General features: G+C 72.4%; 104 protein-coding genes, 2 tRNA genes and 3 pseudogenes (1 of these 109 only partly in view). 50 read left to right on the top strand and 59 right to left on the bottom strand.

Translation table 11 applies throughout. From position 1 onward, the window contains the following. Nucleotides 1-125: 125 nt before the first annotated feature. The 4 genes from cobM to AC3ET4_RS02265 form a co-directional block, all read right to left on the bottom strand. The gene (cobM, locus tag AC3ET4_RS02250; protein ID WP_431945259.1) at nt 126-881 is read right to left on the bottom strand and encodes a precorrin-4 C(11)-methyltransferase; all 756 of its coding nucleotides are present in this window, start codon (nt 879-881) and stop codon (nt 126-128) included. Beyond that, nucleotides 878-2116: a precorrin-6y C5,15-methyltransferase (decarboxylating) subunit CbiE gene (gene cbiE / locus AC3ET4_RS02255; RefSeq protein ID WP_431945261.1), complete on the bottom strand. Its 1239-nt coding sequence runs from the start codon at nt 2114-2116 to the stop codon at nt 878-880. The genes cobM and cbiE overlap by 4 nt, the downstream gene beginning before the upstream one ends. A gap of 183 nt (nt 2117-2299) precedes the next feature. Beyond that, nucleotides 2300-4114 carry an APC family permease gene (locus AC3ET4_RS02260; RefSeq protein ID WP_431945263.1) on the bottom strand — a complete coding sequence of 605 codons (1815 nt, stop codon included), beginning with the start codon at nt 4112-4114 and terminating at the stop codon, nt 2300-2302. A gap of 126 nt (nt 4115-4240) precedes the next feature. Next, nucleotides 4241-5536, bottom strand: coding sequence for a hypothetical protein (locus AC3ET4_RS02265; RefSeq protein WP_431945265.1), 1296 nt, complete (start codon nt 5534-5536; stop codon nt 4241-4243). A 94-nt stretch (nt 5537-5630) separates the two neighbouring features. On the opposite strand from AC3ET4_RS02265, the gene AC3ET4_RS02270 reads away from it, so the two are divergent. Beyond that, nucleotides 5631-6116 carry a hypothetical protein gene (locus AC3ET4_RS02270; RefSeq protein ID WP_431945267.1) on the top strand — a complete coding sequence of 162 codons (486 nt, stop codon included), beginning with the start codon at nt 5631-5633 and terminating at the stop codon, nt 6114-6116. A gap of 25 nt (nt 6117-6141) precedes the next feature. Beyond that, nucleotides 6142-6564, top strand: a complete 423-nt coding sequence (locus tag AC3ET4_RS02275) for a DUF7144 family membrane protein (protein ID WP_431945268.1) — start codon at nt 6142-6144, stop codon at nt 6562-6564. Here AC3ET4_RS02275 and AC3ET4_RS02280 read toward each other — a convergent pair. The 3 genes from AC3ET4_RS02280 to AC3ET4_RS02290 form a co-directional block, all read right to left on the bottom strand. Continuing rightward, nucleotides 6537-7484, bottom strand: a complete 948-nt coding sequence (locus AC3ET4_RS02280; protein WP_431945270.1) for a YhjD/YihY/BrkB family envelope integrity protein — start codon at nt 7482-7484, stop codon at nt 6537-6539. The two genes, AC3ET4_RS02275 and AC3ET4_RS02280, sit on opposite strands and share 28 nt — an antisense overlap. Nucleotides 7485-7590: 106 nt before the next feature. After that, on the bottom strand, nt 7591-7989 hold the full coding sequence (locus tag AC3ET4_RS02285) for a DnaJ family domain-containing protein (RefSeq protein WP_431945272.1): 399 nt from the start codon (nt 7987-7989) through the stop codon (nt 7591-7593). An 85-nt stretch (nt 7990-8074) separates the two neighbouring features. Beyond that, nucleotides 8075-8488 carry a pyrophosphohydrolase domain-containing protein gene (locus tag AC3ET4_RS02290; RefSeq protein WP_431945274.1) on the bottom strand — a complete coding sequence of 138 codons (414 nt, stop codon included), beginning with the start codon at nt 8486-8488 and terminating at the stop codon, nt 8075-8077. A 452-nt stretch (nt 8489-8940) separates the two neighbouring features. Between AC3ET4_RS02290 and AC3ET4_RS02295 the strand changes: the two genes are divergently transcribed. The 5 genes from AC3ET4_RS02295 (at nt 8941) to AC3ET4_RS02315 (ending at nt 12757) form a co-directional block, all read left to right on the top strand. Then, nucleotides 8941-9330: a TOBE domain-containing protein gene (locus AC3ET4_RS02295; protein WP_431945276.1), complete on the top strand. Its 390-nt coding sequence runs from the start codon at nt 8941-8943 to the stop codon at nt 9328-9330. A gap of 11 nt (nt 9331-9341) precedes the next feature. Then, nucleotides 9342-10157, top strand: coding sequence for a molybdate ABC transporter substrate-binding protein (gene modA, locus AC3ET4_RS02300; RefSeq protein ID WP_431945278.1), 816 nt, complete (start codon nt 9342-9344; stop codon nt 10155-10157). Further along, nucleotides 10154-11008 (top strand): molybdate ABC transporter permease subunit, encoded by an 855-nt coding sequence (modB, locus tag AC3ET4_RS02305; RefSeq protein ID WP_431945280.1) that lies wholly within the window; start codon nt 10154-10156, stop codon nt 11006-11008. The genes modA and modB overlap by 4 nt, the downstream gene beginning before the upstream one ends. Beyond that, nucleotides 11005-12090, top strand: a complete 1086-nt coding sequence (locus tag AC3ET4_RS02310; RefSeq protein ID WP_431945282.1) for an ABC transporter ATP-binding protein — start codon at nt 11005-11007, stop codon at nt 12088-12090. Before modB ends, AC3ET4_RS02310 begins: the two co-directional genes overlap by 4 nt. Before the next feature lie 130 nt (nt 12091-12220). Beyond that, nucleotides 12221-12757 carry a universal stress protein gene (locus AC3ET4_RS02315; RefSeq protein ID WP_431945284.1) on the top strand — a complete coding sequence of 179 codons (537 nt, stop codon included), beginning with the start codon at nt 12221-12223 and terminating at the stop codon, nt 12755-12757. Nucleotides 12758-13181: 424 nt separating this feature from the next. Here the strand turns inward: AC3ET4_RS02315 and AC3ET4_RS02320 are convergent, their stop codons facing one another. Both AC3ET4_RS02320 and AC3ET4_RS02325 read right to left on the bottom strand, forming a co-directional pair. Next, nucleotides 13182-13997, bottom strand: a complete 816-nt coding sequence (locus AC3ET4_RS02320) for a CbtA family protein (RefSeq protein ID WP_431945286.1) — start codon at nt 13995-13997, stop codon at nt 13182-13184. A 16-nt stretch (nt 13998-14013) separates the two neighbouring features. Next, nucleotides 14014-14235 (bottom strand): CbtB domain-containing protein, encoded by a 222-nt coding sequence (locus AC3ET4_RS02325; RefSeq protein WP_431945288.1) that lies wholly within the window; start codon nt 14233-14235, stop codon nt 14014-14016. 298 nt (nt 14236-14533) lie between these two features. On the opposite strand from AC3ET4_RS02325, the gene AC3ET4_RS02330 reads away from it, so the two are divergent. The 4 genes and pseudogenes from AC3ET4_RS02330 to AC3ET4_RS02345 all read left to right on the top strand — a co-directional run bounded on the left by AC3ET4_RS02330 (nt 14534) and on the right by AC3ET4_RS02345 (nt 17762). Beyond that, nucleotides 14534-15097 carry a histidine phosphatase family protein gene (locus tag AC3ET4_RS02330; protein WP_431945290.1) on the top strand — a complete coding sequence of 188 codons (564 nt, stop codon included), beginning with the start codon at nt 14534-14536 and terminating at the stop codon, nt 15095-15097. A 136-nt stretch (nt 15098-15233) separates the two neighbouring features. After that, nucleotides 15234-16249 (top strand): annotated as a pseudogene (locus tag AC3ET4_RS02335) (energy-coupling factor ABC transporter permease). Nucleotides 16250-16251: 2 nt separating this feature from the next. After that, complete coding sequence (gene cbiQ, locus AC3ET4_RS02340; protein WP_431945292.1) at nt 16252-17013, top strand: cobalt ECF transporter T component CbiQ; 762 nt, start codon at nt 16252-16254, stop codon at nt 17011-17013. Beyond that, the gene (locus tag AC3ET4_RS02345; RefSeq protein ID WP_431945294.1) at nt 17001-17762 is read left to right on the top strand and encodes an energy-coupling factor ABC transporter ATP-binding protein; all 762 of its coding nucleotides are present in this window, start codon (nt 17001-17003) and stop codon (nt 17760-17762) included. The genes cbiQ and AC3ET4_RS02345 overlap by 13 nt, the downstream gene beginning before the upstream one ends. Nucleotides 17763-18356: 594 nt before the next feature. Here AC3ET4_RS02345 and AC3ET4_RS02350 read toward each other — a convergent pair. After that, nucleotides 18357-19312: pseudogene (locus AC3ET4_RS02350) on the bottom strand (alpha/beta hydrolase). Between AC3ET4_RS02350 and AC3ET4_RS02355 the strand changes: the two are divergent. After that, on the top strand, nt 19311-19787 hold the full coding sequence (locus AC3ET4_RS02355; protein ID WP_431945296.1) for a MarR family winged helix-turn-helix transcriptional regulator: 477 nt from the start codon (nt 19311-19313) through the stop codon (nt 19785-19787). The pseudogene AC3ET4_RS02350 and the gene AC3ET4_RS02355 sit on opposite strands and share 2 nt — an antisense overlap. 501 nt (nt 19788-20288) lie before the next feature. On the opposite strand, the gene AC3ET4_RS02360 is transcribed toward AC3ET4_RS02355, so the two are convergent. Together AC3ET4_RS02360 and AC3ET4_RS02365 are read right to left on the bottom strand one after the other, a co-directional pair. After that, entirely contained in the window at nt 20289-21932 is a 1644-nt protein-coding gene (locus AC3ET4_RS02360; RefSeq protein ID WP_431945298.1) for a glycosyl hydrolase family 18 protein, read from the bottom strand. 220 nt (nt 21933-22152) lie between these two features. Then, nucleotides 22153-24693 carry a SpoIIE family protein phosphatase gene (locus AC3ET4_RS02365; RefSeq protein ID WP_431945300.1) on the bottom strand — a complete coding sequence of 847 codons (2541 nt, stop codon included), beginning with the start codon at nt 24691-24693 and terminating at the stop codon, nt 22153-22155. A 46-nt stretch (nt 24694-24739) separates the two neighbouring features. On the opposite strand from AC3ET4_RS02365, the gene AC3ET4_RS02370 reads away from it, so the two are divergent. Both AC3ET4_RS02370 and AC3ET4_RS02375 read left to right on the top strand, forming a co-directional pair. Beyond that, a complete protein-coding gene (locus AC3ET4_RS02370) occupies nt 24740-25570 on the top strand; it encodes a zinc ribbon domain-containing protein (protein WP_431945499.1) in 831 nt (276 codons plus the stop codon). Then, entirely contained in the window at nt 25552-26736 is a 1185-nt protein-coding gene (locus AC3ET4_RS02375) for a magnesium and cobalt transport protein CorA (RefSeq protein ID WP_431945302.1), read from the top strand. The genes AC3ET4_RS02370 and AC3ET4_RS02375 overlap by 19 nt, the downstream gene beginning before the upstream one ends. A 30-nt stretch (nt 26737-26766) precedes the next feature. Here AC3ET4_RS02375 and AC3ET4_RS02380 read toward each other — a convergent pair whose 3' ends face one another. Then, entirely contained in the window at nt 26767-27036 is a 270-nt protein-coding gene (locus tag AC3ET4_RS02380; protein WP_431945304.1) for a DUF1876 domain-containing protein, read from the bottom strand. A 119-nt stretch (nt 27037-27155) separates the two neighbouring features. Here AC3ET4_RS02380 and AC3ET4_RS02385 point away from each other — a divergent pair, with 119 nt between their 5' ends. Continuing rightward, nucleotides 27156-27578 (top strand): CBS domain-containing protein, encoded by a 423-nt coding sequence (locus tag AC3ET4_RS02385; protein WP_431945306.1) that lies wholly within the window; start codon nt 27156-27158, stop codon nt 27576-27578. Between the two features lie 24 nt (nt 27579-27602). Here the strand turns inward: AC3ET4_RS02385 and AC3ET4_RS02390 are convergent, their stop codons facing one another. Then, on the bottom strand, nt 27603-27950 hold the full coding sequence (locus AC3ET4_RS02390) for an STAS domain-containing protein (protein WP_431945308.1): 348 nt from the start codon (nt 27948-27950) through the stop codon (nt 27603-27605). 284 nt (nt 27951-28234) lie between these two features. Then, nucleotides 28235-29104: a helix-turn-helix domain-containing protein gene (locus tag AC3ET4_RS02395; RefSeq protein ID WP_431945310.1), complete on the bottom strand. Its 870-nt coding sequence runs from the start codon at nt 29102-29104 to the stop codon at nt 28235-28237. Between the two features lie 191 nt (nt 29105-29295). Here AC3ET4_RS02395 and AC3ET4_RS02400 point away from each other — a divergent pair, with 191 nt between their 5' ends. Continuing rightward, nucleotides 29296-29781 (top strand): ATP-binding protein, encoded by a 486-nt coding sequence (locus AC3ET4_RS02400; RefSeq protein WP_431945312.1) that lies wholly within the window; start codon nt 29296-29298, stop codon nt 29779-29781. 21 nt (nt 29782-29802) lie between these two features. Here the strand turns inward: AC3ET4_RS02400 and AC3ET4_RS02405 are convergent, their stop codons facing one another. The 3 genes from AC3ET4_RS02405 to AC3ET4_RS02415 all read right to left on the bottom strand — a co-directional run bounded on the left by AC3ET4_RS02405 (nt 29803) and on the right by AC3ET4_RS02415 (nt 31845). Then, a complete protein-coding gene (locus AC3ET4_RS02405) occupies nt 29803-30042 on the bottom strand; it encodes a DUF397 domain-containing protein (protein WP_431945314.1) in 240 nt (79 codons plus the stop codon). Nucleotides 30043-30315: 273 nt separating this feature from the next. Then, nucleotides 30316-31269 (bottom strand): pirin family protein, encoded by a 954-nt coding sequence (locus tag AC3ET4_RS02410; protein WP_431945316.1) that lies wholly within the window; start codon nt 31267-31269, stop codon nt 30316-30318. Nucleotides 31270-31371: 102 nt separating this feature from the next. Continuing rightward, entirely contained in the window at nt 31372-31845 is a 474-nt protein-coding gene (locus AC3ET4_RS02415; protein ID WP_431945318.1) for an SseB family protein, read from the bottom strand. Between the two features lie 226 nt (nt 31846-32071). Here AC3ET4_RS02415 and aspS point away from each other — a divergent pair, with 226 nt between their 5' ends. Beyond that, nucleotides 32072-33841, top strand: a complete 1770-nt coding sequence (gene aspS, locus AC3ET4_RS02420) for an aspartate--tRNA ligase (RefSeq protein ID WP_431945320.1) — start codon at nt 32072-32074, stop codon at nt 33839-33841. 93 nt (nt 33842-33934) lie between these two features. On the opposite strand, the gene AC3ET4_RS02425 is transcribed toward aspS, so the two are convergent. The 4 genes from AC3ET4_RS02425 to metG form a co-directional block, all read right to left on the bottom strand. Continuing rightward, nucleotides 33935-34330, bottom strand: a complete 396-nt coding sequence (locus AC3ET4_RS02425; RefSeq protein WP_431945322.1) for a type II toxin-antitoxin system VapC family toxin — start codon at nt 34328-34330, stop codon at nt 33935-33937. After that, complete coding sequence (locus AC3ET4_RS02430) at nt 34327-34593, bottom strand: hypothetical protein (protein WP_431945324.1); 267 nt, start codon at nt 34591-34593, stop codon at nt 34327-34329. The genes AC3ET4_RS02425 and AC3ET4_RS02430 overlap by 4 nt, the downstream gene beginning before the upstream one ends. 69 nt (nt 34594-34662) lie before the next feature. Then, complete coding sequence (locus tag AC3ET4_RS02435; RefSeq protein ID WP_431945326.1) at nt 34663-35214, bottom strand: hypothetical protein; 552 nt, start codon at nt 35212-35214, stop codon at nt 34663-34665. Continuing rightward, a complete protein-coding gene (gene metG / locus AC3ET4_RS02440; RefSeq protein WP_431945327.1) occupies nt 35214-36941 on the bottom strand; it encodes a methionine--tRNA ligase in 1728 nt (575 codons plus the stop codon). Before metG ends, AC3ET4_RS02435 begins: the two co-directional genes overlap by 1 nt. A gap of 100 nt (nt 36942-37041) precedes the next feature. On the opposite strand from metG, the gene AC3ET4_RS02445 reads away from it, so the two are divergent. The 4 genes from AC3ET4_RS02445 to AC3ET4_RS02460 all read left to right on the top strand — a co-directional run bounded on the left by AC3ET4_RS02445 (nt 37042) and on the right by AC3ET4_RS02460 (nt 41857). Next, entirely contained in the window at nt 37042-38154 is a 1113-nt protein-coding gene (locus AC3ET4_RS02445) for an AI-2E family transporter (protein WP_431945329.1), read from the top strand. Between the two features lie 109 nt (nt 38155-38263). After that, nucleotides 38264-40093 carry an acyl-CoA dehydrogenase gene (locus AC3ET4_RS02450; RefSeq protein WP_431945331.1) on the top strand — a complete coding sequence of 610 codons (1830 nt, stop codon included), beginning with the start codon at nt 38264-38266 and terminating at the stop codon, nt 40091-40093. 118 nt (nt 40094-40211) lie between these two features. Continuing rightward, on the top strand, nt 40212-41501 hold the full coding sequence (locus tag AC3ET4_RS02455) for a M18 family aminopeptidase (protein ID WP_431945333.1): 1290 nt from the start codon (nt 40212-40214) through the stop codon (nt 41499-41501). A gap of 134 nt (nt 41502-41635) precedes the next feature. Next, nucleotides 41636-41857 (top strand): hypothetical protein, encoded by a 222-nt coding sequence (locus AC3ET4_RS02460; protein ID WP_127354204.1) that lies wholly within the window; start codon nt 41636-41638, stop codon nt 41855-41857. 37 nt (nt 41858-41894) lie between these two features. Here AC3ET4_RS02460 and AC3ET4_RS02465 read toward each other — a convergent pair whose 3' ends face one another. Further along, nucleotides 41895-43721, bottom strand: coding sequence for an NHL domain-containing thioredoxin family protein (locus AC3ET4_RS02465; protein ID WP_431945335.1), 1827 nt, complete (start codon nt 43719-43721; stop codon nt 41895-41897). Between the two features lie 63 nt (nt 43722-43784). Here AC3ET4_RS02465 and AC3ET4_RS02470 point away from each other — a divergent pair, with 63 nt between their 5' ends. Further along, nucleotides 43785-44474 carry a hypothetical protein gene (locus AC3ET4_RS02470; protein WP_431945337.1) on the top strand — a complete coding sequence of 230 codons (690 nt, stop codon included), beginning with the start codon at nt 43785-43787 and terminating at the stop codon, nt 44472-44474. Between the two features lie 176 nt (nt 44475-44650). Here the strand turns inward: AC3ET4_RS02470 and AC3ET4_RS02475 are convergent, their stop codons facing one another. Together AC3ET4_RS02475 and AC3ET4_RS02480 are read right to left on the bottom strand one after the other, a co-directional pair. Further along, nucleotides 44651-45544, bottom strand: coding sequence for an amidohydrolase family protein (locus tag AC3ET4_RS02475; RefSeq protein WP_431945339.1), 894 nt, complete (start codon nt 45542-45544; stop codon nt 44651-44653). Nucleotides 45545-45638: 94 nt separating this feature from the next. Continuing rightward, entirely contained in the window at nt 45639-46427 is a 789-nt protein-coding gene (locus AC3ET4_RS02480; RefSeq protein WP_431945341.1) for an SDR family NAD(P)-dependent oxidoreductase, read from the bottom strand. Between the two features lie 173 nt (nt 46428-46600). On the opposite strand from AC3ET4_RS02480, the gene AC3ET4_RS02485 reads away from it, so the two are divergent. Beyond that, complete coding sequence (locus AC3ET4_RS02485; RefSeq protein ID WP_488175903.1) at nt 46601-47194, top strand: TetR/AcrR family transcriptional regulator; 594 nt, start codon at nt 46601-46603, stop codon at nt 47192-47194. A 374-nt stretch (nt 47195-47568) separates the two neighbouring features. Next, complete coding sequence (locus tag AC3ET4_RS02490) at nt 47569-48177, top strand: YdeI/OmpD-associated family protein (RefSeq protein WP_431945345.1); 609 nt, start codon at nt 47569-47571, stop codon at nt 48175-48177. Between the two features lie 157 nt (nt 48178-48334). Here the strand turns inward: AC3ET4_RS02490 and AC3ET4_RS02495 are convergent, their stop codons facing one another. The 4 genes from AC3ET4_RS02495 to pdhA (AC3ET4_RS02510) form a co-directional block, all read right to left on the bottom strand. Then, a complete protein-coding gene (locus AC3ET4_RS02495) occupies nt 48335-48529 on the bottom strand; it encodes a hypothetical protein (RefSeq protein WP_431945347.1) in 195 nt (64 codons plus the stop codon). 102 nt (nt 48530-48631) lie between these two features. Next, on the bottom strand, nt 48632-50035 hold the full coding sequence (locus AC3ET4_RS02500) for a dihydrolipoamide acetyltransferase family protein (RefSeq protein WP_431945501.1): 1404 nt from the start codon (nt 50033-50035) through the stop codon (nt 48632-48634). Between the two features lie 52 nt (nt 50036-50087). After that, complete coding sequence (locus tag AC3ET4_RS02505; protein WP_431945349.1) at nt 50088-51062, bottom strand: alpha-ketoacid dehydrogenase subunit beta; 975 nt, start codon at nt 51060-51062, stop codon at nt 50088-50090. A gap of 2 nt (nt 51063-51064) precedes the next feature. Next, nucleotides 51065-52216 carry a pyruvate dehydrogenase (acetyl-transferring) E1 component subunit alpha gene (pdhA, locus tag AC3ET4_RS02510; protein ID WP_431945351.1) on the bottom strand — a complete coding sequence of 384 codons (1152 nt, stop codon included), beginning with the start codon at nt 52214-52216 and terminating at the stop codon, nt 51065-51067. A 310-nt stretch (nt 52217-52526) separates the two neighbouring features. Here pdhA (AC3ET4_RS02510) and AC3ET4_RS02515 point away from each other — a divergent pair, with 310 nt between their 5' ends. The 3 genes from AC3ET4_RS02515 (at nt 52527) to AC3ET4_RS02525 (ending at nt 55438) form a co-directional block, all read left to right on the top strand. Then, a complete protein-coding gene (locus AC3ET4_RS02515) occupies nt 52527-53216 on the top strand; it encodes a response regulator (protein ID WP_431945353.1) in 690 nt (229 codons plus the stop codon). Between the two features lie 234 nt (nt 53217-53450). Next, the gene (locus AC3ET4_RS02520; protein WP_431945355.1) at nt 53451-54134 is read left to right on the top strand and encodes a GntR family transcriptional regulator; all 684 of its coding nucleotides are present in this window, start codon (nt 53451-53453) and stop codon (nt 54132-54134) included. Continuing rightward, a complete protein-coding gene (locus AC3ET4_RS02525) occupies nt 54134-55438 on the top strand; it encodes an MFS transporter (RefSeq protein WP_431945357.1) in 1305 nt (434 codons plus the stop codon). Before AC3ET4_RS02520 ends, AC3ET4_RS02525 begins: the two co-directional genes overlap by 1 nt. A gap of 15 nt (nt 55439-55453) precedes the next feature. Here the strand turns inward: AC3ET4_RS02525 and AC3ET4_RS02530 are convergent, their stop codons facing one another. Next, nucleotides 55454-56284 (bottom strand): maleylpyruvate isomerase family mycothiol-dependent enzyme, encoded by an 831-nt coding sequence (locus AC3ET4_RS02530; RefSeq protein WP_431945359.1) that lies wholly within the window; start codon nt 56282-56284, stop codon nt 55454-55456. A gap of 132 nt (nt 56285-56416) precedes the next feature. On the opposite strand from AC3ET4_RS02530, the gene AC3ET4_RS02535 reads away from it, so the two are divergent. From AC3ET4_RS02535 to AC3ET4_RS02545, 3 genes are all read left to right on the top strand, one after another. Beyond that, complete coding sequence (locus tag AC3ET4_RS02535) at nt 56417-57217, top strand: carbon-nitrogen family hydrolase (protein ID WP_431945361.1); 801 nt, start codon at nt 56417-56419, stop codon at nt 57215-57217. A 90-nt stretch (nt 57218-57307) separates the two neighbouring features. Further along, nucleotides 57308-57676 (top strand): pyridoxamine 5'-phosphate oxidase family protein, encoded by a 369-nt coding sequence (locus tag AC3ET4_RS02540; RefSeq protein ID WP_431945363.1) that lies wholly within the window; start codon nt 57308-57310, stop codon nt 57674-57676. After that, the gene (locus AC3ET4_RS02545) at nt 57673-58701 is read left to right on the top strand and encodes a phosphotransferase (RefSeq protein WP_431945365.1); all 1029 of its coding nucleotides are present in this window, start codon (nt 57673-57675) and stop codon (nt 58699-58701) included. The genes AC3ET4_RS02540 and AC3ET4_RS02545 overlap by 4 nt, the downstream gene beginning before the upstream one ends. A gap of 70 nt (nt 58702-58771) precedes the next feature. Here the strand turns inward: AC3ET4_RS02545 and AC3ET4_RS02550 are convergent, their stop codons facing one another. Then, nucleotides 58772-60400: a protein kinase domain-containing protein gene (locus AC3ET4_RS02550; protein WP_431945367.1), complete on the bottom strand. Its 1629-nt coding sequence runs from the start codon at nt 60398-60400 to the stop codon at nt 58772-58774. A gap of 235 nt (nt 60401-60635) precedes the next feature. On the opposite strand from AC3ET4_RS02550, the gene AC3ET4_RS02555 reads away from it, so the two are divergent. Continuing rightward, nucleotides 60636-62396, top strand: a complete 1761-nt coding sequence (locus AC3ET4_RS02555; RefSeq protein WP_431945369.1) for a Stk1 family PASTA domain-containing Ser/Thr kinase — start codon at nt 60636-60638, stop codon at nt 62394-62396. A 207-nt stretch (nt 62397-62603) separates the two neighbouring features. Here AC3ET4_RS02555 and AC3ET4_RS02560 read toward each other — a convergent pair whose 3' ends face one another. The 9 genes from AC3ET4_RS02560 to pdhA (AC3ET4_RS02600) all read right to left on the bottom strand — a co-directional run bounded on the left by AC3ET4_RS02560 (nt 62604) and on the right by pdhA (AC3ET4_RS02600) (nt 71678). After that, a complete protein-coding gene (locus AC3ET4_RS02560; protein WP_431945371.1) occupies nt 62604-63164 on the bottom strand; it encodes a bacterial proteasome activator family protein in 561 nt (186 codons plus the stop codon). A gap of 117 nt (nt 63165-63281) precedes the next feature. Next, complete coding sequence (locus tag AC3ET4_RS02565; RefSeq protein WP_431945373.1) at nt 63282-63641, bottom strand: hypothetical protein; 360 nt, start codon at nt 63639-63641, stop codon at nt 63282-63284. Between the two features lie 72 nt (nt 63642-63713). Next, the gene (locus tag AC3ET4_RS02570) at nt 63714-64685 is read right to left on the bottom strand and encodes an NAD(P)H-quinone oxidoreductase (RefSeq protein WP_431945375.1); all 972 of its coding nucleotides are present in this window, start codon (nt 64683-64685) and stop codon (nt 63714-63716) included. 9 nt (nt 64686-64694) lie between these two features. Next, on the bottom strand, nt 64695-65765 hold the full coding sequence (locus AC3ET4_RS02575; protein ID WP_431945377.1) for a potassium channel family protein: 1071 nt from the start codon (nt 65763-65765) through the stop codon (nt 64695-64697). Beyond that, nucleotides 65762-67219, bottom strand: coding sequence for a molybdopterin molybdotransferase MoeA (locus AC3ET4_RS02580; RefSeq protein ID WP_431945379.1), 1458 nt, complete (start codon nt 67217-67219; stop codon nt 65762-65764). The genes AC3ET4_RS02575 and AC3ET4_RS02580 overlap by 4 nt, the downstream gene beginning before the upstream one ends. Beyond that, entirely contained in the window at nt 67216-68130 is a 915-nt protein-coding gene (locus AC3ET4_RS02585; RefSeq protein ID WP_431945381.1) for an NTP transferase domain-containing protein, read from the bottom strand. Before AC3ET4_RS02585 ends, AC3ET4_RS02580 begins: the two co-directional genes overlap by 4 nt. 28 nt (nt 68131-68158) lie before the next feature. Beyond that, entirely contained in the window at nt 68159-69556 is a 1398-nt protein-coding gene (locus tag AC3ET4_RS02590; protein ID WP_431945383.1) for a dihydrolipoamide acetyltransferase family protein, read from the bottom strand. After that, nucleotides 69556-70581: an alpha-ketoacid dehydrogenase subunit beta gene (locus tag AC3ET4_RS02595; RefSeq protein WP_431945385.1), complete on the bottom strand. Its 1026-nt coding sequence runs from the start codon at nt 70579-70581 to the stop codon at nt 69556-69558. Before AC3ET4_RS02595 ends, AC3ET4_RS02590 begins: the two co-directional genes overlap by 1 nt. Next, nucleotides 70578-71678: a pyruvate dehydrogenase (acetyl-transferring) E1 component subunit alpha gene (gene pdhA, locus AC3ET4_RS02600; protein ID WP_431945387.1), complete on the bottom strand. Its 1101-nt coding sequence runs from the start codon at nt 71676-71678 to the stop codon at nt 70578-70580. Before pdhA (AC3ET4_RS02600) ends, AC3ET4_RS02595 begins: the two co-directional genes overlap by 4 nt. A 150-nt stretch (nt 71679-71828) precedes the next feature. On the opposite strand from pdhA (AC3ET4_RS02600), the gene AC3ET4_RS02605 reads away from it, so the two are divergent. Then, nucleotides 71829-72368 (top strand): Lrp/AsnC family transcriptional regulator, encoded by a 540-nt coding sequence (locus tag AC3ET4_RS02605; RefSeq protein WP_431945389.1) that lies wholly within the window; start codon nt 71829-71831, stop codon nt 72366-72368. A 67-nt stretch (nt 72369-72435) separates the two neighbouring features. On the opposite strand, the gene AC3ET4_RS02610 is transcribed toward AC3ET4_RS02605, so the two are convergent. Both AC3ET4_RS02610 and AC3ET4_RS02615 read right to left on the bottom strand, forming a co-directional pair. Then, entirely contained in the window at nt 72436-73047 is a 612-nt protein-coding gene (locus AC3ET4_RS02610) for a TetR/AcrR family transcriptional regulator (protein ID WP_431945503.1), read from the bottom strand. Between the two features lie 2 nt (nt 73048-73049). Further along, nucleotides 73050-74576 carry a 3-hydroxyacyl-CoA dehydrogenase gene (locus AC3ET4_RS02615; RefSeq protein WP_431945391.1) on the bottom strand — a complete coding sequence of 509 codons (1527 nt, stop codon included), beginning with the start codon at nt 74574-74576 and terminating at the stop codon, nt 73050-73052. 130 nt (nt 74577-74706) lie between these two features. Between AC3ET4_RS02615 and paaN the strand changes: the two genes are divergently transcribed. Continuing rightward, nucleotides 74707-76383: a phenylacetic acid degradation protein PaaN gene (gene paaN, locus AC3ET4_RS02620; protein ID WP_431945392.1), complete on the top strand. Its 1677-nt coding sequence runs from the start codon at nt 74707-74709 to the stop codon at nt 76381-76383. A gap of 399 nt (nt 76384-76782) precedes the next feature. Here paaN and AC3ET4_RS02625 read toward each other — a convergent pair whose 3' ends face one another. The 6 genes from AC3ET4_RS02625 to AC3ET4_RS02650 all read right to left on the bottom strand — a co-directional run bounded on the left by AC3ET4_RS02625 (nt 76783) and on the right by AC3ET4_RS02650 (nt 82643). Then, on the bottom strand, nt 76783-77445 hold the full coding sequence (locus tag AC3ET4_RS02625) for a TrmH family RNA methyltransferase (protein ID WP_431945394.1): 663 nt from the start codon (nt 77443-77445) through the stop codon (nt 76783-76785). Next, the gene (locus AC3ET4_RS02630) at nt 77442-78725 is read right to left on the bottom strand and encodes an HTTM domain-containing protein (protein WP_431945505.1); all 1284 of its coding nucleotides are present in this window, start codon (nt 78723-78725) and stop codon (nt 77442-77444) included. The genes AC3ET4_RS02625 and AC3ET4_RS02630 overlap by 4 nt, the downstream gene beginning before the upstream one ends. A gap of 236 nt (nt 78726-78961) precedes the next feature. Next, entirely contained in the window at nt 78962-79645 is a 684-nt protein-coding gene (locus AC3ET4_RS02635) for a DUF5819 family protein (protein ID WP_431945396.1), read from the bottom strand. Nucleotides 79646-79956: 311 nt separating this feature from the next. After that, nucleotides 79957-80289, bottom strand: a complete 333-nt coding sequence (locus AC3ET4_RS02640; protein ID WP_431945398.1) for a rhodanese-like domain-containing protein — start codon at nt 80287-80289, stop codon at nt 79957-79959. A 49-nt stretch (nt 80290-80338) separates the two neighbouring features. Then, entirely contained in the window at nt 80339-81166 is an 828-nt protein-coding gene (locus AC3ET4_RS02645) for a hypothetical protein (RefSeq protein WP_431945400.1), read from the bottom strand. Between the two features lie 82 nt (nt 81167-81248). After that, nucleotides 81249-82643, bottom strand: a complete 1395-nt coding sequence (locus AC3ET4_RS02650) for a DUF2252 domain-containing protein (RefSeq protein ID WP_431945402.1) — start codon at nt 82641-82643, stop codon at nt 81249-81251. Between the two features lie 176 nt (nt 82644-82819). On the opposite strand from AC3ET4_RS02650, the gene AC3ET4_RS02655 reads away from it, so the two are divergent. Together AC3ET4_RS02655 and AC3ET4_RS02660 are read left to right on the top strand one after the other, a co-directional pair. Next, entirely contained in the window at nt 82820-85297 is a 2478-nt protein-coding gene (locus AC3ET4_RS02655; RefSeq protein ID WP_431945404.1) for an ATP-binding SpoIIE family protein phosphatase, read from the top strand. A gap of 366 nt (nt 85298-85663) precedes the next feature. After that, nucleotides 85664-86446 carry a GNAT family N-acetyltransferase gene (locus AC3ET4_RS02660; RefSeq protein WP_431945406.1) on the top strand — a complete coding sequence of 261 codons (783 nt, stop codon included), beginning with the start codon at nt 85664-85666 and terminating at the stop codon, nt 86444-86446. 130 nt (nt 86447-86576) lie between these two features. On the opposite strand, the gene AC3ET4_RS02665 is transcribed toward AC3ET4_RS02660, so the two are convergent. Continuing rightward, nucleotides 86577-87152: a TerD family protein gene (locus tag AC3ET4_RS02665; protein ID WP_431945408.1), complete on the bottom strand. Its 576-nt coding sequence runs from the start codon at nt 87150-87152 to the stop codon at nt 86577-86579. A 159-nt stretch (nt 87153-87311) separates the two neighbouring features. Here AC3ET4_RS02665 and AC3ET4_RS02670 point away from each other — a divergent pair, with 159 nt between their 5' ends. The 4 genes from AC3ET4_RS02670 to AC3ET4_RS02685 all read left to right on the top strand — a co-directional run bounded on the left by AC3ET4_RS02670 (nt 87312) and on the right by AC3ET4_RS02685 (nt 90680). Then, complete coding sequence (locus AC3ET4_RS02670; RefSeq protein ID WP_431945410.1) at nt 87312-87833, top strand: MarR family winged helix-turn-helix transcriptional regulator; 522 nt, start codon at nt 87312-87314, stop codon at nt 87831-87833. Between the two features lie 408 nt (nt 87834-88241). Beyond that, a complete protein-coding gene (locus AC3ET4_RS02675) occupies nt 88242-89306 on the top strand; it encodes a peptidoglycan-binding protein (RefSeq protein WP_431945412.1) in 1065 nt (354 codons plus the stop codon). A 269-nt stretch (nt 89307-89575) separates the two neighbouring features. Next, complete coding sequence (locus tag AC3ET4_RS02680; RefSeq protein WP_431945414.1) at nt 89576-89926, top strand: hypothetical protein; 351 nt, start codon at nt 89576-89578, stop codon at nt 89924-89926. 160 nt (nt 89927-90086) lie between these two features. Next, entirely contained in the window at nt 90087-90680 is a 594-nt protein-coding gene (locus tag AC3ET4_RS02685) for a L,D-transpeptidase family protein (RefSeq protein ID WP_431945416.1), read from the top strand. A gap of 266 nt (nt 90681-90946) precedes the next feature. Here AC3ET4_RS02685 and AC3ET4_RS02690 read toward each other — a convergent pair. Then, nucleotides 90947-91030 (bottom strand) — tRNA-Leu (locus AC3ET4_RS02690). A gap of 363 nt (nt 91031-91393) precedes the next feature. Between AC3ET4_RS02690 and AC3ET4_RS02695 the strand changes: the two genes are divergently transcribed. From AC3ET4_RS02695 to AC3ET4_RS02725, 7 genes are all read left to right on the top strand, one after another. After that, a complete protein-coding gene (locus AC3ET4_RS02695) occupies nt 91394-92251 on the top strand; it encodes an FHA domain-containing protein (protein WP_431945418.1) in 858 nt (285 codons plus the stop codon). A gap of 10 nt (nt 92252-92261) precedes the next feature. Continuing rightward, nucleotides 92262-92780: an FHA domain-containing protein FhaB/FipA gene (locus AC3ET4_RS02700; RefSeq protein ID WP_431945420.1), complete on the top strand. Its 519-nt coding sequence runs from the start codon at nt 92262-92264 to the stop codon at nt 92778-92780. Nucleotides 92781-92837: 57 nt separating this feature from the next. Then, nucleotides 92838-94388: a PP2C family protein-serine/threonine phosphatase gene (locus AC3ET4_RS02705; protein WP_431945507.1), complete on the top strand. Its 1551-nt coding sequence runs from the start codon at nt 92838-92840 to the stop codon at nt 94386-94388. A gap of 29 nt (nt 94389-94417) precedes the next feature. Beyond that, a complete protein-coding gene (locus AC3ET4_RS02710; RefSeq protein WP_431945422.1) occupies nt 94418-95806 on the top strand; it encodes an FtsW/RodA/SpoVE family cell cycle protein in 1389 nt (462 codons plus the stop codon). Beyond that, nucleotides 95803-97263: a peptidoglycan D,D-transpeptidase FtsI family protein gene (locus AC3ET4_RS02715; protein WP_431945424.1), complete on the top strand. Its 1461-nt coding sequence runs from the start codon at nt 95803-95805 to the stop codon at nt 97261-97263. The genes AC3ET4_RS02710 and AC3ET4_RS02715 overlap by 4 nt, the downstream gene beginning before the upstream one ends. A gap of 152 nt (nt 97264-97415) precedes the next feature. Beyond that, a complete protein-coding gene (pknB, locus tag AC3ET4_RS02720) occupies nt 97416-99416 on the top strand; it encodes a Stk1 family PASTA domain-containing Ser/Thr kinase (protein ID WP_431945426.1) in 2001 nt (666 codons plus the stop codon). Between the two features lie 365 nt (nt 99417-99781). Then, nucleotides 99782-100207 carry a hypothetical protein gene (locus AC3ET4_RS02725; protein ID WP_431945428.1) on the top strand — a complete coding sequence of 142 codons (426 nt, stop codon included), beginning with the start codon at nt 99782-99784 and terminating at the stop codon, nt 100205-100207. Here AC3ET4_RS02725 and AC3ET4_RS02730 read toward each other — a convergent pair. From AC3ET4_RS02730 to AC3ET4_RS02750, 5 genes are all read right to left on the bottom strand, one after another. Continuing rightward, complete coding sequence (locus AC3ET4_RS02730) at nt 100095-100823, bottom strand: class E sortase (protein WP_431945430.1); 729 nt, start codon at nt 100821-100823, stop codon at nt 100095-100097. The genes AC3ET4_RS02725 and AC3ET4_RS02730 overlap by 113 nt on opposite strands. Before the next feature lie 31 nt (nt 100824-100854). Then, entirely contained in the window at nt 100855-102333 is a 1479-nt protein-coding gene (locus AC3ET4_RS02735) for a class E sortase (RefSeq protein ID WP_431945432.1), read from the bottom strand. Nucleotides 102334-102337: 4 nt separating this feature from the next. Next, a complete protein-coding gene (locus AC3ET4_RS02740) occupies nt 102338-102973 on the bottom strand; it encodes an aminodeoxychorismate/anthranilate synthase component II (RefSeq protein WP_431945434.1) in 636 nt (211 codons plus the stop codon). Then, nucleotides 102970-103146: a hypothetical protein gene (locus tag AC3ET4_RS02745; RefSeq protein WP_319132047.1), complete on the bottom strand. Its 177-nt coding sequence runs from the start codon at nt 103144-103146 to the stop codon at nt 102970-102972. The genes AC3ET4_RS02740 and AC3ET4_RS02745 overlap by 4 nt, the downstream gene beginning before the upstream one ends. Nucleotides 103147-103523: 377 nt before the next feature. Next, on the bottom strand, nt 103524-104231 hold the full coding sequence (locus AC3ET4_RS02750; protein ID WP_431945436.1) for a DUF881 domain-containing protein: 708 nt from the start codon (nt 104229-104231) through the stop codon (nt 103524-103526). A 196-nt stretch (nt 104232-104427) separates the two neighbouring features. Here AC3ET4_RS02750 and crgA point away from each other — a divergent pair, with 196 nt between their 5' ends. Continuing rightward, nucleotides 104428-104682: a cell division protein CrgA gene (gene crgA, locus AC3ET4_RS02755; RefSeq protein WP_431945438.1), complete on the top strand. Its 255-nt coding sequence runs from the start codon at nt 104428-104430 to the stop codon at nt 104680-104682. 241 nt (nt 104683-104923) lie between these two features. On the opposite strand, the gene AC3ET4_RS02760 is transcribed toward crgA, so the two are convergent. Together AC3ET4_RS02760 and AC3ET4_RS02765 are read right to left on the bottom strand one after the other, a co-directional pair. Continuing rightward, complete coding sequence (locus AC3ET4_RS02760) at nt 104924-105778, bottom strand: rhomboid family intramembrane serine protease (protein WP_431945440.1); 855 nt, start codon at nt 105776-105778, stop codon at nt 104924-104926. A 70-nt stretch (nt 105779-105848) separates the two neighbouring features. Beyond that, nucleotides 105849-106394 (bottom strand): peptidylprolyl isomerase, encoded by a 546-nt coding sequence (locus tag AC3ET4_RS02765; RefSeq protein WP_431945509.1) that lies wholly within the window; start codon nt 106392-106394, stop codon nt 105849-105851. 151 nt (nt 106395-106545) lie between these two features. On the opposite strand from AC3ET4_RS02765, the gene AC3ET4_RS02770 reads away from it, so the two are divergent. Then, nucleotides 106546-107367: a DUF5324 family protein gene (locus AC3ET4_RS02770; RefSeq protein ID WP_431945511.1), complete on the top strand. Its 822-nt coding sequence runs from the start codon at nt 106546-106548 to the stop codon at nt 107365-107367. Nucleotides 107368-107613: 246 nt separating this feature from the next. On the opposite strand, the pseudogene AC3ET4_RS02775 reads toward AC3ET4_RS02770, so the two are convergent. Both AC3ET4_RS02775 and AC3ET4_RS02780 read right to left on the bottom strand, forming a co-directional pair. Beyond that, nucleotides 107614-108939, bottom strand: a pseudogene (locus AC3ET4_RS02775) (AfsR/SARP family transcriptional regulator); the annotation flags it as partial. 157 nt (nt 108940-109096) lie between these two features. Next, a tRNA-Ala gene (locus tag AC3ET4_RS02780) sits at nt 109097-109169 on the bottom strand. 111 nt (nt 109170-109280) lie between these two features. Between AC3ET4_RS02780 and AC3ET4_RS02785 the strand changes: the two genes are divergently transcribed. Further along, nucleotides 109281-109844 (top strand): DNA-binding protein, encoded by a 564-nt coding sequence (locus AC3ET4_RS02785; RefSeq protein WP_431945442.1) that lies wholly within the window; start codon nt 109281-109283, stop codon nt 109842-109844. Beyond that, nucleotides 109837-110415, top strand: the start of a protein-coding gene (locus tag AC3ET4_RS02790) for a serine/threonine-protein kinase (protein WP_431945444.1). The gene runs 702 nt beyond the window's last position; 579 of the gene's 1281 nt are visible here — the first part of the coding sequence; its start codon is at nt 109837-109839; its stop codon lies off the right edge, out of view. Before AC3ET4_RS02785 ends, AC3ET4_RS02790 begins: the two co-directional genes overlap by 8 nt.

Raw genomic sequence — 110415 nt, forward strand, 5'->3', positions numbered from 1 at the left:
CTCGAAGAGGGGATATCCGACACGGCCCGGGGAAGTCCGGGAACGTTGTGCTCGAAGCAAGGGATGTCTGCAGCGGTGACGAATGATGGAGCACGACACCCGCGCGGACGACTCGCGATGCGGCGTCAATGCGCCGCGTGCCGGTGGACGCGCTCCGCCGAGTACAGGTGGCTGTCGCGGAACTGCTCCGCCCCCAGCGTGCGACCGACGATGATGACCGCCGTCCGCACCACCCCGGCCGCCTTCACCTGCTCCGCGATGTCCGCGAGCGTGCCGCGCAGCACCAGTTCGTCCGGGCGCGAGGCCATCGCGACCACGGCCGCCGGGCAGTCGGCCCCGTAGTGCGGTGTGAGTTCGGCCACCACGCGGTCGACGTAACGGGCCGCCAGGTGCAGCACCATCAGCGCGCCGCTGCGGCCGAGCGTCGCCAGGTCCTCGCCCTCCGGCATGGGCGTGGCCTGCTGCGCGATCCGGGTCAGGATGACGGTCTGGCCGACGGTCGGCACCGTCAGCTCGCGCTTGAGGGCCGCGGCGGCCGCAGCGAACGCGGGGACGCCGGGGACGACCTCGTACGGGACGCCGGCCGCGTCGAGGCGGCGCATCTGCTCGGCGACGGCGCTGAACACGGACGGGTCGCCCGAGTGCAGCCGGGCCACGTCGTGGCCCTGCTCGTGGGCGCGGACCAGTTCCCCGGTGATCTCGTCGAGCGTCATCTGCGCCGTGTCCACCAGCCGGGCGTCCGGCGGGCACTCGGCGAGCAGTTCGCGGGGCACGAGACTCCCCGCGTAGAGGCAGACCTTGCTGCGGGCCAGAACCCGCTGCCCGCGCAGGGTGATCAGGTCGGCGGCGCCGGGGCCGGCCCCGATGAAGTGGACGGTCATGGCTGTGCTCCCGCGGGTTTGACGGCGGACCACTGGGTGACGGGCATGGCCTGGCGCCAGCCCGTGAAGCCGCCGACCGGGGCGGCGTGCGCGACGGCGAGCCGGACGAGTTCGCCCCCGTGCCGGGCGTACCACTGCGCGAGCAGCGCCTCGGACTCCAGGGTGACGGTGTTGGCGACCATCCGCCCGCCCGGCCGCAGGGCCGCCCAGCATGCCTCCAGCAGGCCGGACGCGGTGAGCCCGCCGCCGACGAAGACGGCGTCGGGGGCGGGCAGCCCGGCCAGCGCCGCCGGGGCGGCGCCGGTCACCACCCGCAGCGCCGGGACGCCGAGCGCGGCCGCGTTGCGGGTGATGCGCTCCGCGCGGACGGGGTCGCGCTCCACGGTGACCGCGCGGCAGGTGCGGTGCGCCCGCATCCACTCCACGGCGATCGAGCCGGAGCCGCCGCCCACGTCCCACAGCAGCTCGCCGGGCGCGGGCGCGAGCGCGGCAAGGGTCGCCGCCCGTACGTGGCGCTTGGTGAGCTGCCCGTCGTGCTCGTACGCGGCGTCCGGCAGCCCGGGCACCAGCCCCAGCCGGGGCGCGCCGGGATCGGCGGCGCACTCGACCGCGACGACGTTCAGGGGATCGCCGGGCGGGTGCGGCCAGTCGCCGGCCGTGCCGTCCAGGATCCGTTCGCGGGGCGAGCCCAACTGCTCCAGCACCCGCAACCGGCTGGCGCCGTAGCCCCGTTCGCGCAGCAGCCCGGCCACGGCGGCCGGGGTGTGCGCGTCCCGGCTCAGCACCAGCACCCGGCGCCCGTCGTGCAGCGCCCCCGCCAGCGCGGGCAGCGGCCGCCCCACCAAGCTCACCACGTCGGTGTCCTCGACCGCCCAGCCCAGCCGCGCGCAGGCGTACGACACCGACGAGGGGTGCGGGAGCACCCGCAGACGTTCCACGCCCAGCACCTCGCCGAGGGTCCGCCCGATGCCGTGGAACATGGGGTCACCGCTGGCCAGCACGGCGATCCGGCGTCCCGCGTGCGCGGCGATCAGCCGCGGCACGGCCGGCCGCAGCGGCGAGGGCCAGGCCACGCGCTCGGCAGCCACCTCACCGGGCAGCAGGTCGAGTTGACGCGGGCCGCCGATGACGACGGCGGCCTCCATCAGGGCCTCCCGGGACGCGGCGGGCAACCCTGCCCAGCCGTCGGCGCCGATCCCGACGACGGCCACGGGGGCGGACGCGTCGTCGTCCATCACGGTCACCTCGGCAGTCGGCGGGAACGGTCGGGCACAGCACCCGAACTCTACGTGGAGTGCCGGGTGAGCCCCGGGCCCGGGGCCCCTGCGCCCGAACCCTTGGCAACGGACTCCCTCGCCACCACCCGGCGTTCGCTCGGCGACCCCGCGATCGCCTGTCCCCTTGGCGCCCCGTACCCGTCAGATGTCCAGCCGGTACGGCAGCAGGCAGACGACGGCGTCCGTGCGCGAGCGCAGGACCGTGGCGAGGAGGATGCCGCGCTGGTTCTGCAGGATGCGGTAACGGGCGTGCCGCGGCTGGACCTCGGGGATGAGGACGGCGATCTGGCGGCCGTCCTGCGACATGCGGCGGACGTAGGAGAGGATCGGCAGCACCAGGGAGCGGTGCGGGCTCTCGATCACGTCGAGGCGGACGCCGGGCTGCCAGCGGTTCCATGTGTCGAGCAGCTCGCGCGCCTTGGCCCGGTCCGGCTCGACGGTGACCGCGACGACCTCGCCGCCGAGGGCCATGGCCGCGGTCAGCGCGCGCCCGGCGAGCCGGCTGACCCCGCCGAGGGGGACGATGACCAGGCTGTCGACGCGCCGCGGCCGCTCGGGGACGGCGCCGAGGGCGAGTTCCCGGCCGACCTCCGTGTAGTAGTGCTCGATGCGGGCGAAGAGCAGCATCAGCAGCGGCACCACGACGACGACCACCCAGGCGCCCTCGGTGAACTTGGTGGTCACCAAAATCACCCCGGCCAGCGCGGTCAGCAGCGCGCCCAGGCCGTTGAGCGCCGCGCGCGGCGCCCAGCGGCGCGGCCGGGCCCCCGCCCAGTGGCGGACGAGCCCGGTCTGGCTGATGGTGAAGCCGGTGAACACTCCGATGGCGTAGAGCGGGATGAGCCGCTGGGTCTCCGCGTCGACGGCGATGAGCAGAAGTGCCGCGAGCGCGGCGAGGGCGACGACGCCGTAGCGGTAGACGGGCCGCTCGGCGCGGAGCGCGAACACGTGGGGCAGCCGGTTGTCGCGGGCGAGCAGGCTCAACAGGACGGGCAGGCCGCCGAAGCTGGTGTTGGCCGCCAGGCCGAGGACGAGGGTGACCACCAGGTTGGTGACGTAGTACGGCCACCCCGTGCCGAAGGAGCCCGCGGTCAGCTGGGCCAGCACGGTCACGCCCTCGCGCGGGGCGACCTCGTCCCGGCGGATGAGGAAGGCGAGCCCGATGAGCATCAGTCCGAGCAGCGCGCCGAGCATCAGCTCGGTGCGCTGGGCGCGCCGCACCTTGGGCGGCCGGAAGGAGGGGACGGCGTTGGCGATGGCCTCCACCCCGGTCAGCGCGGAGCAGCCGGCGGAGAAGGCCTTGAGGACGAGCAGCACGCTCAGCGCCTCCGTCACGTGGACCGGCCGCGGGGCGCCGACGACCGCCGCGGGGTGGGCGAGCAGCAGGCCGGCGACGACGATCCCGCCCACGCACAGCACGAACAGTGCCGCCGGCAGCATCAGCACCCGCGCGCTCTCGGCGACGCCGCGCAGGTTCACCACGGTGAGCAGGGCCAGTCCGCCGAGGCAGATCTCCAGCAGGTAGGGGGTGAGCGCGGGGAACGCCGAGGCGAGGCTGGCGGCGCCGGCGGCCAGGCTGACGGCGACGGTGAGCACGTAGTCGACGACGAGGCTGGCCGCCGCCAGCAGGCTCACCCGCGTACCGAGGTCCTGCTTGGCCACGGCGTAGGAGCCGCCGCCGTCCGGGTGCACCGCGATGACCTGCCCGTAGGAGATGACGAGGACGACCAGCAGCCCCGCGATGACCAGCATGACGGGCAGCGTCACGGTCAGCGCCGCGGTCCCGGCGGCGATCAGCACCAGGACGATGGCCTCGGGCCCGTACGCCACCGAGCTGAGGGCGTCCAGCGACAGCGCGGCGAGCCCCTGCAGGCTGGTGAGCAGGGAGCGGTCCCCCTCGCCGTGCCGCAGCGGTACCCGGGGCCGCTCCTCACGGTGTGCCAGCCCGAAGGTCATCGCCCGACCGCCGTCTGCGTCTGCCTCATGGCTGGTCTCCTCCGCCCGCACGGACCGGCGGGCCTGCCGTCAGCCTCCGGCGGCGGCCTGCCCGGCGCAGCGCGGAGCGGCCGATCGGGTGAGCGGTCAGTCGGGCCGGGCCAGGAACTCCACGACGGCCAGGACGAGGAGGACGGCGAGGGCGAGCCCCAGGACGACCCAGCCGGTCGGGTACGACCAGAAGGCGAGCGCCAGGGCCGCGGCCGCCACCACGATCCAGCCGACCAGCAGTTTGTGCCGGACGAGCCACGGCCCGACGGGACCGGTCCGCATCCCCACCCGGTGCGCCGCGTCGCCCGCGCCGCCCAGCACGGACTCCCACACCCCGCGGGTGCGGCGGGCGTACTGCCCGGGCCCGCTCAGCCAGGCGCCCAGCGCCACGACGACGCCCAGCACGAACACCGCGCGGACGGTCTGGCGCAGGAAGCGGACGAGGGTGTCGTAGACGGTCCCGGCGGCCTGCTGGTCGACGCTCGCGGGCAGCGCGTCGAGGTAGACCACCCGGAAGACCGTCAGCGCCGCGCCGAGCACGAGGGCGGCGGCGGCGAAACCCAGCGCGGCGGCGACCAGGGCGCGCCGCCGGCGGACGGCGAGCAGCACGCCGGCCGCCGCGAGGACGATGGTGAGGATCGGCAGCCAGAAGCCGGCGAGCTGCAGGAGCCGGAAGGCGGTCCTGATCTTGCCCACCTTCTCGGAGCGGACGACGGTGAAGTCGGTGTGGACCTCGGGGATCTTCGCGGCGATGGTCAGGCCCGCGTCGACCAGCCGCTGTTTGACCCGGTCGACGAGGGGGGCGAGGTCGACGGCCACGGTGTCGTTCGTGAGCTTCACCGCGCCGCCTCCCTGGCCGGTCAGCGCCTTGTCCAGCGAGTCGTGGATCCGGCGGTTGGCGTCGGTCCACACCTCCTCGAAGGCGTCGCTGCGCACCACCTTCTCCGCCGCCCCGCGCACGAGGCCCTCGATGCCGCTGGTCAGCGGGGCGGAGAGGCGGCCCAGCAGGTCGTCCAGGAGGGGGCGGTCCTGCGGTGCGACCTCGTCGAGCAGGCTTTTGAGATCGATGCGCTGCATCAGCACGGACGTGATCCGGTCGGCCGCGGCGTCCTGGACGGCGGGGTCGCTCGCCAGGGGCGCGACGGTGGCGACGTAGCGGTCGGTGTCGCCGACCTCGGAGTCCACCCAGACGGCCAGCGCGCTCAGCGGTACGAGGACGCAGGCCACGACGATGAACAGGGCGGAGAAGAAGGCCCGCGCGGGGCGCCGCCGTTGGGGCGTCGGGGCCTGCGGTCCGGCGCCCGAGGCGGCGGTCTCCCGCGCCTCCAGAGCCGACAGCCGGGCACGCAGGTCGGCGAGCTCGTCCCGCCCCGCGGGCGTCGGGTCCGCCATGCCACAGCCGCCTCTCTTCACCACGCGACACGGACATTCAACACGTATGGTGAAAGATGTGCCATTTGGGGCGCATGAGTCAGTGGAGGTAGGAATGACGAGGCCGCACCGGGTCCGCGCGGGGTGCGCGGCGGTCGTACTGTCCGCCACCGCGCTCGCCGCGAGCGCCTGCTCGGACGGCGACACCACCCCCGCCGAGAAGGCGTCGAAGGCCGCGTCCGCCGCGTCCTCGCTGGTGTCCGAGGGCGCCGAGGCCGTCGCCTCGGCGACCGCCGCCGCCCAGTCCCAGCTGGCGAAGATCAAGAACGGCGTCAACGCCAAGGGCGACGTCGCACTCGGCCCCGTGACCAAGGACGGCGGCAAGGCCGCCACCAAGGTCACGGCCACCAACAGCAGCGACAAGCAGGCCACGTACACGGTCGAGGTGACCTTCCGGGACGGGAGCGGCAACCTCCTCGACGCCGTCGTCGTCAACGTCGCGGACGTGGCCCCGCAGAAGTCCGGCGAGGTCACCGCCCGCAGCCACCGCGACCTGACGGGCACGGTCAAGGCCCAGGTCGACGCGGCGCTGCGGCACTGAAGCACCGTCACACGAGGAGGCAGCCATGGCAGCCACCAGCACCACACCCCGGACCGGGAAGCGCGACGCGTGGGCGTACGGCGGGGTCACCTTCGCCGGCGTCCTGCTGCTCGTCGACGGCGTCCTGGCCGTCTTCCAGGGCATCTCGGGAATCGCCACGGACGACGTGTACGCGCGCATCGGCGACTACGTCTTCAAGTTCAGCCTGACCGCGTGGGGATGGATCCACCTCGTCCTCGGCGTGCTCCTGATCATCACGGGCATCGGGCTCCTCGGCGGCGCCGCGCTCTGGTCCCGCATCGCGGGTGTCGTCCTCGCGGGCCTGGGCATCATCGTGAACTTCCTCTACCTGCCCTACCTGCCCTTCTGGTCGCTCGTCCTCATCGCGCTCGACCTGTTCATCATCTGGGCGCTCGCGCACTACAGGCCGGAGCGCTCGGCCGTCTGACCACCGCCCGCCCGGTCCTCCCCCGGCGTGCTGGGGGGAGGGCCGGGGGCGGCGGGCCCGGCGCACGCCCCCGGCCGGCCGCCGTGGAGCACCGCGCCGACGGTCAGGCACACCGTGGCCACGACGCACAGCGCGATCAGCCCGGACAGCAGGGTGAACACCGAGCCCAATGAGCCGTACACCTCCAGGCTGCGGTTCAGCGCCCTCGGCAGATACAGCGGCGCGGAGAAGACGGCCGCCTCCATCAGCAGCGCCGTGAGCAGCGCCCCCGGCAGCAGCGGCCGCCACCCGATCCGGCCGCCCAGCAGCAGGTGCTGCGTCCACCACCAGACGCCCACCGCGCTCACCACGGACAGCGGGACGCCGAGCCAGCGGCCCACGCCGAAGCCCAGGCGCAGCGGCCCCTGGACCGCCAGGTAGACGAGTGCCGCGCACACCCAGGCGACCCAGCGCCAGGCCGCGATCCGCGCCGCCGACTTGGGCAGGCCCCAGGCGCGTTCGCAGACCCGCTGCATCGCCCGGCTGCAGGCCGTGGCCGACAGCAGGGCCATCAGGATGCCCACCGCGCCCACCGTCTGCCGCAGGTCCCCCGGGTGGGACTCGTAGACCGAGCGCAGCTGTTCACCGGAGGGGCCGGAGAGCCCCAGCACCCGCACCAGCGAGTCCAGCAGCTCCCTGCGCACGCCCTCCGGCGCGAGAGAGGCGATGACGAAGAGCAGGGGCACGGCGGTCAGGAAGGCCTGGGCGGCCAACCGGGTGGCCGCGTCCAGGACGTTGACGCTCAGCAGTCGGGCGGCGAGCCGGGTGATGACGGGGAAGCGCCGCTCGGCGTCGCTCCGCAGGGCGCGCGCCCGCCCCGGCAGGTCCGCGAACCGCGCACGGACCCCCTCCGGTACGCCGACCCGTGGCCGCCTTCTCACAGTGCGACTATTTTTCAGCCCGCCCGGCCCCGCAACCGGGGATCTGCCGCGGGGCCCTCGGCGCGGTGCGCGAGCGAGTGCGCGAGGGGGAATGAGCGAGGGACGCTCAGCCCCGTTCCGCGCGCCACCGCGCGACGACGTCCTCCACGTCGTACGGGACGAGACCCAGCGGCGGGCCGTCCATCGGGGTGCGCAGGCCCGCGCGGATCCTGTCGTTGACCTCCTCGACGATGCGGCGCACCTCGCGTTCGGAGGGGGCGCGGGAGGCGGCGTGCATCGCGTCCTCCACCTCCTTGCGCAGCCTCAGGCTCGTCGGCAGCTGGGACAGCCCCTCGCGGGCCATCTTCTCCCTGATCCACCACAGCTCGTCGTAGGGCCGGTCCAAGGCGGCCAGCGGCTTCCCGGCCCCGGGCAGGTCGTCGAAGGCGCCGCGCTCCGCCGCTTCCCGGATCTGCTTGTCGACCCAGGACTCGAAGGGGACGCCCGGTGGCTTACGCTCCGTCATACCGTCGATTCTCCCGCCCGCCGCGCCGACGCGGGAGGGCGCGCTCGAGGAGAACGCGACGGCGCGGTGCCGGCGGGGCGGGGCGTCATTCCCCGGCCGGCGTCCAGCCCTGGGCCCGCAGCACCGCCGCGACGTCCGGGGCGCGGTAGTGCTCCCCCTTGAGGACCTTGCCGTCGGCCCGCAGGGCCGGCCGGCCGTCCGGGCCGAGTTTGCTCATGTTGGCGCGGTGGATCTCCGCGATGACCTCGTCCAGGTCGATGCCGTGCACCAGCGCGGTGCCGTACGCGACATAGACCACGTCGGCCAGCTCGTGCGCGAGGTGGTCGAGCGGCCCCTTCTCGGAGGCCTCGGCGACCTCGGCCACCTCCTCGGCGAGCAGGTCCTGGCGGTGCGCCGCCAGAACGGGCGGGATCTCGGTCGGGCGGGGGCGGACGTCGAGACCGAAGGCGGTGTGGAACTCGCGGACCAGGCCGGCGGGGGAGGGTGAGGAAGGTCGCATTCCGCCGATCGTAGTAGCCGCTCAGCGGCCCCCGGTCGCGCGGACGGCGGAAGGCCGTGACGCCGGGCCCCCGCCGTCGCCGTTCCCGCCGCGGCGGCGTCGGCCGCCCCGCGCGCGGACCCGGACGCCGCCGTCCTCGACGGCCGCCGGCAGGGCGGAACGCGGCACCGCGCCCGCGGCCGTGGTGCGGCTGCGGCCGTGCCGGCTGCCCTGCCTGCGCTGTACCGCCGTGGGGCGGTCGCCACCGGCACGTCCCCGGACCGGCCCATCCTGTGCCGTTGCCGTCCCCACCCGGGTCCGGCGGCAGCCCTGGTGACGAGGAGCCCGCGTGCGCCCGCGCCCTCGCAGCGGAACCCTCATAGCGCGTATGCAAGCGTTCACACCGCCAAAATCATGCTGCCGCAATAGGGAAAGGGGCTTCCCCCTCGCATATGCGTCACTATGATCGGGTCATGCACACCTACCGGATCGGTGAGGCGGCCGCCTTGATGGGCGTGAGCGCCGACACCCTCAGGCGCTGGGTCGACGGCGGGCGGCTGCGGGCGGAACGCGACGGGCAGGGCCGGCGCGTCATCGAGGGCCCCGCACTGGCCGCTTTCGTCCGGGAGTTCAACCGTGCGGAACGCCAGCGCACGGGCTCCTCGGCCCGCAACCGCTTCTCCGGCATCGTCACCGAGGTGATCCTCGGCGACGTCTCCGCACAGGTGGAGATCCAGGCCGGCCCGTTCCGCGTGGTGTCCATGATCAGCCGGGAGTCCGCCGAGGAACTGAAGCTCGAGCCCGGCGTGCCGGCGGTCGCCGTCATCAAGTCGACCAACGTCGTCGTCGAGACGCCTCATTGACCCGGAGGGTCATGCCTGTGACGAACCGTCCCACGCACCGCCGGACCCTTCAGTCGGCCGTCGGAGGCGCCGCGGTGCTGCTGGCCCTGAGCGCGTGCTCGTCCTCGGACGGCTCCGCCCGCGCCTCCTCGCCCTCCTCGCCCGGCGGCGTGGAGGGCACGGTCACCGTCTTCGCCGCCGCCTCCCTCAAGGAGAGCTTCACCGAACTGGGCGAGCAGTTCGAGGCGGCCCACCCCGGCACCGAGGTCACCTTCAACTTCGGCGGCAGCGACGCCCTCGCCGCCAGCATCACCTCCGGAGCCCCCGCCGACGTCTTCGCCGCCGCCTCCCCCACGACCATGCGGATCGTCACCGACGCCGAGGACGCGGCCGGCGAGCCCGCGACCTTCGTGCGCAACCGGCTGGAGATCGCCGTCGTCCCGGGCAACCCCAGGGACGTCGACACGCTCAAGGACCTCACCAAGGCCGGGACGAAGGTCGCCCTGTGCGCCAAGGAGGTGCCCTGCGGCGCCGCCGCGCAGAAGGCGCTGGACGCCGCCGGCCTGAAGCTCACCCCGGTCTCCTACGAGCAGGACGTCAAGAGCGCGCTGACGAAGGTGGAACTGAAGGAGGTCGACGCCGCCCTGGTCTACAGGACCGACGTCAAGGCCGCAGCAGGCAAGGTGGAGGGCGTGGAGTTCCCCGAGTCCGCCGGCGCCGTCAACGACTACCCCGTCGTCCTGCTCAAGGACGCGCCCAACACCGTGGCCGCCAGGGCCTTCATCGCCCTCGTCCGGTCCGAGGAGGGCCGGCGGGTGCTGAGCGGGGCGGGCTTCCTCACGCCATGACCGACCACAAGGGCGGCGCGCCCGAAATCCCGGAGGCCGGGCCGCGCCGCGCGGGCCGCCGGCGGGGGCGCCGTTCCCCGGTGCCCCTGCCACTGCTGCTGCCCGGCCTGCTCGGCCTCGTCTTCCTCGTGCTGCCGCTCGCCGGGCTGCTGGTGCGGGCGCCGTGGAGCGACCTGCCCGCGCAGCTCACCAGCCCCGCGGTGTGGCAGGCGCTGCGCCTCTCCCTGGTCTGCGCCACCCTCGCCACCGCGGTGACCCTCGTGCTGGGGGTGCCGCTGGCCTGGCTGCTGGCCCGCACCGAGTTCCCCGGCCGCCGGCTGGTGCGCGCCCTGGTGACGCTGCCCCTGGTGCTGCCGCCCGTCGTCGGCGGCGTCGCCCTGCTGCTGGCGCTGGGCCGCAACGGGGTGGCCGGGCGGTGGCTGGACCAGTGGTTCGGGGTGACGCTGCCCTTCACGACCGCGGGCGTCGTCGTCGCGGAGGCCTTCGTCGCGATGCCGTTCCTGGTCATCAGCGTCGAGGGCACCCTGCGGGCCGCCGACCCGCGCTACGAGGAGGCCGCCGCCACCCTCGGCGCCTCCCGCTTCACGGCCTTCCGCCGGGTGACGCTGCCGCTGATCGCCCCCGGCATCGCCGCCGGAGCCGTCCTGGCCTGGGCACGGGCGCTCGGCGAGTTCGGCGCCACCATCACCTTCGCGGGCAACTTCCCCGGCCGCACACAGACGATGCCGCTCGCCGTCTACCTGGCCCTGCAGAGCGACCCGGCCGCCGCCATCGCGCTGAGTCTGGTCCTGCTCGCCGTGTCGATCGCCGTCCTGGCCGGGCTGCGCGACCGCTGGACGGCCACCTCATGACCTCCACGGACACCGCCCTCGCGCCCCCCGGCGGCCCGGCGCCGCAAGGCCTGGACGCCCGGCTGGTCGTCGACCGCGGCGCCTTCCGCCTCGACGTGGCCCTCACCGCAGCCCCCGGGGAGGTGCTCGCCGTGCTCGGGCCCAACGGCGCCGGCAAGACCACCGCACTGCGGGCCCTGGCCGGGCTGACCCCGCTCAGCGGCGGCCACCTGCGGCTGGACGGCGCCGATCTGGCGGGCGCGCCCCCCGAGACCCGCCCGGTCGGCGTGGTCTTCCAGGACCACCTGCTGTTCCCGCACCTGTCCGCCCTGGACAACGTCGCCTTCGGCCCGCGCTGCCACGGCGTGCCCAAGGCACGGGCCCGCGCCGAGGCCGCCGCCTGGCTGGAGCGCATGGGGCTGGCCGAGTACGCCGCCACCCGGCCCCGCCGGCTCTCCGGCGGCCAGGCGCAGCGCGTCGCCCTCGCCCGAGCGCTGGCCACCCGGCCTCGGCTGCTGCTGCTGGACGAACCGCTGGCCGCGCTCGACGCCCGCACCCGCCTGGAGGTCCGCGCGCAGCTGCGCCACCACCTGGCCGACTTCGAGGCGGTGGCCCTCCTGGTCACGCACGACCCCCTGGACGCCATGGTGCTGGCCGACCGGCTGGTGGTCGTCGAGCACGGCCGCCTGGTGCAGGAGGGCACGCCCGGCGAGATCGCCCGCCGCCCGCGCACCGACTACGTGGCCCACCTCGTCGGCCTCAACCTCTACCGGGGCCGGGCGGAGGGCCACACCGTACGGGTCGACGGGGGCCCGGCCGTCACCACCACCGAGGAGCTGTCCGGCCCGGCCTTCGTCGCCTTCCCGCCCGGGGCCGTCACCCTGCACCGGGAGCGCCCGGCCGGCTCCAGCGCCCGGAACGTGTGGCAGGGCAGGGTCGCGGGACTGGAGTCGCACGGCGACCAGATCCGCGTGGACGTCCAGGGCGAGCTCCCGCTCGCCGCCGACCTCACCACGGTGGCCACCGCCGATCTCGGGCTGCGGCCCGGCGCCGAGGTGTGGGCCACCGTCAAGGCGGCCCAGACGCACGCCTACCCGGCCTGAACCGGGGGCCAGGGGCAGGGTCAGGCCGGGTCAGCGAGGCCGGGGCGGGATCAGGCCGGCGTCAGGAGTGGGCCGCCCGGCGACAAGAGGACGATAACGGCCGCCCTGGGGCGCACCGCCCGGGTCTTCCATGGAGGGCATGGACGAGGCCGGAAACCACCGGGTGGTCGTCGGGGTGAGCGGCTCCCTCGGCAGCATCACGGCGCTGCACCGCGCCGCCGCCGAGGCGCGCCGCACGGACGCGGTGCTGCTCGCCGTGCTCGCGTGGCAGCCGCCGGGCGGGGAGTTCGCGTACCGGCGCTCTCCCCGCCCCCCGTTGCCGGACGTCTGGCAGGACCGGGCCGGGCAGCGGCTCCTCGACGCCCTCGACGCCGCTTTCGGCGGCCTGCCGGAGGGCCTGCGCCTGCGCGCGATGACCGTCCGCGGTCCGGCGGGACGGGCTCTGACCCTCGTCGCGGACCGCCCGGACGACGTGCTGGTGGTCGGCGCCGGACGACGCGGCCGGCTGCGGCGGCTGCTGCACCCCTCGGTGGCCCGGCACTGCCTGCACCACGCGGTGTGCCCGGTCCTCGCCGTGCCCCGCTCCCCGCTCCATGACGTCCTCGAGGGCGTGCGGCGCCGCAACACCTGGCGGCTGCCCCTGCACGCCGCGACATCCCAGCGGTGAACCGGGACCGCCCGGCGGTCGCGGTGGGCGGTGGGCCGTTGCCCGCCCCTCCCGACCCGGGGCCCGAACCCCGCGCCCCGTGCCGCTGGGGGAGGAGGGCCGAAGAAGGGCGCGTCGTCCCTTGGACGGTGTCGGCCCGATGGTGGAGCCGCGCATGGTGGTGACTGCGCCCGCACGGGAGCGGCTGGACCAGGTGCCGCGGTTCCCACGGGGCCCGCTGATCGCCCTTGACATCCCTCCGGGCCATCAGCCGTGATCATTCACCATTCGAGATCCACTTTCGGTACACGGCCTGGCGAGAGCGGCTGCCACGCATCGCTGCAGTGAGAGCCCTCTGCCGTTCCTTCCCTGACGGAACGCCAGAAGACCCTCGGCCCGGCTCCGGCGAGAAGCCGCCGCCTGCGGCCTCTCGCCGGACCGTGTCCTACGCCGAGGCCGCCGTCCCCGCGCCGACGGAGCCGGGCCCCGTGGAGGCGCCGGGCGGGACCGGCTCCAGCAGGCGCCCGGCCAGGTGGCCGAAGAGCAGGCCGAAAGAGGTCCACAGCGTCAGCTGGATCGCCAGCGCCGCCAGCCGGAACTGCCAGAGCAGCGCTGCCGGGAAGTGCTCCGGCACCTCGTCGACCGCGGGCAGGAACGCGTACGCGAGCCCCACGGCTGTCACGAAGAAGCCGCCGGCGGCCACGGTCGCGTACCAGGCGCCCAGCCTGGGCACGAGGCGCCTGCCGAGGATCGCGGCAGCGACCGCGAGCAGCACGCCGAGCAGCATCATCAGGAAGTACAGCGCGGTGCGCTTGCCGATGGTGTCGGGGTCGCCGACGGCCGGCGGGTTGGCCGGGTACTTCAGGAAGGGCACGACGTAGACCGCGACCAGCGCCGCGGCCGACAGCAGCACGGCCGTGGGCCGGGCGCCGATGCGGCCGATCCGGCCGAGGGCGAAGCAGTAGGCGAGGGCGGCGATGCCGCCCAGCGCCACGCCGTAGACGAGGAGGCCGGTGGCCAGTCCGGCGGTGGACTGCACGGCACGGCTGACCGGTTCGGCGCCGCCGTGCTCGTGCGCGTGCGACTCCTCGAACGCGATGGCGGCGTCGACCTTGGACTCGCCCAGCAGGTAGGCGACGACCAGCGCGAACGCGCCGGCCGCGAGCCCGGCCAGCATGCCCCGCACCAGCAGTCGTCTGACGGTGAGGGAGGTGACCGGGCTGACGGGGTGGGCGGCGCCCACCGGGTCGGTGGGGCTCATGGTCGTGGCGCCCCTGTCAGTGGCAGGGGAAGCCGAGCAGGTGGCGCCCGTCGTGCAGCCACTCGTGGACGTTCTCGCCGGACAGGAGGGACGTGGCCCCCTGCTCGGCGCCCACGAAGTAGAGCAGGACCAGCATCAGGACGCCGAAGAAGACCGCCCAGGGCAGGATCGCCCTGATCGGCAGCGTCACGGGGGCGGTGGAAGGGGCTGCGGCCGGTGAGAGGGCGGACTGCGCCATGGCATGACCTCCTGGTGGGAACTCGCGTCCCGGTCGGTGGAGCTCTGTCGGACGACTGCGGGTCTGACTCGCCTGGCGCGGGGCTGGGCTTACAGTGGCGCGACCGTGCCGGATTTGCACCGGACTTCCGCTGTGTCGTCGTGAATGTCGTCGTGACGGTACCGCGATCCGGTGGTCCGGCCAAGGGCGCGTGGGCACGCCCCGCGGTGCGCGGGAGCACTTCCCCGCGAGCGACGGGCCGCGTACGGCAAGGGCAGTCGGCCATCACGCGACATCGCGGCAGGGACGAGGAGGATGCATGACGACCCGGGTGATGTTGGTCTCACCGGTGGCCAACGCCGCGCTGCGCGAGGCGCGTTTCGACGACGACGTGCCGCCGGACGAGCGGGCCCTGGACGCCGCCCGCGCGCTGGCCGGTGCGCTGCGCTCCGCCGGGCCGGTGCCCGTCTCGCCCACCGCGCGCTGCCGCGCCACCGCCGAGGCGCTCGGCCTCACGGCCGAGGAGACGGCTCCGGCGGGGTGGGCGCTGGGCCGCTGGCGGGGACGCACCTTGGCCGAAGTGAGCGCCGAGGAACCGGAGGCGGTGGCCGCATGGCTCTCCGACCCGGACGCCGCGCCGCACGACGCCGAGTCGCTGCGCGACCTGTGCGCGCGGGCCGGGGCATGGCTGGACGGGCTCGCCGCGGCGCCGGGCCGGGTGCTCGCCGTCGTCGAACCGGAGATCGTCCGGGCGTGCGCGGTCCGGGCCTTGGGCGCACCCGAGTCGTCCTTCTGGCGGATCGACGTGCCGCCGCTGACGGCGACGGAATTCAGCGGGCGGTCCGGACGCTGGAACCTGCGGGCGGGCCGCCCTCCGGCCTGATCGTGGTGCGCTCCAGCGGGGACAAGCCTCTTGCAAATGAGTCGCAATAAGGTTCTATGATGGGGCGTCGTCCTCGCCGACCCCGGCGTCCTCGCCGCCCGCCCGGCCCGCCGCGGGCCCGACCTGGAGCTCGCCCATGCATGTACCCGACGGATTCATCGACGCCCCGGTGTCGGTGGCGACCGGTGCCGTCGCGGCCGCAGCCGTGGCAGTGAGCCTGCGCGGCGCGCGACGCGAACTCGACGAGCGCACCGCGCCGTTGGCCGGACTCGTCTCGGCGTTCATCTTCGCCGTCCAGATGCTCAACTTCCCGGTGGCCGCGGGCACCAGCGGCCACCTCCTCGGCGGCGCGCTCGCGGCGATACTCGTCGGCCCCTTCACAGGGGTGCTGTGCGTGTCCGTCGTCCTGCTCATCCAGGGCGTGCTCTTCGCCGACGGCGGCCTCACGGCCCTCGGTGTGAACATCACCGACATGGCGGTCGTGACCGTCGTCGTGGCCTACGCCCTCTTCCGGGGGCTGGTCAAGGTGCTGCCCGACGGGCGCGGCGGGGTGACGGGCGCGGCCTTCGTCGCGGCCCTGGTCTCCGTCCCGGCCGCGGCGGTGGCCTTCACCGGGATCTACGCGCTGGGCGGGACGACCGACGTCGCGCTCGGCAAGGTCTTCACCGCCATGGTCGGCGTGCACGTCCTGATCGGCATCGGTGAGGCGGTGATCACCGCGGCGACGGTGGGCGCGGTCGTCGCCGTCCGCCCCGACCTCGTCCACGGCGCCCGCGGCCTGCGCCGCCCGCTGGAACTCAAGGAGGCGACCGTCTGATGGCGGCCGTGACCGACACCCGCAAGCGCGGCGGCATACGGCCGCTGTGGATCGCCGGGCTGATCGCCGCCCTGGTGCTCGCCGGATTCGTCAGCTACTACGCCTCGGCCAGCCCGGACGGCCTGGAGAAGGTCGCCGCCGACCACGGCATCGACCGCAAGACCAGGGACCACACGGCCAAGGACTCCCCCCTGGCGGACTACCAGACCAAGGACGTCGGCGACGCCCGGCTCTCCGGAGGCCTCGCCGGCGTGATCGGCGTCGGCGCCACCCTCGCGCTGGGCAGCGGCGTCTTCTGGATCGTCCGCCGCCGGCCCGGCACGGCCGCGAGCTAGTCGTGGGCGCGGGGCACGCACACCGGCTCTACCGGCCCGGACGCTCGCCGGTGCACGCGCTGCCCGCACAGTGCAAGCTCGCCGCCGTCTTCTGCTTCGTCCTGGTCGTCGTCTCCACCCCGCGCACCGCGATGTGGGCCTTCGGCCTCTACGCGGTGCTGCTGGCGGCGGTCGCCGCCGTGGCCCGCGTCCCGGCCGGGTTCCTGCTGCGGCGGCTGCTGATCGAGGTGCCCTTCGTGGCCTTCGCCGTCCTCATGCCGTTCGTCGCCGAGGGCCCGCGCACCGAGGTGCTGGGCCTGTCCCTCAGCGTGAGCGGCCTGTGGGGGGCCTGGAACATCCTCGTCAAGGGCACCCTCGGCGTCGCCGCCTCCGTCCTGCTGGCCTCCACCACGGAGCTGCGCGAACTCCTCCTCGGCCTGCAGCGGTTGCGGCTGCCGGCGCTGCTGGTGCAGATCGCCTCGTTCATGATCCGGTACGGGGACGTCATCACCGACGAGATGCGCCGCATGCGCGTCGCCCGCGCCTCGCGCGGCTTCGAGGCCCGCGGCCCGCGCCACTGGGGCGTGCTCGCCAAGTCCGCGGGCGCCCTGTTCATCCGCTCCTACGAGCGCGGCGAGCGCGTCCACCTGGCGATGGTCAGCCGCGGATACGCCGGCAGCATGCCGGTGATCGACGAGGTGACGGCCTCGCGCGCCCAGTGGTCCTACGCCGCCGTGCTCCCGGCCGCCGCCCTGCTGATCTGCCTGACGGGATGGTTCCTGTGACACCTTCGCTCGAGGTCAAGGGCCTCGCCTACGCCTACCCCGACGGCCATCAGGCCCTGTTCGGCGTCGACCTGACCATCGCCCGCGGCGAGCGGGTCGCCCTCCTAGGCCCCAACGGGGCCGGCAAGACCACCCTCGTGCTGCACCTCAACGGCATCCTGGAGGCCGGCGCGGGGTCGGTGACCGTGGCCGGGCTCCCGGTGGGCGACCGGCGGCACGTGGCGGAGGTCAGGCGCCGGGTCGGCATCGTCTTCCAGGACCCGGACGACCAGCTCTTCATGCCCACCGTCCGCGAGGACGTCGCCTTCGGCCCGGCCGCGGCCGGCCTGCGCGGCGCCGAGCTGGAGGCCTGCGTCCGCACGGCACTGGAGCGGGTCGGCATGGCCGAGTTCGCCGACCGGCCTCCGCACCACCTGTCGTTCGGCCAGCGGCGCCGCGTGGCGGTGGCGACCGTCCTCGCCATGGAGCCGGAGATCCTCGTCCTGGACGAGCCCTCCTCCAACCTGGACCCCGCCTCCCGCCGCGAACTGGCCGACATCCTGCGCTCCCTGGACGTGACGGTCCTGATGGTCACCCACGACCTGCCGTACGCCCTGGAGCTGTGCCCGCGCTCGGTCGTCCTGAGCGGCGGCACGGTCGTCGCCGACGGCCGCACCCAGGAACTCCTCTCCGACGACGCCCTGATGCGCGCCCACCGCCTTGAGTTGCCCTTCGGCTTCGACCCCCGCTCGGTCAGCGTCCGGGCCTGAGCCACGCCGGCGCCCCGGCCGGGGGCCGCAGTCGGGTCGTCTGCGAGGGACCCGCCCTGCGGGCGTCAGGGCGGGTCCGGACCGGACACCGTGGCGAGCACGGCCGCGGAGCCCGTGCGCACCGGGGCCCCGGGCGTGAGCGGTCGAGGTGCAGAAGGTGCCGCTGGGCTCGGTCGTGCCGGAGTCGGCCTGCACCGCCGGTGCTTCGACTTGACGGAGCACGGCGCCCGAGCGCGGCTCACCCGGTCCGGGATGTGCATGTCGCGGGTGCCCGGCGAGACGCCCGGCTGCTCGGCGATCGAGGTGATCGAGCGGCCGGGGTCGGACGGGGACGGCGGCGGCACGGATGACTTCGCCTGCGGCGACGCTCGGCGCCGACCCCGGCACGCTCGCAGGCCGCGACCAGGCCCTCGTTGGTACCGATGACGATGACTTCACGGACGCGGAGCGAACGGTTCCCAGGAGGTGCGGCTCGTTTCTCGGGCAAGAGGCCCTCGGCGAGAGGCGAGAGAGGCGCCCCGGGCCGACGGTCTGGAAGGCGACGGCGAGCAGGGCCCTGGGCGAAGGCCCCGGAAGGGGTGGGAACAGGGGACCCTACTGCGCCGGCGTGTGCGGCGTGCCCGCGGCGCGAATGCGCTGGGTGAGGAAGAGAGCCGCACGGTCCAGTGCCTCGTCCGCCTCGTCCAGGACGCCGGCGAACGCCTGGAACACGTGCGGCACGTCGGCGGTGATGTCCAGGATGACGTTTACTCCGACCGACCTCGCACGCTCGGCAAGCCGCGTGGAGTCGTCCAGCAGGATCTCGTTGGTGCCCACCTGGACCAGCATGGGGGGAAGCCGGTCAGGTCGGCGAGGACGGCCGGGCTGAGCAGGGGCTGGTGCGGGTCGGCTCCGGCGAGGTACATGGCCCCGGTGTGTTCAACGGCCCTGCGGGTGAAGACCGGGTCGACGCCTTCCTTGGTGTCCATGCTCCGGCCCGTGCGAGTGGCGTCGAGGCCCGGGGAGAACGCCACGATGGCGGCGGGCAGCGGGAGTCCCGCGTCACGGGCGGCCAGGCAGGTGGTGACGGTCAGGCCACCGCCGGCGGAGTCGCCTGCGAACGCGATGGTCGAGGGGTCCTCACCGCTGTCGAGGAGGGCGCGGTAGGCGCTGAGCGTGTCTTCGATCGCGGCCGGGAACGGGTGCTCGGGGGCGAGCCGGTAGGCCGGCGAGTACGCCCCGAAGCCGGTCTTGGCCACGAGATGTCCCGTCAGCGACAGGGCGGTCTCGGGGGAGCCGAACACGAAGCCGCCGCCGTGGAAGTACAGGATCGTCCCGGCGCGGGTCCCGTTGTCCGGCTCGACACGCAGGGCGGGTCGGTTGCCGAGCGTCGTCCGTGCGGTGCGGATGGTGCCGGGCACGATCATCCGGGCCATCAGCGCCCTGAAGCCTGCTCGTATCTCCTCGACCGACCGTGGGGGCTGCCGCAGCATCACGTCGACCTCGGCGCGCTGTGCCTTGCTCATGGCTGTGCTCCCGTCGGAGGTAGCTTCCAGTACACTATATGCCATGGCATACACATCGGGTGGTGACGCGGTCGATCTACCGGCCTTCTTCGCCGACCTCGTACGGTGCGAGACGCGCCTCTACAACGCGCTGAACGATCGCCTCCGCGCGCGGCACGGGATCGTCACCTCGCAGTTCGAGTTCCTGCGCTTCCTGCGCGACCACCCCGGGGCCCGCGTGGCGGACCTGGCGACCGAGTTCGCCATCGGCATCGGAGCAACCAGCAAGGGCGTCGACCGCCTGGAGAAGCAGGGCTGGGCCGTCCGGCAGCCGAACCCGGCCGACCGCCGGTCCTCACTGCTGGAACTGAGCGACGACGGCACGCGGCTCGTCGACGCGGCCGAGGAGACATTCGCCGAGCGACTGGCCGAACTGATCGGCGGCACGCTCGACGATGCCTCGGCGTCGGCCGCCGCCCATGCGTTGGGGGAGCTGCGCTCGGCGCTCGAACGCAACCAGATCGGGACGCCCGCAGGCTGACGGACCCGCCTCAGACGCCGGTGCGCGGCCCAAGGGGTCGCGGGCCGGGGGCCAATCGTCGCCCTCGACGGCGCCCGGGTCGCGGGAAGGGCTCAGGCCCCGGCCCCGCCGGTGGCCTCGATATCGCCCGGGAGCGGCCCGGGAAGCCGACGCACCGGTCCTTGAGCCAGGAAGCGGGCGATGTCCTCGTCCTTTGCGACGGCGGCGGCGGCGGCGCGGTACCGGGTGTTCTACAGGACCACGGGCCGTGGCCACGGGCCCCAGACCCCGGCCGATCCTCCTTCGCGGCACGCCTGCCGGATCGGACCCCGGCCGCCGTGGCAGCTCGCGCGGGCGGAACGGTGGCGGGACTCCTGGACGGTGAACGACCGGTTCACCAGTCGGCGACAGGTGTCGACGAACGGGTCGACCAGGGCGGGCGGGTGCGTCGCCCCGCGGCCGTACCGGACCGGAGGAGCGGTGACGACCCCGCGCCCCTCCGGCCCGTACGGCCGGCGTTCGCTAGCTCAGACCGTTGTTGATCGCGGTGACCAGCTCACCGTTGCTGGTGTCGCCGCTGAACTCCCAGAAGAACGCGCCGCCGAGGCCCTGGCTCTTCACATAGGCCATCTTGCCGGCGATGGTCGACGGGGTGTCGTAGCTCCACCAGTTGTTGCCGCAGTGCGCGTACGCGGTGCCCGCGACGGTGCCGGTGGCCGGGCAGGTGTTCTTCAGGACCTTGTAGTCCTCGTTGCCCGCCTCGTAGGTGCCCGGGGCGGCGCCGGTCGCCGAGCCTCCCGGGGCGGACTGGGTGACGCCGGTCCAACCGCGGCCGTAGAAACCGATGCCCAGGTTGAGCTTGGCGGACGGGATGCCCTTGCCCTTCAGCTTCTGGATCGCCGCGTCGGAGTAGAAGCCGGCGACCGGGATGCCGCTGTAGGAGGTGAGCGGGGAGTGCGGGGCGGTCGGGCCGTCCGCGTCGAAGGCGCCGAAGTAGTCGTACGTCATCACGTTGTAGTAGTTGACGTACTGGGCGGCGCCCGCGTAGTCGGCGGCGTCGATCTTTCCGCCGTTGGTGCCGTCGGCGGTGATCGCCGCGGTGACCAGGTTATTGGCGCCGAACTTGGCCCGCAGCGCGCCCATCAGGTTCTTGAAGGCGGCGGCGCCGCTGGTGTCGCAGGACAGACCGCAGGCGTTCGGGTACTCCCAGTCGATGTCGATGCCGTCGAAGACGTCGGCCCAGCGCGGGTCCTCGACGAGGTTGTAGCAGGAGTTGGCGAAGGCCGTCGGGTTGGCGGCCGCCTGGGTGAATCCGCCGGACCAGGTCCAGCCGCCGAAGGACCAGAGGATCTTGATGTTCGGGTACATCTTCTTCAGCTTGCGCAGCTGGTTGAAGTTGCCGCGCAGGGCCCCGGTGTCCCAGGTGTCCGCGACGCCGTCGACGCTCTGGTCGGCGGTGTAGGCCTTGTCGTAGTCGGCGTAGGCGTCGCCGATCGCGCACTGGCCGTTGGCGACGTTGCCGAAGGCGTAGTTGATGTGGGTCAGCTTGCTCGCCGAACCGGAGGTCACCAGGTTCTTGACGTGGTAGTTGCGGCCGTAGACGCCCCACTCGGTGAAGTAGCCGAGGCGGATCTTGTTCCCCGGGGGGCCGGTGGGGGTCGGCGGAGTCGGGGTGGGGGTGGGGGTGGGCGTGGGCGTCGGGTCCCCGCTGCCGCCGCCGGTGCAGGGGCCGCCGTTCAGCTTGCAGCCGCTCGGGCTGCCGCCGCCGGCGCCGTTGAAGCCGAAGCTGATGCTGGCGCCCGGGGCCAGGGTGCCGTTCCAGCTCTTGTTCCTGGCGGTCCAGTGCGTGCCGGAGCCGGTCACGTCGGCGTCCCACGCCGTGGTCACCGACGTGCCCGCGGGGAAGTCCCACTCGACGGTCCAGCTGCTGACGGGGGACGAACCGCCGTTGGTGATCGTCCACTTGCCCTCGAACCCCGTGCCCCAGTCCTGGGTCTTGGTGTACGTGGCGGTGGTGCCCGCCGCCTGCGCCGGCGTGGCGAGGCCGACGAGCGCGGCGAGCGGGAGCAGCAGCGCGGCGAGTCCCGCGGCGGCTGTGGTCCTGATGCGTCTGGTACGCGACGTTCCTGGGGTGTCCGGGGTGCGGAAGGTGTCTCCAGTGCTCAAGGGATGCTCCTCGAGTGGGGGCTGACGGGGAAACCGATGCCGCCTGGCGGGTCTTGACGCGATGTCATGCCCACCACAGTCCTTTGGCAGGGTAGAAAGGTCTGGACCATAGGGTCAAGAGGTCTGGACCAGATTGACCCCTCGACCGCGACCGCACGCCCCGGCGAGGGCGCCAGGGCGCACAAGTGAGCGAAGAGGACGAGCGGAGCGGATCGCGGCGTCAGCCCGGTTCGGCCAGGGTGATCGCGTCGAAGCCGACACCCGCCCCGCCCCCCTCGGGGCCCTGGCCGTCGAGGAACTGCTCGGCCCAGATGATCTTCCCGTCGTCGGTGTAGCGGGTGCCCCACCGCTGGGCGAACTGCGAGATCAGGAAGAGCCCGCGCCCGCCCTCGTCGGTGGTGCGGGGGTGCCTCAGATGCGGTGAGGTGCTGCTGGCGTCGGAGACCTCGCAGATCAGCGCCCGTTCCAGGATCAGCCGGAGTCGGATCGGACCGGAGCCGTGCCGGATCGCGTTGGTCACCAGTTCGCTGACGACGAGTTCGGTGGTGAACGCCAGTTCGCCCAGGCCCCAGTCCGCCAGCTGCCGGCTGGACAGCTCGCGGGCCCGGCCCACGACCGCGGGATCGGTGGGCAAATCCCAGGAGACGACCCGGCCGGTGCCCAGGCCGCGGGTCCTGGCCAGCAGCAACGCCACGTCGTCGTGCGGGCGGGCGGGGGCCAGTTCACGGACGACCCTGCCGCACAACGCGTCCAGCGGCGCGTCCCCGGCCTCCAGAGCGGCCCGCAACCGGCTGCGTCCGTCGTGTACGTCGTCCGCGCCCTCCGCCGGGGCGACCAGGCCGTCCGTGTACAGCGCGAGGACGCTGCCCTCCTCCAACCGCAACTCGGTCGCCTCGAAGGGCAGCCCGCCCAGGCCCAGCGCGGGACCGACGGACAGCTCGGGGAAGCGGACGGCCGCCCCGTCCTCCGCCCCGCCCCGCGAGCTCGGAGGCCGGAGCACGGCGGGCGGCGGGTGCCCGGCGCTGGCCATGACGCAGTGCCTGCTGACCGGGTCGTACGTCACATACAGGCAGGTCGACCCGAGCGAGCTGCCACCGACCCCCGTCGCCGCGGACTCCCCTGCCTCCCGGGAGACCTGGACGACCAGATCGTCCAGGTGCGCCAGCAACTCCTCCGGCGGCAGGTCGAGGTCGGCCAGGGTGCGCACCGCCGTCCGCAGCCGGCCCATCGCCGCGGCCGCCTCGATGCCGTGGCCCACGACCTCTCCCACCACCAGCGCCACCCGCGCGCCCGAGAGCGGGATGACGTCGAACCAGTCGCCGCCAACGCTCGACAACTCGTCCGCCGGCCCGTAGTAGGTGGCCACCTCCACCGCGTCCTGCGGCGGGAAGGCGTGCGGGAGCAGGCTGCGCTGCAGCACGAGGGCGGCGTCCCGCTCGCGGGTGTAGCGGCGCGCGTTGTCCAGGCAGACCGCGGCCCTGCCGACGACCTCCTCCGCCAGGCGCAGGTCCTCCTCGTCGAAGGGCTCCGCCCGGCGCACCCGGAAGAAGAGGGTGACGCCGAGAGTCACCCCCCGGGCACGGATCGGCACCACCATCGCCGTGTGCATGCCGAGTTCGCCGAAGTGGAGGGCGCGGCCGCCGGAGGTGCCCGCGGCCCACTCCAGCCCCAGCGGGTCCAGCCGGGCGCCGAGCCAGGACGTGCCGTCGGTCAGGCACCGGATCGGCGGGGTGTCCTCCTGGTACGCGGAGACCGCTCCGAGGCCGAACGCCGGTGGCGGCTCACCCTGCCGCGCCGAGCGCATCCCGGCGCGGCGCAGCGGCACGGTGACCGCCTCCCCCAGCCGCCCGGCCTGCGGCTCCGCGCCCTTGATGACCGACTCCAGCAGCTCGACGGCCACATAGTCGGCGAGGTCGGGCACCACCACGTCCGCCAGGTCCTGCGCGGTGTGCATCACGTCCAGGGTGCGGCCGAGGTGCTCGCTGGCCCGGTCCAGCAGCGACAGCCGCTTCCTGGCCCGCCAGCGGTCGCTGATGTCGATGACGGAGTAGCAGACGCCCACCGGGACGCCGCGCGCGTCCTCCAGCCGGACGAAGGACATCGAGTGCGCCTGCTCGCGGCGAGGGCCGGTGCGGAACCGCCCGACGTGCTCGTAGTCGATCACCGGCACGCCCGTCTCCAGGACCTGGCGCATCTGCGCCTCCAGGACCAGGGCGTTCAGACCTGGCTGGATCTCCGCGAGCCGGCGCCCCCTTCGTGCTTGCGAGGGGCCGCCGCCGAAGCGTTCCAAGGCCGCGTTCGACCACACGCAGCGCAGTTCGGTGTCGACCACGGCCAGCCCGATCGGCGTCTGGCCCACGATCCGCTCCAGCATCGTGAACGTCATCCCCGAGGCCATGGAGCGGGCGGTGCTGCCGGACTCCGCCGCCAGGACCATCCAGCGGACCGGCGAACCTCCGATCCCCTCCGGCAGCCCGGCCACCCGGACGCCCAGCGTGACCTTCCTGCCGTCGTCGCGGCGGAGCCGCAGCACACCCGTCCAGCCGCCCTCGGCACAGCAGCGCTCGGCGATCTCCCGCGTACACGCCGCGTCCTCCGGGACGAGCAGATCCACCGCGGGTGTTCCGAGGACGTCCGCCGCCCGCCGACCGAGCAGCCGCTCCGCCGCGGCCGGCCAGCTCAGGAGCCGCCCGCGGGCGTCGAGAAGCAACGTGACGGCGTCCGCCACGCCGGCGTCCACGCGCTCCTCGGGAGTCCCCATGGCCAGCTACTCCGTATCCGCCCGCAAGGTTACGCTCCGCTCACCGATGTTGTTCTTCCCGCTCGGCGATCGCCCTCACCGCGTCGCAGGAAGGGAAGGGGAAGGGGAGGGAAGGCAGGAGACGGGTCGGAGAGCCGACCGGCGGGCCGCCCTGCGTCATGCCCCGGGGGGAAGTCGGGGGCAGTTCCTCGCGATCCTGGCGAACAAGGCTGAGAGTGCCGGTCGCCTTACGATCCCGGTGGACCCCCGCGACACCTCCCGCACGTGCCCGCCCAGCCTCGGCGGCTGCGGACACGTGGACGGCAGGAGCCGCGTCTCCCAAGCGAAGTTGCAGTGCACGGCGTCCGGGTTCACCGCGAACGCGGACCACGTCGGCGCGACGAACATCTCCGACAGGGCCGGGCTGGCCCTCTGCGCGGCGGCCTCGCCACCGACACAGGAAGCCCGCGCGTTCACGCGTGGGTGGAGTCACCAGGCCCTCCGAGTACGGCCGGCCCCCCGGGGCCCCCCGCGCATCAGGTTACTCGTCGGCCCCGGCCGGCGCCCCCACGCGCGTGCCGCCGTACCGCCGGCGGGACGAGGACCTCGAGCAGCGCCGGCGACCAGCCCACCGAGGCCGCGACCGGATGGACCAGGGACCACGCGGCGCCCGGGGCGTCGGCGAGCCGGACGGCCGGTCGCCGAAGAGCGCGCGGCAGGCGGCGGCCACCGCGCTGAGCGGATTCCACTCGGCGACGGCGCGCAGCCATCCCCGGTCCGGGGCCGCGCCCTGCGGCCCGGTGCGGCGCATCGCGTCCCCTCCCCGTGCAGGCTCGCGGGCTACCCTGCACGCAAGGCCCTACGGAAGAGGTGCTGCCGGTGTCCGGGCGTCGACTGAGAGCCCTGCGCGCGCTGAGGAACACGACGAGGGAGAAGGCCAGGGCGGCGAGGACGACCCGCCCGGCCCGGTCCGCCGCGCCGCCGCCCGGGACGACCGGCACCGCTTCCGCGCCGCCGGTCGCGGAGCCCGCGGCCGTCGCCGTGAGCAGTGTGATGGACGCCGCCCTCTACCGTGACGGCCGGCGTGTCGCCACCCCCTCCTCGCTCGCCGAGGCGTACGCGCAGCTGCGCGCGGAGCCGGGCGCGATGGCGTGGATCGGGCTCTACCGGCCCAGCGAGGCCGAGCTGGTCTCGCTGGCGAGGGAATTCGACCTGCACCCGCTGGCCCTGGAGGACGCGATCCAGGCCCACCAGCGCCCCAAGCTGGAGCGCTACGGCGACACCCTCTTCGTCGTCCTCCGCGCCGCCCGCTATCTGGACGCCCCGGAGGAGGTCGACTTCGCCGAGCTGCACATCTTCGTCGGCCCCGGCTTCGTCCTGACCGTCCGCCACGGCGCGGCCCCGGACCTGTCCACCGTCCGCCACCGCATGGAGAGCAACCCCGAGCTGCTGACGCTGGGGCCCGAGGCGGTGCTCTACGCGGTGCTCGACACGGTCGTCGACGGCTACGCGCCGGTCGTCGCGGGGGTCGAGAAGGACATGGAGGAGAGCGAGATCCAGGTCTTCGGCGGCGACCCCCAGGTCTCCCGCCGGATCTACGAGCTCTCCCAGGAGGTGCTGGAGTTCCAGCGCGCCACCCGCCCGCTCGTCCCGATGCTGGACGGCCTGCAGGCGGGCTTCGCCAAGTACGGCACGGACGAGGAGCTCCAGCGCTACCTGCGCGACGTGGCCGACCACGTCACCCACACCATCGAGCGGGTGGACGGCTTCCGGCAGGCGCTCGGCGACCTGCTCACCCTCAACGCGACCCTCGTCGCGCAGCAGCAGAACGCCGAGATGCGGGCGCTCGCGGAGGCCGGCTTCGAGCAGAACGAGGAGATCAAGAAGATCTCCGCCTGGGCCGCCATCCTCTTCGCGCCCACACTCGTCGGCACGATCTACGGCATGAACTTCGACCACATGCCCGAACTGCACTGGCTGCTCGGCTACCCCTTCGCGGTCGTGCTGATGGGCGTGGTCTGCGTCAGCCTCTACCTGGTCTTCAAACGGCGCGGCTGGCTGTGAGGGCGCCGGGCCGGGGTCGGCCCCGCCCGCTCAGATCCGGGGATGCGCGGGCACGTGCGTGACCTCCTCGATCTCCTTCGCCGCCTTGCCGAGGAGCTGACGGGCGAGGTCGTTGAGCGCCCTGGCGGCCGCGAGTTCCTCGCCGACCCGGTCCTGCTCCGGATCGGAGGGGTGCCGGTTGGCGTGGCCGTGCGACCTGACCTCCGTGCCGTCCGGCAGGCGGAGCAGCGCGGCGGCCTTCGTCCTCGCACCGTCCTCCCGGAAGTCCATCTCTATGTGCCATCCGACGAGGGTCTGCATGACGGAACACCTCCAGCGGTCCCGGTGTCTCCTTCCAGGGTGCGCCCTCTCGCGGAACTGCTCCACCAGGGTGACGATGGAGCCGGAGGGCATCGGTCACGCCACGAGGAGGCGCCGTCATGACCACCGCACTGGACATCATGCACCCCGGCGCCATGTGCGTGGGGGAGCGGGAGAGCCTCACCGACGCGGCCCGGATCATGCTCGAGCAGGACATCGGCGCACTGCCGATCTGCGGCGACGACGACGTGCTGGTGGGCATCGTCACCGACCGCGACATCGTCCTGAAGTGCGTCGCCGAGGGGCGCGACCCGTCCGAGGTCTCCTGCGGCGAGCTCGCCGCGGGCCGCCCGCAGATCATCGAGGGGGACGAGCAGATCGACCGGGTGCTGGAGCTGATGGAGGAGTACCAGGTGCGCCGGCTGCCGGTGATCGACCATCCCGCGCACCGCCTGATCGGCATGATCAGCGAGGCCGACGTGGCCCGCCATCTGCCGAGGGAACGCATCGCGGAATTCGTGTCGGCCGTCTGCTCGGACTGACCCGCGGCCGCGTGGGCGGGGCGGTCACGGCCGCCCGAACCGGGCGAGCGCCTCGTCCACGCTCGGCACCGGCCGCAGGGCGTTCATCAGCCCGGCGGCGCGCAGGACCCTGAGGGCCGGGGGCCGGGAGCAGACGAACTGCACCAGGCCCCCGCACGCGTGCACCCGGCTGCGGATCCGGCACAGCACGGCGAGTCCCGAGCAGTCGATGAAGTCGACAGGGTCCAGGTCGACGACGAGGTCGGGGCCGGGGGCACGGGTCAGCGCGTCGAGCAGCGGTGTGATCTCCACGGCCGCCACGATGTCGATCTCCCCGCTGAGTTCGACCACGACGCACCCGTCGATCGTGCGGGTACGCAGGTACGGGCTCACCGCAGCATGAGATCACCAGGCCGATCAGCCGACCAATGCGTCAAGGTCCACTTCACTCGATCGAGTGTGACGAACGGGAAGCCGCGCAACAGCCGGGTCCGGGTGCACGGCCGTCCGCTGACGCGGCACCCGCACGGCCCGCGCCCGGGCGAAACGGAGGCCCGGCGGGAAGATCCGCCGCGAAGGCCCCGCCCGAAGGTCGGCGCGACGGCCGCGTGCCCCGCCCGACCGGCTCTTCCGTGCCGCGCGGGGCCGCCCCGGCCTCCGCCGGCCGCGTGGTGTGCTCAGAGCTCGCGGAGGACGGCCGACAGGCGGTCCCGCGTCGCCTCCGGGGAGAGGGAGTCCGCGCGGAGCTTGGCCATGACGGCCCGGTACTGGTCGACCTCCTCGCGCTTGTCGATGTACATCGCGCCGGTGAGCTGCTCGACGTACACCACGTCCGGGACGTCGGGCTCGGGGAAGGTCAGCTGGGTGAAGGTCCCGCTGGCGCCCGCGGAGTACCCGGTGAACTCCAGCGGCAGCAGCTGCACCGTCACGTTCGGCTGCTCCGACACCTCGATCAGGTGCGCGAGCTGGGCCCGCATCACCTGGCGCCCGCCGAATCTGCGGAGCACGACGGACTCGTCCATCACGGCCACGATCTGCGGCGCGCTCTCCGAAGTGAGCAGCTTCTGCCGCGTGTGCCGCAGGTCCAGCCGGCGCTCCACCTCCTCGGCGCGCGCGCCGGGGTGGCCCAGTCCGATGACGGCCCGGCTGTAGTCGTCGGCCTGCAGCAGGCCGTGCACGAACTGCGTCTCGAAGGAGCCGATGACCGACGCGGCCTCCTCCAGACCGACATACGTCTGGAACCACGCCGGCAGGACGTCGCCGAAGCCGTGCCACCAGCCGGCCACGTTCGCCTCGCGCACCAGCCCGAGGAGCGCCGTGCGCTCAGCGTCGTCCGTGATGCCGTAGAGGGTGAGCAGATCAGCCACGTCGCGCTCCTTGAAACTCACACGGCCGAGCTCCATGCGGCTGATCTTCGACTCCGACGCGCGGATCGAGTAGCCGGCGGCCTCACGGGTGATGCCGTGCGCCTCGCGCAGCCTGCGCAGCTGCGAGCCCAGGAGGATGCGGCGCACCATGGATCCGCTTCCCGACTGCACTGTGGTCATTTGCGCCTACCTTCTCCCCGTGGCATCCAGCAGTGTGCCATTCCCGCGCTGCGTTCAGTGCTCGATCCGTCACTCTCGATGGTCACTTCGCCACCACCGTACGCGCCATGCAAATGCACGTGCATCCGCCCCTTGCACCGGCTGGTGACCGTACGGGACGATGACGTCCGTGCCGATACCGGGTGGTGCGCATGTGGACTGAGAGCTCGGCCGGGGTGCAGCCCTTATGGGACGGGCTGACCCGGGAGCGCCTTTCGCCGTCGAGCGCGACCTCCTGCCCGCTGCCGCCGCGCTTCGAAGCGGTCGGCGACGCGCGAAGATTCACGCGGACCACCCTGCGCGCCTGGGCCCTCGAGGAACTCCGGGACGCCGTCGAGTTGGTCGCCTCGGAGCTGGTGACCAACGCCCTGCGCTACGCACTCCCCGAGGACGCCGCCCACGGCTGCGTCAAGCTGAGCCTTGTCCGGTGGTCAACGCGCGTAGTCTGCGCGGTGCGCGACCCCAGCGAGCACGGGCCCGTCACCAGGGCGCCCGATTTCGTGGCCGAGTCCGGGCGCGGGCTGCATCTGGTGGAGTCCTTCAGCGAGACCTGGGGATGGCACCCGCTGAACGGCATGGGGAAGGTCGTCTGGGCCCTCTTCCGCGTGCCGGGGCAGCACGACCGCCCGTCACACTGAGCATGTCGGGCACCACCACGGTCAGTTCGCCACGAAGTGGTCGAACTCCCCGTTCTTGACCCCCGCGATGAGGGACTCGATCTCTTCCTTCGTGTAGATCAGCGCCGGCCCGTCCGGGAAACGGGAGTTGCGCACCGCCACATCCCCGTCCGGAAGCGCGGCCATCTCCACGCACTGACCGTTCGCGTTGCTGTGCCGGCTCTTCTGCCACATCACTCCGCGGAGATCGGACGCGGCCATGCCGTTGTACGTGTGGCGCATGCTGCTCTCCAGTCAAGTTCCGTGCAGGACAGGGGAGATGATAGCCAGAGACAAAGTCCCGTGCATCTGCACGTGCAAGTGCACGTGCAGTCACCTTGGGTGAACGAGGCGGTGAGCCGTCAACGAACCGCCCGACAAAATCGCTCCCGCCGCATGCGACGGCCCCGCCGGGAATCGGGTTCCCGGGCGGGGCCGTTTGATGCAGTGGCGGGCCTGATCCGCCTCCGTCACTCCTGACGGGCGGGCCTCGTCACTCCTGACCTGCGCGCGCCGTCACTCCTGACCGGCGGGCACGGTGCCCAGCCGACCGGCCTTGAAGTCCTCGAAGGCCTGGGCGAGTTCGGCGTGGGTGTTCATCACGAAGGGGCCGTACTGCATCATCGGCTCACGGATCGGCAGCCCGCCCAGGAGGACGACCTCGAAGTTGGGGCTGCGCGTGTCCTGCGACTCGTCGGCACGGATGGTGAGGGAGTCGCCGCGCCCGAAGACGACGGCCTGCCCCATGCGGAAGGGCCGGCCCTCCGGTCCCGCGCTGCCGCGGCCGGACAGGCCGTACGCCAGGGCGTTGAAGTCCGCACGCCAGGGCAGGGTGAGCTGGGCTCCCGGGTTCACCGAGACGTGCAGCATGGTGATCGGGGTGTGCGTGGCGCCCGGTCCCTGGTGGCCGCCGACGTCGCCGGCGATGATCCGGATGAGCGCGCCGCCGTCCTCGGACGCGAGGAGCTTGACGTTGCCGCCCCGGATGTCCTGGTACTTCGGGGTGATCATCTTGTCCTTGGCGGGCAGGTTCACCCACAGCTGCAGACCGTGGAAGAGACCGCCGCTCATCACCAGCGCCTCGGGCGGGGTCTCTATGTGGAGCAGGCCGCTGCCGGCCGTCATCCACTGGGTGTCGCCGTCGGTGATGGTGCCGCCGCCACCATGGGAGTCCTGGTGGATGAACGCGCCGTCCATGATGTACGTGACGGTCTCGAAGCCGCGGTGCGGGTGCCAGGGAGTGCCCTTGGGCTCGCCGGGCGCGTACTCCACCTCGCCCATCTGGTCCATCATGATGAACGGGTCGAGGTTCTTGTAGTCGATGCCCGCGAAGGCCCGGCGGACGGGGAAGCCCTCCCCCTCGAAGCCGCTGGGGGCGGTGGTCACCTGCAGCGCACGCCGCTGAACCGCGTCGGCGGGGGCGTGGACGCGCGGCAGGGTCAACGGGTTCTCGACGGTCACTGCGGGCATGGCCAGATCCTCCTCGTAATGTTCAACATTCAACATAGTTGAACGCGCAACCATTGGCAAGGATTCCCGGGGCTTGCTCCGGTGCCGTGGTGCGGGGGCGGATCAGCCGTACATCCGCCGCATGGTGAACTCCACCATCTGCTCGACCGCCTTCGCGTCGAACACCATGCGGTGCTCGCCCTCCATGTCCAGCACGAAGCCGTAGCCGGTCGGCAGCAGGTCCAGCACCTCGGCACCCGTGATCACGAAGTACTTGGACTCCTTGCCGGCATAGCGGCGCAGCTGCTTCAGCGAGGAGAACATGGGGATCACCGGCTGCTGCGTCTCGTGCAGCGCCAGGAAGCCGGGGTTGTCACCGCGCGGGCAGTAGACCTTGGAAGTGGCGAAGACCGCCTGGAAGTCCTCGGCCGACATCGAGCCCGTCGTGAAGGCGCGGACCGCGTCCGCCAGCGAGGGCGGTGACGGCTCGGGGTAGCTCGCGCCCATCGGCGCCCCGCCCATGGCTGCCCCGCCCATCGGCGCCCCGCCCATGGGCGGCGCGGCCCCTGCCATCCCGTTCTGGTCGTAGCCGTACACGGCACACAGCGTATCGGGCCGCCGCCCCGCCGAGGGAGCCTCGCGCACGTCCTCCACGGCGACGGCCCAACCACGCCCGCGCCTCCCCGCCGTACGGTCGGCACCGCGCCCGCCGACCCGCCCTCGTTCGCCACCGTTCGCGGCTTTGATCCGAATGGGGTCGGACGGGTGCGCCCCCGTAGACTGGGGGAGCCTCATCCCCGAAATCAGACGACTTGGATGAACGATGCATCGGTACCGGTCCCACACCTGCGGTGAGCTGCGCGCCACCGACGTAGACGCGGAAGTGCGCCTGAGTGGTTGGCTGCACAATCGCCGGGATCTGGGCGGCATCCTGTTCGTCGATCTCCGGGACCACTACGGGGTGGTCCAGCTCGTCGCCCGCCCCGGCTCGCCCGCGTACGAGGCCCTGAGCCACCAGTCCAAGGAGTCGGTGCTCCGCGTCGACGGGCGAGTGGTCGCCCGTTCGGAGGAGAACGTCAACCCCGACCTGCCCACCGGCGCGATCGAGGTCGAGGTCACCGAGCTGGAGGTGCTCGGCGCCGCCGACCCGCTGCCGTTCCCGGTCTTCCCGGAGGACAACGCGAACGAGGAGATGCGGCTCACCAACCGCTTCCTCGACCTGCGCCGTGCCCGCATGCACCGCAACATCATGCTGCGCACCCAGGTCATCAGCTTCCTGCGCCGCGAGATGACGGCGCTCGGCTTCAACGAGCTCGCCACCCCGATCCTGTCCGCGACCTCGCCCGAGGGCGCGCGCGACTTCCTGGTGCCCTCCCGCGTGCACCCCGGCCAGTTCTACGCGCTCCCGCAGGCCCCGCAGCAGTTCAAGCAGCTGCTGATGATCGCGGGCTTCGACCGCTACTTCCAGATCGCGCCCTGCTTCCGCGACGAGGACAGCCGCGCCGACCGCTCGCCCGGCGAGTTCTACCAGCTCGACGTCGAGATGAGCTTCGTCGAGCAGGAGGACGTCTTCGGCGTCATCGAGAAGGTCATGACCGACCTCTTCGAGGAGTTCGGCGGCGGCCGCCACGTGACCTCTCCGTTCCCGCGGATCCCGTTCCGCGAGTCGATGGTCAAGTACGGCAACGACAAGCCCGACCTGCGCGCCCGACTGGAGCTGGTGGACGTCTCGTCGATCTTCGCCGACTCCGGCTTCAAGGCCTTCGCCGGCAAGCACGTCCGCGCCCTGCCGGTGCCGGACACCGCCGCGCAGCCGCGCAAGTTCTTCGACAACCTGGGCGACTACGCCGTCGAGCAGGGCGCCAAGGGCCTGGCCTGGGTCCGGGTCGGCGACGACCTCACCCTCAGCGGCCCGATCGCCAAGTTCCTCACCGAGGACGACGTCAAGGCGCTGCTCGCCGCCGTCGACGCCAAGCCGGGCCACGCGATCTTCTTCGGCGCGGGTGAGTTCGACGAGGTCTCCAAGATCATGGGCGCCGTCCGGGTCGAGGCCGCGAAGCGGGCCGGCCACTTCGACGAGGACGTCTTCCGCTTCTGCTGGATCGTCGACTTCCCGATGTTCGAGAAGAACGAGGACACCGGGCAGATCGAGTTCTCCCACAACCCCTTCTCCATGCCGCAGGGCGGCCTGGAGGCGCTGGAGACCAAGGACCCGCTGGACATCCTGGCCTGGCAGTACGACATCGTCTGCAACGGTGTGGAGCTCTCCTCCGGCGCCATCCGGAACCACGAGCCCGCGATCATGTACAAGGCCTTCGAGATCGCCGGCTACGACCGCGACACCGTCGAGCAGGAGTTCGGCGGCATGCTCCGCGCCTTCCACTTCGGCGCCCCGCCGCACGGTGGCATCGCCCCGGGTGTCGACCGCATGGTGATGCTGCTGGCGGACGAGCCCAACATCCGCGAGACGATCGCCTTCCCGCTCAACCAGAACGCCCAGGACCTGCTCATGGGCGCCCCGAGCACGGTCGACGAGGCCCGTCTGAAGGAGCTGCACCTCGCGCTGCGGCTGCCTCCGGAGAAGAAGGCCTGACCCCAGGGGACGAGCACGCCGATGGCCCGGAACCGTACGGCTCCGGGCCATCGGCGTCTACCCGAGGCGTGTGCGCGCGCCGTCCGGTCCCCGTCAGCCGACGACCTCGACCGCGCAGCGAATGCCGGAGGCGCGGGCGATGCGTCCGTCGGTCGTGAGGAGCGGACAGCCGTACGCCTCCGCGGCAGCCACGTACGCCGCGTCGTAAACGGTGAGATTGCCTCGTAGTTCCCAGATACGGGGCAGCAGGACGCGGGTCATCGGGACGACGGGGTCGAGCTCGCGGAGCGCCTCCACCGCGTCCGCTGCATGAGCTGCCGTGATCTTTCCCCCGAGTGCATTGCCCCGGATCACGGACATCACTTCGATCGTCCAGTGCTGTGGCGCGATCCACCGGTCGTCCTCAGCCAGGGCGCTTCGGCAACGCTCACCGGTCGTTCCCTCGTCCAGGAGCGAAAAGGCGAAGACCGAGGCATCGACGACGATCACTCTTCGTCTCCCGGCACGCCGAGTTGCGCGTCCCGCTCGGCCCTCGCCGTACGCAACACGTCCATGACGTCGCCTGCGGCGAGCCGGGAGCCGTACGCGGACCGCGAGAACCGCTCGAGGACGGCCAGATTGTCCCTGCGCCGCACCTCGTCGCGCACGAGGTCGAGCAGGTATGCCTGAAGCGACTGGCCGCGTTCCTCGGCTATGGCCGCAAGGCGGTCGCGAAGTTCCTCGGGCACGTCACGGATCTGGAGAGCAACCATACGGACAGTGTCGCACGCCTGCATGCACATGTGCATGCAGGCGGCGGCGGGACGACGGGTCCGCCCGGCTCAGCCGTCCAGGGCGACGACGGCGACCACCGGGCGGGCCGGGTCGCTGTCGTCCACGGCGACCCCGCGGCTGTAGGCGCCGTGGCCCGCGGCAGCGGGCACGTGGTCGCCGGCGTAACGGGCATGCGCCAGGCCTCCGGCGGCACGGCGGCAGGGGTCGGCCGGTGGCTCGCCCACCCTGAGGGCCCGGACGTCCGAGCCCAGCGCGCCGAAGCCCGAGGCGGCCAGGAAGCGCTTCAGGCCGTCGGCCGAGGTGCGGAAGCGCAGTTCGAGGTCGTGCTCACCGGAGAGGCCACCGCCCTGCGCGAGGTAGTGGACGTCCTGCGGGTCGACGGGCAGCCGCAGCCCGAAGCGCGCGGCGGCCCTCTCCAGCGTGACGTTGCTGCCGCGGCACGCGCCGTCCGGTCCCGGGGCGGCGCCGGAGCGGCGGTCGCCCGAGCCGGTCAGCGAGACCGCGAGGATCACCCCGGCCACCACCAGCACCAGGGTCAGGCCCACCGCGAGGATCAGCAGCAGCGGGGACCTTTCCCTGGCCGTGGCCGGGCCCGGCATCAGGCGGCCTCCGGCTCTCCGCCGAAACGCTCCCGGTAGGAGTCCAGGTCCTCCTCGGTGATCTTCGCGAAGAGCACCGGCGGCACGGTGAACGCGGTCCCGGCCGGGACGGCGGCCAGGGCGCGGGCCTCCTCAGGGCCGACCCAGCGCGCCGTGTCGTCCGCCAGGGCGAAGGCACCGCGCATCGCGGCGGCCGTGGCCGGGATGAAGGGCTCGGAGATCACCGCGTAGAGGTGGATCAGGTTCATGGCGGTGCGCAGGGTCAGGGCGGCGCCGTCGGCGTCCGTCTTGATCTCCAGCCAGGGCGCCTTCTCCTCCAGATAGGAGTTGCCGGCGCTCCACAGGGCGCGCAGCGCCTGCGCGGCCTTGCGGAACTGCAGGTCCTCCATGTGGCGCTCGTACTCGGCGAGGAGCTCGGCCATCTGCTCGCCGAGGCGCCGCTCGGCCTCCCCGGCCTCCCTGCCCGCCGGCACCTCGTCGCCGAAGCGCTTGCGGGAGAAGGACAGCACGCGGTTGACGAAGTTGCCGAGGGTGTCGGCGAGGTCCTTGTTGACGGAGGCCGCGAAGTGCTCCCACGTGAAGGAGGTGTCGTCGGACTCGGGCGCGTTCGCGATCAGGAAGTAGCGCCAGTAGTCGGCGGGCAGGATCTCGAGGGCGGCGTCGGTGAAGATGCCGCGGCGCTGCGAGGTGGAGAACTTCCCGCCGTAGTAGGTCAGCCAGTTGAAGGCCTTGACGTAGTCGACCTTCTTCCACTTGTCGCGGGTGCCCAGCAGGGTGGCCGGGAACATCACGGTGTGGAAGGGGACGTTGTCCTTGGCCATGAACTCGGTGTAGCGGACGTCGGTGTCCACGTCGTACCACCAGGAGCGCCAGTCGCGGCTCTCGCCCTCGGGCGCGGCGTCCGACCACTCCTTGGTGGCGCCGATGTACTCGATCGGCGCGTCGAACCAGACGTAGAAGACCTTGCCCTCGGCCGCCAGGTCCGGCCAGGTGTCGGCCGGCACCGGCACGCCCCAGTCCAGGTCGCGGGTGATGGCGCGGTCCTGCAGGCCCTCGGTCAGCCACTTGCGGGCGATGGAGGAGGCGAGCGTCGGCCAGTCCTTGCCGTGCTCGTCGACCCAGGCCTCGACCTCGTGGGAGAGCTTGGACTGGAGCAGGAAGAGGTGCTTGGTCTCACGGACCTCGAGCCGGCTGCTGCCGCTGATCGCGGAGCGGGCGTCGATGAGGTCGGTCGGGTCCAGGACGCGGGTGCAGTTCTCGCACTGGTCGCCGCGGGCCTTGTCGTAGCCGCAGTGCGGGCAGGTTCCCACGATGTAGCGGTCGGGCAGGAAGCGCTCGTCGTCCAGGGAGTAGACCTGGCGGATGGCGCGCTCCTCGATGAAGCCGTTCTGCTTCAGCTCGCGCGCGATGGCCTGGGTGATCTCCACGTTCTGCGGCGAGGAGCTGCGGCCGAAGTAGTCGAACGAGAGCGCGAAGCCGTCGTAGACCGCCTTCTGGGCGTCGTGCTGCTGGGCGCAGAACTCGTCGACCGGCAGCCCGGCCTCCTGCGCGGCGAGCTCGGCCGGTGTGCCGTGCTCGTCGGTGGCGCAGATGTAGAGGACCTCGTGGCCGCGCTGGCGCAGATAACGGGAGTAGACGTCGGCCGGGAGCATGGACCCCACCATGTTGCCCAGGTGCTTGATCCCGTTGATGTACGGAAGGGCGCTGGTGATGAGGTGTCGAGCCATTGCCGGCTGCTCCCAGGTCGCTACTGTGGGTGAGGGTGGCCTGTACGGACCGTCAATATCGTATCCGACCGCGCGGGGCCACCCGTTCGCCTTTTCCGGCATGCGGACAGCGGAGCCGGCGTGGTCCTCTGGGCAGGTGGACGCGCCCCTCCTGCCGGCTTCCGCGCGGCGCACGGCCGCGTGGTGCGCCGTCGTGCTGCTGGTGGCCGCGGTGGGCGCTCTCGCGCTGTGGCTGCTCGTCACCTTCGCGGCGGTGGTCACGCCCGTCCTGCTGGCCCTGCTGGGCAGCGCCCTGCTCGGCCCGCTCCACCGGCGGCTGCGGGCCGTGCGGGTGCAGCGGTCGCTGGCCGCGGCGCTGACCTGCGCGGCGCTGCTCGTCTTCGTGGCGGGCGCGGGCTTCATCCTCGTGCAGAGCCTGCTGCAGACCGGCGACCAGATCGTGGCGTCGCTCAAGGAGGCGGCCCAGAAGGTGCTGCCCCGCCTGGGCGCGCCCGGGACCTCGCTGAACGAGACCATCGACAGCCTCAAGTCCTTCGCCACCAAGTACGGCGCCCGCGCGGCCTCCGGGGTGTGGTCAGGACTGAGCATCGTCGGCCAGGCCATCGCCACCGCGGTGCTGGCACTCCTGCTCACCTTCTTCTTCCTGCGCGACGGCGCCCGCTTCCCCGCCCTTCTGCGCGACGCGGCGCCGAACGGCAGCGGACCCCTGCTGGAGCGGATCGCGCACCGCGCCTTCGCCGCCGTGCAGGGCTTCATGCGGGGCACGACCGTGATCGCGCTGATCGACGCCACCCTGATCGGCATCGGCCTGCTGATCCTGCGGGTGCCGGGCGCCGTGGGGCTGGCCGCCCTGGTGTTCATCGGCGCCTACATCCCGTACCTGGGTGCGTTCATCTCCGGCGCGGTGTCGGTGCTCGTCGCGCTCGCCGACCGGGGATGGGTGATCGGCCTGTGGGCCCTGGGCGTGGTGCTGGCCGTCCAGGTGGTGGAGGGGCACATCCTGCAGCCCATGGTGCAGAGCCGCACCGTGCACATGCACCCGGCCGTCGTGCTGCTGGCGATCACGGCGGGGGCCAGCCTGGCCGGCATCCTCGGGATGCTGCTGGCGGTCCCGATCACGGCCGCCGCCCTCGGGGCCCTGGACGAACTGCGCCACAAGGAACCGAATTCTCCTCCGAAAAGCGGCGGTTCCCGGCCGGATCCGGCCCTATAGGGGTTGTTTTTATTACCCGTGGGTAGCATCATTACCGACTGGTAAGTGATAAAGCTGCGAGGACCGCGCACCCTCCCGCCGTCCGACCGATCCCGACGGAGCCGTCGCCATGGGCCACTACAAGTCAAACCTTCGCGACATCGAGTTCAACCTCTTCGAGGTCCTCGGACGCGACAAGCTGTACGGGACCGGCCCGTTCGCCGAGATGGACGCCGAGACCGCCAAGGCCATCCTGGGCGAGATCGCGCGCCTGGCGGAGAACGAGCTCGCCGCCTCCTTCGCCGACGCCGACCGCAACCCGCCGGTCTTCGACCCGGTGACCGGCACCGCCCCGGTGCCCGACTCCTTCAAGGAGAGCTACAAGGCCTACATGGCCTCCGAGTACTGGCGCCTCGGCCTGCCCGAGGGCATCGGCGGCACCACCGCCCCGCCGTCCCTGATCTGGTCGTACGCGGAGCTGGTCCTCGGCGCCAACCCCGCCCTGTGGATGTACTCCTCCGGCCCGGCCTTCGCCCGCATCCTCTTCGAGGAGGGCAACGAGGTCCAGAAGAAGATCGCCGAGATCGCGGTCGAGAAGACCTGGGGCTCCACCATGGTCCTCACCGAGCCGGACGCCGGCTCGGACGTGGGCGCCGGCCGCACCAGGGCCGTCGAGCAGGAGGACGGCTCATGGCACATCGAGGGCGTGAAGCGCTTCATCACCTCCGGCGAGCACGACCTGGAGGAGAACATCCTCCACTACGTCCTCGCCCGCCCCGAGGGCGCCGGCCCCGGCACCAAGGGCCTGTCGCTCTTCCTCGTCCCCAAGTACCTCTTCGACTTCGAGACCGGCGAGCTGGGCGAGCGCAACGGCGTCTACGCCACCAACGTCGAGCACAAGATGGGCCTGAAGGCCTCCAACACCTGCGAGATGACCTTCGGCGACCGGCACCCCGCCAAGGGCTGGCTCGTCGGCGACAAGCACGACGGCATCCGCCAGATGTTCCGGATCATCGAGTTCGCCCGCATGATGGTCGGCACGAAGGCGATCTCCACCCTCTCCACCGGCTACCTCAACGCGCTGGAGTACGCCAAGGAGCGCGTGCAGGGGCCGGACCTCGCGCAGTTCACGGACAAGTCGGCGCCCAAGGTCACCATCACCCACCACCCCGACGTGCGCCGCTCCCTGCTGACGCAGAAGGCCTACGCCGAGGGCATGCGCGCCCTGGTCCTCTACACCGCCTCCGTCCAGGACGCGATCGCCGCCGCCGAGGCGGCCGGCGAGGACACCGCGCGCCTGCAGGCGCTCAACGACCTGCTTCTGCCGATCGTCAAGGGCTACGGCTCCGAGAAGGGCTACGAGCAGCTCGCCCAGTCCCTGCAGATCCTCGGCGGCTCCGGCTTCCTGCAGGAGTACCCCATCGAGCAGTACATCCGCGACGCCAAGATCGACACCCTCTACGAGGGCACCACCGCGATCCAGGGCCAGGACTACTTCTTCCGGAAGATCGTCCGCAACCAGGGCGCCGCGCTCACCGCCCTCTCCGAGGAGATCAGGGCCTTCCTCGCCGAGGCCACCGGCGGCGAGGAGCTCTCCGGGGCGCGCGAGCAGCTCGCCAAGGCCGCCGTGGACCTCGAGGCCATCGTCGGCAGGATGCTGACCGACCTGGCCGCCACCGAGCAGGACGTCAGGAACATCTACAAGGTGGGCCTGAACACCACGCGGCTGCTGCTCGCCTCCGGTGACGTCGTCGTCGGCTACCTGCTGCTCAAGGGCGCCGCCGTCGCCGCCGCGAAGCTGGCCGCCGGCGCCGGCGCCAAGGACACCGCCTTCTACACCGGCAAGATCGCCGCCGCGAAGCACTTCGCCGCCGAGATACTGCCCCAGGTCTCCGTCGCGCGCTCCATCGCCGACGGCGTCGCCCTCGACATCATGGACCTTCCCGAAGAGGCGTTCTGACCGCACCCTGACCAGGTCGCAACCTGGCCTTGACCGGTCCTGACCAGGTCCGCCCGAGGCGACGACGGCCCGCTCCTCCCGCGAGGAGCGGGCCGTCGCGCGTCCCTATGCTTGAAGCATGAACCCTCAGCCCCACTTCGACCGCGGCCACACCGACGACCTCGCAGCCTTCCTCGCCTCCAGCCCGTCGCAGTACCACGCGGTGGCGAGCGCCGCCGAGCGCCTGGAGAAGGCCGGATTCCGGCAGGTCGCCGAGACCGACGAGTGGGGCGCCGAGGCGGGCGGCAGGTACGTGCTGCGGGGTGGCGCGATCATCGCCTGGTACGTGCCCGAGGGAGCCGGACCCGCCACCCCGTTCCGGGTCGTCGGCGCGCACACCGACTCCACCAACCTGCGCGTCAAGCCGCGTCCCGACTCCGGCGCCTTCGGGTGGCGCCAGATCGCCGTGGAGATCTACGGCGGCGCCCTCCTCAACACCTGGCTCGACCGCGACCTGGGACTCTCCGGCCGGCTGGTGCTGCGCGACGGCAGCACGACGCTGGTCCACGTCGACCGGCCGCTGCTGCGGGTGCCGCAGCTCGCCGTCCACCTCGACCGCGGCGTCAACGAAAACGGCCTCAAGCTCGACAAGCAGCGCCACATGCAGCCCGTCTGGGGCCTCGGCGAGGTCGAGGAGGGCGCCCTGATCGCGTTCCTCGCGCAGGAGAGCGGCGTGGCCGCCGCCGACGTCGTCGGCTGGGACCTGATGACGCACGACGTCCAGCTGCCCGCCTACCTCGGCCGCGACCAAGAGTTCCTGGCCGCCGGCCGGCTCGACAACCTGCTCTCCGTGCACGCCGGCACCGCCGCCCTGGCCGCCGTCGCCGGCGCCGACCTGCCCTGCATCCCCGTCCTGGCCGCCTTCGACCACGAGGAGACCGGAAGCGAGTCCGACACCGGCGCCGCCGGACCGCTGCTCGGCAACGTCCTGGAGCGCTCCGTCTTCGCGCGCGGCGGCGGCTACGAGGACCGCGCCCGCGCCTTCGCCGGCACCGTCTGCGTCTCCGCCGACACCGGACACGCCGTCCACCCCAACTTCGCGGAGAAGCACGACCCGACGCACCGCCCGGTGCCCAACGGCGGCCCGATCCTCAAGGTCAACGTCAGCCAGCGCTACTCCACCGACGGCGCCGGCCGCGGCGTCTTCGCCGCCGCCTGCGAACGGGCCGGCGTGCCCTGGCAGTCCTTCGTCTCCAACAACGCCATGCCCTGCGGCACCACCATCGGCCCCATCACCGCCGCCCGGCACGGCATCACGACCGTGGACATCGGCGTGCCGATCCTCTCGATGCACTCCGCGCGCGAACTGTGCGGCGCCGACGACCCGTTCCTGCTGGCCAGCGCCCTGAAGGCGTTCCTGGAGGGCTGACCTTCGCGCCCCCACCGGTGAAGTCCGCCGCCAAGCAGCGGACTTCACCGGCATCCGACGGCCATGAGACGCCCGCCCCCGGGTACACGGGTCCTACGAGTCCGTGGAGACAACCACGTTCGGAGGCGGACATCATGGGAATCGGCGGTTGCATCGGCCTGATCGCGGTGGGGGCCATCCTCACCTTCGCGACCGACTGGCACATGGCCGGGGTCAATCTGGACCTGGTCGGCCTGATCATGATGGCGGTCGGCGCCATCGGCCTGGCCGCGTACATCAGCATCTTCAAGAAGCGCCGGGTCGTGGAGCCGATGCCGGTGATGGACGAACGCGCCCGCAACTACCCGCACGTGTGACGCACGTGCGGGGGCGTCAGACGTCCATCCCGGCGGGTCAGCCGTCCATCCCGGCGAGCACCAGGGCGAGGCGGGTGTCCCCGTCGGCCGTCAGGCGGACGGGGACACCCCAGTCCTGCTGGTGCACATGGCAGGCGGGGAACTCGTTGCCCGGGTCGTCGTCGCACGACGCGGCCATCGCCGACACGTGCAGCACCCCCTCGCCGACGTCGCCGTTCAGGACGACGTCACGGAAGAGGTCCGTACCCTTGCCGGCCCCTTCGCTCAGCAGCTCCGGCGGCGTCGCGCTGACCAGCAGCCGCGTCGAGGGCCCGTAGCGCTCGTCGAGCTTCTGGCCGACCGGGGCGGAGAACACCACATCGAGCCGGAACGGCCCGGGCGCCACATCCGTCGTGGGCCGCCGTGTACGGTGCGCGGCGCCCTCGACCCGCACGGCCTCCTCCGGCAGGCGCAGTCGCGTCAGCCGGTGGCGGGCGGACTCCACCACCACGATCTCCGCGCCGTCCAGCACCGCGCCCGACGGCTCCCGCAGGTCCGTGGCGAGCGTGCTGACCTCAGCGGTCGCCGGGTCGAAGCGGCGCAGCGCGTGGTTGTAGGTGTCGCTGACCGCGACCGACCCGTCCGGCAGGGCGGTCACCCCCAGCGGATGCTGCAGCAGCGCCTGCTCCGCGGCACCGTCACGGTGACCGAAGTCGAACAGCCCCGTGCCGACGGCCGTGCGCACCACGTACCCCGCGCCGTCCGCGGCCCGCTCCACCCAGCGCAGCGCGCTGGTCTCGGAGTCCGCGACCCACAGCCGCTCACCGGCCGCCGCGAGCCCCGACGGCTGCGCGAACCACGCCTGCTCCGCCGGGCCGTCGACCAGCCCCTCGTTGGTCGTCCCGGCGGCCACGGCGACCGATCCGTCCGACGGGTCGTACGTCCACAGCTGGTGGACGCCCGCCATGGCGATCCACACCCTGCCGTCCCACCACGCCACGTCCCAGGGCGAGGACAGGTCGGTGCCCAGCGCCGGGCCCGAGGTCGCCGAGCCCTGCCACCACTGCTTCCCGGTGCCGGCCACCGTCTCCAAAGCCCCGCTCACCGGATCGAACACCCGCAGGCGGTGGTTCACGGTGTCGGCGACGACCACCGTGCCGTCCGGCAGGAGCGCCAGCCCCTGCGGCTCGTTGAAGTCCTCCGGGCCGCCGATCCGCCGCACGACGCTCTCGCCGTCCGGCGCCATCTCCACCAGCTGGTGCCGGGTCGAGTCCGACACCAGCAGGTTCCCCGAGGGGAGCAGCAGGGGCTTGCCCGGGAACCGCAGGTCGGTGGCGACCGGCTCCGGCGGCACATACGGCCCGTCCCCGCGGCGCAGCGTCCCCTTGGCCTCGTGCTCCGCCTCCAGCTCGGTGACCAGCGCCTCCAGCGCGTGTGCGTGCCCCTCGCCGGAGTGCTGGGCGACGACGTACCCCTCCGGGTCGATCACGGTCAGCGTGGGCCACGCCCGCACGGCGTACTGCTTCCAGGTCGTGAGCTCGGGGTCGTCGAGCACCGGGTGGTGCACCCCGTACCGCTCCACGGCGTCCACGACCGACCGGTGCTCCGCCTCGTGCACGAACTTCGGCGAGTGCACCCCGACGATCACCACGGTGTCGCGGTGCTTCTCCTCCAGCTCGCGCAGCTCGTCGAGGACGTGCAGGCAGTTGACGCAGCAGAAAGTCCAAAAATCAACAATTGTGACTTTCCCTCGCAGGTCGGCCAGGGTGAGGGCCTTGCCTCCGGTGTTGATCCATCCGCCCCTGCCGACCAGCTCGGGGGCGCGGACACGGACACGCTTGCGGGGTGCGGGCGCGGGGGTGGGCGCCGGGGCGGCATCGTTCATCCCTCAAGCTTGCCATCCTGGTATGAACGTCGGATCGCACGTGTACGGCGGGGGGAGCGACGAATGGCTGCGGACGGGAACGAGACGACTGCCGGTGAGACGGAGCGGACGGAACAGAGCTTCATGGCGCTGCCGGACGCCACCGAGGACACGTGGGAGCCATTCGCCACGCGTCTTGTGGAGGTCGTCCGGATCCTCGGGCTCGACGTCGTTCCAGAGCCTCAGCCGGGTGGACCCCTGACCTGGGAGCACCGCGCTCGGGCGGCGCTGCGTGAGGCGTGCCGCCAAGGCATGGGCCTGTCCGAGGCAGCGTTCGACGCACTCGTCAAGGCAGCGGTCCACGATCCCAACCCGAGTCTCAACCGTGGTTTCATCGAGCCGGCTCTGAACGCGTTCGGACGCGGCCGCGTCCGATCCGCGCTGCTCGGGTACCTGCGGACCGGCTCGGACCTTGAGCGAGCGGGCGCTGCGCGGGCCTGGTACTGGTCAGCCCTACCCCTACGGATGACCCTCGTACGGGCCAAGAGCCCCGGATTCACCGGTCAGGCTGAGCCCGATGACGGCTCGGCCGGCGCCGGGCCCTCCGCCGCCGGGGCGCCGGTCGCCCAGACGATCCGGCAGCGCTCGTCACCGTTGAACCTCACGCCCACCCTGCCTCGCCGGACTTCCATTCGATCGATCGCGAGGCCAAGACGTTCACGTCTTCCGGTCGCCGACACCGGCCGCGTCGTCGGTTACCCGAGTCTCACGTAGCAGGCCGGCGTCCAGGAGCGGAGGGATGTCCACAGGACGGGTCGGCATCCGCAGTCGGTCCGCACGCAGCCCCTCCATCCGCGTACGAGGTCGCCCGGCGAGCCGTTTGTAGCGGTCGATCGCGTCTGCGCCGGTCGAGCGATCACCAACCAGGGCAGATCGAACTCAACGACCTCTCAGGACTTCCAGTCCAGGACGCTGCGGATGGTGCGGCCGAGCATCCATTCCTTCTCGGCGGCGGAGAACTCGTTCGAGTCCAGCAGGTAGTGCAGGCTGTGTGAATAGGGTGCCGGATGCGGGGACAGCCCGGGCTTGACGGCCTGAGTGTGGTCGCTGGCCCACAAGATCCGCTCGGCACCGTAGGCGTCGACGACCTTGCGGAAGTGTGGAATGAGGTCGGGGTAGGGGTAGGGCTCTCCCGCGAGGCGCTCGATGTGCGCCCACTTCACGTGGAGGTTGCCGTACTCGGCCAGAGACCGGATCTTGTCCAGTCGGCTGTAACGCTCGGTCGGCGCCGTCTCGGCCGTCGGCCAAGCGATGCCTATGTGATCGATGACAAACTTCAACCCCGGGAATCGCTGCAGGTACGGCTCAAGGGTCTCCGCCCGAGGGGTGACCATGATGAACACCGGCACTTGCTCGGCCTCACATGCTGCGAACAGCCTGCTGTAGCCGCCCTGCTCGAACTCCGGGTCGCGCCAGGTGTTGCCGTCGAATCCCGCATGGACCCGGATGCCGACGCACCCCGGCTTCTGGCGCAGACCGGCAACCACGTCCTCGAGTTCGGGGTCCTTGTAGTCCACCCGGCTCAGCCACACGAACCGATCCGGATACCTGGCGGCCGCCAGTTCCGAGAAGGGGCGCTCGGGACGCCACGCCCCGTTGGCATGGTAGCCGCCGGGAAGCATGTGGAACTGGTCGTCGAGGCCGGTGAACTCGTCGATCACGGCGCCGTGCACGCCCACAGCGTCCATGGCCACAATCGTCGCGTTGAGTGTGGTTTCGAGGTCGACCTCCTGCCAGTGGGGGCCTATCTGGTTGGCGTGGAGCTGACCGTCGATGATTTCCATGCTGGGTTCCTTCGTATGGATTCGTTGGATGACCGGGGTAGGCGTCTGCGGCCCCGGCATGCTGACGTCGGCTGCGCGGTGTCCGGCGCGTCGGTCAGGAATCCTGACTGCGGGAAAGGCCGGGCATGTGGGCGGTGATGCCGCCGTCGACCACCAGGACCTGGCCGTTGATGTAGGAGCCGGCGTCACTGGAGAGGAACGCGACAGTTTCCGCGATGTCCGCCGGCACTCCGGTGCGCTCGACCAGCCCGCCGGTTGCCCTCTGGAAAGCCTCCTGGCTCGCAGAGTCGTCGCCGACCATGATGACTCCCGGAGCGACCGCGTTGCAGCGCACTCCCCGCACGCCGTAGGTCGCCGCGATGGTGCGGGTGAGGCCGATCATGCCCGCTTTCGCCGAGGAGTAGGCGGTCGCGAAGTCGCTGATGCCGTACAGCGCCGCCGTCGAGGTCATCATGGTGATCGAACCGGTTCCCGCGGCCAGCATGTCCGGAAGTACGCGCCGCGCCCCAAGCATGGGGCCGCGGAGATTGGTGGCGAGCACCCGGTCCCACACCTCGAGGGAGCTGTCGAGCAGGCCGCGGTCGCCGGCTACCGACGCTTTGAGAGCCGCGTTGTTGACCAGCACGGTGACGGCACCGTGACGCTCCCGTACGGTCGCCAGAACCGACTCCCACGCGGAGTCCTCGGCTACGTCCAGCGGAAGTGCGTCCGAGACTCCCCCCGCCGCGCGGATCTGCTCGCACGTCTCCTCCGCAGTGGCGAGATCGATGTCGGTCGCGATCACCGTCGCGCCCTTGGCCGCGAGAGCCAGGGCGCATCCACGGCCGATGCCGGAGCCCGCGCCGGTCACCAGCGCCTGGCGGCCGTGAAGCGAGGTGTCCATGGTCTTCTCCTGAGGTTGCTCGCGTACTGGGACACGCGCCAGGCGGTTGGCGCTCCGGAGCGCTAACCATAGGGCCCCTCCGGAAGGGTAGCGTAGGACCCCTACGCTACCAAGAGCCGTAGGGGCCCTACATTTAAGGGGCAGCCATGTCGATTCCACAGGGAGCCGGGTCCATGCCCCAGGTCACACATCCGGCCGCTCCGCGCGTGCGACGCATGCGTGCCGATGCGCAGCGCAACTACGACAGGCTCCTCGAGGCCGCCGCGCTGGTCTTCGAGGAGCGCGGGGCAGCCGCGGCGCTGGAAGACATCGCCCGGCGGGCGGAGGTCAGTATCGCCACCCTGTACCGCCACTTCCCCACCAGGCAGGACCTACTGGAAGCCGTCTTCCTCCGCATTGCCGACACCCTTCGCGATCAAGCGTTGGAGTTGCTGGACAGCCCTGACCCGTTCCAGGGGTTCGTCCAGTGGCTGCGCCTGCACCTGGAGAGCGGGGCCACGGGCCGCGGCCTGGCCGCGAGCGTCATGACCGCCAAACTGCAGGACGGGACAGCGGTCAACACGAGCTGCAACGAGATGAAGGCGGCCGGTGAACAACTCCTGGCTCGGGCCCAAGCCACCGCGAGCGCACGGAACGGCGTCGACCTCGGGGATTTGCTCCTCGTCGTCCACGGGATCGTGCTCATCAACGAGCAACTCCCGACATCCCCGGACCGGCCGGAACGGATGCTCAACGTGATCGTCGACGGGCTGCGTGCTACACCCTGACCACCGACGAGTCGTGGAAACATGCCGGCGAGCTTCGCCACGGCGTGTACCGTCACCCGACCCGGCCTCATGGTGCGTCAAGCGGTACGAGTGAGACGGGAACGGGCTCTGCGCTCGTCGGCGATCATGACGCGCCGCACCTGCACTGCCGGCTGGTTGACCGTGCGGACCCGCCTGGCCAGGTTCACGCGCCGCTCGCACGGGAGAGCCGGCGCAGTGCTTTCTCGGGCTCGACGTCGATGAACGTGTGGTCGACCACCGGCTCGGCGGCAGCGATAGTGCGCGCCCTCAGCGGAGGCCGGTGAGCGAAGCCGCGCACGGAGCGGGCCGACGGTCCACGGGCATCCCGCATGCGGGCCTCGCCCGAACACCTCATGGCTGTCGGTCCGGTGTGGTTCGCTGACGGGGTGACCGACCATGAGGAGACCATCGCGTTCGCATCCGCCGAGGCGTTCCGGGCATGGCTCGACGTGAACCACGCCCTCTCGTCCGGGATCTGGCTCAAGCTGCGCAAGAAGGGCCCCGGAGTCGTCGCGCTGGACTACGCCCAGGCGCTCGACGAGGCGCTCTGCTACGGCTGGATCGACGGCCGGAAGGCCGCGTTCGACGACCAGTGGTGGCTTCAGCGCTTCACTCCACGCAGGCCCCGCAGCAAGTGGTCCAAAATCAACCGCGACAAGGCGGCCGCCCTGATCGAGCAGGGCCGGATGCATCCGGCGGGGCAGGCCGAGATCGACCGCGCGAAGGCGGACGGCCGCTGGGAGGCGGCCTACGACGGCGCGAGGACCGCCACAGTGCCGGACGACCTCACGGCGGCCCTGACCGCCGACCCGGCCGCGGCGGCGTTCTTCGAGACACTGGACGGGCAGAACCGCTACGCGATCCTTTACCGGATCCAGGACGCCAAGAAGGCCGAGACCCGGGCGCGCCGGATCGAGAAGTACGTGGCGATGCTGGCGCGGGGCGAGAAACCGCACCCGTGACCGAGGGGCGCCCCCCGGATCTCGCGTAGCTGCCGTGCCCGGCTGCGCCGCGCCGGGCGCCACAGGGGCACAAAACGACGACCCGGCGAACGGCCGTGAGGCGAACGTTGCCGTGAGGCGCTGGGCCGCGCCACCGCACACCAGCGGAACGCGGCGCTCAGGGGCTCAACTCGCTCACCGCGTCCGTGGTGGCGACCAGGCCGGAGTGGATCGTGGGGGCCAGGCTGGAGCTGGCGAGGCAGAAGCCGAGGAGGACGCACAGGATCGCGTGGGAGGGCTTCAGCGACTTCGCCCGGAGCAGGATGAGCGTGATCACGATCAGGAGCAGGACCACGGAAACGGATACCGCCATGGCGGTATGACGTCACATATCGCCGCCGGGGTGGGGGCGACACGCGCGGGAAGGGCCCGGACGTACACATGTCCGGGCCCTGCGCGTCGTCTGTCCGGGGGATCAGGCCCAGGTGATCAGACGCTTGGGGTACTCCAGGACCGCCGCGACGTCGGCGAGGAACTTGGAGCCGAGCTCGCCGTCGACCAGGCGGTGGTCGAAGGAGAGCGCGAGCGTGGTGACCTGGCGGGGCTTGACCTTGCCCTTGTGGACCCAGGGCAGTTCCTTGACCGCGCCGAAGGCGAGGATCGCGGACTCCCCGGGGTTGAGGATGGGCGTGCCGGTGTCGACGCCGAAGACGCCGACGTTGGTGATGGTGATCGTGCCGCCCTGCATGTCGGCCGGCGAGGTCTTGCCCTCACGGGCCGTCGCGACCAGCTGACCGAGCGCGGCGGCCAGTTCGGGCAGGGTCTTGGCCTGGGCGTCCTTGATGTTGGGAACGATCAGGCCGCGCGGGGTGGCGGCCGCGATGCCCAGGTTGACGTAGCCCTTGTGGACGATCTCCTGGTTGGCCTCGTCCCAGGCGGCGTTGATCTCCGGATTGCGGCGGATCGCGACCAGCAGGGCCTTGGCGACCAGCAGCAGCGGGCTGACCTTGAGCCCGGCGAAGGCCGGATCGGTCTTCAGCTCCTGGACGAGCCGCATGGTCCGGGTGATGTCGAAGGTGACGAACTCGGTCACGTGCGGCGCGGTGAAGGCGCTGGCGACCATGGCCGCGGCCGTGGCCTTGCGGACGCCCTTGATCGGGACGCGGGTCTCCAGCCCGCCCGCGGCGGGGGCCTGGGCGGCGGGCGCCGCTGCCGTCCCGGCGGCGGTGGACTGCGCGGGGGCGGCCGGCGCGGCGGCGGGGGCCGCCGCCCTCTGGACGTCCTCGCGGGTGATCGTGCCCTGCGGCCCGGTCGGGGTGACCGTGGCCAGGTCCACTCCCAGGTCCTTGGCGAGCTTGCGCACCGGCGGCTTGGCCAGCGGGCGCACCTCGGCGGGCGCGAACGCGGCGGACGCGGCCGGGGCGGGCGCGGCCGGGGGCTGGGCGACCGGGGCCGCCGGTGCCGGGGCCTGCCCGCTCAGCTCGTTCTGGATCGCCTGGAGATGGCCGGTCTGGGCCGGCACGGCGGGCTGCTTGCGGGGCCGGCGCTTGGTCGAGGAGGCGGCGACGCCGTAGCCGACCAGCACGGGTTGCCGCTTCTGCTCCGGCTCCGCGGCGGCCGGCTGCGGGGCGGCCTCGGCCGCCGCTCCGGCGCCGCCCTCACCGGTGTCGACGGTGATGATCACCGTGCCGACGTCGACCGTCTCGCCCTCGGGGAAGCGCAGTTCGTGCACCACCCCGTCGAAGGGGATCGGAAGCTCGACCGCGGCCTTGGCGGTTTCCACCTCGCAGACCACCTGGCCGTCGGCGACGGTGTCGCCGGGCTTGACGAACCACTTGAGGATCTCGGCCTCGGTGAGTCCCTCGCCGACGTCCGGCATCTTGAACTCACGGAAGCGCTGCGGTGCTGCCACTGTCGTCACAACCCTCTCCTCAGAACGCCAGCGAGCGGTCGACGGCGTCCAGCACCCGGTCCAGGCCGGGCAGGTACTCCTCCTCCACCCGCGCCGGCGGGTAGGGGGCGTGGAAGCCGCCGACCCGCAGCACGGGGGCCTCGAGGTGGTAGAAGCACCGCTCGGTGATGCGGGCCGCGATCTCCGACCCCATGCCGAGCTGCACCGGCGCCTCGTGCACGACGACCAGGCGGCGGGTCTTCTCCACCGACGCCTGGACGGCGTCGAAGTCCAGCGGGGACAGCGACCGCAGGTCCACGACCTCCAGGCTGCGGCCCTCCTCGGCGGCCGCGGCGGCCGCCTCCAGGCAGACCTTCACCATCGGGCCGTAGGCGGCCAGGGTGAGGTCGGTGCCCTCCAGGACCGTGCGGGCCTTGTGCAGCGGGGCGGGGATGCCGTCGGTGTCGACCTCGCCCTTGTCCCAGTAGCGGCGCTTGGGCTCGAAGAAGATCACCGGGTCGTCGGAGTCGATGGCCTGCTGCAGCATCCAGTAGGCGTCCTGCGGGGTCGACGGGGAGACGACCTTGAGTCCGGCGGTGTGCGCGAAGTACGCCTCGGGCGACTCGCTGTGGTGCTCGACGGCGCCGATGCCGCCGCCGTAGGGGATGCGGATGACGACCGGCAGCTTGATCTTGCCCAGGGCGCGCGCGTGCATCTTCGCGAGCTGGGTGACGATCTGGTCGTACGCGGGGAAGACGAAGCCGTCGAACTGGATCTCCACGACGGGGCGGTAGCCGCGCAGGGCCAGGCCGATCGCGGTGCCGACGATGCCGGACTCCGCGAGCGGGGTGTCGATCACCCGCTGCTCGCCGAAGTCCTTGTGCAGGCCGTCGGTGATCCGGAAGACACCGCCGAGCTTGCCGATGTCCTCACCCATGAGGACGACCTTGGGGTCGGTCTCGAGGGACTTGCGCAGCGCCTCGTTGAGGGCCTTGGCGATGGTCATCGTTGCCATGGTCAGTGACCCTCCGTGCTGTCCGCGAACGAGGCCTGGTACGCGGCGAACTGGGCGCGCTCCTCGTCGACGAGGGAGTGCCCGTCGGCGTAGATGTTCTCGAAGATCGACATGGGGTCGGGGTCGGGCATGGCGCGCACGGCCTCGCGGACGCGCTTGCCGAGCGCCTCGCTCTCCGCCTCGACGCCGGCGAAGAAGGCCTCGTCGGCGATGCCGTCCTTCTCCAGGTAGGTGCGCAGCCGCAGGATCGGGTCCTTGTGCTCCCACTGCTCGCGCTCCTCGTCGAGGCGGTAGCGGGTGGGGTCGTCGGACGTGGTGTGGGCGCCCATGCGGTACGTGAAGGCCTCGACGAGCATCGGGCCCTGGCCGGAGCGGGCGTGGTCCATGGCGGCGCGGGTGACCGCGAGGACCGCGAGGACGTCGTTGCCGTCCACCCGCACGCCGGGGAAGCCGAAGCCGGCGGCGCGCTGGTAGATCGGGACGCGGCTCTGCTTCTCGGTGGGCTCGGAGATCGCCCACTGGTTGTTCTGGCAGAAGAAGACGACGGGGGCGTTGTAGACGGCGGCGAAGGTGAAGGCCTCCGCGACGTCGCCCTGGCTGGAGGCGCCGTCGCCGAAGTAGGCGATGACGGCGGAGTCCGCGCCGTCCTTGGCGACGCCCATGGCGTAGCCGGTCGCGTGCAGCGTCTGGGAGCCGATCACGATCGTGTACAGGTGGAAGTTGTTCTCGTTGGGGTCCCAGCCTCCGTGGTTCACCCCGCGGAACATCCCGAGCAGGTTGACCGGGTCCACTCCGCGGCACCAGGCGACGCCGTGCTCGCGGTAGGTGGGGAAGACGTAGTCGTCCGGCCTGGTCGCCCGGCCCGAGCCGATCTGTGCGGCCTCCTGGCCCAGCAGCGACGCCCACAGACCCAGCTCGCCCTGCCGCTGCAAGGACGTGGCCTCCGCGTCGAACCGGCGGGTCAGCACCATGTCCCGGTACAGACCGCGCAGCTCGTCGGGGCTCAGGTCGATGGAGTACTCACTGTGTTGGACGCGCTCGCCCTCGGGGGTGAGGAGCTGTACCAGCTCCGGCTCTCCCTCACGGCGCTTCGCTCCACCGCGCGTGCCCGTACGGGGCGTACGGGGCTTCGCGGCAGTGCTTTTCACGCTCACGCTTGCTCCTCCGTCTGTCCGGCCCCCGGGATCCGCCGGCGGCCAGTGCGGCTCCTGCCCGACTCGTCGCGGCGCACGGGGTGTGTGCGGCACGGCCGAGCCGGGAGTGTTGGTCGACCCGGCGGGAGGCCCTGCGAAGTGAACGTTACCCACACCTTCCACTTTCGCGCGAAGGGTGTCCTACCTGCGGTTTTGTTTGGATTTCCTAGTAAATGGACGTTCTCGCAGGCCACCGGGACAACGGCACGGTATCCCGAGGATCGATTCTTCGTAAGAGGTCGGCGCGGGTCGCGTGTGCAACGCTGAACTTGTGACCGAAAAGTCGGGTATCAGGGTTTTCCTCCTGGACGACCACGAAGTCGTCCGGCGCGGGGTGCACGAACTCCTCGCCGCCGAGGACGGGATCGAGGTCGTCGGCGAGGCCGGCACGGCCGCCGAGGCACTGACGCGGATCCCGGCGGTGCGCCCCGACGTGGCGGTGCTGGACGTACGGCTGCCGGACGGCAGCGGGGTCGAGGTGTGCCGGGAGATCCGCTCCTCCCAGCCCGGGATCGCATGCCTGATGCTCACCTCCTACGCCGACGACGAGGCCCTCTTCGACGCGATCATGGCGGGCGCGTCGGGCTATGTGCTCAAGGACATCCGGGCCAGCGACCTGGTGGGTGCCGTGCGGGACGTCGCCGAAGGGCGGTCGCTGCTGGACCCGGTCGCCACCGCGCGCGTGCTGGAGCGGCTGCGCGGCGGCGCGGGACGCCAGGAGGACCGCCTCGCGGACCTGACCGACCAGGAGAAGCGGATCCTCGACCTCATCGGCGAGGGCCTCACCAACCGGCAGATCGGCGACCGGCTGCACCTGGCGGAGAAGACGGTCAAGAACTACGTCTCCTCCCTGCTCGCCAAGCTCGGAATGCAGCGGCGCACCCAGGCCGCCGCCTACGTCGCACGGCTGCGCGGCGGCGGCTCCGCGGGCACGGATCCGCAAGCGGGCCCGGGGCGGTGAGAGGCTCGAGGCAGTGAGGGACCCGGGGCGCTGAGGGACCCGAGGGCGGAGGCGGTGAGCGGCGCGCCGGGCGCCGAGGTCGCCACCCCGGCCACCCCGGCCACCCCGGCCACCCCGGCCACCCCGGCCACCAAGGGCCGAGCGCCGACACGTACCAGTCCGTATGCCCTGTACCAGTCCGTATGCCGGACTGATCCCCTGGCGCATACGTCTTGTATCTATGATGTGCGCATCATGACTCGAAGCCCCGCGGCCGCCGCCTCCGTCGCCAGCCCCGAGCCGGCCTCCAAGCAGCCGCCCGCCGCCGAGCGGGTCTATGCGCACGTCAAGCAGGCAGTGCTCGACCGCCGCTACGAGGGCGGCACCCTCCTGAGCGAGGGCGAGCTGGCCGAGGCCGTGGGCGTCTCGCGCACCCCCGTCCGCGAGGCCCTGCTCCGCCTGGAGGCCGAGGGCCTGCTGAAGCTCTACCCGAAGAAGGGCGCCCTGGTGCTGCCGGTCTCCGCGCAGGAGATCGCGGACGTCGTGGAGACCCGGCTGCTCGTGGAGCGCCACGCGGTGACGAGGGCGGTGCCCGCCCCGGAGCGGCTGCTGACCCGCCTGGAGGAGCTGCTGGACGAGCAGCGCGGCCACGCCGCGACCGGCGACCTCGCCGCCTTCGCGGCGGCCGACCGCAGCTTCCACGCCGAGATCGTCCGCGCCGCGGGCAACCGCATCCTGTCCCACCTGTACGACCAGTTGAGGGACCGTCAACTTCGCATGGGCGTGGCGACGATGAACGCCGATCCGGGGCGCATCGCCAAGAACGTCGCCGAACACACCGAGATCCTCGCGGCGTTGTGTGCGGGAGACTCCACCACCGCGGCCGCCCTGGTCGAGCGGCACGTCAGCTGGGTGAGCCACCTGGCCCGAGGGAAGTGATGACCACGAGCGGCACCAGTACCGGGGAACCGCCCGGCGGCGCCAGAGCCGTCGCCGTGTGGAGCATCGGCACCCTCGTCTACACCGTCGCGGTCGTGCACCGCACCAGCCTCGGCGTCGCCGGCATCGACGCCGCGGAGCGCTTCCACATCGGCGCCTCGGCGCTGTCCACCTTCTCGATCCTGCAGGTGCTGGTCTACGCGGGCATGCAGATACCCGTGGGCCTGCTGGTCGACCGCCTCGGCACCAAGAAGGTGCTGACCATCGGCATCGTACTGTTCACCGCGGGCCAGCTCGGCTTCGCCCTCTCCCACGCGTACGGACCGGCCCTCGCCGCCCGCGCGGTGCTGGGCTGCGGCGACGCCATGACCTTTGTGAGCGTGCTGCGCCTGGGCTCGCGCTGGTTCCCGGCCCGCCGCGGTCCGGTGGTCGCGCAGGGCGCCGCGCTCTTCGGCGTGGCGGGCAACCTGCTGAGCACCGTGCTGCTGGCGCGGCTGCTGCACTCCGCGGGGTGGACCCCCACCTTCGTCGGCACGGCGCTGGGCGGCGCGCTCGTCCTCGTCCTCGTGCTGGCCTTCATGAAGGACCACCCCGAGGGCTTCGAACCGGCGCCCGCCGAGCGCCCCGGGCGCGGCTACGTCAAGCGGCAGATCGCCGCCGCCTGGCGGGAGCCCGGCACCCGGCTCGGTATGTGGACGCACTTCACCACCCAGTTCTCCGGGATGGTCTTCCTGCTGCTGTGGGGGCTGCCGTACCTGGTCGAGGCCCAGGGGCTGTCCCGCGAGACCGCGGGCACCCTGCTGACCCTGGTCGTGATCGCCAACATGGTCTTCGGCATGCTCTTCGGGCAGATCATCGGCCGCCACCACGGCGCCCGGATGCCGCTCACCCTGGGCGTCGTCGCAGTGACGGCGGCGATGTGGGCGGTGGTCCTGGGGTGGCCCGCGGACCACGCCCCGCTGTGGCTGCTCGTCCTGCTCTGCGTCGTGCTGGGCACCTGCGGCCCGGCGTCGATGATCGGCTTCGACTTCGCCCGGCCGGCGAACCCGCCCGAGCGCTTCGGCACCGCCTCCGGCATCGTCAACATCGGCGGCTTCACCGCCTCGATGGCCACGCTGCTCGCCATCGGCGTCCTACTGGACGCCGCCGGCGGCGACTACCGGGTGGCCTGGAGCAGCGTCTTCGTCATCCAGGCGCTCGGCCTGGTCCAGATCCTGCGGCTGCGCGGCCGGGCCGCTCGGCTGGAGCGGCAGCGCATCGCCGCCAGCCGCGTCGAGAGCGTCCACGTCCCCGCCGGGACATGAACGCTCCCGCCGGCGTCACTGCGTGACGGCGATATTCGCCAGGATGGCGTCGGCCAGGGACTCGTCGCCCTCGATCTTCAGGCGGTCGGCCACCGCGTGCGCCCGCGTGCGGCCGCAGGTGAGCCGGAGGAAGGTCTCCCAGTCCATGGTCAGCGTGACCGCCGGGCCGAGCGAGACACTGCCGTCGATCGAGCCGTGCCCGTCGGCGTCGACCCGGACCGTCCGCATGAACTCCAGCTCCCCGTGGACGTCGAAGACCACGGCCGAGCCCGCGGGAGCGCCCGCACGCTCGGCGACCACCTTCGGCAGCTCGGAGAGGATGTGGTCACGGGCGACGGACGCGCCCGGCGAGTCGAGGTTGCCGGGCTCGCCGAGGGCCCGGCGCAGGTCCTGCTCGTGCACCCACACGTCGAAGACCCGCCACCGCAGCAGCTCCTCGAGGGTCGTCTCCCGGCCCATGGGGCCCCGCACGACGTCCTGCGCACCCCGGGTCTCGTTCCGCAGCTGCCGCGACCGGCGGATGATGGTGTAGTCGAGCTCCCCGACCACCTCGGGCGGAGTGTGGTGCCTCCGCTTGTCGACCGGCACCTCCACATAACGGGCGTGCTCCGTGGTCATGTGCCGAAGGTCGCTGGGGAGCGTGTGGATCGGCCGGGGATCACCCAGCATCTCGCACTCGTAGCCGATCACATGCGACACGACGTCGCGCACGGACCAGTACGGGCATTCGGTCGGCCGGTTCCAGGCGCCCGCCGGAACGGGACGGACCAATTCGGCTATCGCTTCTATGGAGTGGGTCCAGGCGTCGATGTACGGCTGGATCTGACTGTGGACGGTGCCGGTCACGGGACCCCTCGACGGTCGGAGCGCGGTCGTGGTGTGCGCCATAAATTACGCTGCGCAGTGACACCACGGGAGTGCTTTCGTGTGACGATCGTAGGCCCGCAAGAACGTGCCGAACTCATGGGCGGTGGTACTGTGCGCGTTTCCCTGCTCCAGATCGACGTCGCTCGCGGCGAAGCGGTGGACGCCCGGCGGGAACGGGTGGCGTCGCTCGTCCGCGAGCAGGCCGGCTCGGACCTTGTCGTCCTGCCCGAGCTGTGGCCCGTGGGCGCCTTCGCCGCCGATCTCTTCCGGCCGGAGGCCGAGCCGCTGCACGGTCCCACCGCCGAGGCCATGAGCGCCGCCGCGCTGGACGCGGGTGTCTGGCTGCACGCCGGGTCGATCGTCGAGTGCGCCGCCGACGGCGCGCTGTACAACACCTCCCTGCTCTTCTCCCCCGACGGCGAGCTGCGCGCGACCTACCGCAAGATCCACCGCTTCGGCTTCGACCAGGGCGAGGCGGTGCTGATGAGCGCCGGCGACCGCATCGTCACCGGCCTCGTTCAGGGCGTGTGCGTGGGTCTGGCCACCTGCTACGACCTGCGGTTCCCCGAGCAGTTCCGGCTGCTCGTCGACGCGGGCGCCACCGTCCTGGCCGTACCGGCCGGCTGGCCCGCACGGCGCCGCGAGCACTGGACGCTGCTCGCCCGGGCCCGTGCCGTCGAGTCGCAGGCCTACGTGGTGGCCTGCGGCACCGCGGGAACCCACGCCGGGGTGGAGCTGGCCGGGCACAGCGTCGTGGTGGACCCGTGGGGCGCGGTCGTCGCCGAGGCCGGACCGGGGGAGGAGGTCCTCACCGCCGACCTCGACCCGGGCCTGGTGGCGAGGACCCGGGCGGACTTCCCGGTGCTGCGCGACCGCGTACTGGGCCTGCCGGTGCCGGATTCGGCCGGTTGAGACGGTATGGCCCCATCAGGGACCATCGGCCTCGCAGGTGGGGGCGGAGTCCTCTGCGTCCGAGCGGGGCGGCCGGGCAGGGTGGTTCCCATGGAACTCGAGGGGCGCGCTGCGCTGGCGCTACTGGGAAAGGTCCGGTACGGGCGGCTGGCGCTGACGCGGGGGGCCCTGCCGTACATCGCCGTGGCACGGCACGTCGTCGCCGACGACTCCGTGCTGATCCGCACCGACCGCTCCTGGGGCGTGGACGGCACGGTCGTGGCCTACCAGGCGGACGACCTCGATGCGGGCTGGGCGGTGCAGTTCCTGGGGACGGCACGGGCCTTCCACCCGTCGCCGTCGCTGCGGGCGCTGTTCGGCACAGATCACGAAAACGATACAAGCCGGAAACCGGGCCATGTGTACGTACGACTCGACCCACGAGTCCACCACCGAAATGATCTAGCATCTGCCTGGTGATCGGGAGCTCGGCGACGGCGCCGCCCTCCGCCGGGACTCTGGACGTCCTGCTGCGCCGGTACACGCACGCCGGCACCCCGCTGTGCTGCGAACCCGTTGCCCAAGGGTTACTGAACCGGGGCTTCCGGCTGGCCACCACCAGCGGCCGCTACTTCCTCAAGCTGTACGTCGACAGCGCCACCTCCGACTCCGACGTGATCGCCCGCCAGCACCGGGCGACCCAGCGGCTGAACGAGGTCGGCCTGCCCGTCGCCCCGCCGGTCCCCGACGCCGACGGCCGCACCGTCGCCGTGGTCGGCGGCCGCCCCTACGCGCTCTACCCGTGGGTGGAGGGCCGGCACCGCGAGGGCGGCGAGCTCACCACCGCCGACTCCCGCCGCCTGGGCGCGCTGCTCGGTCTCGTCCACACCGCCCTGGCCCGGGTGCAGCCGGCCCCCGAACCGGGCCTGCACGCGAGCGCGGACCCCGAGGTGACCTCTGCGCTGATCGCCGCGCTGCTGCGCAGGGTGCGCGCCCGCGCCCCGCGCGAGACCTTCGACGAACTGGCCGAGCACCGGTTGCTGGAGCGCCGCGCCCTGCTGGAACGGCACGCCCACCGTCGGCCGCCCGACGCCGCAGGCCCGGTGTCCGGCTGGGTGCACGGCGACTTCCACCCGCTCAACCTGCTCTACCGCGACGACGAGCCCGTCGCCATCGTCGACTGGGACCGGCTCGGCGTGCAGCCGCGCGCCGAGGAGGCGGTACGGGCCGCCGTGATCTTCTTCGTGCAGCGCGGTGGCGCCCTGGACCTCGACAAGATCCGCGCGTACGCCCGGGCCTACCGAGGCGCCGCGGGCGTGGCCGAGGACGAACTGGCGGCGGCCGTGCACCGGGTGTGGTGGGAGCGGCTCAACGACTTCTGGATGCTGCGCTGGCGCTACGTCCTCGACGACCGCAGGGCCGACCCCCTCTTCCCCGACTCGTCCGCCCTGGTCGTCTGGTGGACCGCCGCGTACGAGCCGGTGCTGGAGTCCTTCACCGGCTGAGTCCGGGGCCTCGGCCCGAGCTCGCCGGGCCCACCCGGGTGGTGGGCCCCGCCGACCGTCCGGCGCCCGGTCAGCCTCCCGTGACGGCGCCCTGGACGGCGCCCTCGACGGTACCGGTCGGGCCTCCGGTCTCCTCGCCCGAGGTGCCGCCCTCGCTGCCGCCGCCCGCATCGGTGCCGCCGTCGTCGGCGCCGCCGTCGGTGCTGCCGCCGGTCTCGGACACGGACGGGCTCGCGGACGCGGGCGCGGAGCCGGTCGGGGTGCTCGGCTCCTTCGTCGGCTGCGCCGGGGTCGAGGGGACCTCTGTGGTCGGTTCGGTCGAGGGCGGGGGCTTCGTGTACGTCGGCTTCTCCGGGAAGCCGCCGGTGCCGTCCTGGGTGGTGTCGTCCCTGAACTCCTCCTCGGTCTCCCGCGGCGTCGTCGGCTTCTCCTGCTGCGACTGCGTGGGCTTCACCTCCGGCGCCGGAGGCTTCTTGTCCCCCGTGTGGGAGACGGCGAAGTAGACGCCGAGAGCGACCGCGAGCACCGCCGCGACCACGAACAGCACCGGCTTGGCCCAGCGCCCGCCCCCCTGCGGCGGCTTTCCACCGTCGTAGCCGCCCGCGCCGCCGTCGCCGCCGGGCGGGCCGAGCAGCAGGGGCGGCTGCAACTGCGCGGTGTGGTGCGCGTCGTGCTGCCCGAACTGCGGGGGGAGGCCGATCGGCGCGGTCGCCACGGCGTTCGGCGCGGGCACGTAGCCGGTGTTCCAGGTGCCGGTGTGGCCGCCGCGCTCGTTCAGCATGCTCAGCGCGTACTGGACGACGCCGCGCATCTCCTCGGCCGTCTGGAAGCGGTCGTCCGGGTGCTTGGCGAGCGCGTGCAGCACCAGCCCGTCCAGCTCCGGGGGGACCCGGTCGCTGGTCTCGGAGGGCGGGCGCGGCTCGTCCTGCACATGCTGGTAGACCACCGACAGCGGCGTCTCTCCGGTGAACGGCGGCCGCAACGCGAGGAGTTCGTAGAGCAGGCAGCCTGTCGCATACAGGTCGGAGCGGGTGTCGACGGTCTTGCCGAGGGCCTGCTCCGGCGACAGGTACTGCGGGGTGCCCATGACCATGCCGGTCTGCGTCATCGTGGTCGAGGCGCCGTGCAGGGCCCGGGCGATGCCGAAGTCCATCACCTTCACCGCGCCGGTGTCGGTGATGATCACGTTCGCCGGCTTGATGTCCCGGTGGACGATGTCGTGCGCGTGGCTGTAGGCCAGCGCCTCCAACACGCCGGAGACGATGATGAGCGCCTGGTCGATCGGCGGCGGCTGCTCGGAGCCCAGGAGCAGGTCGCGGATCGTACGGCCCTCGACGAGCTCCATCACGATGTACGGCACGGTGCCGCCCGGTGTGACATCCTCACCCGAGTCGTAGACCGCCACCACCGCATGGTGGTTGAGCCCGGCGACCGACTGCGCCTCGCGCGTGAAACGGGCCTTGGAGACCGGGTCCTCGGCGAGGTCGGAGCGGAGCAGCTTCACGGCCACCGTCCGCCCCAGGCGCATGTCCTCGGCGGCGAACACCTCGGCCATGCCGCCGCGTCCGAGACGCCGGGTCAGCCGGTAGCGGCCGTCGCCGACCCTGCCTCCGGCACCCCACTGCTCGGGCGAGTCAGGCACGCCCCGGCCGTCGGCAGAGGGCTCCTCAGCGCCCCCGGCGGCTGTCGTCTGTGCCATCAGTCCTCGCCGTCGATCGTCGCCGAACAGGGTCCTCCGGCGCACCACGCTACCGCGTTCCGCCAGCGACGCGCTCCCCTCCCGTTCCCGCCGGAACTCTTGTGCGTCTGGTGACGAACAGGTCAACGAACTTGACCTGTCCAGGCCGTCGGGCAGACTGGGCGGTCAGGATGGGGGCGACTGTCGTGCGCGCACGCGGGTGCGCCCAGGGGGAACGTCAAGGGGACGGTTTCGGATGAGCGGGGACGGCACGCGGGGCACTCGTTCGGGGCGCTCGGTCGGCAACGGCCGCTACGTCCTCCGGGACCTGCTGGGGCAGGGCGGCATGGCCGCCGTGCATCTGGCACACGACACAGTGCTGGACCGGCCGGTGGCCGTCAAGACGCTGCACACCGACCTCGGGCGCGAGCCGTCGTTCCGCGAGCGGTTCCGGCGCGAGGCGCAGGCCGTCGCCAAGCTCAACCACACGAACATCGTCTCGGTCTTCGACTCCGGCGAGGACACCGTCGACGGCGCGCTCGTGCCGTACATCGTCATGGAGTACGTCGAGGGCAAGCCGCTGCGGGAGGTACTCGACGAGGACATCGCGCGGTTCGGCGCGATGCCCACCGAGAAGGCCCTGAAGATCACCGCCCACGTGCTCGCGGCGCTCTCCGAGAGTCACAGCGTGGGCCTGGTCCACCGGGACATCAAGCCGGGCAACGTGATGCTCACCAAGCGCGGCGCGGTGAAGGTGATGGACTTCGGCATCGCGCGCGCGATGCAGTCCGGCGTCTCCTCGATGACGCAGACCGGCATGGTGGTCGGCACCCCGCAGTACCTCTCGCCGGAACAGGCGCTGGGGCGGGGCGTGGACGAGCGCTCCGACCTGTACTCGGTGGGCTGCATGCTCTTCGAACTGCTCACCGGACGGCTGCCGTTCGACGGGGACTCCCCGCTGGCCATCGCCTACCAGCACGTCCAGGAGGCGCCGCCGGCCCCGTCGGCGCTCAACCGGGCGGTACAGCCGGGGGTGGACGCGCTCGTCGCGCGGGCCCTGAGGAAGAACCCCGCCGAGCGCTTCCCGACCGCCGACGCCATGCGCGAGGAAGCCCGGCGGGTCGCCGCGCCGGGCCACGGCGGCGGCGCCACACCGCTGATCATCAGTGGCGGTCCGCGCCCGCGCGGCCGCGGCGAGGACGTCTCCTCCGCGGTCTTCCCTCCGGTGCAGGGAGAGCTGGGCACCCCTGCGCCGCAGCTGCGAGCGCCGTACCAGCCCCCGGCGCCGGCTCCGTTCCCGCAGCAGCACCAGCCGCAGCCCCAGCCGCACTGGGGCGGCGGCCCCGGCGGCGGCGCGCACACCCCGCCGCCGGGTCCCGCCTACGGTTATCCGGCCGGCGCCTCGCACTCCCCCCACCAGCCGCACCCGCGGGCCGCGGGCCAGCACTCCCCCCCGCCCTACACGATGCGCGCCGGCGCGGCAGCGGGCGGCGGCCGGTCGGGCGGGGGCGCCTCGACGGCGGTCGTCGCCATCGGCGCCACGGTCGCCGTCATCGCGGTGATCGTGGTCATCGCCATCGCGATGTCGATGACCGGGAACGGCGGCGAGGGCGACACCGGCGGCACCGGCGGCACACCCGGCTACGAAGCGCGGCCCGGGAACTCCGCCACCGCCCGCCGGCAGGAGCCTTCGGAGCCCGCCGACGACAAGCCCGCGCCCGGCGTCAGCCAGGCCGACCAGACCCGCACCATCGACGCCTCGCGCTGCGCCGAGGCCACCAGGAGCTACCTGGGCGGCGACCCGGACTCGGTGGTGATGCCGGACTTCTTCACCAAGTACGTGGACTCGGTCGCATCCTGCATGAAGGCGGCGGGTTGGGACTACGAGGTCAAGTACCGCGACGAGCAGATCTACGGGAAGGGCGCGGTCGTCGACCAGAGGCCCAAGGCCTACGGCTCGCTCAAGCCGGGCAACGACAAGATCACCATCTGGGTGTCCACCGGTCAGGGCGGCTGACGCCCCGGCGTCCCCTGAACGCTCCGACACTCCCGGGACCGCGCCGGGGTGGCTCCCGCGACCGCTCCGGGGGGGCACTCGCGTGACGGCGCACGAGAACGCATGCGGTCGGCGTCAGAGAGCACCGGCGGACGGCGGGTGACCCGAGGGTCCCCGCCGTCTGTACCTACGCGTACGCACCGACCCGCTGTCGCCGCGGCCGCCGGCTCACAGGTAGGGGCCGCTGCGCGCCCCGCCCGGGATGTGGCCTTCCTCGTCGCCTTCCTGCGCCACACCGGGCGGCAGCGCGCGGCGCATCTGCTCCAGCTGGGCCCGGGCGGCCATCTGCTGGGCGAACAGCGCGGTCTGGATGCCGTGGAAGAGGCCCTCCAGCCAACCCACCAGCTGCGCCTGGGCGATCCGCAGTTCGGCGTCGCTCGGCACACCATCCTCGGTGAAGGGCAGCGAGAGCCGCTCGAGTTCCTCGACGAGCTCGGGGGCGAGCCCTGCCTCCAGCTCCTTCACGGAGCTGTGATGGATCTCCTTCAACCGCACCCGGCTCGCCTCGTCCAGGGGCGCGGCCTTGACCTCTTCCAGGAGCTGCTTGATCATGCTGCCGATCCGCATGACCTTCGCGGGCTGTTCGACCATCTCCGTCACGGGGACCTCGCGCTGCTCGTCGCCATCTCCGGCGCGGCCGGCGGGTCCGCCGCCGAGGGCCATCCCGTCCGGGCCGACGACCAGGACCTGCGGGCTCTCCTGCGACCGTTCGTTCATCGGCATCTCCATGCCGTCATTGTCGCGCACCGTCGCCTTACCGGGATGTGTGCCCCCCAGAGCCCCGCGCTACGCCTCCCGGCGCTCCCCGTACGCCGCCAACAGGGCCCGGTGCGGGGCGCGCAGAGGTCAGCGGGCACGGCGCAGCCGCAGGCCGAGGAAGCCCAGACCGAGCCCGATCAGCACCAGCCCGGCGCCGAGCGGCAGGACCTCGAGCACCCGCCCCACGGGTGCCGGGACGGCGGCCGGGCCCTGGTTCTGCGGCTCCTCGGCGTGCACGGGGACGGGCACGGAGGGCCGGCTTCCGGCGTCGCCGTCCGGGGTCGGCGGCGGCTCCGCCCGTCCGGGGTGCCTGCGCCCCTCCCCGGCTTCGCTGCCCGCGAGCCCGGAGGACGCCGCCGGATGGGGCGGAGGCGGTGCGGCGGCGCCGGTGACCAGGAGAGCGACCCCGGTCACCGTCGATACCACGACCACCTTCCGCAACTCCATGCTTCCAGCGTCACATGGTGCGTCACGGGCGGCCAGTCGTCCCAGCGGGCCGTATCGGCCGTCCGCCGGTGGTCACAGGGTGAGCAGCACCTTGCCGACGTGGGTGCTCGCCTCGACCAGTCGGTGCGCCTCGGCCGCCTCGCGCATGGGGAGGGCGCGGTCCACCACCGGACGCACCACCCCGGACTCCAGCAGCGGCCAGACGTGCTCCCGCACCGCCGCCACGATGGCCGCCTTCTCCTCCAGCGGCCGTCCGCGCAGCGAGGTCGCGGTGATCGCGGCCCGCTTCGCCAGCATCCGCCCGAGGTCGAGCTCGCCCTTGGCGCCGCCCTGCAGCCCGATGACGGCCAGCCTGCCGTTGACCGCGAGGGCGTCGATGTTCCGGCCCAGGTACTTCGCGCCCATGATGTCGAGGATGACGTCGGCGCCGCCGAAGGCCTCACGGACCTCGGCCGTGAAGTCCTGCTCGCGGTAGTTGATCCCGAGGTCGGCGCCGAGCTCACGGCACTTCGCCAGCTTGTCCGCGCTGCCCGCGGTGACCGCGACCTTGGCGCCCACCGCCTTGGCCAGCTGGATCGCCATCGTGCCGATGCCACTGGAACCGCCGTGGACCAGCAGCGTCTCGCCAGGACGCAGGTGAGCGATCATGAAGACGTTGGACCAGACGGTGCAGACCACCTCGGGCAGGGCCGCCGCCTCGACGAGGCCCACGCCCTTGGGCACCGGCAGCAGCTGCCCGGCCGGGACGGCGACCTTCCCGGCATAGCCGCCGCCCGCGAGCAGCGCGCACACCTCGTCGCCCACGGACCAGCCGCTCACCCCCGGGCCGACGGCGGCGACACGGCCCGAGCACTCCAGGCCCGGGTAGGGGGACGCGCCGGGCGGCGGGTCGTAGAAGCCCTGCCGCTGCAGCAGGTCGGCACGGTTGACGGCGGTCGCGGCGACGTCGACCAGCACCTCGCCCTCGGCGGGTACCGGATCGGGGACCTCGGCCCAGACGAGCGCGTCGGGGCCGCCGGGTTCGGGGATGGTGATCGCATGCATGCTCCGACGCTACCCCTGCGGAACGTGCGACGGGTCCCCCTGGCTCGTCCTGTGGACGACGATGAGCCGATCGGTCAACTGCAGCGGGCTCGCCTCGGGGTTGTCGTGGTCGAGCAGCCGGTGGCCGCGCTTGACGACCACCACCAGGTCGCCGACCTCGCGCGGGTTCAGCCCGGCCTCCGCCTTGGTGACGGGGCGCTCGATCAGGTCCAGCCCGCTGCCGTAGGAGATCAGCTCCTCCATCACCTCGCCGGCGCTCGGGCTGAGCATCGACATCCCGAGCAGCCGGCCCGCCGCGCCGGAACTGGTGACGACGGCGTTGGCCCCGGACTGGCGCAGCAGTGGGGCGTTCTCCTCCTCGCGCACGGACGCGACGATGTTGATCCGCTTGCTCAGCTGGCGGGCCGTGAGCGCCACCAGGACGGCGGTGTCGTCGCGCTGCGTGGCGATGATGAGCTCCTTGGCCCGCTGGATCTCCGCACGCAGCATGACGTCGTTGCGGGTCGCGTCGCCTGTGACGCCGGCGAAGCCCGCGGAGACCGCGGCCTCCACCGCCTTGGGGTCGGGGTCGACGACCACGATCCGCTGCGGCGGCACGCCGTGGCCGGTGAGTGTCTTGGCCGCGGAACGGCCCTTGGTGCCGAATCCGACGATGACGGTGTGATCGCGCACGGTGGACCTCCAGCGCTGCTGCCGGTACTGCTCGCGGGTACGTTCGGTGAGCACCTCGAGAGTGGTGCCGACGAGGATGATCAGGAAGAGCACGCGCAGGGGCGTCACCAGGAGGACATTGGTCAGCCGGGCGCTCGGGCTGTAGGGGACGATGTCGCCGTAACCCGTGGTGGAGAGGGTGACCGTCGCGTAGTAGACGCAGTCCAGCAGCGACATCGGGCTGTCGGAGTTGTCGTGGTAGCCCTCGCGGTCGGCGTACACGATCAGCACGGTCAGCACCATGACCAGCAGGGCCATCAGGAGCCGTCGGACGACCTGGACGAGCGGCCCGACGGGCTTCTTGGTGGGCAGGTGGATGGTGCCGCCGCCTGTCCGCGCGGCCTTCTGGCCGCGGCCCGCATCTCTCACCACCGCCCCCAGCCCGTCTCCAGGACGGCCACGCGGTCGCCCTTCACGGCCCCGCCGGGTGGGACGACGGCCATGCCGTCGGCCGCAGCGATGCCGCGCAGCATGGCCGGACCGCTGAAGTGCAGCGGGGACACCTGCGACTCCTCGTCGAGAACCACCGGCACCAGGCGGGTGTCGGTGGGGTGGCCGTGCACGTCCCCGGTGAGCCGCGCCCCGTACGCCTCCGGTGCCGGGCGCCCGGCGAGCGCGCGCAGCAGGGGCACCGCGAGGGTCAGCACACCGGAGACCGCCGCCAGCGGGTTGCCCGGCAGGCCCACCAGCCGCCTGCCGCCGGGCAGTTCGGCCAGCAGCATGGGGTGACCGGGGCGGACGGCGACGCCGTCGACGAGCAGCCGCGCGCCGATGCGCTCCAGTACGGGATGGACGAAGTCCACCGGGCCGCTCGCCGTGCCGCCGGTGGTGACGACGACATCGGCGGTGGACGCGGTGACGGCGTCCTGCAGCAGGTCGGCGTCGTCCTTCAGCCGCCGCGCGCGGACCGTGCCGGCCCCGAGCGCGGCGAGCCAACCGGGAAGCAGGGGGCCGAGCGCGTCCCGGACCCGGCCGCCGCCGGGCGCGCCGGAGTCCAGCAGCTCGTCGCCGAGGACGAGGATCTCGACCGAGGGCCGCGCGACCACGGTCAGCGCGTCGTAACCCGCCGCCGCGGCCAGGCCGAGCACCGCGGGCGTGACCAGCACACCTGGCGCCAGCAGCGTGTCGCCGCCGCGGCACTCCTGGCCGCGGGGCCGCACGTCCTGGCCGGGCTCGGGGCCGCCCCGCGTGGCGTGCAGCAGTCCGTCGGCCGTCACCCGCCCGTACTCCCGGCGCAGCACCGCCGTCGCGCCGGGGGGCAGCGCGGCCCCGGTGGCGATGGCGGTGGCCTGGCCGTCGAGCAGCGGCTGCGCGGCCCGCTGCCCGGCCAGGACGCGGCCTTCCGCGCGCCATGGGCCGGGGCCGGCGACGGCCCAGCCGTCCATCGCGGAGGTGTCGAAGGACGGCAGGTCCGTGAGGGCGGTCAGCGGTTCGGCGAGGGCGTGTCCCAGTGCCTCGCCGAGCGGCAGGTCCAGGCGTCCCAGCGGGCCGGCGGCGGCGCCGGCGATGCGGCGGGCCCGGGGCCACGGCAGGTCGTGGCGGTCGCGGTGGCCTGCGGGGCCGCCGTGGTGCCGGCCGCCGCCGTGGCCCTGGCGGCCGTGGTGGCCCGGCTGGCCGCCGTGGCCGCCCGGGGAGCCCTGGGGGGACGCGCCGTGCGGCCCGGCCCCGGCCTCGCCGGGGTCGCCACCGGAAGGCGGCTGTACGGGACCGTGCCGGCCGGCGGCCCGCCCGTTCGCCAGGGCCAGCGCCGCGTCGAACTCGTCATCGGCGGCGTCCCCGGCACCGGTGTCGCGGGCACCGCCCGCCGCACCCGGCAGGTTCATGCGTCCGGGTCCCCGCTCCCCGTTTCCTTCGCCCACCGCTCGGCCAGCACAAAGGCGCGCCTGGCGGCCTCCGCGACAGCCTGCTCGCCGCCGCCCGCCGAGGCCGCCGCGTAGCCCACCAGGAAGGTGGTCAGCGGCGCGGCGGGACGGTCGACGCCGTGGGCGGCGTCCCGGGCGAGATCGAGGAGCATGCGCATGTCCACGTCGAGTTCGATGCCGAGTTCGGCCTTGGCTGCGGTGATCCATTCTTCCAACACGTCCCCATGCTCCCTGATCCTGGCCCGGGCTGTGGAGAGATCGTCCCAGGTGTCGCAGTCGAAGGAGGCCTGCCCGGTGGGGTCGGGCAGCCGCAGCAGGGCCAGTTCACCGGTGAGCAGCCGCAACGGCAGCCCGGTGAGGGTCCCGTGCTCGGCGGCGATCAGCGCGAGGTGCTGGCGCAGCGCGTCCGTGCGGTAGGCGGCCGCCAGCGTCTGGTCGCGGCCGTCGGGGTCGGTCAGCACGACCCCGTCGCCGCCCTGCGCACCGCGCAGGGCGGCGAGGAGGGCGTCCACCGCCGTACGGGACAGGAACGGCAGGTCGGCGGCGAGCACCAGCACCACGTCCGCGGTGACCTGGCGCAGCCCGGCTGCGAGCGCCGGCAGCGGGCCCCCGCCCGGAGGTTCCTCCCGGGCCCAGGCCACCGGACGGACGGTGGGGCGACGCGGGCCGACGACCACGGTGGTGGCCGCGCCCCCGCACGCGTCCAGGACGCGGTCGATCAGCGCCCGCCCGGCGACCGGCAGGCCCGGCTTGTCGGCCCCGCCGAGGCGCCTGGCGGCGCCGCCTGCGAGGACGACCGCGTCGTGGTGCGGCTGCTCGTCCGCCGAAGGGGGCGATGGGTGGTCGCGCGGCTCGCGTGGCTCGGGAGTCATGCCCGGAGTATCGCCCACCGTGACGACTTCACACCGCCCGGAGCAGCACTGCCGGTTGTTCCACGCAGTCCGCGACGAAGCGGAGGAAGCCGCCCGCCGTGCCGCCGTCGCACACCCGGTGGTCGAAGGTGAACGACAGCTGCACGACCTGGCGCACGGCCAGCTCGCCCTGGTGGACCCAGGGCTTGGGGGTGATCCGGCCGACGCCGAGCATCGCGGCCTCGGGGTGGTTGATGATCGGCGTGGAGCCGTCGACACCGAACACGCCGTAGTTGTTGAGCGTGAAGGTGCCGCCGGTCAGCTGGGCCGGGGTCAACCCGCCGGAGCGGGCCGCCTCAGTGAGCCGTCCGATCTCCTCCGACAACTCCTGCGTGCTGCGCCGGTGGGCGTCCTGAACGACGGGGACGACCAGTCCGCGGTCGGTCTGCGCCGCGAAGCCGATGTGCACCTGCGGCAGCACCACGATCTCGCCCCGCTCGGCGTCCACCCTGGAGTTGAGCTCCGGATAGCGGGCCAGGGCCGCCACACAGATCCGCGCGAACAGCGCGAGGACGGAGACCTTGGGACCGCCCGCGGCGTTCATCGCCGCCCGTGCCGCGAGCAGTTCCGTCGCGTCGGCGTCCACCCAGCAGGTGGCGTCGGGGATCTCCCGACGGCTGCGGGCGAGCTTGTCGGCCACGGCGCCGCGAATGCCGCGCAGCGGGATACGGGTGCCTCCGGCGTCCGGAGCGGCCGCCGCCGGCGTGGGCGCGGTGACGGGCGGCGCGGAAGCGGCCGAGATGGCCCGTTCCACGTCGGAGCGCAGGATCAGCCCGTCGGGGCCGGAACCCTTCAGCGCACGAAGGTCGAGGCCGTGCTCACGGGCCCGACGCCGCACGAGCGGGGAGATGACGGCGACGGGACCCTCGTGCCGGACCGGCACGGCGCGCGCGGGCGCCGGAGCGGGGGCGGACGCCGGAGCGGGGGCGGACGCCGGAGCGGGGGCGGACGCCGGAGCGGGGGCGGGTGCCGGAGCGGGGGCGGACGCGCCGGCACCGGGCGCCGGACGCACCCGGCGGCGCCGGGCCGCGGGGCCGCTGGTGCCGTAGCCGACGAGCACATTGCCGGAGCCCGATTCCTCCCCGGCAGCGGCCCGGGTGGCGGGGGCGGCAGGATCGGCCGACGCCGGCTGTCCGTCGGGGGAGTCGACCGCGACGGTGAGCAGCGGCCGCCCCACGTCGAGGGTCTGCCCCTCCTCGCCGAAGCGCGCGGTGACCACCCCGCCATAGGGGCAGGGCACCTCGACCACGGCTTTGGCCGTCTCGACCTCCACGACGGGCTGGTCGACGGCGACGACATCGCCGACCTGCACCATCCAGCGCACGATCTCGGCCTCGGTCAGCCCCTCGCCCAGGTCGGGGAGGGCGAACTCGCGGACGGCGGCCATCACTCCTCCTCCCACTGCAGGCGCCCCACCGCGTCGAGGATGCGGTCGACACCGGGCAGGTGGTGCCGCTCCAGCATCGGCGGCGGATAGGGGATGTCGAAACCGGCGACCCGCAGGACCGGGGCCTCCAGGTGGTGGAAGCAGCGCTCGGTGACCCGGGCGGCTATCTCGGCGCCCACGCCGCCGAAGCCGGAGGACTCGTGGACGACGACCGCACGGCCGGTGCGGCGCACCGACGCGGTGACCGTCTCGTCGTCGAAGGGCACCAGGCTGCGCAGGTCGACGACCTCCAGATCCCAGCCCTCCTGCACCGCGGCCTCGGCCGCCTCCAGGCAGACCGGCAGCGACGGGCCGTAGGTGATCAGGGTGGCGGAGCGGCCGCTGCGGCGGACGACGGCCCGTCCTATCGGGGCCACCTCCTCCGGGGCGTCCGCCGACCAGTCGGCCTTGGACCAGTAGAGCCGCTTGGGCTCGAGGAAGATCACCGGGTCGTCGGAGGCGATCGACGCCCTCAGCAGCCCGTAGGCGTCCGCCACCGTGGCCGGGGTGACGACGTGCAGGCCCGGGGTGTGGACGTAGTACGCCTCGGAGGCGTCGCTGTGGTGCTCGACGCCGCCGATGCCGCCGCCGTAGGGCACCCGGATGGTCAGGGGCAGCGGCATGGCGCCGCGCGTGCGGTTGCGCATCTTCGCGACGTGGCTGACGAGCTGCTCGAATGCCGGGTAGGCGAAGGCGTCGAACTGCATCTCGACGACGGGGCGCATGCCGTACATCGCCATGCCCACGGCCGTGCCGAGGATGCCGGCCTCGGCGAGCGGGGTGTCGGTGCAGCGGCTGTCGCCGAACTCCTCGGCGAGGCCGTCGGTGATGCGGAAGACGCCGCCGAGGGTGCCGATGTCCTCGCCGAAGAGGTGGACCGAGGGGTCCTCGGCGAGACAGTCGCGCAGCGCGCGGTTGAGCGCCTGGGCCATGGTGGCCGGCTTGCGTGCGGCGGCCACGGGGGTCGCGGTGGTGGCGGTGCTCATGACTGTGCCTCGGCCTCCAGCTCGGCCCTCAGCATCGCGGCCTGCTCACGCAGCTGCGGGGTGGGCTCGGCATAGACGTGTGCGAACATCTCCATCGGGTCGAGGACCGGGTCCTCGTTCATCCGCTCGCGCAGCGCGGCGGCCATCCGCTCCGCCTCCTCCGCGGTGTCGCGGACCAGCGCCTCGTCGAGCAGGTCGCGCTCGCGCAGGGCGCGCTCGAGCACCGCGATCGGGTCGTGCTCGCGCCAGGCCTCGACCTCGGAGTCCTCCCGGTAGCGGGTGGCGTCGTCGGCGTTGGTGTGCGCGTCCAGACGGTAGGTGATCGCCTCCACCAGGGTCGGGCCGCCGCCCTCGCGGGCACGGGCGACGGCCTCGGTGAGCACGCGGTGGACGGCCGCGATGTCGTTGCCGTCGACGAGCCGCCCGGGCATCCCGTAGCCCACGGCCTTGTGGGCCAGCGACGGGGCGGCGGTCTGCTTGGCGAGCGGCACCGAGATGGCGAAGCCGTTGTTCTGTACGAAAAAGACAACGGGGGAGCGCCACACGGCGGCGAAGTTCAGTGCCTCGTGGAAGTCGCCCTCGCTGGTGCCCCCGTCGCCCACCATGGCGAGCGCCACGACGTCGTCGCCCTTGAGCCTGGCCGCGTGCGCGAGGCCCACGGCGTGCGGCAACTGGGTGGCCAGCGGTGTGCTGAGCGGGGCGACGCGGTGCTCGCGCGGGTCGTAGCCGGTGTGCCAGTCGCCGCGCAGCAGCGTCAGCGCCTCCACGGGGTCCACGCCCCGCGCGACGGCGGCCAGGGTGTCGCGATAACTGGGGAACAGCCAGTCCTGGGGCTCGAGGGCGAGCGCCGCGGCGACCTCGCACGCCTCCTGGCCGGTGCTGGAGGGGTAGACGGCGAGCCTGCCCTGCTTGGTCAGCGCGGTGGCCTGGCGGTTGTAGCGGCGGCCGCGCACCAGCTGTCCGTACATCGCGGTCAGCGTTCCGGCGTCGAGCGCGCCTGCCTCGGGGGTGCCGAGCAGTCGGTACGGCTCAGGGTCGGGCAGCAGCGGCGCCGGGTCGGTGCGGGGTTGCCAGACGTGCTGGTCCAGGACGGTCATCGCGAGCACCTCCTCGTGGGCGTGTTCGATCGGGGGAGCGGGTATCGCTTCCCCTACCGATTGTTCGGTCGCCGGAGGCATTTTGGCTACAGGTGCGTCCCGCCTGTGGACAAACGGTTCTCCACAACCTGAGATGGAGCCAGTACGTCCATGCTAGGGAGGCTCGGGGGCGTGACGGATTCCCAAATATCTCGAGGCGGCCCCCCGGGACCGCAGGCGCCGCCGCCGGACACCGGCCCGGCGCCGCGTCCGCTGGACGCCATCGACCGCGCGATCCTGCGCTACCTCCAGGAGGACGGGCGGGCGTCCATACGGTCGGTCGCGGAGCAGGTCCACGTCTCCCGCGCCAACGCCTACGCCCGGATCAACCGGCTCCTGGAGGACGGGGTCATCCGCGGTTTCACGGCCCGGGTCGACCACGAACGCGCAGGTCAAGGCGCATCCGCGTACATCACCTTGAAGATCGTGCAGAACTCCTGGCGCACGGTGCGGGAGAAGCTGCTCGATCTGCCCGGGGTGGCGCACATCGCCCTGGTGAGCGGGGACTTCGACGTCCTGATGCTGGTCCACACCCCCGACAACCGCAGCCTGCGCGAACTGGTGCTGACCCGCATCCAGGCGGTGCCCGAGGTGCTCAGCAGCCGCACGCTGATCGTCTTCGAGGAGACCGACCGGGTGCTGACCGACTGACCCGCCCGCCCGCTCCGCGTTCGTCCGCCACGGCGTGCTCGTCCCTGCCGGACCGGCTCGGCCGGGGTCAGGAGTCGCGCAACCCGTCGAAGGCCAGCCGCACGACGGCGTCCACGACCGCGGCGTCGTCGTGCTCACGGGTACCGGCCGGGTGCGGCTGGTACCACTCGACTATGGAATTGATCATGCCGAAGAGCAGCCTGGTCGCGAGCCGCGGCTCCACGTCGCCACGCAGATCGCCCTCCGCCACGGCCGACTTCAGCAGGTCGGCGACCCGGTGGTCGAACTCCCTGCGGCGCTCCATGGCAGCGCGCTCGGTCGTGGTGTTGCCCCGCACCCGCAGCAGCAGCGTGACGTAGGGCAGCTCCGCCATCAGCACCTCGGTGGTGCGGCGCGTGACGTACTCCAGCCGCTCCACGGCGCGCCCACCGCTCGCCCCGGGCTCCTCCAGGATGCCGAACAGGCCGTCCAGGGCGCGGCCGACGGCGCGCTCCAACAGCTCTTCCTTGCCCCGCACATGGTGGTAGATCGAGGACTTGGAGATGCCGGCGGCCCGCGACAGGTGCTCCATGGAGGTGCCGTCGTAACCGCGCTCGATGAAGACCGCCACGGCCACGGCCAGCAGCGAGTCCGGGGTGTAGGTGTCCCTCTTGGGGGCGGAGGTGTCGCGGTGTGCCATGGTCACGATGAAAGCAGGCTCCTCTCGGCCGCCGCGCGGCGGTTCAGCGGACGAGACGGCGCATAGCGCCCGCCCGGGTACGCCTGGTGCAGGTTGCGCAGCACCTCGTGGACCCACCTGGGACCCAGTTCGTCGCCCCAGGCCAGCGGACCGCGCGGATAGTTCACGCCCAGCCGCATCGCGGTGTCGACGTCCTGCGGCGAGGCCACCTGGCGCGCGACGGCGTCGGCGGCGAAGTCCACCAGCATCGCCACGGTACGGGCGACGATCATGCCCGGGACGTCCTCGATGACGCTGACCTGCTTGCCCAGCGCCTGGAACAGCCCGATCGCCGCCTGGAGCGTCTCCGGGCGCGCCGAGTCGGACGGGGCGAGGGCGATCCGGGTCGCCGCCCGGTAGTCCAGCGCCAGGTCGAACTGGACGTAGTCGACGTCCGGGCCGGTGGTGGCCGGGGCGCCGTCCGCGAGGTAGAGCCGGCCGCCGCCTGGCAGCTCGATGTACCCGTCGTCGGGGTCGGCGACCTCGCCGTCCAGCACCTCGATACCCGCCTCGGCGATCATCCGGGGCAGCTCGGCGGCCGGTCCGCGGCCGCCCATGCAGACGGTGACCTCGGCGGGCGGCTTCTCCGGCCCCGCCGTGCGGGCGACCGGGGCGGCCGCGCCCTCGGTGTGGTCGTACCAGCCCCGCCCGCTCTTGCGGCCCAGCCGCCCGGACTCCACCAGCCGCCGCTGGGCGAGCGAGGGGGTGAACTTGGGGTCCTGGTAGAAGGAGTCCCACACCGAGCGGGTGACGGCTTCGTTGACGTCCTGGCCGATGAGGTCGGTGAGCTCGAACGGGCCCATCCGGAAGCCGCCGCTCTCCCGGAGCACCGCGTCGATGGTGGCGGGGTCGGCGACCCGCTCCTCGTGCAGCCGGAAGGCCTCGGCGTAGAAGGGCCGCGCGACGCGGTTGACGATGAAGCCCGGAGTGTCGGCGCAGCGCACCGGTGTCTTGCCCCAGGTGGCGGCGGTGTCGTGGGCGGTCCTGGCGGCGGCCTCGTCGGTCGCGGCGCCCGAGACCACCTCGACCAGCGGAAGCAGGGGGGCGGGGTTGAAGAAGTGCAGCCCGACGAGGCGGCCCGGACGGCGCAGCGCGCCGCCCACGGCGGTCACCGACAGGGAGGAGGTGTTGGTGGCCAGCAGGCAGTCCTCGGAGACGACCGACTCCAGGGCGGTGAAGAGCTGCTGCTTGGCGCCCAGGTCCTCCAGGATCGCCTCGACGACCAGCGACACGCCCGCCAGCTCCTCGATCCCCCGGACGGCCGCGAGCCGCCCACGGGCCGCGTCGCGCTCGGCGGGCGTCAGCCGGCCCTTCTCCACCAGGCGGTCCAGCCGTTCCCCCAGGGCCCGCTCGGCCTGCTCGGCCCGCCCCGGGCCCGCGTCGTAGAGCCGTACGGGATGCCCCGCCACCAGGGCGACCTGGGCGATCCCCTGGCCCATCGTCCCCGTGCCCACCACCGCGACCGTGCTGGATCGGTCAAGAGCGCTCATCGCCGCCACTGCTCCTCGCCGGTTGTCCACAGCTTGGGTCGGCCCCCTTGTCCCGACCGAACATTCGGTTAATCTAGCGGTGAAGCCAGCACCCTGCCCACCCCATCCAGCTCGACGAGGAGTTGGCCCCATGGCTGCCGAACCCACCGCTGTCCCGTCGGTCGAGAAGCACCGCGAGACGCTCGACAAGGCGCTCGAGGCGATCCGTACCCGCGAGTACTGGTCCCCGTACCCCGAGCACCCGAAGGCATACGCGGACGGCGAGACCGCCCAGGCCGCGTTCGACGCCCTGCGCGGCACCCGCTTCGACCTGGACCAGCCCGGCACCGACGGCTGGACGGGCGGCGAGGTCTCCCCCTACGGCATCGAGCTGGGCGTGGAGTATCCGCACCCGGACGTCGACGCGCTGCTCCCGGCGATGAAGGCGGCGATGCCCGCCTGGCGCGAGGCCGGTCCGCAGAACCGGGCCCTGGTCTGCCTGGAGATCCTCGCGCGGCTCAACGCGCGCACCACGGAGCTGGCCCACACGGTCATGCACACCTCCGGCCAGGCCTTCATGATGGCCTTCCAGGCCGGCGGCCCGCACGCACAGGACCGCGGCCTCGAGGCCGTCGCCTACGCCTACGCGGAGCAGACGCGCACCCCCCGCACCGCCGAGTGGGTCAAGCCGCAGGGCAAGCGCGACCCGCTCGCGCTGAGCAAGGACTTCACGGCGGTGCCGCGCGGCATCGCGCTGGTGATCGGCTGCAACACCTTCCCCACGTGGAACGGCTACCCGGGCCTGTTCGCCTCCCTGGCCACCGGCAACGCGGTCGTGGTCAAGCCGCACCCGCGCGCGGTGCTCCCCCTGGCGCTGACGGTCGGGATCGCCCGCGAGGTGCTCGCCGACAGCGGCTTCGACCCGAACCTGGTCTGCCTGGCCGCCGAGCGGCCCGGTGAGGGCCTGGCAAAGACCCTGGCGCTGCGCCCCGAGGTCCGCATCATCGACTACACGGGCTCCACCGCCTTCGGCGACTGGCTGGAGGAGAACGCCCGCCAGGCCCAGGTCTTCACCGAGAAGGCCGGCGTCAACACCGTGGTCGTCGACTCCACGGACGACTACAAGGGCATGCTGTCCAACCTGGCGTTCTCGCTGTCCCTGTACAGCGGCCAGATGTGCACCACCCCGCAGAACCTGCTGATCCCGCGCGACGGCATCGCCACCGACGACGGCCACAAGGGCTTCGACGAGGTGGTCGGCGATCTGTCGGCCGCCGTCGGCGGGCTGCTCGGCGACGACGCCCGGGCCAACGCCCTGCTGGGCGCCCTGGTCAACCCCGAGGTGAAGGCCCGCCTCGAGGCGGCCGCCTCTCTCGGCGAGGTCGCGCTGCCCTCCCGGGAGGTGCCGAACCCCGACTTCCCGGACGCCGTGGTCCGCACCCCGGTCATCGTGAAGCTGGACGGCGCCAAGCCGGACGACGAGGCCGCCTACATGTCGGAGTGCTTCGGCCCGGTGGCCTTCGCGGTCGCCATGGACTCCACCGAGGACTCGGTCGACCTGCTGCGCCGCACCGTGCGCGACAAGGGCGCGATGACGGTCGGCGCCTACACCACCTCCGAGGAGGTGGAGCGGCAGATCGAGGAGGTCTGCCTGGAGGAGGCCGCCCAGCTCTCCCTCAACCTGACCGGCGGGGTGTACGTCAACCAGACGGCCGCCTTCTCCGACTTCCACGGCTCCGGCGGCAACCCGGCCGCCAATGCGGCGCTGTGCGACGGCGCCTTCGTCGCGAGCCGCTTCCGCGTCATCGAGGTCCGCCGCCCGGTCTGACCGGGCCGCGAGACGCGCGGGCCCGAGCGGCTCGCGGGCCCGCCGACCCCGACAGCCCGTACGGAGCAGCCCCGTCACTCGCGGACGGGGCTGCTCCGTTCCCGCCCGCCGTACGCCCGCCCGCTCAGGGCCCGGCAGCTGTGCGGCCGACTGCTACCGGGTCTCTTCGCAGGGCATCGGGCCTCGGCCCGGTGGTGAAGCGGATCTGAGAACCGCTTTGGCTTAGAGGTCGCGCGGATCCGCACTGTTCACCTCAGCCCGGGTCACAGCGGTCGGATTCGCTGTTCGATGTACTGCTTCACGGTGCTGAGCGGGGAGCCGCCGACGCCGACCGATCCGGCGACGTACGAGCCGGACCACAGGCGCTGTGCCCGCCGGTCCTTCAGGGCGGCGAGGATGTCAAGAGCCCACCCGTGCGTAGCGCTGGATCCAGGCGTGCATCGCGATGGCGGCCGCCGCGCCCGCGTTGATCGACCGCGTGGAGCCGAACTGGGCGATCGAGCAGACCGCCGCGGCGTGCTTCCACGCCTCGTCCGTCAGACCGGGCCCCTCCTGCCCGAAGAGCAGCACACAGCGCCGGGGCAGCTCGGTGGTCTCCAGCGGCACGGCGCCGGGAAGGTTGTCGATCCCGATGATCGGCAGGTCCTGCGCGGCCGCCCACGCCGCCAGCGCCGCGACGTCCAGGTGGTGGCGTACATGCTGGTAGCGGTCGGTCACCATGGCGCCCCGCCGGTTCCAGCGGCGCCGCCCCACGATGTGCACCTCCTTGGCCAGGAAGGCGTTGGCGGTGCGCACCACGGAACCGATGTTGAAGTCGTGCTGCCAGTTCTCGACGGCGACATGGAAGTCGTGGCGCCGGGTGTCGAGATCGGCGACGATCGCCTCGCGCGTCCAGTAGCGGTACTCGTCCACCACGTTGCGGCGGTCGCCGTGCGCGAGCAGTTCGGGGTCGTAGCGCGGGTCCTGCGGCCACGGCCGCGGGTGCGGCCCGACCCCGATCTCGGGGCCGAAGCCGTCGTCGTACTGCAGCGGCTCGGCCGCGTCGTCCTGGCTGGTGCTCACACCACGAGGTTAGAGGGGGCGGGCTCACCGGCCGGTCCCGGCCTCCGCGGCCCCACGACGCCCCGTGCCCGCGCGTCCTCCGCCGCCTCGGCGGCCTCCACGTCCCCGGGATGCTCCGCGTCCCACGGCCGGGAGTCCTGCGGGCCTCCGGGGCCGCCCGCTCCCCCGCCGCGCCGCACCAGGCGCCCCAGCCGGTCGCCCGCCCAGCGCAGGAAGCCGGTGGGCAGGAACACCGCGTCGGCGGCGATCATCGCCAGCGAGAAGAACGGCAGCCCGAGGACGACCGCGATCGAGGCGTGCTCCACCATCATCAGCGCGAGCAGCACGTTCTTCACCCGGCGGTTGATGAGCGTGAACGGGAAGGCGACCTGGACGATCACCGTGCCGTAGGTGATCACCATCACGATCAGGCCGCTGGTGGCCATCGCGTGGGAGAGCCCCGGCCAGGGGGTGAAATCGTCCAGATGCAGCGGGTAGTACAGCGCGGTGCCGTCCTGCCAGCGCGAGCCCTGGACCTTGTACCAGCCCGCCGTGGAGTAGATCAGGCACACCTCGACCACGATCACCAGCAGAGCGGCGGCGTGCAGGATGTTGCCGAGGATGTCGAGCACCGTGCGCGGCTCGCCCGGCGCGTACCGCCGCACCGCCCACCACACGGCCTGGAGCAGCAGGAAACCCCACAGGAACGGCGTCCAGCCCAGCCAGGGGAGCAGACCTTCGGTCCAGGTCAGGCCCATCCGCCCGAGCAGCTGCGCCACGGCGAGCGCGAGCCCGAGGACGATCCACAGCGCGATACCCGCGCCGTCGCCGTCCCGTCCCCTCGCCCTGCGGCGGGCGTCCAGGGACCAGACCTGCCCGCACCGGGCGAAGACGAGATAGATCGCCATCAGGTGGATCACGTTGTCGCCGCCGTCCCCGACGAACACGCTGCGGTTCTGCAGGGACAGGACGCCGATCATGAACAGGAGCGAGGCCGTGCGGGTCCGCCAGCCGAGCAGCAGCATCGCGCTCGCCACGATCGCGCCCGCGTAGACGATCTCGAACCAGGCGTCGGCCCGGCCCCACAGCAGCATGGTGAAGGCGTGGTTGTCGCTGACGAGCCGGTGCGCCAGGTCCCAGCTCCAGGGCCCGTCCGGTCCGTAGAGCTTCTGGCGGTGCGGCCACTCGCGCAGCAGGAACAGCAGCCAGGTCAGCGAGGTGCCGATCCGTACGACGGCGGCCTGGTAGGGGGCGACGGTGCCGCCGGTGACCAGGGACAACCCGCGCGACAGCCCGCCCATGACCGAGTCGAGCAGGCCGGAAAAGGGGGACGGGACGGGGGCGGCCGGACGGCCGGCGGCCGGCACGGACCCGTGACCGGCCCGGTCCTGGCCCCCCTCGACAGCCCCGCTGCCGGGCCCGCCGTTTCCGGCCTCGCCGTACCCGGCCCCGCGCCCGCCCCCGTCGTACTCGGGCCCGCTGTCGGCCTCGCCGTACCCGGCCCCGCGCCCGACCGCGTCCGCGTTCACCGCTTCGCTCACGACGCGTCCTCCCCGCCCTCGTCCCCGGCCGCCCGGGCCGCCACGTCCGAGCTCCACCAGGGCAGCACCCGGAAGGTCGTGCGCGTGTCGATCTTCTCGGGGCTCCAGGTCGGGGGCGCGACCGGCGTGGTGCCGACGCGCACCTGCAGGCGGACGACGTAGCCGCCGTTGAGCCGGGGTCCGAAGCGGTCCTCCACGATGCGCTGCAGATACTGCCTACTCAGCTCGCCCCGCGTGCCGACGGGCTTGTCCTGCGCGCCGTGGGAGGACGCGTAGAAGGTCCACGCCCGGCGCAGCTGGTTCTGCTCGGTGTGGCTGGGCACGACGTTGTGCCTGATGGCGGCGATGTCCATCGCCGTGAGGTCGACCCATCCGGTCACCTCGTTGCTGCCGTCGTCCTTGTGCACCTCGGCGCGCGCCCAGACATGGATGTTCTGCTGGAGCGGGTTGGGCGCGAAGAGCTTCCAGTTCTGCTCGAGCTCGGGGTAGATGTAGCTGCCGATTAGGTCGCCGTGCTTCTTGGTGGCGGTGTTCGACGGCGCGACGTGCAGGAAGACCAAGAGCAGGTGCACCGCGACGCCGACCACCGCCGCGGCCAGCGCCAGCGCGACCACGGTCCGCGCGGGCGCTGACAGCGTGGCTATCCCGGCCGGTCCCCCGGACTCCTCGGGTGGCTCCATCGTGGTCTCCGCTCCTGTACCCGCGTTCCGCTCAGCAGGGAACGGTACTCATGCCCCAGGCGCGCGGTACAGCCCTCCCGGTCAGCAGGCCTGCCACACGTCTCGCGGAAAGGCAGCGGAACCTCCACGGCCCGCGTCCACCGCCGCCCGGGCCCGGAACCCGGAGCCCGGAACCCGGAGCCCGAAGCCCGGAACCCGGAACCCGGAGCCCGGAGCCAGAGCCGCAGCCCCCACGCCTCGGACTCCTCTGCGCGCGGTCAGGCCCCACGTCCCGGCCCCCATGGCGCGCGAGCCCCCGGGACCCGCTCAGATCAGAGCACGTGCGCCGGCCCCGTTCCGTCCGTCACCAGCGGGCGGCCCGAGGCCTCCCAGCCGAGCATGCCGCCGTCGACGTTCACCGCGTCGAGGCCCTGGGCGATCAGGTACTGCGCCACCTGCGCCGAGCGGCCGCCGACCCGGCACACGACGTGCACCCGGCGGTCCGCCGGGACCTCCTCGAGACGGGCGACGACCTCGCCCATCGGGATGTGCACCGCGCCCTCAGCGTGCCCGGCGTCCCACTCGTCGTGCTCCCGCACGTCGAGCAGGTAGCCGTCGGCGGGGACCTGCGCGGCGTCCACCGCGGGCAGCTGGGCGTAGAACATGGAACGGACTCCTTCTGTCGGGGCGTGCAGGTCGAACGTACCCGACCCGCTACTCGGACCCCTTCGTGGAGCGCACCAGCTCCGCCAGCCGGGCCTCGCGGTTGGCGACCTGGTTGAGGAGGTTCTCCGCGATCTCGTTGAGCAAACCGTCCGGGTCGTCCGGAGCCAGCTTCATCATCTGCGCGATCGCGCTGTTCTCCAGCTCGGCGGCGAGCAGGGCCAGCTGCTCCTTGCGCTGCGCCAGCCACTCCAGCCGCGCGTACAGCACCTCGGCCTCGCTGGGCTGCGCCTCCTGCGGGACCGGCCCGGCCTCCCACTCCTGCGCCAGCTCGCGCAGCCGCTGCTCGTCGGCGTAGGTGTAGGCCTCGTTGACCTGCGCGATGAAGGCGCTGCGGCGCTCGACCTCGGCCTCGTCCTGTGCCAGGTCCGGGTGGGCCTTGCGCACCAGCTCGCGGTAGAGCCGCTGCGCCTCCTTGCCCGGCCGCACACGGCGCGGCGGGTTGGGGTCCTCCAGGGGCCGGACACCGTCCGAGCCGAGCAGCCCGTCGAAGAGCTCCTCCACCCCCGGCATCGGCATCACGAGGGCCCGCGCCTCCCAGGCGCGCTTGATGTCCTCGCGGGCACCGCTCTTGGCCGCGACCGCCTCCGCGATCAGCGCGTCGAGCTCGTCGAGCCGGGCGTACATCGGGCCGAGCTTCTGGTGGTGCAGCCGGGAGAAGTTCTCGACCTCCACCCTGAAGGTCTCCACCGCGATCTCGAACTCGATCAGGGCCCGCTCGGCGGCACTCACCGCCTGGGCCAGCCGGTCCTGAGGTTCGGATGATGCGGCGGCCGACTGCGTGTCGGGGGCCGACTCGGTGCCGGGGGAATTCGTCACCCGTCCAGCCTACGAGCAGACGACGGCGCCGGTCACAGCGTACGGTCTCCCACCGGCCCCCGAAAGACCCGCGTCCGAGCCCTCACACGCCCCTCTCCGCCGCGATCCGCCCGGCCCGCACCTCTGCCACCAGCTCCGCGTGGTCCGCCTCGGTCCGGTCGGCGTACGCCACCGCGAACGCCGCGAAGGCCTCGTCGAGTTGCTCGCCCTTGCCGCAGTAGCCGGCGATCAGCCGCGGGTCCGCGGAGTGCGCGTGCGCCCTGGCCAGCAGCGCGCCCGTCATCCGCGCGTAGTCGTCGATCAGGCCGGCCTCCAGCTCCGCGGGGTCCACGCTGCCCTTGCGGTTGCGGAACTGCCGTACCTGGTAGGGCCGTCCGTCCACCCGGGCCCAGCCGAGCAGGGAGTCGCTGACGACCTGCATGCGCTTCTGACCCAGCACCACCCGCCGCCCCTCGTGCTCCGCCACGGGCGCGTCGAAGCCGCCCTTCCCCAGGTACGGCAGCAGCGCGGAGGGCCGGGCCTCCTTCACCTGGAGCACCAGCGGCTGCCCGAGGTGGTCCAGGAGCAGAGCGACGTACGAGCGGGTGCCCACGCTGCCCGTCCCGACCACCCGGAACGCCACGTCGTGCACCGCGTACCGGGCCAGCAGCGGCCGCCGATCCTCGCCGATCGTCGCCAGGTAGCCGGACTCCGACAGGGCCCCGGCGACCGCCGCCGCCTCCCTGTCCGGCACCCGGCGCAGCACCGGCGGCGCGTCGACGAAGCGGCGGCCGCCGCCCTCGGCCTCCTCCGTCGCCCGCGCCGCGAACCGCGCCCCGGTGTTGCGGCGCGCCTTGCGTGCCACCAGGCGCAACGTGCCGGCCAGATCCCGGGCGTCGGCGTGCGCGACCAGTTCCTCGTCGGCGATGGCGTGCCAGGCGTCCAGCACCGGCATCCTCGCCAGCAGCCGCATGGTGCGCCGGTACGCGCCCACCGCGTCGAAGGCGGTGCCGCGGCAGGCGTCCTCGTCCGCCCCGGCCTCGCGCCCGGCCAGCACCAGGGAGGCGGCGAGCCGCTTGACGTCCCACTCCCAGGGGCCGTGGACGGTCTCGTCGAAATCGTTGATGTCCATCACGAGCCGGCCCGAATGGTCGCCGTACAGACCGAAGTTGGCGGCGTGCGCGTCACCGCAGATCTGGGCGCCGATCCCGGTGACCGGGCAGGCCGCGAGGTCGGCGGCCATCAGCCCGGCGGAACCGCGCAGGAAGGCGAAGGGGCTCGCAGCCATCCTCCCCACCCGCAGCGGGACGAGTTCCGGGACGCGGCCTCGGCCGGACTCCCGCACCGCCTCCACCGCGCCCGGCCGGTCGGGACCGGGGGCGAACGCCGCGTGCGCCTCGCGCGGCACCGTCTCCCGCAGCGCCCTGCCCTCCTGTCTGGGCGCGCCGTCGTGCGGCCACCTGCGGAACCCCGCGATGTGCGGGAGCCTGTGCGCCATGTGCCCTCCTCCCCATGGGCCATGCCCGGTTGGTCACTCGTGGGGGCAATCTCGCCATTTACCGGACCGCGTCCGATGTTTCATGCTTGCCTGGACGGTGACGATCCAACCCTGATGCTCCTTCAGTTCTTCCGCGTCAACCACAGCCGAACCTCAGGTGCCCGACGTTGGACGAGATGACCAGGATTCCCACGACCACGGCCCCGTACGCGGCCACCGGCGTCTCCGCGCTCGTGCGCCTCGCCGTGCTCTGCGTCGGCCCCGACGGCGACGTCTCGTACTGGAACCGCGGTGCCGAGGAGCTCTTCGGCCACCGCTGGGAGGGCGTGTTCGGCCGCCCCGCGGCCGGACTGCTGCCGCACACCGCGGGCCGGCGCCCCGGCGAGCGGGACGCCCTGGAGGTGCTGGCCGGCCTCACCCGGTCCGCCTGGGCCGGCGCGCTGCCCACGGCGGACCGCGACGGCGGTCTCAAGGACGTCCTGTGGTGGGCCTACCGCATCACGGAGCCGGCCGGCCCGAGCCTGCTGGTGATCGCCGCCGACGCCCGTCCGCTGCGCGACAACGGGCCGCGGCTCGCGCTCGGCGACCGCCTGCTGCCCTACTCCGCCGACGGCACCACCGCCCGCGGCGCCGTCAGCGTCGCCCCGCGCCTCGCCCCGGCCGCCGACCCCGCGCACGCCGGGCACCTGGGGGCCCGGCTGGGCTCGGTGCTGCCCCGGGTCAGCCCGGGGCGGCTGGACCGGATCGTCCGCCAGATCGTGTCGCTGGGCTACCCGGCGGTGGAGATCGACGGCTCCTTACTGCTCCCCGTGCTCCCCGAGGAGTACGGCACGACCGTGGGCCCGCCTCCCGCACGCCCCGCCGCCGGCCGCTCCGCCCGGGCCGGCCGGCCTCCCCGGACCGCCCCGCACCCGGAGCTGCTGCCCGGTCCGCGCGCCGACACCACGGCGCCGGAGCCCGCACCCGCCGCCGCTTCCGGTCCCTCGCTCGCCCCGGGCAACCTGCTGGACGAGCAACTGGCCCTGCTGCGGGAGACCGGGGCCAAGGTGGGCACCACCCTCGACCTGGGGGCGACCGCCCGCGAGCTGTGCGCCGTCACCGTGCCGCGCTTCGCCGACTTCGCCGCCGTCCTCGTCGTCGACCAGCTGTTCTCCGACGCCGAGCCGCCGAAGGAGGACCTGTACGGGGACACGGTCGTCGCCCGCCGGGTCGCCGTGGCCCACACCGACACCACCCCCGGCCCGTGGGCGGCCGCCCTGCCGGAGGGCGAGCTGATCCCGCTGCCCGCCGACTCCACCCCGCGGCTGGGCGAGCCGCTGCTCGTACCGGTGATCGACGCCGCGCTCGCCCACGACGTCGCGCTCGACCTGGGCGTGCCGGGGCTCGGACCGCTGCTCCCCGAGCGCTCGCTGATCGTCGTGCCGCTCACCGCGCGCGGCACGGTGCTGGGCCGGATGTGCTTCCTGCGCCACCCCGGCCGCCGTCCCTTCGACGCCAAGGACGCCGCGACCGCCGCCGAGGTCGCCGCCCGGGGTGCCGTGCACCTGGACAACGCCCGGCTGCACCGGCTGGAGTCGCGCGCCGCGGCGACCCTGCAGCGCAGCATGATGCCGACCAGCCCGCCCCGCATCCCCGGTGTGCGGATCGCCCACCACTACATGCCCGGTGACCGCCAGGCCCAGGTCGGCGGCGACTGGTTCGACGCCATCCAGCTGCCCGGCGGGCGCGTGGCGCTGATCGTCGGCGACGTCATGGGCCACGGCCTGCTGTCGGCGGCCGTGATGGGCCAGTTCCGGACGTCCGTGATCACGATGGCCGCCCTGGACCTGCCGCCCGCGCAGCTGCTGCGGCACCTGGACAACCTCGCCCACCGCCTCGGCGCCGAGCACCTGGCGACGTGCGTGTACGCGGTCTACGACCCGATCCACCGCACCCTGACCCTCGCCAACGCCGGCCACATCCCTCCCGTGCTGGCCCGCCACGACGGCCGCAGCGAGCTGCTGCAGATCCCCGAGGGCGCCCCGATCGGGGTCGGCGGCGTCCCCTTCGAGACGGTCGAGGTCCCCGTGCCGGACGGCAGCTGGCTGGTGCTGTGCACCGACGGCCTGGTGGAGGTGCGCGGCCAGGGGATAGACGCCGGTCTGGCGGCGCTGTGCTCCAACGTCATCGAGCCGCAGCAGACCCCCGAGGACGTGTGCGAACAGATCCTCAACCGTGTCCACTCCGACGACCGCCGCGATGACGTGGCGCTGCTGGTCGCCAACTTCCAGGGCATCCCGCCCGAGGACGTCGTGGAGTGGCGGCTGGCGATGGACGGCTCCGAGGTCCGGCGGGCGCGGGCGCTCACCCGCGAGCAGCTGGCGCTGTGGGGCCTCCAGGCGCTCAGCGACCTGGCCGAGCTGCTGGTCAGCGAGCTGGTGACGAACGCGCTGCGGGTCGCCTCGCACGAGGTGTCGCTGCGGCTGATGCGCGTCGGCAAGCTGCTGGTCGAGGTCAGCGACGACGACCACAACCTGCCTCAGCTGCGCCGCGCGGACGCCGATGACGAGAAGGGCCGGGGCCTGGCCCTGGTCAGCAACCTCTCCCGGCGCTGGGGCACCAGCCGCAAGGCGGTCGGCAAGGTCGTCTGGTTCGAGCTGCCGCTGCCCGTCTGACCTCGCCCGGAGACGGTCCCCGCCGGTTTCTTGCCGGTAGTGCGGCCTCGAACCGCACCTTCGCGAAGCAGCCGGTGTGGGTAGGTGCCGGCGACTGCTCCGGAACGCGAGTCAGCGGGGAGCCTGACGGCTCGTGACAGCGGGGCAGGAGTGCCCCTCGACCTCGCCGGCGTCGGACGCCAGTGCGGTTCGAGGCGCCGACATGGCCCGGATGCCGTCACCACATCTCCCAGAGCGTCGCGACCGGCTTGTGAGCGGAGGCCAGTCGTGACGGTGAATCCGGCGTCCGAGCCGCTTCGTCGACGTTGTGATAGTGCACGGCAAGCGGCCCCGGATCTCGTGCTCTCTACATGTAGCCTGCGGCTTATGGCACATTTGATCGACTCCGCTGCTACTGACGCCGCGGTGAACGGGTTCTACCAGGCGACGACCCAGCTCGTGGATCTCGTCCCCGGTATGTACCACCGGCAGAGCGCCACCGGCACGAGGCTGGTGTTCACAGGTCTGCCCATGCCCAGCCTCAACGTGGTCTCCGTAGGAACGGAACCGGATCTGGAGGAGGTGGATGCCTTCGCCAAGGAGCTTTCCACAAAGGATGTCCCGTGGAGCATCCAGCTGCGCGGAGATGCCGATCCCGCACTACTCGAGCTGGCTGCCCGCTACGGCAGGACTTCATCCAGCACGATCCCCCTGCTCGTGTGGGACGCGGACCTGCTGCCGTCGCTTCCCACGTCCCTCCCACACGGCGCTACGGTGCGTGAGGTCCCGGGAAACGAGTACGAGGTCTACGCCTCCGCTCTTGCGAGCGGGTTCGACATGCCGAAGGAAATAGCGGATATCTTCGCCCTGCCTGCTCTGCTGGACGCCCCCGACATGACGGCGTTCATACTGGAGCTCAACGGCGAGGCCGTCGCCACCGGCTTCAACGTCGTGGCTGGTGACCAGGTGGGGCTGTACAACGGTTCGGTCCCGCCGCCGCATCGGCGCAACGGCTACTACCGCGCTCTCGTCGCCGCGAGACTGAGGCACGCGGTGGCCTCCGGAGCCCGCCATGCCTTCACCCAGAACACTCCGATGTCGCGACCGCTCTACGAATCGCTCGGGTTCCGTCATGCTGAGACGTGGACCTACCTCACCGGCGCCGCCTGATCGAGGCCCGCGGTGCGCATCGCCGGCCCGCCCCCGCGAGCCACCCCGCCCGGAAGCACAAAGGGGCCGCGTGGCGTGCGCCACGCGGCCCCCGCGTCGTATCCGCCCGTACACCGGGCGTACGGCTACCTCACAGGTTGACGCCGAAGTCCTGCGCGATGCCGCGCAGGCCCGAGGCGTAGCCCTGGCCGACGGCGCGGAACTTCCACTCGGCGCCGTTGCGGTACAGCTCGCCGAAGACCATCGCCGTCTCCGTCGAGGCGTCCTCGGACAGGTCGTAGCGGGCGAGCTCGTTGTTGTCGGCCTGGTTCATCACGCGGATGAAGGCGTTGCGCACCTGGCCGAACGACTGCTGGCGGCTCTCGGCGTCGTAGATCGACACCGGGAAGACGATCTTCTCGACCTCGGGCGGCACGGTGGCCAGGTTCACCTTGACCTGCTCGTCGTCCCCCTCGCCCTCGCCGGTGAGGTTGTCGCCGGTGTGCTCCACCGCCCCCTCCGGGCTCTTCAGGTTGTTGAAGAACACGAAGTGCTTGTCCGAGACGACCTTGTTGTCGGCGTTGACCAGCAGCGCGCTCGCGTCGAGGTCGAAGTCGGTGCCGGTGGTCGTACGGACGTCCCAGCCCAGACCGACGGTGACCGCGGTCAGTCCCGGGGCCTCCTTCGTCAGCGAGACATTGCCGCCCTTGGAGAGGCTGACACCCATGGGATCTCCCTGCTCATTCCGGCGCGGGCCGCGCCCCTTGACGATTCCTTTGCCCAATCGTCCAACGCCTGCCCCGGCCCGCGGGTTCCCGGCGCCGCGTCCGTTCACCTGAGTGCCGTACAGGACCGCACGGCGGCCGCGGGGCGGTAGAAAGGACCCATGGCCACCGGCTCGCGCGCTCCTTCCGACAGTTCCTGCGGCACCGACGACCCCGTGAGCACCGCCGAGGAGATGGTGGCCGCCCTGCTGACCGCGTCCCGGCTCCTCGTCGCGGTCTCCGCCCGCTCGCTGGCGGCGGTGGAGGAGGCACTGACCCTTCCCCAACTGCGCATGCTGGTCGCCCTCGAGGCCCACGGGCCGCTGAACCTCTCGCAGCTCGCCGCGGAACTCGGCGTCCAGCCCTCCACCGCGCTGCGCATGCTGGACCGCCTCGTGACGATCGGCATGGTCGCGCGCGACGCCTCCCCCAGCGACCGCCGCACAACGGTCATCTCGCTGACGGCGGCCGGGCGGCGCACCGTGAACGACGTCATGGAGCGCCGCCGGTCCGAGATCGCCCGCATCGTCGCCGCCATGCCCGCGGGGCAGCGCCGCCACCTCATCCAGGCACTCCAGGCCTTCGCCGAGGCCGGCGGCGAACCCCCGGTGGGCGGCTACGACGCCCGGCACGTCGGCTGGTGACACCGCCTCCGATGCGCGGGCGCGGGGGAACGGGGCGCCGCAACAGGGTCGGGGCGAGGCCGGGCGGGGCCGTTCCCGCCCTCCCACGGGTGAGTGGGCCACATCTGCCCCTGCCGTCCACGCACTCGTCCGGGTGACTGCGGCTCGGCGCCGCCGGCGGTCCGTTCGCTCCCGCCGCGGGTGACCGCGGCTCAGCCGCAAGGCCGGGGGATCGCCAGAGCCTGGTGTGAGGCCGCAGACGGTCCGAAGGCGGCGGTACCGGACCCCCGGAGACATCGCTACGCTCTCCGCCCCCGGGGCCGACGCATCGATGCTGCCCTCATGCACGCACCTGACCTGCTGCTATGTCGCCATGCACGCGATGTGGAAGGCCCCATTTTCCGCACGACGACGGGGAGAGAAACCTCTATGGCGCAGGAGCGGTGCGACCAGAACCAGCAGAACGCGGGTGTGCGGCTGGCCAGGCTGCTGCGCCGCTGGTGGGAGGAGGCGGGGAGCCCGAACGGCGGCACCCGGCCGACGCAGCAGGCACTGGCCGCACGGCTGGGGGTCGACCAGACGACGCTCTCGCGCTACCTGAACCCCAAACACCTGTCGACCGCTCCCTTGCGGGTGGTGGAGGCCCTGCACGCCCAGTTGAGCGCCCCGGCGGCGGAACTCGAACAGGCTCGGACGCTGTGCCGGACCGCGCTGCGGGAGAACGCCCGCCCACGGGGCGCTGACAACGGCGAGGAGCACACCGCACCGACCGACGACGCGGGCGGATCGGACGCGGCCCCCGGAGTCGACGACCTCGTCCCGGGGACGCACGAGGCCGCCGGGCGGGGCGCCGTCGGCCTGCGCCGTGCCCGGTGGTTGCGGCCGGTCCTGGTCGCAGCGGCCGTGGTCGTGACGTTCAGCGCCGGAGCGGTCTTCCACGAACGGCTCTCGGGCCGGGGCACCGCGGCCACGGCCGACGGGGCGGCCGCGGCCGGCTCCGTGAACAAGGCCCGGTACCGGTGGCCCCTGCTGTACCTGCGCGAGGGCGATCAGTTCACCCGAGCCCGCGCGCTGCAGTACCTGCTGAACGCGCACGGCTACGAAGTGCGCCCGGACGGCTTCTTCAGGGAGGACACCCGCGACGCCGTCATGGACTTCCAGAGACGCGAGGAACTGCCGGCCGACGGCAAGGTCGGCGATCTCACCTGGCCGGCACTGGTCAAAGGGCAGGTCGGCCCCGGTTCCGACGCCTCCGCGGTGCGGGCCGCGCAGGAACTCCTGAACAACGTGGGGCAGGGCGGCACCCCCGTGACGGGGCGGTTCACCGCGGCGACCGCCGCGGACGTGAGCTACTTCCAGCGCACGCACGGCTTGCCGGGCACCGGTCGGGTCGACGAGAGCACCTGGCTGGTGCTGCTGGTGAAGCAGCGCCGACCCGTCGACACACCCGCGTACCAGCAGATCCCGAGCCCGCCGCCCCCGGCTTCCGGGTGACCAGCACAGCCTTCCCGCTCCCCGCATGGCGTCCCGCTGGCGCGCCTCCTCTGCGCGCCGGCACATAACAGCAGCTCAGAGGCCCGGCATACAGGGTGCATCGATGTGCCTCGGCAAGCGACCGGAATCGCGTCCGCCCACCCTGTCGTGGCGGCGATGCTGGTTCCGCGGCCGGCACTCCCGGACGTCTCCGCCCCGGCGCCGGGGCGGAGACGTCCCCGTCTCCTCCGGTCCGCTTCCTGTCAGCACGCTGCCCGAAGGGGGCACTCATGTCCGCTATCCACAAGATCATCACGTCCGTCGCCTCGGCCGCCGTCCTCGCCAGTGGCCTGGCCGTCGCCACCGCCGGCCCGGCGAGCGCGGCCACCTGCCCGTCCGAAGCGGCTCCGTTGATCGACGGCGCCACGGCCGAGTGGAAGCTGCGCTGCTCCGGCAACAACGTCACGGTGCAGGGCTGGCTCCAGGACACGCGTACGGACGGCAAGTGCGCCGTGGTCCGCATCAACGCCGGCAACGGCGACTACAAGACAAAGTCCGCATGCTCCTCCGGGGTCCGCGAGCAGTTCTCCTTCACCTTCGCCGGCACCCGGTCCGCCCAGGTCCGCCTGGCCGTCGCCTGACCGCGGGCCGGGGCGGGCGGCAGCGCCCGTCCGCCCCGGCCCGCGGACGCGCTCGCACCCAGCCACGGCGGTGGGGGCGCCCGCGAGCACAACGGACACCGCATCTCCGCGGCCGGAGCCCCCAGGCGCCGTGGAGCCGCACGCGAGAACGAGGGAAGACATGAACAGCAACGGACGTCACCTGCGCGCCGCCCTGATCGCCGGAGCCGCGGCGGCCGCCCTGACCCTGAACCTGGCACCGGCACTCGCCGCGCAGGAGCACGGCACGGCGCCATCGGCGGCCACGGCAGTCACAGCGACCACGGCGACCGCCCTGGTCTACGACAAGAACCAGAAGAACCCCGCCGACTCCCGTCTCTCCGTGTACCAGGGCACGCGGCTCATGGCCCGCTACCGGGCCGGATCGGGCACCGGCAGCAAGGACGACTGCGCGCTCACGAGGGGCTGGATCCCCAACGGCAACTGGAGGATCAAGCTCAAGTCCCGGGCCTACAACGGCAGGCTCATCAAGGGCTACGCCGTCTACCTCGAGGACATGCGGTGCTCCAAGGGCACCGCGAAGCGCACGGAGATGTTCATCCACTCCGAGATGAACCGCGACGGCAGCCCGGGCGGCAGAGAGAACCGCCGTTGGGACGGTGTCGGCGACTACGCGTCCTGGGGCTGCGTGAAGCTGCGGCCGGCCGACATCAAGGAGATGTTCCGGCTCCTCGATCGCATCGGCTGGCCGACCCATCTGCGCGTCGTGTCCTGAGACGGCGAGGCCCCGGGGCCCGCCGCACATGTGATCCGCCTCACCAAGGAACGGCGTTCCCGCGCGAGAGCCCCCTCCCCGGTCGGGAACGGCCGGGGAGGGGGCTCCAGCACGCGAAGTGCCGCCCGGTCGCCGGGGCTCGGCCGGCCCGCCTCCTGACCGGCGCGGCACATCGTCCCGGGACGTCGACCCGGGACATCGACCCAGGACATGGAAAAGGGCCCCCGGTCGTGATTCTTGTCACGACCGGAGGCCCTTCTCCGCTGTGCGCGAGGGGGGAGTTGAACCCCCACGCCCTTTCGGGCACTGGAACCTGAATCCAGCGCGTCTGCCTATTCCGCCACCCGCGCATGGGTGCTGTCTTCTGTGGTCCGCCACACCCTGGGGTTCTCCCCGTCCGGTGCGTCATCCCCTTCCGACATCGAGAACACTAGCACGCTGCTCAGGGTGGAATCACATCCGTTTCCCGGCACCCCCGAGCGAGGGCAACCGTCCTCTGTTGCGGGACACTGGCAGGGGCCGCCTCTACCATCCCTGTGAAGAGCGGCCCCGGACCGTGGCACTGTTGACACCGGTCCAGTGGGACCAACCGGGGAACCAGCGGTTTTCCCGGCGCGTGGATACGATCAGTAAGCAGTACCGGAAGGATCGGACCGGAAGATCACGGCAGACCGCCGTGCGCGACCGCAGGACCTCGAGGAGGGAGGTGCACCGTGGGAGTACTCAAGAAGTTCGAGCAGCGTCTCGAGGGCTTCGTGAACGGCACCTTCGCCAAGGTGTTCAAGTCCGAGGTCCAGCCCGTGGAGATCGCGGGCGCACTGCAGCGTGAGTGCGACAACAACGCGACGATCTGGAACCGGGACCGCACCGTGGTCCCCAACGACTTCATCGTCGAACTCAGCACCTCCGACTACGAGCGCCTGAGCCCGTACGCGCTCCAGCTCGGCGAGGAGCTCGCCGGCATGGTGCGGGACTACGCCAAGCAGCAGCGCTACACCTTCATGGGCACCATCAAGGTGCACCTGGAGAAGGCGGACGACCTCGACACGGGCCTGTACCGGGTGCGCAGCCGCACCCTCGCCTCCAGCGAGTCGCAGCAGCCGCAGCAGCAGTACCAACAGCCGTACCAGCAGCAGCCCCCCGCCGGCCGCGGCGGCTACGGCTACCCGCCGCAGGCCCCGCAGCGCCCCGCGAGCCCGCCGCCGATGCCGGCCGGTCCGCCGCCGGGCGCCGCGCCCGTCACCCGGCTCCCGGGAGGCGGCCCCACGGTCGCCGGCGGCGCCGGCACGCATGTGCGCCGCTGGATCGAGATCAACGGCACGCGCCACCAGATCTCCCGTCCGACCCTGGTGCTCGGCCGCAGCACCGAGGCCGACGTCCGGGTCGACGACCCCGGTGTGTCCCGCCGCCACTGCGAGATCAGGGCGGGCTCGCCCTCGACGATCGTCGACCTCGGGTCGACGAACGGCATCGTGGTGGACGGACAGCACACCCAACGCGCTACGCTCCGCGACGGTTCACGGATCGTCGTGGGCAGTACCACCATCGTGTACCGGCAAGCCGAAGGGTGAAGCGGGGGCAATGTCAGAGCTGACCCTGACGGTCATGCGGTTGGGTTTCCTCGCCGTACTGTGGCTGTTCGTCATCGTGGCCGTGCAGGTCATCCGCAGCGACCTGTTCGGGACGCGGGTGACCCAGCGCACGGCCGGGCGCCGCGAGGCCCAGACGCGTCCCCCGCAGCAGCGCCAGCAGGCGCCGGCCGGGCAGGGCCGTCAGCAGCAGAACAACAGCCGGGCCCGGCGCGGAGCCCCCACCAAACTGGTGGTCTCCGAGGGCTCGCTCGCGGGAACCACGGTGGCGCTCCAGGGCCAGACGATCACCTTGGGCCGGGCGCACGACTCCACGATCGTGCTCGACGACGACTACGCGTCCAGCCGCCATGCCAGGATCTACCCGGACCGCGACGGCAACTGGATCGTCGAGGACCTGGGATCCACCAACGGCACGTACCTGGACCGGAACCGGCTCACGACGCCGACCCCGATCCCGCTCGGTGCGCCGATCCGCATCGGCAAGACCGTCATCGAGTTGCGGAAGTAGTCGCACAATGGGCGAGCACAGCCAGCGAGCGCGAGCGAGAGGGTGGGCAGCGTGCGGATGTACCCGGAGCCGACGGGCGAGGTGCGCATGACTCTGTCGCTGCGCTTCGCCGCCGGCTCGCACAAGGGAATGATCCGGGAGGGCAACGAGGACTCCGGCTACGCCGGTCCGCGACTGCTCGCCATCGCCGACGGCATGGGCGGCCAGGCCGCCGGTGAGGTCGCCTCGTCCGAGGTGATCTCCACCCTCGTCCCCCTCGACGACGACATCCCCGGCTCGGACATCCTCACCTCCCTCGCCACCGCCGTGCAGCGCGCCAACGACCAGCTGCGCGTCATGGTCGAGGAGGACCCGCAGCTGGAGGGCATGGGCACCACGCTCACCGCCCTGCTCTGGACCGGCCAGCGGCTCGGTCTGGTGCACGTCGGCGACTCCCGGGCGTACCTGCTCCGCGACGGTGTGCTGACCCAGATCACCCAGGACCACACCTGGGTGCAGCGGCTCGTCGACGAGGGCCGGATCACCGAGGAGGAGGCCGGCACGCACCCGCAGCGTTCGCTGCTGATGCGCGCCCTGGACGGCCGCGGCCAGGTCGAGCCCGACCTGTCGGTCCGCGAGGTCCGGGCCGGCGACCGCTACCTGATCTGCTCCGACGGCCTGTCCGGCGTCGTCAGCCACCAGACCCTCGAGGACACCCTCGCCGGGTACCAGGCACCCGCCCAGACCGTGCAGGAACTGATCCAGCTCGCCCTGCGCGGCGGCGGCCCCGACAACATCACCTGCATCGTCGCCGACGTCCTGGACATCGACGCCGGCGACACCCTGGCCGCGCAGCTGCACGACACGCCCGTCGTCGTGGGCGCCGTCGCCGACAGCCGGCACCACTTGCCGCTGTCCGACCCGCGGCACCTGCAGACCCCGGCCGGCCGGGCCTCCGAGCTCGGCCGCAACCCCTCTGCCGAGGGCTCATTCGGCCCGCCGGGCAGCGGTGACCCGCAGGCGGGGGCGCCCGCGGGCGACTTCGACGCGTTCGAGGACGCGCAGCCGGACAAGCCCGGCAAGAGCGGCCGCTGGCTCAAGCGCTCTCTGCTCCTGCTGGTCGTCCTCGGGGTCGTCGGCGGCGGCGTGTACGGCGCGTACCGCTGGACGCAGACGCAGTACTACGTGGGCGTCAAGGGCGACCACGCGGCGATCTACCAGGGCATCGAGCAGAAACTGGCCTGGATCGACCTGTCGAAGGTCCACGAGGACCGCCCCGGTATCGAACTCAAGTACCTGCCGCAGAACCAGCGCAAGTACGTGACGGCGACGATCGCCACCAGCGGCCTCAGCGACGCGCGCAGGACCGCGGACGAGCTCGAGCACCAGGCCGAGGTCTGCCAGACCAAGGAAGCCATCGCCAAGTCCGCCGCCGCGGCCGCGGACAAGGCCAAGAAGGACGAGCAGCAGGGCGCCGACACCGCCGTCGGCAAGACCGCGGGCAGCCCGTCCCCGGACGCGTCCGAGTCCGCCAAGCCCGACACGAGCCCCTCCACCAGCCCGTCGACCGGTCCCACCCTCTCCGACGAGGACCAGGCGCTGGCCGAACAGTGCCCGACCGGCAGCTAAGCAGTGAGCAGGAGGGCCTTCAGTCCAGCATGAGCGTTGTCACCAACACCACGACCATCACGTCGGTCGGCGCACCGAGCCGCCGCAACACGGAGCTCGCGCTCCTCGCCTTCGCCGTAGCGATCCCGGTCTTCGCGTACGCGAACGTCGGGCTGGCGAAGAACGGCTCGCTGCCCGCCGGGATGCTCGCCTACGGCCTCGGCCTCGGCGCCATCGCGCTGGTGGCCCACCTGGTCGTCCGCAAGTTCGCGCGGTACGCGGACCCGCTGATGCTGCCGATCGCCACCCTGCTGAACGGCATGGGCCTGGTGTTCATCTGGCGCCTCGATCAGGAACCCACACTCCCCGGCGGTTCCTCGGCGCCGACCCAGCTCGTGTGGTCGACGCTGGGTGTCGCGCTTTTCCTCGGCGTGCTGGTCTTCCTCAAGGACCACCGCATCCTGCAGCGCTACACCTATATCTCGATGGTCGTGGCGCTGGTCCTGCTGATCCTCCCGGTGTTCTTCCCACCGGTCTACGGCGCCCGGATCTGGATCACCATCGCCGGCATGTCCATCCAGCCCGGCGAGTTCGTGAAGATCATCATCGCGGTCTTCTTCGCGGGCTACCTCATGGTCAAGCGGGACGCGCTCGCGCTCGCCAGCCGCCGCTTCATGGGGATGTACCTGCCCCGCGGCCGTGACCTCGGTCCGATTCTGGTGATCTGGGCCCTCAGCATCCTGATCCTGGTCTTCGAGACCGACCTGGGCACCTCGCTGCTCTTCTTCGGCCTCTTCGTGATCATGCTCTACGTCGCCACCGAACGCACCAGCTGGATCGTCTTCGGCCTGCTGCTGTCGGTCGGCGGCGCCGTGGTGGTGGGCAGCTTCGAACCCCACGTCCACAGCCGCGTCGAGGACTGGCTCGACCCCTTCCGCACGGTCGTCGAGACCGGCCAGGCCAACCAGCCCGCCCAGGCCATGTGGGCCTTCGGCTCCGGCGGCATCTTCGGCTCCGGACTCGGCCAGGGCTACTCCCGGCTCATCGGCTTCGCGGCCAAGAGCGACTACATCTTCGCCACCGTGGGCGAGGAGTTGGGCCTCGCCGGACTGATGGCCGTCCTCCTGCTCTACGCACTCCTCGTGGAGCGCGGCGTGCGCACCGCGCTGGCCGCCCGCGACCCCTTCGGCAAGCTGCTGGCCATCGGCCTGTCCGGAGCCTTCGCGCTGCAGGTGTTCGTCGTGGCCGGCGGTGTGACCGGCCTCATCCCGCTCACCGGTATGACCATGCCGTTCCTCGCCCAGGGTGGCTCCTCCGTGATCGCCAACTGGGCCCTGGTCGCCATCCTGCTGAGAATCAGCGACACCGCGCGCCGCCCGGCGCCGGCCCCCGCCCCGTCCCCCGATGCCGAGCCGACCCAGGTGGTGCGCGCCCAGTGAACAAGCCCCTGCGCCGTGTCGCCATCTTCTGCGGACTCCTCGTGCTCGCCCTGCTGGTCAGGGTGAACTACATCCAGTTCGTCCAGGCCGACGAGCTCAAGAACGACCCGCACAACCGCCGCGTCGCGATCAACCAGTACGCCACCCCGCGCGGCGACATCATCGTCGACGGCAAGGCGATCACCGGCCACGCCGAGACCAACGGCAGCGACTTCAAGTACAAGGCCACCTTCAAGGACGGCCCGCTGTGGGCGCCGGTCACCGGCTACGCGTCCCAGGCCTTCGGCTCGAACCAGCTCGAGAACATCTACGACTCCATCCTCACCGGCGACGACGACCGGCTCTTCTTCAAGCGCACCGTCGACATCCTCTCCGGCAAGCAGAAGCAGGGCGGCGACGTCGTCACGACGCTCAACGGCGCGGCGCAGCGCGCCGCCTTCAAGGGCCTGGGCAACAAGAAGGGCGCGGTCGCCGCGATCGACCCGCGGACCGGCGCCATCCTGGCGCTGGCCAGCACGCCCTCGTACGACCCCTCCTCCTTCGCGGGCAACTCCCAGAAGGACAGCAAGGCCTGGAACGCCCTGCAGAAGGAGAACGACCCCGACGAGCCGATGCTCAACCGGGCGCTGCGCCAGACCTACCCGCCGGGCTCGACCTTCAAGGTCGTCACGGCCGCCGCGGCGCTGGAGGACGGGCTGTACAACAGCATCGACGAGAAGACCGACTCGCCGGTGCCCTACATGCTGCCCTTCACCACCACGCCGCTGGAGAACGAGGGGAACATCCCCTGCAAGAACGCCACCTTGCGCGTGGCGCTCCAGTACTCCTGCAACACGGTCTTCGGCAAGATCGGCGCGGACCTCGGCCGCGACAAGATGGTCGCGGAGGCCGAGAAGTTCGGCTTCAACCAGGAGATCTTCACCCCGGTCCGCGCCGCGGCGAGCAACATCTCCAAGACCATGGACAAGCCGCAGACGGCCCTGTCGTCCATCGGCCAGTTCGAGACCGCCGCGACCCCGCTGCAGATGGCGATGGTGGCCTCGGCGATCGCCAACGACGGCAAGCTGATGCAGCCGTACATGGTCGACCAGTTGCGCGCCCCCAACAACGCCGTGGTCGAGCAGACCAAGCCGAAGGAGTTCTCGCAGCCGCTCAGCGCCGAGAACGCCAAGAAGCTGCAGGAGATGATGGAGACCGTCGTCAACGACGGCACGGGCAAGAACGCCCGCATCCCCGGCGTCACCGTCGGCGGCAAGACCGGTACGGCCCAGCACGGTGTCGACAACAGCGAGAAGCCCTACGCCTGGTTCATCTCCTACGCGAAGACCGACCAGGGCTCCCCGGTCGCGGTCGCCGTCGTCGTCGAGGACGCGAGCGCCAACCGCGGCGACATCTCCGGTGGCGGCTTCGCCGCCCCGATCGCCAAGAGCGTCATGGAGGCCGTGCTGCACCAGTGACGCCGGTCACGCCGTATCCCACGAATGTGCGCGAAATCGCACGTTGCGATACCGGTCGTATATCGGCTACCGGCCAGGGCCGGGATCGGCACGCGGCGGCGGGTACGGTATGCCCGAGCAGCCACACGGACGGTTTAGGAAGGGCAAGCGCTATGGAAGAGCCGCGTCGCCTCGGCGGCCGGTACGAGCTGGGCTCGGTGCTCGGCCGCGGTGGCATGGCCGAGGTGTACATCGCCCATGACACCCGGCTCGGCCGCACCGTCGCCGTGAAGACGCTCCGGGTGGACCTCGCCCGCGATCCGTCCTTCCAGGCCCGGTTCCGCCGTGAGGCCCAGTCGGCCGCCTCGCTGAACCACCCGTCGATCGTCGCGGTGTACGACACCGGCGAGGACTACGTCGACGGGGTCTCCATCCCGTACATCGTCATGGAGTACGTGGACGGGTCCACGCTGCGCGAGCTGCTCCACTCCGGCCGCAAGCTGCTGCCCGAGCGGGCCCTGGAGATGACCACCGGCATCCTCCAGGCCCTGGAGTACAGCCACCGCGCCGGCATCGTGCACCGCGACATCAAGCCCGCGAACGTGATGCTGACCCGGAACGGCCAGGTCAAGGTCATGGACTTCGGCATCGCCCGCGCCATGGGCGACTCCGGCATGACGATGACGCAGACCGCGGCCGTGATCGGCACCGCCCAGTACCTCTCCCCGGAGCAGGCCAAGGGCGAGACCGTCGACGCGCGCTCCGACCTGTACTCCACCGGCTGCCTGCTCTACGAGCTGCTCACCGTGCGGCCCCCCTTCGTCGGCGACTCGCCGGTCGCGGTCGCGTACCAGCACGTGCGCGAGGAACCGCAGCCGCCGAGCGTCTACGACCCCGAGGTCTCGCCCGCGATGGACGCCATCGTGCTCAAGGCGCTGACCAAGGACCCGAACTACCGCTACCAGTCCGCGGACGAGATGCGTGCCGACATCGAGGCCTGCCTCGACGGCCAGCCCGTGGCCGCCACGGTCGCCCTGGGCTCCGTCGGCTACAACGGCGGCGGTTACGGCGGCTACGGCAACGACGCGCCCACCACCGCCCTGCCGCCCCAGCAGGACCCCGGCACCTCGATGCTGCCACCGATGCGCGAGGACGACGGCGGCTTCGGCTACGACCAGCCCCAGGGCGGCGGCCGGCGCAAGCCCAAGAAGAACAACACCTCCACGATCCTGCTGGTCGTCGCGGCCGTCCTGGTCCTGATCGGCGCGATCTTCATGGGCAAGGCGCTGTTCTCCCCGAAGGACACCGGTGACGGCACCATCTCCGTCCCGCAGTTCGTGGGCGACACGAAGTCCGAGGCCGAGGAGCGGGCGACGAACGGCGGGGTCACCATCGCGTTCGGCGACTCGATCTTCTGCGCCGACCAGCCCAAGGACCACGTCTGCAAGCAGTCGGCCGAGGTCAACACCAACATCCCTAAGGACCAGACCGTCACCCTGCAGCTCTCCAAGGGCACCGAGAAGGTCGAGGTGCCCGATGTCACCGGCGACGACTTCGACGAGGCCGAGAGCGAGCTGAAGGACGCGGGCTTCGAGGTCGACAAGCAGTCCCAGACCTCCAACGAGCAGGAGGGCACCGTCCTCAAGCAGGACCCCGAGGGCGGCGCGAAGCGGGCCAAGGGCACGACGATCACCCTCACGGTGGCCGTGGCGCCCGAAGAGGTCACGATCAAGGACGTCAGCAACAAGTCCAAGGACGAGGCCACTGAGATCCTCAAGGCGGACGGTCTGAGCGTGACCACCACCGAGGAGGAGAGCGCCGACCACATGGCGGGCACGGTCATCAGGACCGACCCGACGGCCGGCAGCACGGTCAAGGCGGGCCAGACGGTCACCCTGGTCATCGCGAAGCCGCCGTCCACCAACGCGATCCCCCCGCTGAAGGGCAAGACGGTCGCGGACGTCAACGGCATCGCGCAGGAGTTCGGCGTGCAGCTGCAGTTCGCGCCCAACTCGTCGCAGGCCCCGAACGCCGTCGTCCAGATGCAGAACCCGGTGGAGGGCACCCAGATGAAGCCGGGCGACACGCTCACGATCTTCGCCACGGACCCGAACACGGGTCCCGGAGGCCCCGGAGGCCCCGGGGGCTTCGTCAACGGCGGCAACGGCGGCTGACGCAGCCGCTCACCACGCCTGACGACGCGGGGAGGCGGTCACCACGGTGACCGCCTCCCCGCGGCTTTCTGCCTGGCGGGCCAGGCCTGGCCGAAGCCCTCGCGCGGCACCCGTCGGCGGTGGCCTCCGGCCTCGGGGGACATCGGTACAACCGCTGGCGCCTCGCGTCGCGTCGGCGTGGGGACATGCCACCACCGGCGATGGCGACGGCACCGGCCTGACCGCGCCGGAACGGTCCGCCGAAGCGATCCGGCTGACCCGGATGCTGCACCGCCTGGTGCCCGACGACACCGAGACAGCGGGCCTCCTCGCTGCTGCTCACCGACGCGCGCAGCCCCGCGCGCACCGGCCCCGCCGGCGGACTGGTGCCGCCGGCGGAACAGAACCGCGCCCGATGGGACCGCCGTGCCATCGCCGAGGGGGCGACCTGTTCACGGGGCCGCGGCGGCCTCCCACCGCGACGCCTCCCACCGCCCGCCGCACCACCTGCGCCCCCGAGCGCCGCCGTCTCAGCGCCCGTACCCATCGCCTGGCGTCGCGCGTGTGACGCGCCGTGGCGCACCACCGAGCTGGAGCCCGCACAGCGTGCCGCGCAAGGGCGGAGGGGGCCGCGGACCCGGTGTCCGCGACCCCCTCCGTGTGCTTCCCGCCGGTCCGCCCGGACGGGCCGGCCCCGCGTCAGCGCAGCTCCGCCGGGGGCGTCCGCCGGGCGTCCACCTTCTGGGTGCGGACGAGTTCCGCCCACACGATGTAGCGGTCGCGCGAGGTGTACACCGGGGTGCAGGTGGTGAGCGTGAGGTAGCGGCCGGCCTTCTTCTTGCCGCTCTCCTCGGGGATCTGGTCGATGACGTCGACGTTGTACTTCGAGGTCTCGGGAAGGATCTCGTAGACCTTGTAGACGTACCAGGTGTCGCGGTCCTCGAAGACGACCGGGTCACCGTTCTTGATCTTGTGGATGTTGTGGAACTTCGCGCCGTGGCCGTCGCGGTGGGCGGCGAGGCTGAAGTTGCCCTTCTTGTCCCAGGGCATGGCCGCCTCGACGGGCTCGGTGTAGTAGCCGGCGACGCCCTCGTTGAGCACCTTCGAGGAGGTGCCCTTCTTCACCAGGACCTCGAAGTCCTTGCCCATGGCGGGGACGTGGAGGAAGCCGATGCCGCCCTTGGTGTCGAGCTTGCCCGGGCCGGGGTCGACGGCCCACTGGCGCCGCACGGCGTCGCTGTCGCGTTCGGCGGCGCGGTCGGCCAGGACGTTGGTCCACCACAGGGAGTAGGCGACGAAGAGTCCCAGGATCACGCCCGCGGTGATGAGGAGTTCACCGATGACGCTGATGGTGGCGGCGAGCCAGGAGAGGGAGCGCCGCCTCGGCACGGCCTCCTGGGCGCGGTCATGCTGGGTGGTCGTCACCACTTGCCCCGATCTGTGTGCGTCCGTTCCCGGCCTACCCGACCAGGGCGTCCGGCTTGCCCTTGCTGCGCGGCCGTTCCTCGACCATCTTGCCCCAGACGATCAACCGGTACGTGCTGGTGAACTCCGGTGTGCACGTGGTCAGTGTGATGTAGCGGCCCGGCTTGGTGAAGCCCGATCCGACGGGGACCGGCTTGATCACCGAGATGTTGGAGGGCGGGGTGGAGGGCAGCATGCTCGTGATCTCGTACGTGTAGAACGTGCTCTCCGTCTCGACCACGACCTTGTCCCCCGCCACCAGCTTGTTGACGTAGCGGAACGGCTCGCCGTGGGTGTTGCGGTGGGCGGCGAGCGCGAAGTTGCCCTTCTTGTCCCACGGCATGGCTGTCTCCAGCGCACCCGAGTAGTGGCCGATCATGCCCTTGTCGAGCACCTTGTGCTTGTCGACGCCCTCGGCGATGGGCGCCTTCACGTCCAGCTTGGGGATGTACATGATCGCGAAGCCCTGCCCGGGCGTGAAGGCGCCGGGATCACGGTTCGGGTCCTTCTCCACGTCCCACTGCTTCTGCAGGGTGCTGGCGGCGCCGCCGGCCTGCTGGTGGGCGAGGACGTTGGTCCACCACAGCTGGTAGGTGACGAAGAGCAGCATCAGCACGCCCATGGTGATGAACAGCTCGCCCGCCACCCGGCTGGCGATCACCGCGGGGCTCTCCTTGGCCGCGCGTGCGGCGCGTCGGGCCTCCACACGGGACCTGGGCGCGGCCGGGGACGCCGGGGTCGCGGCCAGGGGGCCCGTCGCCGCCTCTGTGGCGTCCGGGGACGGCACTTGGGCACCGGAACGCCGCCGTCCCCTGCCGCCGCGCCGTGCGGCCTCCTGGGCGGCTCTGCGCCGGGCGGCTCGGCCGCCGACCCCGGGCGTCGGGGCGTCGGGGGCGGGCGGTGGCGCCCCCCGGGCCGGGTCCACGTCCTCCTCCCCGTCCCCACCCAGGTCCGGGGCCAGGTCACGGTCACGGTCCTGATCCCGTCCGGGCTCCGGCACGGTCACCGCGGGCATCGCCACCGTGTCGCCGGGGGCTCCCGCGACCCGGCGGCGCACGGCGGCTCGCTCCTCCTCGCTGAGGTGCCGCCGGACGGCCCCGGCCGGCGCGGAGTACGGCTGCTCGGCGGCTCCTCCGTGCCAGGGACCCGGCTCGGGCGGCTCCCCGGGAGCCGGTACGGGCATCGGCCCCGGCGCGGTCGGCGCGGGTTCGGCCTCCGGCACCGGGCGGGGGGGCCACGGGCCGGTCGGCGGCTGCCCGTAGCCCGACCGCACGGCCCCCTGGAAACCCTCCTCGTAGGCCGGCCGCCCAGGGACCTCGCCCTGGGGCGCGACCGGCGCAGAGGTCAGCGGCGCGGTGGAGGGCTGTGCGGCGGGTTCCGCGGCCCGGGGCAGCGGATCGTTGAGCGGGTCGGCCAACTGCTCCACCGCGGCGGCGAATTCGGCGGTGTCACCGAAGTGCCGATGCGCGGTCACGCACTCACGCCCTGGTTCCGACCACAGGCGCGAGGCCCGCGGAACGCTCGACGGCGTCCTTGTCGCCGCATTCCACCAGCCAGTTGGCGAGCATCCGGTGCCCCCATTCGGTGAGCACCGACTCGGGGTGGAACTGGACGCCCTCCACCCGGGCGCTGCGGTGCCGCAGTCCCATGACGATGCCGTTCTCCGTCCAGGCGGTGATCTCCAACTCCTCCGGGACCGTGTCCCGTTCGACCGCCAGCGAGTGGTAGCGGGTCGCGGTGAACGGGGTCGGCAGCCCGGCGAAGACCCCGCGGCCCTCGTGGGTCACCAAGGAGGTCTTTCCGTGCAGCAGCTCCGGCGCCCGGTCCACCACCCCGCCGTACGCGACCGCCATGGACTGCAGTCCGAGGCAGACTCCGAAGACCGGCACGTCGGTGGCGGCGCAATGGCGCACCATGTCGACGCAGACGCCGGCCTCCTCGGGGGTGCCGGGCCCGGGCGAGAGCAGGACGCCGTCGAAACCGTCCTGGGCGTGCGCCGGCTCCACCTGGTCGTTGCGGAGCACCTCGCACTCGGCGCCCAGTTGGTAGAGGTACTGGACGAGGTTGAAGACAAAGCTGTCGTAGTTGTCCACGACGAGGATGCGCGCGCTCATCGGACGGCTGCCATCCCCTCGTCGACGGTCACGTCCCCGAACGGCAGCAGTGGCTCCGCCCAGGGGAAGACGTACTGGAACAACACGTAGACGGCAGCGAGGACCAGCACCAGCGAGATGAGCGCTTTGACCCACACGTTGCCCGGCAGATGCCGCCAGATCCAGCCGTACATGCGCCGCCTTCCTGCCTTCCGTGCCGTGCCTCGCCCAAGATTAGCCGGACAAGCCCCCCGGCATACCGTCGTCCACAGGCTGTGTGGAATCCGGGCCTCCCCAGCCGGTCCGCCGGGGGCCGCGGCCTGCCCCGGCAGGCTCGGGCGGTCGGTCTCCGACGGTCGGTCGGTCGGACGCGGAGGGTAGGTCGGTCGGTCGGTCGCGGACGGTAGGTCGGTCGGACGCGGACGGCGGCCCGAGGCGGTGCGCACAGGTCCGTACGGGACGGAGGCCGGGCGCTCCGCGGAGCCGCCGGGGACCGTGCCGTGCGGCGTCTGCCGCGGCGCACCCGCCGGACCCCCGGTCGTCACGTCCGCGCGGACGCTCGCCCCACGGGTCATCCCACGGGCTTGGCGTACCGCAGGTCCACGGTTCCCGAGTAGCCGGGAAGAGTCACCCGCCGTTCGTCCTCGACCTTCCAGCCCAGTCCGTAGGCCTGGACGTACTGCAGGTAGTTCTGGATCGCGGGGCTGGCGTCGAGCGCCTGGTGCAGCTTCTCCCGGTCGCCGACGGCCGTGATGGTGTAGGGCGGCGAGTAGACGCGGCCCTGCAGGATCAGGGTGTTGCCGACGCAGCGCACCGCGCTGGTCGAGATGAGCCGCTGGTCCATCACCTTGATGCCGGAGGCGCCGCCCGCCCACAGGGCGTTGACCACGGCCTGCAGGTCCTGCTGGTGGATCACGAGGTCGTTGGGCTGGGGGTCGGGCACGCCGGGAACGAGCGGGGTCGCGTCGGGCGGCGCGTCGTCGAGGGTGACGGAGACGGCGGGGCCGGTGAGGGCGACGGTGCCGGCCTCCGCGCCGAGCCGGGCCAGACGCTTGCGGGCCGCGTCGCTGACGCCGCTGTCGGTGTGGGCGAGCGCGTCGACGTCGCCGCGTACCCCGGCGAGCTCCTTCTCCAGTTGCTCGTTCTGCCGGCTCTTCTCCTGGACCCGGTCCGACAGGCGCAGCAACGGGTCGTCGGTACGGATGTCCAGACCCTTGGCGGTGTCGAAACTCATCCAGAACAGCAGGCCGGCCATGGCGAAAACCCCGGCGCTGAGCACGCGAAGCACCACAGACCGGGCGGATCGGCGGGCTGGGGAGGCGTGGACCGGATTGCTCACCGTAGCCTTATCTCCTTCCAACCCGAGGAAGCACTACGCTAACGGACGCCCGGAGGCATGGACCCACCAGCCGCCCGGCCGCTCATACACGACGTCACACGCGCGGTTACGCAGCGCATCGACAGGAGAGTCCCTCGTGCCGAAGTCACGGATCCGCAAGAAGGCCGACTTCACTCCGCCCCCGGAGAAGACCACCCCCGTCAAGCTGAAGTCGGGCCGCGGCTGGGTGGCTCCCCTCATGCTGGCGTTGTTCCTCGTCGGCCTGGCGTGGATCGTCGTCTTCTATGTGACCCAGGGCAGCTTCCCGATCGAGCAGCTGGGCAACTGGAACATCGCCGTCGGCTTCGGCTTCATCGCGGGCGGGTTCGTCGTGTCCACGCAGTGGAAGTAGCGGCTCACGCAGTTATCCACAGGCGTCATCCACAGTGTTGAAAAGGTCGCATGATCTGTGGATAACCACCAGCCGACTGTCACCCCTGTGACCGGTGGTCCGAAGTGCGGACCACCGGTCGTTTGTTGATCGCGCAGGTCAGGCGGGGTGTGGACGGGCAGGCGCACGGCTTGCCCACAGGATGCACAGGAGGCCTCCGCCTCTCTGTGGATAACGTCGCGGCAACGGTGAGCGTTACGGCCTAGGCGGAGATATTCGCGACGCCGGCCCACACCGTCACCGCCACCGCGAGCAGCATCGCCGCGCACGTCCCCCACTGGATCAGCGCCCGGCGCGAGCGCGGGGCGTACGCCATGGCGGCGGCGATGATCGCCCCGGTGACGAGGCCGCCGATGTGCGCCTGCCAGCTGATGTTCGCCCAGGTGAAGGTGAACAGCAGGTTGAGTGCGAGCAGGATCAGCACCGGCCGCATGTCCATCCGCAGCCGCTTCAGGAAGACGGCCATCGCGCCGAAGAGCCCGTAGATCGCGCCCGAGGCGCCCAGCGTCAGCGTGTCCGGGGCCAGCAGCACCACCAGCGCGCCGCCGCCCAGCCCCGCGATCAGATAGAGCGCGGTGTAGCGGGCCCGGCCGAGCAGGCTCTCCAGCGGGCCGCCGATCCACCACAGCGAGAGCATGTTGAAGGCGAAGTGCGCGAGCTGCTCGTGCAGGAACATCGAGCTCACCAGCCGGTACCACTCGCCGGGTCCGCCCGCCACGCCGCACTGCACGCTGTCCGGGACGTAGCACGGGGTGAAGAGCCCCAGTGCGGTGACGAACGGTCCGCCTTCGGCCCGCGCGAGCAGGAAGACGAGAAGGTTCAGCCCGATCAGGATCTTGGTGACCAGCCGGGGGTCGCCGCCGACCGCGCCGCCCACCACCGTACGGGGCTCGGCGGCCTGGGCGGCACCCCGGCCCTCCCGGACACACTCAGGGCAGTGGAAGCCGACCGCGGCGTTGATCATGCACTCCGGGCAGATCGGCCGCTCGCAGCGGGTGCAGCGGATGCCGGTCTCCCGGTCCGGATGCCGGTAGCAGTGCACGGCCTGGTCGGTCATGTCTCAGCCCTTCGCAACGGAATCGCCCCGCCCGTGATACGCACGGGCGGGGCGCCAGGGTTCCCGGAACTCAGCGGTCCGTGCCGGACTGGCGGCGCTCGATCACCACGGAGCGGATCACCACGTCCTCCAGCGGGCGCTGGGTGCGCGGATCGGTCACGGTGGCCGCGATGGAGTCCACGACCTTCTGGCTGGCGGGGTCGGTCACCTCGCCGAAGATGGTGTGCTTGCGGGTGAGCCACGCGGTCGGGGCGACCGTGATGAAGAACTGGGAGCCGTTGGTGCCCGGGCCGGCGTTCGCCATCGCCATCAGATAGGGCTTGGTGAAGGCGAGGTCCGGGTGGAACTCGTCGGGGAACTGGTAGCCGGGTCCGCCGGTGCCGTTGCCCAGCGGGTCACCGCCCTGGATCATGAAGCCGGAAAGGACCCGGTGGAAGACCGTGCCGTCGTACAGGGGCTCATGGGAGGTGGCACCGGTGTGGGGGTCCGTCCACTCGCGGGTGCCCTCGGCGAGTTCCACGAAGTTCCTGACCGTCTTCGGCGCGTGGAACGGCAGCAGCCGGACGGTGATGTCCCCGTGGCTGGTCCTCAAAGTGGCGTAGAGCTGCTCGGCCACGGTCGTACCTTCCATAGTCCTCGATGGCAGGGACAAATCCTCGCATGCCCCGGACCCGCCGCACGCGTCCGTCCCATCGCGGACCGTCCGGCGGACCGCCGCCCTTGACCCGGATGCCCGTACGCACATGCCGTACCCAGCGGTGGCGGGCATGATTTCAAACCGGGTGGAAAGGCGAAAACCGAACGCCACCGAGGAGGAGGTTCTCGTGACCCGCATCGACAGCGTGCGCGACGCAGCCGAGAGGACGAGGGACAGCGTGCGGCACGCCGCGGACGTGGTGGCGCCGTATGCCGACACAGCGAGGGTCAACGCAGTGCACTACGCGGACGAGGCCAGGCTCTACCTGGCGCCGCGGGTGTCCGCGGCCGGGCGGCAGGCCCGCACGGCGGCCCGGACGCAGTACGACGCGTATCTCGCGCCACGCGTCGACCAGGCCCTGGCGGCGGTGCCGCCCGGGGTCCAGCGGAAGGTGGGGACCGCCGCCCGGCGCACCCGAGCCACCGCACGTCAGGCGGCGGAGTACACCGGCCCGCGGGTGGGCCAAGCCGTGACCACTGTGCGCAGCGTCGCGGTCCCGGCAGCGGAGGAGGCGGCCACCCGCAGCGCCGCGGCCGTCGCCGCGCTGCGCAGCCATGTGACGGCGGACGACATCCGCAGGCTGGAGCGCAGCCGGGAACGCCGGGCCCGCACCGGACGGGTCGCCACATGTTTCCTGCTTGCGGGCCTGGTCGCCGGGGCGGGTTTCGCCGCCTGGAAGTGGTGGAGCAGCCAGACCAGCCCCGACTGGCTGGTGGAGCCCGCACCGGCCACCGAGGTCGCCGACCGCGCCTCCCTCGACGGCGGCATCGAGGCGGATGCCTCGTTCGGCAAGGTCGACGGCTCGCCCATGGACGCCCTCGACCCCGAGGTGCAGGCCAAACAGGCGGAGGCGGACTCCGACGACCGCCGCGGGCGCGGTGACACACCGTGAGGTGACGACCGGGCGCCGGCGGCGGCCGGACCCGTAGGACAGGGGGGCGGCGGACCCGGCAAAGGGTCCGCCGCCCTCGCGCGTACGGCCCGGTCGGCCGCCGCTCACCGTCCCGAGGACGCGGGCACGGGATCGTCCCCGGCCGGGTCGGGGATCCGCGCCGGCACCCCGCGCAGGGTGCACAGCGCCACGACGGCACCCACGGCGAGCAGCACCGCGCCCACCCCGGCGGTGACCTGGACGCCCGCCGAGCGCCTCCCGGCTCGTCGCGAGGACCCGCACTCGGGGGCACGCGGCCAGCAGCTCCGCCACCATCTGGGCGACGTCGGCGACCAGATGCTCGCAGTTGTCCAGCACGAGCAACAGCTCCCGGCCGGTCAGGGCGGCCGTGAGACGGGCGAGCGGTAGGCCCTCCGGGCCCGGGACCTGGCGCCCGGCGGCTCCGGCCAGCGGGCCCGCCTCCCGCAGGCCCACGGCGCCCGCGATCGCCTGCGGCACCTCGGAACCGTGGGTCAGCCCCGACAGGTCCACGAAGCAGACCTCCCCCGGGTGGCGCCCGGCCGCCTCCACGGCGATACGGGTCTTGCCCGCACCGCCGGGGCCGATCAGGGTGACCAGCCGGGCTCCGGCGAGCCGCGCGCCGATCCGCGCCAGCTCCTCCTCACGGCCGATGATGCCGGTCAGTTGGGCGGGCAGGCCGTGCCGGACGAAAGGCCCGATCCGGTCGCCGTCGGGCGCTGTTTCACGTGAAACAGCCGAGAACCCGGCATCGGGCACACCCCCGCCGACCCGGGAGACGGCACGTGACACCGCGGCCGGCGTGGGACGGGAGGGGCGGGGCCGACCGCGCAGCACCGCCAGATGCGCCTCCGCCAACTCCGGGCCGGGATCCGCGCCGAGCGACTCGGCGAGTTCACGCCGCGCCTCGTCGTACACCCGCAGCGCCTCCGACTGGCGTCCGCTGATGTGCAACGCCTCCATCAGCCGGGCGCGCAGCCGTTCCCGCAGCGGGTGGCTCGCGACCAGTTCCCGCAGCTCGGCGACGAGTTCCCGGCGGTCCCGGGCGTCCAGCGCCAGCTCGGCGCTGATGCGGTCCTCCACCGCCGCGATCCGCAGTTCCTCCAGCCGCGTCACCTGCGCCCGCGCGAAGGGCGGGTCGCCCACATCCGCGAGGGCGGAGCCCCGCCACAGGTCCAGCGCACCGCGCAGCAGAACCTCGGCCCGCTGCGGCTCACCGGCGCCCAACGCCTCCCTGCCCGCGGCCGCGAGGCGTTCAAAGCGGTGCACGTCCACCTCGTCCCGGGCGACCACCAGCCGGTAACCCCCGGGAGAGCGCTCGACGGGCACCCCGAGGGCCGCGCGCAGCCGGGATACCTGGGACTGCAACGCGCTGCCGACCCCGGCCGGCGGCTCGTCCCCGTACAGCCCGTCGATCAGCCGCTCGGTGCTGACGATCCGGCCCGCCTCCAGCAGCAGCATCGCCAGCAGCGCCCGCCGTCCCGGGCCCCCGACGGCAGCGGTGGCGCCGTCGTCCCGCAGCGCCCTCGTCTCCCCCAGAATGCCGAAACGCACGCCGCCGATTCTGCCGCACGGGCCGGTCGGCGCCACGGGGGAGGACGGTGCGGGCGCGGAGAACACCCTCGGCCCGGGCCTGCACGCACCCCCGGCCCCGGACACGGGCCGGGCCGGGCCGGGACCTCGATGAGGTTCCCGGCCCGGCCGATCACTGTGGAGCCTAGGGGAGTCGAACCCCTGACATCCGCCATGCAAAGACGGCGCTCTACCAACTGAGCTAAGGCCCCGTGCCGCAGACCAGCGTACCGGCTGCGGAGAGGATCACCGACCGAGTATCGGCGGTCCGTAGGATGACCGGCAAGTTCGCGGCCGCAAAGGTCCCCCGTCAGGAGCCCGCAATGGACACCTCGCAGCCGGACGCCGCTCTCCGCGTCCAGGACATGCAGCGCACCTGGTACGGCGAGCCGCTGGGCGTGCTGTGCCGCCGGCTCATGGAGATCCTGGGGCTGAACCAGGCGCGCCTGGCAGGGGTGCTGGGGCTGTCGGCGCCGATGCTGTCCCAGTTGATGAGCGGGCAGCGGGCGAAGATCGGCAACCCCGCGGTCGTGCAGCGGCTCCAGGCACTCGAGGAGCTGGCCGCGGAAGTCTCCGGCGGAGCCGTGGCCGCTGCGGACGCCGTGCCGCGGATGGAGGAGATCCGCGGCTCCGAGGGCTCCCCCCTGCTGGCCACCACCCAGAGCCCGACCGCCGCGCCGCCGCCCGCGCGCAGGATCGTCCACGAGCTCCGCGCGCTGCTCCACGACGCGGCATCCCCCGCCGAGATCGCCGAGGCGGCCGAATCCCTCGCCGACCGCCACCCCCGGCTGGCAGAGTTCCTCCGGGTGTACGGCGCTGGTCCGTCCGACGCGGCGGTCCGGGACTACGAGGCGCGGGGGCAGGGGGCGGACGCACATCATGGGTGAGGTGTTCGCGGGCCGGTACGAACTGGTCGACCCGATCGGGCGAGGCGGCGCGGGAGAGGTGTGGCGCGCCTGGGACCGGCGGCGCGGCCGCTACGTGGCGGCCAAGGTGCTGCTGCAGGGCGATGCCCACTCCCTGCTGCGCTTCGTCCGGGAGCAGGCGCTGCGCATCGACCACCCGCACGTCCTCGCCCCCACGAGCTGGGCGGCCGACGACGACAAGGTGCTGTTCACCATGGACCTGGTGCGCGGCGGCTCGCTGGCGCACCTCATCGGCGACTACGGTCCCCTCCCGGCGCACTATGTCAGCGTCCTGCTCGACCAGTTGCTCTCCGGCCTGACGGCGGTGCACGCCGAGAACGTGGTGCACCGGGACATCAAGCCCGCCAACCTCCTGCTGGAAGCGACGGGGACCGGACGTCCGCACCTGCGGCTGTCGGACTTCGGCATCGCCATGCGCATGGGGGAGCCCCGCCTCACCGCGACCCACCACGTGGTGGGCACGCCGGGATACTTCGCCCCGGAGCAACTGCTCGGCGCCGAGCCGGACTTCCCGTCCGACCTGTACGCGACC

The sequence above is a fragment of the Actinacidiphila sp. bgisy167 genome (genome assembly GCF_057707665.1).

What these genes read in the sequence shown, in the direction of transcription:
- cobM (WP_431945259.1), bottom strand. Translation starts at nt 881, where the DNA reads ATGACCGTCCACTTCATCGGGGCCGGCCCCGGCGCCGCCGACCTGATC.
- cbiE (WP_431945261.1), bottom strand. Translation starts at nt 2,116, where the DNA reads ATGGACGACGACGCGTCCGCCCCCGTGGCCGTCGTCGGGATCGGCGCC.
- AC3ET4_RS02260 (WP_431945263.1), bottom strand. Translation starts at nt 4,114, where the DNA reads ATGACCTTCGGGCTGGCACACCGTGAGGAGCGGCCCCGGGTACCGCTG.
- AC3ET4_RS02265 (WP_431945265.1), bottom strand. Translation starts at nt 5,536, where the DNA reads ATGGCGGACCCGACGCCCGCGGGGCGGGACGAGCTCGCCGACCTGCGT.
- AC3ET4_RS02270 (WP_431945267.1), top strand. Translation starts at nt 5,631, where the DNA reads ATGACGAGGCCGCACCGGGTCCGCGCGGGGTGCGCGGCGGTCGTACTG.
- AC3ET4_RS02275 (WP_431945268.1), top strand. Translation starts at nt 6,142, where the DNA reads ATGGCAGCCACCAGCACCACACCCCGGACCGGGAAGCGCGACGCGTGG.
- AC3ET4_RS02285 (WP_431945272.1), bottom strand. Translation starts at nt 7,989, where the DNA reads ATGACGGAGCGTAAGCCACCGGGCGTCCCCTTCGAGTCCTGGGTCGAC.
- AC3ET4_RS02290 (WP_431945274.1), bottom strand. Translation starts at nt 8,488, where the DNA reads ATGCGACCTTCCTCACCCTCCCCCGCCGGCCTGGTCCGCGAGTTCCAC.
- AC3ET4_RS02295 (WP_431945276.1), top strand. Translation starts at nt 8,941, where the DNA reads ATGCACACCTACCGGATCGGTGAGGCGGCCGCCTTGATGGGCGTGAGC.
- modA (WP_431945278.1), top strand. Translation starts at nt 9,342, where the DNA reads ATGCCTGTGACGAACCGTCCCACGCACCGCCGGACCCTTCAGTCGGCC.
- modB (WP_431945280.1), top strand. Translation starts at nt 10,154, where the DNA reads ATGACCGACCACAAGGGCGGCGCGCCCGAAATCCCGGAGGCCGGGCCG.
- AC3ET4_RS02310 (WP_431945282.1), top strand. Translation starts at nt 11,005, where the DNA reads ATGACCTCCACGGACACCGCCCTCGCGCCCCCCGGCGGCCCGGCGCCG.
- AC3ET4_RS02315 (WP_431945284.1), top strand. Translation starts at nt 12,221, where the DNA reads ATGGAGGGCATGGACGAGGCCGGAAACCACCGGGTGGTCGTCGGGGTG.
- AC3ET4_RS02320 (WP_431945286.1), bottom strand. Translation starts at nt 13,997, where the DNA reads ATGAGCCCCACCGACCCGGTGGGCGCCGCCCACCCCGTCAGCCCGGTC.
- AC3ET4_RS02325 (WP_431945288.1), bottom strand. Translation starts at nt 14,235, where the DNA reads ATGGCGCAGTCCGCCCTCTCACCGGCCGCAGCCCCTTCCACCGCCCCC.
- AC3ET4_RS02330 (WP_431945290.1), top strand. Translation starts at nt 14,534, where the DNA reads ATGACGACCCGGGTGATGTTGGTCTCACCGGTGGCCAACGCCGCGCTG.
- AC3ET4_RS02345 (WP_431945294.1), top strand. Translation starts at nt 17,001, where the DNA reads ATGGTTCCTGTGACACCTTCGCTCGAGGTCAAGGGCCTCGCCTACGCC.
- AC3ET4_RS02355 (WP_431945296.1), top strand. Translation starts at nt 19,311, where the DNA reads ATGGCATACACATCGGGTGGTGACGCGGTCGATCTACCGGCCTTCTTC.
- AC3ET4_RS02365 (WP_431945300.1), bottom strand. Translation starts at nt 24,693, where the DNA reads ATGGGGACTCCCGAGGAGCGCGTGGACGCCGGCGTGGCGGACGCCGTC.
- AC3ET4_RS02370 (WP_431945499.1), top strand. Translation starts at nt 24,740, where the DNA reads ATGTTGTTCTTCCCGCTCGGCGATCGCCCTCACCGCGTCGCAGGAAGG.
- AC3ET4_RS02380 (WP_431945304.1), bottom strand. Translation starts at nt 27,036, where the DNA reads ATGCAGACCCTCGTCGGATGGCACATAGAGATGGACTTCCGGGAGGAC.
- AC3ET4_RS02385 (WP_431945306.1), top strand. Translation starts at nt 27,156, where the DNA reads ATGACCACCGCACTGGACATCATGCACCCCGGCGCCATGTGCGTGGGG.
- AC3ET4_RS02395 (WP_431945310.1), bottom strand. Translation starts at nt 29,104, where the DNA reads ATGACCACAGTGCAGTCGGGAAGCGGATCCATGGTGCGCCGCATCCTC.
- AC3ET4_RS02400 (WP_431945312.1), top strand. Translation starts at nt 29,296, where the DNA reads ATGTGGACTGAGAGCTCGGCCGGGGTGCAGCCCTTATGGGACGGGCTG.
- AC3ET4_RS02405 (WP_431945314.1), bottom strand. Translation starts at nt 30,042, where the DNA reads ATGCGCCACACGTACAACGGCATGGCCGCGTCCGATCTCCGCGGAGTG.
- AC3ET4_RS02410 (WP_431945316.1), bottom strand. Translation starts at nt 31,269, where the DNA reads ATGCCCGCAGTGACCGTCGAGAACCCGTTGACCCTGCCGCGCGTCCAC.
- aspS (WP_431945320.1), top strand. Translation starts at nt 32,072, where the DNA reads ATGCATCGGTACCGGTCCCACACCTGCGGTGAGCTGCGCGCCACCGAC.
- AC3ET4_RS02430 (WP_431945324.1), bottom strand. Translation starts at nt 34,593, where the DNA reads ATGGTTGCTCTCCAGATCCGTGACGTGCCCGAGGAACTTCGCGACCGC.
- AC3ET4_RS02435 (WP_431945326.1), bottom strand. Translation starts at nt 35,214, where the DNA reads ATGCCGGGCCCGGCCACGGCCAGGGAAAGGTCCCCGCTGCTGCTGATC.
- metG (WP_431945327.1), bottom strand. Translation starts at nt 36,941, where the DNA reads ATGGCTCGACACCTCATCACCAGCGCCCTTCCGTACATCAACGGGATC.
- AC3ET4_RS02445 (WP_431945329.1), top strand. Translation starts at nt 37,042, where the DNA reads ATGCGGACAGCGGAGCCGGCGTGGTCCTCTGGGCAGGTGGACGCGCCC.
- AC3ET4_RS02450 (WP_431945331.1), top strand. Translation starts at nt 38,264, where the DNA reads ATGGGCCACTACAAGTCAAACCTTCGCGACATCGAGTTCAACCTCTTC.
- AC3ET4_RS02455 (WP_431945333.1), top strand. Translation starts at nt 40,212, where the DNA reads ATGAACCCTCAGCCCCACTTCGACCGCGGCCACACCGACGACCTCGCA.
- AC3ET4_RS02460 (WP_127354204.1), top strand. Translation starts at nt 41,636, where the DNA reads ATGGGAATCGGCGGTTGCATCGGCCTGATCGCGGTGGGGGCCATCCTC.
- AC3ET4_RS02465 (WP_431945335.1), bottom strand. Translation starts at nt 43,721, where the DNA reads ATGAACGATGCCGCCCCGGCGCCCACCCCCGCGCCCGCACCCCGCAAG.
- AC3ET4_RS02470 (WP_431945337.1), top strand. Translation starts at nt 43,785, where the DNA reads ATGGCTGCGGACGGGAACGAGACGACTGCCGGTGAGACGGAGCGGACG.
- AC3ET4_RS02475 (WP_431945339.1), bottom strand. Translation starts at nt 45,544, where the DNA reads ATGGAAATCATCGACGGTCAGCTCCACGCCAACCAGATAGGCCCCCAC.
- AC3ET4_RS02480 (WP_431945341.1), bottom strand. Translation starts at nt 46,427, where the DNA reads ATGGACACCTCGCTTCACGGCCGCCAGGCGCTGGTGACCGGCGCGGGC.
- AC3ET4_RS02485 (WP_488175903.1), top strand. Translation starts at nt 46,601, where the DNA reads ATGCCCCAGGTCACACATCCGGCCGCTCCGCGCGTGCGACGCATGCGT.
- AC3ET4_RS02490 (WP_431945345.1), top strand. Translation starts at nt 47,569, where the DNA reads ATGGCTGTCGGTCCGGTGTGGTTCGCTGACGGGGTGACCGACCATGAG.
- AC3ET4_RS02495 (WP_431945347.1), bottom strand. Translation starts at nt 48,529, where the DNA reads ATGGCGGTATCCGTTTCCGTGGTCCTGCTCCTGATCGTGATCACGCTC.
- AC3ET4_RS02500 (WP_431945501.1), bottom strand. Translation starts at nt 50,035, where the DNA reads ATGCCGGACGTCGGCGAGGGACTCACCGAGGCCGAGATCCTCAAGTGG.
- AC3ET4_RS02505 (WP_431945349.1), bottom strand. Translation starts at nt 51,062, where the DNA reads ATGGCAACGATGACCATCGCCAAGGCCCTCAACGAGGCGCTGCGCAAG.
- AC3ET4_RS02520 (WP_431945355.1), top strand. Translation starts at nt 53,451, where the DNA reads ATGACTCGAAGCCCCGCGGCCGCCGCCTCCGTCGCCAGCCCCGAGCCG.
- AC3ET4_RS02525 (WP_431945357.1), top strand. Translation starts at nt 54,134, where the DNA reads ATGACCACGAGCGGCACCAGTACCGGGGAACCGCCCGGCGGCGCCAGA.
- AC3ET4_RS02540 (WP_431945363.1), top strand. Translation starts at nt 57,308, where the DNA reads ATGGAACTCGAGGGGCGCGCTGCGCTGGCGCTACTGGGAAAGGTCCGG.
- AC3ET4_RS02550 (WP_431945367.1), bottom strand. Translation starts at nt 60,400, where the DNA reads ATGGCACAGACGACAGCCGCCGGGGGCGCTGAGGAGCCCTCTGCCGAC.
- AC3ET4_RS02555 (WP_431945369.1), top strand. Translation starts at nt 60,636, where the DNA reads ATGAGCGGGGACGGCACGCGGGGCACTCGTTCGGGGCGCTCGGTCGGC.
- AC3ET4_RS02560 (WP_431945371.1), bottom strand. Translation starts at nt 63,164, where the DNA reads ATGGAGATGCCGATGAACGAACGGTCGCAGGAGAGCCCGCAGGTCCTG.
- AC3ET4_RS02565 (WP_431945373.1), bottom strand. Translation starts at nt 63,641, where the DNA reads ATGGAGTTGCGGAAGGTGGTCGTGGTATCGACGGTGACCGGGGTCGCT.
- AC3ET4_RS02570 (WP_431945375.1), bottom strand. Translation starts at nt 64,685, where the DNA reads ATGCATGCGATCACCATCCCCGAACCCGGCGGCCCCGACGCGCTCGTC.
- AC3ET4_RS02580 (WP_431945379.1), bottom strand. Translation starts at nt 67,219, where the DNA reads ATGAACCTGCCGGGTGCGGCGGGCGGTGCCCGCGACACCGGTGCCGGG.
- AC3ET4_RS02585 (WP_431945381.1), bottom strand. Translation starts at nt 68,130, where the DNA reads ATGACTCCCGAGCCACGCGAGCCGCGCGACCACCCATCGCCCCCTTCG.
- AC3ET4_RS02590 (WP_431945383.1), bottom strand. Translation starts at nt 69,556, where the DNA reads ATGGCCGCCGTCCGCGAGTTCGCCCTCCCCGACCTGGGCGAGGGGCTG.
- AC3ET4_RS02595 (WP_431945385.1), bottom strand. Translation starts at nt 70,581, where the DNA reads ATGAGCACCGCCACCACCGCGACCCCCGTGGCCGCCGCACGCAAGCCG.
- pdhA (WP_431945387.1), bottom strand. Translation starts at nt 71,678, where the DNA reads ATGACCGTCCTGGACCAGCACGTCTGGCAACCCCGCACCGACCCGGCG.
- AC3ET4_RS02605 (WP_431945389.1), top strand. Translation starts at nt 71,829, where the DNA reads ATGCTAGGGAGGCTCGGGGGCGTGACGGATTCCCAAATATCTCGAGGC.
- AC3ET4_RS02610 (WP_431945503.1), bottom strand. Translation starts at nt 73,047, where the DNA reads ATGGCACACCGCGACACCTCCGCCCCCAAGAGGGACACCTACACCCCG.
- AC3ET4_RS02615 (WP_431945391.1), bottom strand. Translation starts at nt 74,576, where the DNA reads ATGAGCGCTCTTGACCGATCCAGCACGGTCGCGGTGGTGGGCACGGGG.
- paaN (WP_431945392.1), top strand. Translation starts at nt 74,707, where the DNA reads ATGGCTGCCGAACCCACCGCTGTCCCGTCGGTCGAGAAGCACCGCGAG.
- AC3ET4_RS02630 (WP_431945505.1), bottom strand. Translation starts at nt 78,725, where the DNA reads ATGGGCGGGCTGTCGCGCGGGTTGTCCCTGGTCACCGGCGGCACCGTC.
- AC3ET4_RS02635 (WP_431945396.1), bottom strand. Translation starts at nt 79,645, where the DNA reads ATGGAGCCACCCGAGGAGTCCGGGGGACCGGCCGGGATAGCCACGCTG.
- AC3ET4_RS02640 (WP_431945398.1), bottom strand. Translation starts at nt 80,289, where the DNA reads ATGTTCTACGCCCAGCTGCCCGCGGTGGACGCCGCGCAGGTCCCCGCC.
- AC3ET4_RS02650 (WP_431945402.1), bottom strand. Translation starts at nt 82,643, where the DNA reads ATGGCGCACAGGCTCCCGCACATCGCGGGGTTCCGCAGGTGGCCGCAC.
- AC3ET4_RS02655 (WP_431945404.1), top strand. Translation starts at nt 82,820, where the DNA reads ATGACCAGGATTCCCACGACCACGGCCCCGTACGCGGCCACCGGCGTC.
- AC3ET4_RS02660 (WP_431945406.1), top strand. Translation starts at nt 85,664, where the DNA reads ATGGCACATTTGATCGACTCCGCTGCTACTGACGCCGCGGTGAACGGG.
- AC3ET4_RS02665 (WP_431945408.1), bottom strand. Translation starts at nt 87,152, where the DNA reads ATGGGTGTCAGCCTCTCCAAGGGCGGCAATGTCTCGCTGACGAAGGAG.
- AC3ET4_RS02670 (WP_431945410.1), top strand. Translation starts at nt 87,312, where the DNA reads ATGGCCACCGGCTCGCGCGCTCCTTCCGACAGTTCCTGCGGCACCGAC.
- AC3ET4_RS02675 (WP_431945412.1), top strand. Translation starts at nt 88,242, where the DNA reads ATGGCGCAGGAGCGGTGCGACCAGAACCAGCAGAACGCGGGTGTGCGG.
- AC3ET4_RS02680 (WP_431945414.1), top strand. Translation starts at nt 89,576, where the DNA reads ATGTCCGCTATCCACAAGATCATCACGTCCGTCGCCTCGGCCGCCGTC.
- AC3ET4_RS02685 (WP_431945416.1), top strand. Translation starts at nt 90,087, where the DNA reads ATGAACAGCAACGGACGTCACCTGCGCGCCGCCCTGATCGCCGGAGCC.
- AC3ET4_RS02700 (WP_431945420.1), top strand. Translation starts at nt 92,262, where the DNA reads ATGTCAGAGCTGACCCTGACGGTCATGCGGTTGGGTTTCCTCGCCGTA.
- AC3ET4_RS02705 (WP_431945507.1), top strand. Translation starts at nt 92,838, where the DNA reads ATGTACCCGGAGCCGACGGGCGAGGTGCGCATGACTCTGTCGCTGCGC.
- AC3ET4_RS02710 (WP_431945422.1), top strand. Translation starts at nt 94,418, where the DNA reads ATGAGCGTTGTCACCAACACCACGACCATCACGTCGGTCGGCGCACCG.
- pknB (WP_431945426.1), top strand. Translation starts at nt 97,416, where the DNA reads ATGGAAGAGCCGCGTCGCCTCGGCGGCCGGTACGAGCTGGGCTCGGTG.
- AC3ET4_RS02740 (WP_431945434.1), bottom strand. Translation starts at nt 102,973, where the DNA reads ATGAGCGCGCGCATCCTCGTCGTGGACAACTACGACAGCTTTGTCTTC.
- AC3ET4_RS02745 (WP_319132047.1), bottom strand. Translation starts at nt 103,146, where the DNA reads ATGTACGGCTGGATCTGGCGGCATCTGCCGGGCAACGTGTGGGTCAAA.
- AC3ET4_RS02760 (WP_431945440.1), bottom strand. Translation starts at nt 105,778, where the DNA reads ATGACCGACCAGGCCGTGCACTGCTACCGGCATCCGGACCGGGAGACC.
- AC3ET4_RS02770 (WP_431945511.1), top strand. Translation starts at nt 106,546, where the DNA reads ATGATTTCAAACCGGGTGGAAAGGCGAAAACCGAACGCCACCGAGGAG.
- AC3ET4_RS02785 (WP_431945442.1), top strand. Translation starts at nt 109,281, where the DNA reads ATGGACACCTCGCAGCCGGACGCCGCTCTCCGCGTCCAGGACATGCAG.